Below are 115343 nucleotides of genomic sequence, written 5' to 3' on the forward strand. Positions count from 1 at the left end.
ATTATCGAAATGCTCGGTAATCTCGACGTGCTAAACCCGTGGCTCAAGCGTATTCGGGATGCTGATATCCCACTGTTTACAGTCGATACAGCAACGCCACATTCCATTAACAATTCCACTTCGAACAATTATGCTCTTGCAAGTGAAGTGGCACTCCAAATGGTTGCCGATATGGGTGGTAAGGGCAACGTCCTCGTTTTTAACGGCTTTTACGGCGTGCCTGTCTGTAAAATCCGATATGATCAGCTCAAATATGTTCTGCAAAGCTATCCGGATGTGAAGCTCATCGAGCCGGAACTGCGTGACGTGATCCCGAATACGGTTCAAAGCGCATATTCTAACGTCACGGACATGCTCACCAAGTATCCAAATGACGGTGATATCTCCGCAGTCTGGGCATGTTGGGATATTCCGCAGATCGGTGCCACTCAGGCGATTGAAGCGGCTGGCCGCAAGGGCATCAAGACCTACGCAATTGATGGCAGCCCAGAGGTTGTTGAAATGGTCGCAAATCCAGAGTCCGCCGCTGGTGCGGTCGGCGCGCAGCAGCCTTATGAAATCGGTCGCTCAGCAGCACGTAATGCAGCACGCTATCTCGCTGGCGAACATGTGGCGCCTTTCACTTTTGTGCCTGCTGTTCTCGTGACCAAGGAAAACGCTAAAGAAACGGCAGCGCCTTTCCTCGCCAAGAAGGCGGGTGCAGCTAACTAAGCCCACTCCTATGCGGTGCCGCAGATCACGCGGTGCCGCATCAACTAGCTGCTTGAAGATCAAGGGAGGACGCCGTGGTGTTTCAAGAAAACCTCGCCATCGATATGAGAGGTATCACCAAGAGTTTCGGTGTGGTGAAGGCGCTTGTCGATGCTAATCTTCAGGTGACGCGCGGCTCTATACATGGCCTTGTTGGTCAGAACGGAGCGGGCAAGTCGACCATCATCAAGGTCTTGGCAGGCATTATAAAGCCGGATGCAGGATCAATCCGCATCAATGGGCAGGAAGTTTCGAAACTGACGCCAGCAAGTGTTGAGTGTCTGGGCGTGCACTTCATTCATCAGGACCGGCTTCTTGTTCCTACTGCGACGATCGCCGAGGCGATTTTTCTCAACCATGAGCCGAAGATCGGGCCTTTCATCAATCATCGTGAAATGACGCGCCGCGCTTCGGAACTGCTGCGCCAGTATTTTGATCTTGATCTGTCGCCGAATACGCTCGTGCAGGATCTCACGACGGCTCAACAGAAGATTGTCCAGATTACGCGCGCACTTGCCCAGAAGGCATCGGTTCTTGTGCTTGATGAGCCAACAGCAGCACTCGTTAAGAAAGAGGTCGATAGTCTTTTCATCGTGCTGCGCCGTCTTAAAGAGGACGGTATCGCTGTTATCTTTATCTCGCATTACATGAAGGAAATCGAGGATCTTTGCGATGCTGTCACCGTGATGCGCAACGGCACTAATGTCGGTGTGGTCGATCCTCGGATGACCGCGATCGATGACATTGTCGCTATGATGATCAATCGCGATGTGGGTGAGATGTTTCCAAAGCGCAGCAATGCAATTGGTACGCCAGTTCTCAGTGTCTCCCGTCTTGGCATGGCACCGCATTTCAGTGACATTTCGTTTGATGTCAAAGCGGGGGAGGTCGTGGGACTGACCGGCTTGCTTGGTTCTGGCGTGAAAGAACTGATCCAAAGCCTTTTTGGGCTTGATCGCCCTACGAGCGGTTCGGTTGTAATTGACGGAAAAGCAGCGCGCTTCCCTTCACCTGTATCAGCTGTGTCGCGGGAGGTTGCGCTTGTGCCGGAAGACCGGCGCGCTCATGGTGTTGCCATTGGTCTTTCGGTTCGCGAAAATATCTCGCTCGCTAGCCTGTCGCGCTATAGCAAGGGAGGGTTTGTTTCCCAGACGTTGGAAAACGCTTCCATTGATGAATTCATCAAAGAACTTTCGATCAAGACACCGCATCGGGACGCGCTGGTCAAGACACTGTCGGGCGGAAACCAGCAAAAGGTTGCGCTGGCCAAATGGCTGAGCTGCCAGTCCAGAGTTTACATATTAGACGAGCCGACTGTTGCAGTTGATGTAGGTGCGAAGGTTGAAATCTACACATTGTTGAACCGGCTCGCTACCGAAGGGGCGGCAATCCTGTTCATGTCGTCCGACCTTCTGGAGCTTGCAGGCTTTTGTGATCGGGTTCTGGTCGTTTATCGCGGCGAACTCACCAATGAATATACCGCCGACGAGTTGGACAGCGATGTTCTGCTGTCCGCCGCTTCCGGCGCGAGAGTAACTGCGAGGAGTGCACCAGCATGACGATGATCGCAGCAAATGGAGACATATCGATGAGCGGAAAGGAAAGCCCGACCGCAGTAGGAGCTACGCGAAGAAAGACGCTGGGTGCCTTGCTTGTGCGTATGGGTGCTATCGGCATCTTCGTGCTGATTTTGCTTTATTTCGCGTTTATGGCGCCAGGATTTCTGAATTTCTACAATATTCTCAATGTGATCGAGCAATCGGCGGTTCTGGGTGTGTTGGCGTTTGGCATGTCGGTTGTGGTGATCGGCGGAGGAAGTGATGTCCAGACGGGCGGTATTGATCTCTCGCTTGCGGCCAATACCGGTTTATGTGCTGCGGTTTTTGCCGTCTCGACGGCTGCCGGATTTCCAGTGCCGGTAACGCTTGCGATGGCCATTGGCACTGGTGTGTTGGTGGGTATGCTGAATGCCGTAGCCGTTGTCTGGTTTAATATCTTGCCACTTCTAGCAACGCTTGCGGTGATGAACATCGTTGCCGGTACTGAACTGATCCTGACACAAAACACTGTCGTATCGATGGCATCTGATTTCACCATGAATATCGCTGTTGGGTCCTTCCTTGGCGTTTCAGTGCTGGCCTGGTGCCTTATTGGCTTCACGCTTGCAATGGCGATCCTGCTTCATTTCACCGGCATGGGGCTAAGGCTCTATGCGGTCGGTGGGCATCCGGAGGCGGCGCGTGCTGCGGGTCTGAATGTGGGCGCCTATGTGGGCGGCACCTATCTCTTTGCCGGTTTTTGTGCCGGGCTGGGCAGCATCCTGCTGGTGTCGCGCCTGAGTGCGAGCACACCGGGAACGGGGGAACTGCTGCTTTCGGTGATCGCAGCAGCCTTGCTTGGAACGGTGTTTTCACGCCGCTTCGTACCGACTGCGGGCGGCACCATTCTGAGCACGCTGTTCATTGGCTTTCTTGCCAATGGGTTCCAGCTTCTCAATGTGTCCAGCTATTGGGTTACTGGGGTACAAGGCACCCTGATCCTGCTGGTTGTCGCAGCCACCTCCTTTGCCAAACCTTCGGAGCGCTGATCATGAACACGCTAGCTCACTCGAGAGCCGCTACGCTCTTTTCGATCGATAATATTTCCCGCTATGCTATCGTGCTTGCCTTTGTCGGTCTTCTGGTAACCTTCTCGCTTGCCAGCCCGACATTTTTTACGGGGCCTAATCTCTATAATGTGCTGTTGAACAATATTGTGCTGCTCGCAATAGTTGCTCTTGGCATGACGATTGTTATTACAGCCGGAGGCATCGACCTGTCAGTTGGTGTTTCGGTGGATATGGCCAGTCTGGTCTTCATAACGTTGCTTGCAACAGGGTATGGTGCTGCCTTTGGTATCTTTGCCGGACTATGTGCGGCCGCTTTGGTGGGGCTACTAAACGCCATTCTCATTACCCGGCTAAAGATCAGCCCGTTTCTTGCAACACTCGGCGTTTTGTTTATCGGCCAGAGTGTGCAGCAAATAGCAACAGGCGGCGGTCAGCCGATCTATCTGGTGACAGGGGATTTTGCTGCCGTGTTCAACGCCATTGTGCGTACGCATGTGCTTGGCATGCCAATGCCGATGATCGTTCTCGCCGTTTGCCTTGGTACGGTTTATGCAGCATTGCGCCATTCCGTCTTTGGTCGCTATGTGCGTGCCTTTGGTGCACAGCCGGGCGTGGCCTGGTATTCGGGTATCCGGGTGCCGTTCAATATGTCGATGGTCTATATCGCCTGCGCCATTTTATGCGGCATTGCCGGTATTCTGCTTTCCTCGACAGTTCGCTCTTATGTGCCGTTATCTGGCAATGCTTTCCTGCTCGATGCCATTGGTGCCACGTTTATCGGTACAACAATCAGCGCGGAGCGCCGTCCATCGGTTATCGGCACGCTGCTTGGCGTGGCGCTGCTTGCCATCGTCAAGAACGGGCTGCTGTTGGTCGGCTGGAACTTCTACTGGCAACAGGTCGGTGTCGGCCTACTTGTCTTCCTCATTCTTGCTCTCAGCTTCGGCCTGCGCGGCCGCATACACTGACATTTCGGAGAATTTTACGCATGGCACGTTTTGATGTGAGTTCGATCGGCTTTTACGTTCTTGATATTCTTGGCCGGCCTGTAACGCGCATACCTGATGGCGGGCGCGCTGATTATATTGAAGAAATCCGCATGACTGTCGCGGGTACGGCGGGTGCGACTGCGGTTGACTGCACCATTCTCGGTCTTTCCACGCAGGCCGTCACTACAGTCGGCGACGATGAGATGGGCGATTTTCTTCATGCCAAAATGGTCAAGTTTGGCGTTGATTGCGGGCTGGTCAAGCGCAGCAATGCAACACAGACTTCGGCGACAATTCTGCCTGTCAGACCCAATGGTGAGCGCCCGGCTTTGCATGTGCCGGGTACGGCTGCGATCTTTACGGTGGCAGAGGAAGATCTTGATGCAGCGCTTGATGCCACGGTGGTGCATGTCGGCGGCACAGGCTTGCTAAAGGCGTTTGATGGTGAACCAACCGTGCGGCTTCTAAAAAAAGCCAAGGAACTTGGCCGTATAACCACGTTTGATCTCATTCAAGCCAATCCTGAAACCTTTGCACTGGTCGAACCATGTCTGCCTTATATCGACTATTTCGTGCCAAGCATTGAAGAAGCTGGCGAAATGGCCGGTGCGCATGACCCGCGAGAGGTCGCACGTTTTTACAAGGCGCGCGGTGTGAAGAACGCAATCCTGACCATGGGCGCCGACGGCGTCTATGTATCGCCTGAAAAGGGCGAGGATTTCACCCTGCCTGCTTTCAATATCCTGGTCTCCGATACGACCGGCTGTGGAGACAGTTTCACCGCTGGCATCATTGTCGGCCTCATCAAGGGCTGGGACCTTCGCGAGGCTGCACGCTTTGCATCTGCGGTCGCGGCGCGGGTGGCCATGGGACTTGGTTCGGACGGCAAGCTGGTTTCGTTCGAAGATACGCTTGACGCCATGAACACGCTGCCCGTGCGCAGCAAAAACGCGGCCTGATCCCTATTATTTTGGAGTAAAATATCATGCAGATTATGCCAACAGGCACAGTTGCTGTCGTTACCGGAGCCAGCAGAGGCATTGGCCGCGCCATCGCTGTCGGCCTTGCAGAGTTTGGTTATGACGTTGTTGTTCTCGACCTTGGTGCGCAGAGCGCAGCTCTTGATGAAACGGCAGCCGGCATTCGTGCCGCTGGACGTAAGGCTTTCGTGCACACCCTCGACGTGACGTCCAAGACTGAGATCGAAGCGACTGTCACGGCGATCCTAGCCGAAGCGGGCAGCATCGATGTACTCGTTAACAATGCCGGTATTCTCAAGCTTTCCACGCTGGAAGATCTGAGCGAAAAGGACTGGGACGCCCATTTCGACGTCAATGCCAAGGGCGTGCTCTTGATGTGTCAGGCGGTTCTGCCGCATATGCGCAGCAAGAAAAGCGGTCGCATCATCAATATTGCTTCAATTGCAGGACGTCAGGGCGTTGCGATGCAGGGCCATTATGCGGCGACAAAATCGACCGTCATCACATTGACGCGTGTGCTTGCACAAGAAGTCGGCATGGATGATATCACAGTGAACGCCATCTGCCCCGGCATTATTCTCACCGAAATGGGTAAGAACAATCTTGGCAGCGATGAGGCCATTCGCCATTGGGAAAATGTCGCCTCGCTCAAGCGTCTTGGCTACCCGGAGGACGTGGTCGGACCGGTCCGCTTCTTTGCTTCCAACCAGTCGGATTTCGTGACTGGCCAGTCGCTGAATGTCTGTGGCGGTATCTATTTCCATTGACGCGATTGCGGGTGCCGCCACCGTGCGGCCCGCTCACTCTCTTTTGAGGACACTCATGCACGCGAACGCGTTGAAATTCCTGATCAATGGAAACTGGGTCGAGCCGATTGGCTCGAGCCGTCATAAATTGATTAATCCGGCGACCGAAGAAATGGTCTGCGAGATTGCGATGGGCGATAAGGCCGATGTCGACCGTGCTGTTGCTGCCGCAAAGGCGGCTTTCCCGGCTTATTCCATGACGACACCCACTGAGCGTCGGCGTTTGTTGCAGCGTCTTCTCGAACTCTACAACGAGAATTACGACGAGATCGCTGCTATGATGACCGAGGAGATGGGTACGACGGCGACCTTCTCCCACGCGGCGCAAGCATGGGTTGGGCGTGCGCATCTTGAAACCATCATTAATGTGCTTGAGACTTATGCATTTGAAGAGCTGCGCGGCGATGTTCTTATCACGCGCGAGGCGGTGGGTGTTTGCGGTCTGATCACGCCATGGAACTGGCCGATGAACCAGTTGGTGGTTAAAGTTGTACCTGCGCTCGCCGCAGGCTGCACTATGGTTGTCAAGCCGAGCGAATATTCGCCCCTAAGCTCTATTCGCTTTAGCGAACTGGTAAAGGAAGCTGGGTTCCCGGCGGGCGTTTATAATTACATCAATGGTGAAGGCCATATTGTGGGCGAAGCTATGTCGCGCCATCCGGATATCGACATGATGTCGATTACTGGCTCGGCTCGTGCCGGTGTGGCGGTTGCCAAGGCCTCTGCTGACACCATCAAGCGCGTGCATCAGGAACTGGGCGGCAAATCAGCGAATATTATCCTGCCTGATGCGTGTTTTGAGGAAGCTGTCATTCGCGGCGTGCATGGTTGCTACACGAATTGCGGTCAGGCTTGCAAGGCACCCACGCGCATGCTGGTGCCGCATGACAGAATGGATGAAGCCGCACAAATTGCTGCACATACGGCCAACGCCATTCGTGTCGGACCGCCCACTGATGCGGCGTCAGAACAGGGGCCAGTAGTCAATCGTCAGCAATATGAGCAGATTCAGGCGCTTATTGAAAGCGGGATTTCGGAAGGTGCTAAGCTGGTTGCAGGTGGTCCTGGGCGCCCGCAGGGGCTTAATCGCGGCTATTATGTCCGCCCAACTGTCTTCTCCCATGTCACGCCAGAGATGACGATTGCACGTGAAGAAATTTTCGGTCCCGTCCTTTCGATCATTGGTTACACAGACGAAGACGATGCGGTTCGCATTGCCAATGATACGGTCTATGGCCTTGCAGGCTATATTCAGACGAATGACAATGGAGCGGCACGTCGGATTGCGCGCCAGCTTCGTGTTGGGATGGTCTATATCAATGAGGCCGATTGGGATGCCGCCGCACCATTTGGCGGGTTCAAGCAGTCTGGCAATGGCCGTGAACATGGCGAATTTGGTCTTGCTGATTTTCTCGAGATAAAGGCAACCGGCGGCTTGGGAGTGGCAAATTAAAAAACTCTAACTCTTTTCCTAGTTTGGGCTTAGAATCATTTTGAAAGACTTTATCGTTTTGGAGAAGCTCGCGAACTGCGCCATAAGGTCGACATAGAATTCAGTTTTTGCCAGTCAATGTTGTTGACTGGCAATCTGGAAATGAGCGCCGTGCAGATGCTGCGATCACATAGAATAGCTTCTTGTGTTAGCATCACTTCGGAATCACCGATGTTGGATTTGCGCACCTAATAAACAGGCCCTTTGCATTGATCTGAATTAATGGTATGAATTATTCATACCTTGCTTGATGTGATCATAAAGAAAAGTAGAATGGCCAATATCGAGAAACGTACGATTAGCCTGCCTAGTGAGCAGGCAGCCTTCATCGAATCCAAAGTCAAGAATGGGGATTACGCCTCGGTTAGTGAGGTTGTTCGTGCTGGCATCCGGGCATTAAGAGAGCGGGATGAAGTGATTGAGCGCTGGTTACATAATGAAATTGCTACATCTTACGATGCGATGAAATCCGACCCTTCCCGGGCGGTGAGTGTCGATTCTGCTTTTTCTTCAGTTCGCAATCGACATGCTGAACGCATGAAAGTTCGAAAGTGATCTGTAGGAGAGTTGTCTTGTCGCCTGAAGCGGAGGCAGATCTTTTGGCTCTTTATGACTGGATAGCCGAAAGAGCTTCGCCTCAGACTACGCTGGGATACATTGACAGGCTCGAAAATTATGTTCGCAGCTTTGACTACGCTTCTGAGCGCGGCACTTTGCGTAACGACATACGTGAAGGACTACGAACTGTTGGCTTTGAACGCAGAGTTACGATCGCCTTCAATGTCACTGAGCAAAAGGTTGTTGTGCTAGGCTTCTTTTATGGCGGCCAAAATTGGCAGGAAGCCTTATCTGAACAGTGAAGTCATGATCATTGTTCTTGGTCGGTTATCTGGCAAGAGAGCCGGGCGTGTCTGCTGGGAATGGAGCGATACGGTTCTCGACTTGGAATCAGAAACAGCAATACGCCAACCAGGATGCCCCGCTTAGTATTGGTAAGTTGTTGAACGGTGGCTGAAGGCAGATAGCGTCCCTGTGCTCAGACGGTCATTTCCAATGTGTAGTCATACCATAGTGCGAACGCGTCGGCTCTCGCATGACGGAAGGATGCGTTGGTGAGTTTATAGCGACGAGGGCGGAAAATCAGATTGATCTGGTCATGCGCAGACAGGAACCTCTGCGCCTGATTTGCCGACTTGAACCACCCCAGTATCTTCTCACGTTTTCGCGTTTGTCTGTGCGAGACTTCGATCGCATTGTTGAGCCCCTTATGAGTTCGGTGAACTGCATTCGGGGCAAGTGTACGGATTGGCTTGATATAGCTGCGCAGTTTATCGGTCACGGCAACTCTCGGCTTGCCAAACCGTGCCATAAGACGGTGCAGAAAGCGTTTTGCTGCTTTCGCGTTTCGACGGGGTTGAACGAGAATGTCCAGTATATTCCCATGCGCATCGATCGCGCGCTAAAGCCAATGTTTTGTGCCACGGATTGTGATCACGGCTTCATCAATGTGCCACTTGTCACACGGTGCTGGCCGATCCCGGCGGACACAATTCGCAAAATGCTGCCCGAAACGGTTGACCAAAGCCTGACAGTTTCCCAACTGACAATGACACCACGCCTGGCGAGCAGATTTTCCACATCTGCGATGCTCAGGGCAACTCGAAAATAGGCTCAAACCGCATAGGCGATAATTTCACGCGCAAAGCGAAAGCCTTTCAGGCAAGGCATATGGGAGGGAATGATCATCCCCATCTGACAAAGCAACAAGGGCCATCAGGCAACTTGGCAAGACCTCGCCAAACTATTCGCCCCGATTGCGCGACGATCATCGAACGCACTGAGCAGAGCTTCGTCAAGCCCGATTGCCATTACCAGTAACTAGGCCTCGCCGGCCCGAGGCTGATGAGGTGGAACGCCAATAATCTGCCAAAAGCGGTGGACTGAAGTCTGACTGCGGTGTTCCTCTACAGCGGTTTGCTCTGCCGGGAATGGCGGGTTCGATATAGCGGCTGGGAAGATCATCACGATGGCATTCACATCATAGTCATTGTCGGCAAGAAGCGCGTTTGGCACTTATTCGGGTAAGCTGATCAAAGTGTCGCAAGCCTTGCAATTTGTGGCTCCACCACCCGCCAGATGGAAGCTTCGCATTTCCGCCGGTTGCTCACACCGCGCCTATTGGCATATCAATAACCGACGAGAATCGATGTCCATCGAGGAGCTGCATGCTCAAATGCAGTTGATGAAGGGAGAGCATTGAGTAACCGAGCCCTTTTTGCGCCTTGGCCTTGCTGATCCTATCGTCAAACGGAAAATGATCAGCCTTCTGGTCGAGGCCCTAGTAGACGTTTGATAGAAGAGACGGACTTTCTCCTGCCGCGACATTTGGAGTGTCATATTGCGGAGCCTCGAAACGCCCCTCTATGAAGGACGGGCGTCATCCAGATTTGAAGGTGCCGTTTGGAGCTCGAGTTGCACAGTCGTTTTTTGTTGTGCGGAATCGAAGCAGACCTTAAGAATTCATAGGCCTCTTTTGAAGACCATTTATTCTGAATGCATTATTATTTATGGGACTAAAATGAGAATCTTGTTCACTACACTCGGCGTCATCCTTGCGATAACTTCCTCAGCCATCGCTGAACGAAAGCCAACCATTCTTGATCTCGTTGAGAAAGGCTATGAAATCAAAACGTCGACGGGAAATTATGTTTTTCTGCAGAATGAAGAAAAGATTTATATGTGTTCATTTCTTCAGGTAAGTGAGTATAACGTTGTTTCGGGAGAGATTGATGCCATCAAATTCGATTGCGCTGCGGTTATTAAATGACGGGCAAAGATATGTTTGCAATCGCAGTGCCGTTGTTTTTCAATATTCAATCAGAACGGCTGGATGAAAAAGAATGAAGATTGTAGTATTCATTCTCGGAGTAGTTCAGATCCTGATTGGGCTATTGTTCATTGTTGAAGCGTCGTCAGTACAAAGAATGATACTTGGTACATTGTCATTTGGGCTTGGATCTGTTTGTTTCGGCATAGCAGGGATCATTGGTCGGCTGGATGAAATCCGCGCAAGTTGTGACGGTTCCAAACTCCGATGATAGGCAGGTTATCCAGATCAACATCACAGAAACCTAGTGCCCGGCCTGAACTGTTTCGAATTTGTTGCGGATGATTAACTTGAGTTACTAGCGATAATCGGTAGGTTTGTCATGCGCATGGTGGCGGTCTGACCTGTTGCTAAATTAGTGATAAGCGAATTGATGGCTTTACGTACTAGAGGCATCGTTAATACACGACTGACACTCGTGCGCAGGCGCTTCCTCCTGATAATTGTTGCCTTCGGTATCTGAGATGCCGAAATTTACGAACGCCATTTCTGAAAGGTCTTAATGATGAATAGTGCGGACGGAATTAGCGCATCGGTGTATACACGCTGGCACCAATTGGCGGTGCCTTTTGCCTTTGCGCTGAGTGCGGGAAGTTTTCTGTTCGTGATTTTCAATCGTGGTTCGTTGGGCATGGCGGGAGTAGTTGCTCTGCTGGCCCTGTTGGTACCATTGCTCATTACCTTCAAAGTCTTCCCAACCCGCAATCTGATTAAGGTCACCCCCGACGGTTTGGAGTTTTCACGCCGTGCACCAATTGCATTTTCTGACTTGACGAGTTGGGGTGATGACAATCTCCTCAAGCTGGTCCGGTCGGGTTATCCAACCCTGTTGGTGAGTCCGTTGGATTTGCCTAACCGGAAACGGCTGTTCAGCGAGTTTCGAAATGCGCTCGAAGATTGGCAGAAGAAGCAACAGCCTGGTAAGAAACCGGTACACCGAACTTATTTTTACGGATCGACGGGTGCTCGCGTTATCGGTGCACTGATTGCAATCTTGGGGGGCGTCGCGGCCATGATGGCGATGAATCTGCGTGAACCTTCAACTGCACTTACCATAGTCGCTACTTTGGGGGCGTTGTTTGGGTTAGCGATGTTGTTTGGTAAGCGGGTATGAAGCTCTCAGTGAAGTAACCCGCATTGGAACGTGTCAGCTGCGGTGAAGCCTTGTCAATGGCAATGTTGACTGGTTATCAGATATTTTTTTGACTTTGATCAAAGAGAACATTATTAGCCTTGGGGAATGGAAGATTATATCTGGTCAGCAGACAGGCTTAAGTTTAATCAGGATCGTCTTGATGTATAGGGTGTATAATGGCTGCTCAATCCGATCCCAACCTGCTTAACGACCTTTCGTCTTTCGTACAAAAGCTCACAAACGATATTGAACCACATCTGATTGAGGTCCGCCGGGACATTCATGCCCATCCTGAAACCGGCTTTGATGTCGAACGGACAGCGGGCTTGGTTGCGCGGGAGCTTGAGAGCTTAGGCATTGAGCATCAGACAGGTGTTGGACGGACCGGCGTTGTAGGTCTGATTAAGGGTGGCCGTCCGGGGCCGACTTTGATTATTCGCGCCGATATGGATGCGCTGCCAATCGAAGAGCAAACCGGTCTTCCCTTTGCTAGCCTTCATCCTGGGAAAATGCACGCCTGTGGTCACGACCTTCATACAGCGATACTGATTGGCATCGGCAAGGTTTTGAAAGACATTGCTCCGCGTCTTAGCGGCAATGTTAAATTGATGTTCCAGCCCGCAGAGGAAACGCAGGAGAGCGGTGCGCGCGCCATGATTTCCGACGGCATTCTCGATGGCGTTGATTATGCTCTTGGCTTTCATAATCATCCCGACGAACCAACAGGCACATTTACGTTTGTGGAAGGTGTAGCGAACGGTTCATCTGACGAGTTTGATATTACAGTTCATGCCGCGTCCGGTCATGCAGCGCGTCCGCATCAGGCTGTGGACCCGATCGTCGCTACAGCACAGTTGATTACCCAGTTGCAAACAATCGTATCGCGTGAAGTTGATCCGATGCTGGCAGCCGTTCTGACTATTGGTTCGATCCATGGTGGTCATACGCACAATATCATCCCGGATTCAGTATCGATCATGGGGACTGTGCGTTGTCAGGACCGTGATGCCCGCGACATTATCGAAGCTGCCGTGCGTCGTATCTGTGGTGGGCTTGAAGCATCATTGCGCGTGCGTTGCGAGATCAATTACGTGCGCGGCGTGCCTTCGATGGTGTCCGATCCCTATTTGATCGAAACAACGGGCGCAGTTATTCGCGAGCATTATGGCGATGTGTATTTCAAGCGTGGCGGAAGTCTGGGTTCGGAAGACTTTGCACTCGTGGGCGAACGAGTGCCATCGTTCCAGTTAGGGATTGGTGCCGCACAGGACGGCCGTGATGACAAACTGCATAATTCCGATTATCAGCCGAACGAACGATCTATTGCCAACGGTGTTGTGGTACTTTCACTGGCAGCAGCACGTATTCTCTCGTGAAACTGAAAGGGCTGCTAGAGCGCATCCCGAAAAGTGGGAAGCGGTTTTCGGAAAAAGATGCGCGTTAAAGTAAAGTTTTAAAGTGTCGACCTGATTTAATCTGATCGATACTTTAAAAGCCGCCCATTTTAATTATTCGCAAAGGTACTGGTTCGATAATGCGTGAATATGGATGGTGCCAATGCCGCAGCAGCCTCCAATGATATCTGCACCGTTTTTCACCCAACGCTGTGCCCATGCACCATAGGCATCCGGATCAAGATCAGCGCGGATTTCCGTAACAGTTGCGTTCGCCTCTTCATCACCCTGTTGGGATGGAAATGCATTGGCATAAACGCCAATCGGTATGTCCTTGTCCAGTTCATCGAAGACCTTCTTTGCCGCAAGAATGGCTGCATCCATAACTTCAGGCATTGCGCAGTTGAAAAGCAGCGCTTCTGCTCCTAGTTCAGCCGCAAGCCGCGCACCTTCTGCGATTGTTTCGCCTGAACGAAGCTGTGGCTCAGTCATAGACTCTGGGGTAACATCATCGCGCAGCGTATAGGAAATCCACAGTGGCTTTCCTGTCGTGCGAATAGCTTCATGCGCGGCTTTGACTTCGATCAGGCTGCTTTGGGTTTCGGCAAGCCAGAGATCAACAGACGGAGCCAGTCCATCCACCAGCACATTGAGCAATTCGCCCGCACGGGCCGGATCGAAAAGCTCAGGCTGATAGGAGCCGAAAACAGGCGGCAATGATCCGGCCACCCTGACCGGATGTTTGGCTGCATTTGCCGCTTCGCGGGCAATTGTGCCGGAGAGAGCCGCCAGTGTGTGGCCTTCCATAGTAAAGCGTTCTTCACCGATGTGAAAAGGAACAACCGCATAGCTGTTGGTGGTAATAACGTCGGCGCCTGCTGCGATATAGCCGTCATGTACTTTACGGACATAATGCGGAGCTTCAATAAGCGCGAGCGCCGACCATTCCGGCTGACGGAACGGTGCGCCAACACGCTCCAGTTCCCGACCCATGCCACCATCGAGAATGACTGTCTTGCTGCTCATGCTTTCATGTCCTTGTTTGTATCTGCGATAGTGCGTTCTTCACGCTTTAAAATGATGTCGTCCAGCCATCCCGGCTTCATCTGCGGAACAGATGCCAGAAGCTTTGCCGTATAATCATCGTAGGGCGGGCTTAGCACGTCTAACTTCAAGCCATAACGCACAACTGAGCCCTGGTGCATCACGGCAATCTTATCGGCTATGGTGCGAACAATTGCGAGATCATGCGTGATAAAAAGATAAGAGGTTTTTGTCTCGCTTTGTACGCGACGCAACAGTTCGAGAATGCTCTCTGCCACTAGCGGGTCCAGCGCCGAGGTCGGCTCATCGCATAGAAGCAGTTTGGGGCGTGCAGCAAGTGCGCGCGCAATACAGACACGCTGTTTTTGGCCGCCCGACAATTCCGCCGGGTACCGTTCGAGAAGGTTCTTTGGCAGTTCGGTAAGGTCTATCAACTCAGCAACCGCTTTGCGCCGCGCATCGCGGGGCATTCCGAAATAGAATTGCAATGGCCTGCTGATGATGTCTGCTATGGTCCGGCGCGGGTTAAGCGCAAGATCGGGCAACTGGCTAATCATCTGGATGTTGCGCAAAGTCTCTTTGGAGCGGCGTTCCAGACTTGCCGGCAGCACTGTGCCATCAAAGCGGATTTCTCCGGCTGTCGGCTGAAGAAGCCCGCTCACGACGCGGGCCAGTGTCGATTTCCCGGAGCCGGATTCCCCCACGATAGCCAGCGTCTGACCTTTTGCGAGATCAAGAGTGATGTCGGTTAGTACCGGTGTTGCCGGATTATAAGCGGCCGAAATGTTTGTAATGGTAAGCAGTGAGGTCGACGCTTCTACGCGGCTTTCGATTTCCTTTTGGCGAACAGCCACAAGCTCGCGCGTATAGTCTTCGCGCGGAGCGTCAAAAATTTTGCGAACAGAACCTTGTTCAACCATTTTTCCGTGGCGCAAAACCATGATGTCATCTGCTATTTGCGCGACAACTGCCAGGTCATGCGAAATATAAAGCGCTGCTGTTCCGGTCGTTGCGATTGCCTTCTTGATGGCAATGAGCACCTCAATCTGGGTGGTCACATCAAGAGCGGTTGTCGGTTCATCAAAGACGACAAGATCAGGACTGGCACAAAGAGCCATTGCGGTCATCGCGCGTTGAAGCTGACCGCCAGAAACTTGATGCGGATAGCGCTCACCAAAATGTTGTGGATCAGGTAGACCGAGGAACGTGAAAAGCTCAACAGCGCGGCTTTTGGCTTCGCTGCGCTTCATCAGCTTATGCCAGACTGTGGCTTCTATCACCTGATCAATCAGCTTGTGCGCGGGATTGAAAGCAGCCGCAGCCGATTGGGCTACATAGGAAATCCGGCAGCCCCGCATTTTCTGCGTGTTCTTGCGGGAGAGTGAAAGTACGTCCTGCCCGTCCAGTGTGATTGTCCCGCCGGTAATCTGAAGCCCGCCGCGTGCAAAACCTAACGTTGCAAGACCAATCGTGGATTTGCCAGCGCCGGACTCCCCGATTAGGCCAAGAACGCGGCCTTTTTGTAAAGTCAGATCAACATCATCAACGACCAGACCATCATCCGAGCTTATCTGAAGACCGCTGATTTTTAGCAGTGGTTGCTTGTTTGAATTATCCATTGGCTTGCGGGCCCCGTTTAAGGCTGGTCGTGCGGTGCAAAGTCCAGTCAACGACAAAGTTCACGCTGATCGCAAGCAAGGCAATGGACCCACCCGGAATAAGCGCGGCAAACACGCCGAACATCAGTCCATCCTTGTTTTCTTTGACCAGACTGCCCCAATCGGCAATCGGCGGCTGAACACCAAGTCCAAGAAAGGAAAGGGTCGAAAGGAACAGAATTGAAAACACAAAACGCAGCCCGAACTCTGCGAGCAGCGGCGACAAAGCATTTGGCAGGACTTCATGGAAGATGATCCAGCGTTTGCTTTCGCCGCGCAGCCGCGCAATTTCGATATAATCGAGCACCACAATATCGGAGGCGATCGCGCGGCTCACACGGAAAACGCGCGTTGCTTCCAAAACAGCGATAACGGCAATCAGGATGAAAATGCTTTTTGGCAAAACAGCCAGCACCACGAGCGCAAAAATCAGTGTTGGTATTGCCATGAGCAAATCGTTGCCGCGAGACAGAACCTGATCTGGCCATCCGCGCGTCAGGGCTGCAAGAAAACCAAGCGGCACACCAATCATAAATGCCAGAATTGTAGCTGCAGCGGCAATTGAAAGCGTTAACCGCGTGCCCCAGATGACGCGGGACAGAAGATCACGGCCAATATTGTCGGTTCCAAGCAGCGCCTCGGAAGAAGGACCCTGCCACACACTGCCGACCACTTCCGAAATGGGATGCGGCGCGAGCCAATCAGCAAAAATTGCAACAAGCATAAAGAAGGCGATCCCGCCAAACCCAATTACTGCCAAGAGCTGTGAGCTTTTGTTGCGGTTGCTCATCCTGAATGCCTCAGCCGCGGATTGGTCAGAATGACGATGACATCGGCAATGATATTGAGACCGATGTATACGGCTGCAAAAATTAGCCCGCATGCCTGCACCACTGGCACATCGCGTTTGGAGACGTGATCCACCATATATTGTCCCATGCCCGGATAAACGAAGATCACTTCGACAACGACCACACCAACAACAAGATAGGCAAGGTTTAGCGCGATGACGTTAATGACCGGTGAGAGTGCATTAGGAAGCGCATGTCTGAGCAGAATGCGCCAACGCGGTAAGCCTTTAAGTTGTGCAGTCTCAATATAGGGCGATGACATCACTGCAAGAAGCGAAGCGCGGGTCATGCGCACCATATGTCCGGTGACGGCAATGACAAGCGTCATGCAGGGCAGGGCAATTGCAATCAGACGTTGCCAGGCACTCATGGACGAGTTCACAATCGCACTTGATGGCAAAAGGCCATGTGAAATCGCAAAATAGGCAATCAGAATATAGGCCACGAAAAATTCTGGCAGCGATATGGTGCTCAGTGTAGCCACCGCGATGCCGCGATCAATCGCAGTCCCTGCATAGAGAACAGAAATAATGCCAAGCAAAAGGGCAATCGGTATCGCAAAAAGTGCAGCTATTGCTGCGAGATAAAGAGTATTGGACAAACGGGGCGCTATGCTTATTGCAATGTCTTGCCGGTTGGAATAGCTACGGCCGAGATCGCCCCGAACTGCATTGCCGAACCACTCCGCATAGCGTTGTATAGCTGGTCGCTCTAGGCCTAGTTCCTTGCGGATATTCTCGACAGCTTGCGGCGTTGCCTGTTGCCCTAGCATTGCAGTGGCCACATCACCGGGTAAAATTTGCGTTCCGGCAAAGATGATAACGGAAATAGCCCAGAGCAATACCGCACCGAGCAACAGGCGCTTGAAGATTAGTCCCGAAAGCGAATTGCCGCGCAAAAAAGCGACAGGATATTTGCGACCCGAAATTGTGGCCTGCTCGCTATTGCTGGGGAACTGGTCTGGCTGCATGTCTGTCATTGGCGGTCCGGAAATAGGCGGTCGGAACGGGGAAGTGCCGCCGGTGTTACCCGTTCGGCGCGCCAATGCCAAGACCCTTGTTATTAAGCATTCCCCGAAAGCGGAAGCGCCTTGTGGGGAATACTTTGGTAAGTAGAAATAGCTATCGGTTATGACTTCCGCTATTCTTCAAGCCAGACCTTTTCAGCCAGACGATAACCGCTCATATCGCCACCACCTGGCACGGAAACATAACCCTTCACCTTACCAATGGCGGCAGCAAGATTATCAGTAAAGACCGGGATCAGTTCTCCGCCATCTTCCACGATCAGCACCTGCATGTCGTGATAAATCTGCTTACGCTTGGCTTCATCCAGTTCGACACGGGATGCAGCAAGCAGTTTGTCAAATCCTTCGTTGCTCCAGCCGGTTTCGTTCCATGGAGCGCCAGTCTGAAGGAGCATCGAAAGCATCGCATCAGCGGTCGGGCGAACCGACCAGTTGGAAGCGACAAATGGCTTCTTCAGCCAAACTTCATCCCAGTAACCGTCTGACGGTACGCGCTCGACATCGATCGTAATCCCGGCTTTTGCCGCCGATGCCTGATAGAGCTGTGCCGCATCTGCTGATCCGGTAAACCCATTATCGGACACGCTGAGCGGAATTGAACCAGAGAAGCCTGATTTCTTCAGATAAAATGCTGCTTTTTCTGGATCATAGGCGCGCTGTGGAACATCCTTTGAATAAAGCGGGTTCCACGATGGGATCGGGTGATCATTGCCGACAGCGCCCGTGCCAACCAACAAACTCTTCTGCAACTCTTCGCGGTCGATTGCATATTTAAGCGCAAGACGCAGATCGTTGTTTTTCAGCAATTCGGAATCTGTGCGCATTGGGAAGCAATACATCGAATTTTCCGGCGTACGCAGAATCTGAATGTCCGGGCGTGCGCTCAGATGACTGACCAGGCGCGGTTCGACGGCGTTCACGATATGCGCCTGACCGCTCATCAGTGCCGCCATGCGCGCAGTCGTGTCGTCCATAGCTATAGTTTCAACGGAATCCACATTAGCGCGATCCGGATGCCAGTAATTTGGATTACGGCGCGTCAATGCCCGCACACCTGGCTGGAAATCCTCCAGAATAAACGCACCGGTGCCGATGCCTTTGTCGAAATCCTCTCCATCTGGTCCGATGCCCAGATGATAATCGACAAAAGCTGCAGGGAAATCGACATTGCCCGCATTGAGCGTAATGGTGATTTCATGCGTGTCAGTTGCCACAACGTCTGTGACAGCGAGAAGTACGCCCTTGCCGCCGGATTTAGTTTCATCACCACGATGATGGTTGAGCGAATAGACAACGTCTTTGGCAGTCAGTTCTTTGCCATTATGGAAAGTTACACCTTTGCGCAGGCGGAATACCCATTTGCTTGCATCGGCGTTGGCTGGTTCCCAGCTTTCAACCAGGGCGGCTGTGAGTTTACCATCAGGACCAAGTTCCAGCAGCGTGTTAAAAAGCTGAAAGCCGACGGTGTACATATATGCCATCGTATAGGATGCGGGATCCAGATGGTCCGAACTGGAAGCAGAGTGCATGGCGATAACCAGATGCCCGCCTTTTTTTGGCTGTGCATCCTGCGCCTGTGTCTGTATTGGCAATAGCAATCCTGATCCAGTCATTCCTAAACCAGCGGCGAAGGCTACTCCGGCTGACATGCTGAGAAATTGCCGCCGTGATGGCTGCAGCGAAATGATCGGGCTTTTCTGGTGGGGCATTTTTGCACTTCGACGCTATGAGGAATTTGGCTTTCAAACCTTGTTAATCTCATTATAAGAAATCCTCAACAAGCAACAAACGCAATGATACGCAGCTATGATTAGAATATTATTCCAATCGAATTCATTAGAACGATCCTTTGCTAAAATTTGATGGCAATTTCTGACTTGCAATCTGTATACTTCATTTACAGTATAAATGATGCGTATTTTAGCATCGTGAGCCCTGACGACGGCGCGGATCTGGCCATACGAAGAAAGATATGTGGGAACAACAAAGCCATTACGGCGGCGATGAGCGCCACAAAGACAGAGCCTTCTCTATTAGAAACCGACGACTTGCTTCTCTTCGTAGACGTGTTGCGGTAAATTGAGAAAATGGTCAAAATGCTGGTGAAACTCAACGCGCCGGGTTTCCGAGGTGTTCAGTAGCCCGCTTCTCTCTGGTGTCGGAACGCGAGCACATAAACCGCATTCTCGGCTGTTTCATGACGATAAAGCGCTATATATCCTGAGTCCCCAAAAGGGATCACCAACTCCCGCAGCTCCGGCGCACTGGGGAAAGGCCGCCCGATATCAGCCGCATTCTCGAGTTGGAACAAGTGACGTTGAATCGCATTACCAGCGCGCTGTGCGGCTTCTTGTGATTTGGCAATCAGAAATCGACGGCAGCGTTCCAAACCTTGTGCGGCACTTTCGGTTATAACTACTCGTGGCACTCTGGCACCGATGTTTCGTCATTTGTGCCCCAGTTGTTGAGCCAGTTACGGACTTCTGTGCCGGTAAGATGGCGACCCGTCTCTTTAAAGGAAGCCCAGGAAGCAATGGCTTCCTGTTTAAAACTCTCGCGGGCTTCTTCGCGCTCAACATATTGCGCAATGGCTTCGAGCATGATCCAATGCGCCGACCGACGGCGTTGGCTGGCAAGCTGTTGGACGCGCCCTTTCAGAGCGTCATCGATTTTGAGGGAGGTGGCCATAAGGGCTCCTTATCACTTGGTATTACCTCGTAATAATATAGCGCGTTATCATGCGTGTGTCCACGTTACGTGTAGGAGTGCCTGCATGCCAACTGAACCGTACCGCCAAAACGGTTATTGCGCTTGAATGCTTTGCCAAGAACCGCCACCTCACCTAGAAAACTGGAAAACGACACATTCATTAGGGAGTTTGGGTCTACAAGTAAGTTGAAGTTGCAATGTCAGCCCAATCCTGAAGCAACAATTTAAAACAAATAGCAGACGGGAATGTGTGGATTATGATTGTGTCGTTTCTCGCACATTTTATCAAAATCTTCATGAAGTTTTTTCAATTGAGGAAGGTCCACTCCGCCGCGTATTCTTTAACGCGACAGTATGTATTTTAATGTATTACTTCCCGCCGCATAGCGTACTCGCCTTCAAAATCGTAAAGGGGAAACTATATCTTACACGTGGTGCGGCTTTGCTGTTAGTTCAACGCCGAGCGCTCGCATTACGGCAAGCGTTGTCTTCAGTGTTGGGTTTCCGCGCTCACTGAACGATCGATAAAGTTGCTCACGAGATAACCCTGTCTTTTGCGCTATATCGGCCATTCCCTTTGCGCGAGCAACAACACCGAGCGCTTTCGCGATATAAGCAGCGTCACCGGTTTCAAAAGCATCAGCCATGAAGAATGCAATTTCTTCATCGTCTGTCAGCGCAGCCGCTGGATCATAAGTCGTCAGTACTTCAGCCATTATCTTCGCTCCAATCTGATGCCAGTTTTTTCGCCGTTGCTATGTCGCGTTTCTGCGAGCCTTTATCACCACCACAAAGAAGTATGATCATTACATTGCCGTGCTTCTGAAAATAGATCCGGTAACCAGGTCCATAATGAATACGCAGCTCACTTATGCCCCCTCGCCCACAGCTTCGACATCACCCGCTAAACCTTCAGCCAACCGCATCAAACGTGTGGCAATGATGGTTCTTGCTCGTTTATCTCTCAGCCCGGTTTCCCATCTATGAAAAACAGATGTTTGTTTTATCTCGATGACCATATCACAGATGTAGTCTATAAACTACATCTTTTCAAGTTAGCCTAGGCTTGACGTAACCGGCATCTGGCCCCCTTGCACCGCGCCACAGAGATTATGACGGGTTGGCTTATCGTAGAATAGGGAGGTCTTCTGGTGGGATCAGGAGTTGGATGCTGCGTGCTGCGCCCGGCACGCGGGATATAAATCCTGCCTTCTCGAGGGTCAGCACCATCTGGTGAACAGACGGAGCGGTAACGGCGAAGTGGCGACGCATGTCGGCTTCGGCCGGAGGCTGTTTGAAGATGCGGCTATAGGCGTAGATAAAGGCCAGGTACTGGCCTTGGACTTGCGTAAGGCCATGTCTTGCCGTTGCGGCTTGCGGGTCAAGTGAGGGACTCATTTTCGGTTTCATCTGCGTCTCCGCGCTGAAGGAGGTGTCGATGAATATAAAGTTTTACGTAGAGCTTAGCCAATCGGAACGTGATCAACTGGCTGCTTTGTTGAGCGGGGGCCGTCATGCGTCGCGCAAGATCAAGCGCGCCCAGATCCTGGTCGCGGCGGACGAAGGCTTCAGCGACGAGTTGATCGCGGCAACCTTGAACGTCAGCGGATCGACGATTTACCGGACCAAGCGCCGGTTTGTGGAAGCCAATCTGGAGGGCGCGCTCAGTGAAGAACCGCGCCCGGGCGTTGGGCGCAAGCTATCAGCCAAGGAGGAGGCGCTGTTGGTGGCGACCGCCTGCTCAAAGCCGCCGCCCGGGCGAGCCCGCTGGACGCTTCCAGTTTGGCACATTGCGATGCCGTTCGAGGAGGGGGCATCCACGCCATCATTTGCGGGAGAGGGCGAAATCCTACGTTAGCGGCTATGCGATCTTCTGGAAACGGGACACTTTGAGTAGTGCGGTAACCTTTTTGTAAGGATCGCTGCTCGATAGCAGGGGCGCGGAAATCTGAAACCTGCGCCACGTCCGCAGCGACCCGGAATCCGGGCCGCGACGTGTCGCAAAAAATCAGTTGCCCAAGTTTGACTTTCGCACCTGATTTTTGCGACCGGTTGTCCCAGCATAATTGTAGCCTATGTATGACCAGAAAAATACAACAACCCCGAACCAAACTAGCGCTACCCGGATGCACTGCGCTGAGAAACTCAGGAACGGGAATGAGTTCATAGGCTCTTCTCCCCGTAGCAATGGCCAGCCCTCGGCCTGCCAGAACGACAGATATGCGTTTACGCCGAGAAGCAGCGGAGCGATCCAGCCGGCGGATAGCAGCGCAACAATAGCGGCAAAGATTCTATGTCTTGTCATAGCGGCCTAACAATAATTTGGCCCCATTTGCGGGGCGTTGTGCGGGATATGTGGGGCTCCGCGGGCATTTTTGCAATAACCCGCTAAGAGCCGAACCGAAAATTAAGTTGAGCGATTTCAGGAGTTTATGATTCTCTGTGTTTGCAAAGACTACGGAGGATCAGATGGCCTGGACTGAAACCGCCCGTCGCGACTATGGCAGACGAGGCTTACGCTATGCAAGCGACTGCGCCGACGATGAATGGTCTGTCGTCGCGCCGCTTTTGCAGCCGATGAGCAAGGTCGGACGTCCGCGCGAGCATGATCCACGTACATTGTGGAATGCGATCCAGTATATAGCGACAACAGGCTGCCAATGGGCGCAGTTGCCGAAGGAATTCCCGCCGTTCACGACAGTGCAGTACCATTTCTACCGGATGCGCGACAGCGGCTTGCTCGATCTTATCAATGAAATGCTGGTTGCGGTGACACGGCTGTCCGAAGGCCGCAAGGCGGAGCCGACGGCAGCCATTATCGATAGCCAGTCGGTGAAGACGACAGAAGCTGGTGGTCCGCGCGGCTATGATGCAGGCAAAAAGATCAAAGGGCGCAAGCGCCATATCGTAACCGATATGGTCGGCAACATCTTGGAAGACATCGTGCATGGTGGCGACGTTCAGGACCGCGACGGTGCGCCCGATATAGCCCCTAACGTACGGCAGGCAGCCAGGCCGAAATCGATCAGATTCTATCTTTGGTCTGTGAGTTGGCCATTTTCACAGCTTCGGGCCAACCGGGCCTGTTAACGTCAGGGGGGCGTTGCGAGACAGGTCTTCAACCAGGGCTGTACTTCCAGCTCTGCAAGCACGGCCTGTGACGCGGGAACAGCTTCGTAGTCTGCGAAACAGGCTCCGTCTGCTCCCACCGTGTCGCTGAGCTTGCCGCTACAAAGTTCCAGGGGCTTATCAATTTGTTGCCAGCCTTCCGCGCAGTCGGTGTAGGTCTCCGAGCTGGCATACGCTATCACCCTGCCTTCAAACACCTGGCTGGAGGCGAAATACGAACCAAGTCCCGCAGATGCGGTCGCCAATCTGGAAAAGAAGGTAGCGGCTGTATTCTCCAGGTGCTTCTGGTGCCTGCGAGCGATGGAAGAGTTGTGGAACGGCTGGATATCCGTGAACCAAAGTGTGCAGGGCAGTAACCACGAAGTTCACACTTGAACGTTTGGTGATACAGCGTAATTTGGGCGGACAACTCGGGAAATCACCTCATCTGCCCCGATTCTAATTGGTTTTGGAGATTACATGATCAGAACATCGATATTGGCTGTATCGCTTGCGGTCCTTGCCATGCCAGCGTTGGCTCAGGGTGACGAAAACAATCGCGCAGGTCGTTACGAAAGCGAAGGTGGAGCGTCTCTCACTGTTGAACTGACGCATAAGTCGGGCAATGATTATTCTGCCGCTATTTCGACGACGGTCAAAATGACCGATAAATTGCCCGGTTGTGGTGGAAGTCTGAAAGGCGATGTCACCATTACAGGTGCCAGCGCGACCATGTCGATACCCAACGAAGGGTTCATTGAAAGCAAAAAAGAATCCCTGCAGAATAGCCGTTTTTGCAAGGTGAATTTTAAGTTCATGGATCAATACACGTTGAAGCTGGAAGAAGTTTCCGGTTGCTCTTACTACCATGGCGCCAGCTGCGATTTTAATGGCACCGTCGTGCATGAAGCGAGCGGAATTTAACCAGGGCCTTCAAATCGGCCACAAACCACAACTTTAGAGGTAAAAGAAAATGGCGGCTGTCGCATGGACAGTCGCCATTTTTGCTTAGGTACCAGTCTTACAAAAAATCCGATTACGGGCCGACCGCCCTGGCCGACAAGGTAATCGCGAAGTACTGATCGTGCTTGCTTTTCTCAACGGTTGACAATTGGGCTATACCGTAATCGGCGAACCGCCCCTGCTCAAAGTTCGGATAATACCCTTTCCAGAAATAGCGCTGCTGCATATCACCGGCGCGCAGCTTTTGCGCAGACAAGCCCGCGACAAAGCGGGTGTCGTCTTCGCGGTCGCGTGCCTTGAGCGCGAGGCGAGCATCGGTCAATTGCCAGTGACACACGCCACGCCCATAATAATCCTCGTCCAGAATCATATCGGTATACACTATGCCGACATATTCGGTCGCCGAAACAGCCGAAAGGCGGAATGGTTCGTGGCTCGAGATAACGGGTACGTTGCCTGCCAGCCAGCGGCTCTTACCACAGCGGGCCGCATTGCTGACATCGAACTGCACGGTACCTTCTACCGTTGCAAACCGCGCGCCGCCTTGGTCCGCAGGCGAGATATCGGAAACATTTTCAAGTTTCATGCGGATTTCATAAGCGCGCTTCGGGTTCGGATTGAGTTTGCGCAAAGGAGGCTTGGAACCGCTGACTTTGGTATCAGGGATTTTCTGCCCTGCAGCGTAGCCTAGATCACCAGAGCCGATAGCGAAAAAGATCAGCGCTAGAAACAATCCGGATATTCTGAAAACAAAAAGTGAGCGAAAGGTACGATTCAATTTCGATCTTTCCTTTGGGTGAGAATTCGTCATCTGGTCCTTGATTAACACGTCGTCCATTATGGCGAAATTATCTTTCTACCTTGCAGCCCCAAGATGGCCGCATCGATGTTTCTGGATGCGGTATCAATTGTTCCTGCTCTCTGTTGTATCCTGAGGGCGCGTACTGAACCAAACCCCATCGCCATGGCCCCCGGCGCCGCAGAATCCGCTGGAACCTGTCGTGCGCAAACTGTGTGAGGAATGGAGGATGCCGTCCCGTAAGTTCAGCTCAAGCTGTTCGCCCGTCCCAAGATCGATAGTTAGAACGTCACTGACGAAGCGGGCTTCGCCAGAGAGCTCGCATGTCCATTTGAAAAGGTCGATATCAACCGGATTGGCGGACACGGAGTATCGCCCGTCCGCAAGGTGCTTTATCTCCAGCTCGCCGGAAGCATTTCTACAGAGCCCGGTCAACCGATCGGATGCGAGCGACATACGCTCAAGCACCGCCAAACGCCACGACAGGCGACCCCAAAGATCCGAACGATCCTCCTCTGTCAGGGCGGCGCTATCCGACAGAATATAAAGGTCGCGCCGAAGACTCCGGCGATATCTCGCCTCATCCTCGTCCAGTGCCGCTGAGGCGGCTGCAATCTTCATAGCGCACCCGACAATCGAGCCGTTGCGACGCATTGTTTGCTGCGACGGGTAGCGGCCCGAATGTACTCTGCGTATAGCCATCCTCGCCGGTCGTCCGCATGATTTTGCCCTGACAGATGCGCAACCGGTGTGCATAGCTGTTGTTGTATTCCATTTCCTTGAGATCGTCACGGCGGTGGCCGTTGTGATACCAGACCGTGGCATCGTAAGTCCACTATCATGGGCGGTGTGGCGAACTCCGTCGGTGATCAGGCGCACCTCCGATACGTCACCGTTAGGCGCGGTGCTCTTTGACCTGATCGGTCCCTGATTTTCCTTGTGATAGGCGTCGAGAGCAACGACGCACGGCACTGTGGGAGCCGTATTCCTCGTCGACCGGAGGCAGTGGTAATTGGCCGCTGGCATGGACCACCGTTGATGAGCCTAGTGCCACGCAGAAAATCATCCTTCGCAAACCGGGATGTTTGGCGCGTAGGGCCTCGATATCTGGTGGACCGACAAGATCGAGATATTCGGTCTCAGTGATCTCGCGCGACCACTCGGCCAGATCATATGGGCACGAGACAAGGGGAAGCTTGTAGCGGTCAATCAGGACGTAACCGTTGGGTCGGATTCCAAGTAGTGAAAGGTTGTGAATCAGCATCGAATGCTGACCCTCGAGCCGATTACCATTAAGTGCATGACTTTACTGACAAATTCATAGCGCCGGTCGTGACCCCCATCCAATTTCCATTTTGTTACGGAAAATCAATGCGCTACGATTCCTTTCGGAAGGGGCAACCTTCGGTGCTGTTACACAAGGAAATGCTGCTTGAGCGTGGGATCGACGTGTCATACGAGACAGTTCGTCGTTGGATCGCCAAGTTCGGACCCCAGATCGCACGCAACTTGCGGCGGCGTCAGGCGCGCCCCGGCGATATTTGGTATCTGGACGAAGTGGTCGTCAAATGCGCTGGAGAGAAATTTTGGTTCTGGCGTGCGGTGGATCAAAACGGCACCGTTCTCGAAGAAATCTTGCAGAAGCAGCGTGATAAAGGGGCGGCAAAGCGACTGCTCGTGGCGTTAATGAAGCGCTATGGCTTTGCTCCCAAACGGATCATCACCGATAAGCTCCGCTCGTACGGTGCCCCAAAGGCAGATGTGACACCCGGCCTTGACCATTGGTCGCACAAGGGCCTCAATAATCGGGCCGAGAATAGCCATCTGCCGTTTCGAAAACGGGAACGAACCATGCAAGGCCACCGATCACCAGGCATGTTGCAACGGTTCGTCTCTATGCACTCAGCTACCCGCAATTGCTTTTCAGTTCCGTCCAGCCGCCGAGCCGCACAAACAATTCGATACCATCGCCTCGAAGCTTTCGATGCATGGAAAATTGCGGCCGGTGTCGCCTGAATATCTACGAGCCGCTGACCTTTCCGGCCAGAGAAACTTAACGTGACAACACCCGCTGTTCGAACCACAAGAATGCGCCAACTACTTCAAATCCTGCGGATATGACCCCGAGTAAAGTGGACGCGCTCTAGCGGAAATTGGCGGTGGGGTGACAAACCAATCCCGCCAACAGAAGAACAGATAAACACTATACGCTCATTCGATTTCGTAGAGCTTGCGCCAAATCACGCGATGTGTGGAATATAGCTAAAATGGTCACAGTCTCGGTCGTGACCTCATAAACAAGCAGATATGGTAGTCCTGAGACGCTTAGTTCCCGCGTCTCAGCGTGACGTCCGGAACGCCCAATATCAGGAAACTGAGGCAGTTTTTGTGCCGCTTCGACAATCCCTCGATAGACGCCCTCTGCGGCGGCTATCTAATGCACACATCTCTGAACAACTAGCATTTCTTGTAAAAGACTGATTCACTGAGTGCTGATTTGCTCAGGAGGTTGAGATGGGCATCAACGGCATTGAATTGAAGCGGTTTTCAGTCGGCAGATTTGGCGATCTGCGGCTAGAAAAAAGGGGGCGTGGTGCCATGAGGCGTTGGTGGCTCGGCCAGGCTCATGTATTCATGAGCTTGCTAAAGGCCAGCGGCGCGGCGAGGTTGGCTTTGGGCGATTTTTACGCAACCCCTCGGTGACAGTTGCAGCTTTGAGCGAAGCCGCAGGCAATAGAACTAGGGAGCGTGTCGCGGGCCGCGATATTCTGGCCATCCAGGACACTAGCGAGATTGTGCTGGGCGGGCCGAAGTTGCGGAAGGCGGGTTTTGGGCCAGTCGGTCGTGGTGGCTTTCTGGGCGGAGTTCTGCTGCATCCTGTGCTGGCGGTCGATGCAATGAGTGGTGAGTTGGTGGGTCTCGCCGACATTGCGGTGTGGAACCGCGGTAAACGAAATGACTTGCATCACGCACGCAGGCCCCTGGAGCAAAAGGAATCCCAGAAATGGCTCAATGGCGCAAGGCGGGCCAGCGAGGTTTTGGCCAAGGCTTTGCGCATCACGGTCGTTTCAGACAGGGAAAGCGATCTTTATGAGGATTTTGCACTGAAGCCTGAGAATGTGCAGGTGCTGATCCGAGCCAGTGCCAACCGCAACCTTGTTAACGGCGAGAAGTTGTTTGGATATGCTTCCCGTTTGCCGGAAGCTGGACGCATAAGTGTCACGATCCCCGCCAGCCCTGGCAGGCCAATCCGAGAGGCGCGTCTGGCGCTGCGCTTCGGCCCCGTGACGATCAAGAGACCGGAACGCGGCATGCCAAGCCTTGACCTCAAACGCTTGCCTGAGATGGTCAAACTTAATCTGGTTGATATCTGTGAAATTGATCCCCCGAATGGTGCAGAGCCCATCCACTGGCGCTTGCTCACCAGCCATGAGGTTGAAGACTTTTGCATGGCCCATCTGATGCTGGATTTTTACCGCAAGCGCTGGCTTATCGAAGAATATTTCCGCACCCTGAAGTCGGCGGGGTTCAAGATAGAGAATGCCAGGATGAGTGACCCGAAGGTCTTCATGAATTTCGCTGCCCTTGCAGCCATTGCTGCAGTGACGGTCACCCAGATGCTGCGCGCCCGCGACAATCCTTCCGGTCAGGCACTCGTCGATGCCTTTGATCCTGATGACAGGCCTTTGCTTCTCGCAATCTGTAAGGACTACGAAGGCGAGGCTCCAACCGCACGCCAGAAAAATCCTCATCCGCCAGACACGTTGGCTTTTGCCACTTGGATCATCGCAAGGCTTGGAGCTTGGACCGGCTACCACGGCAAGCCTGGCCCCGCAACGCTCTCACGCGGCCTCAGGCGTTATTATGAGATCAAATACGGTGCACGAATATCAGCGGGAATTGTGTGAATCGCATAGCTCTGCGGCGGCAGGATTATCTAGCGCGATATAGTCCACAATCCCTTCAAGGTCATGTGCGGCAGGTTCAGCAATGACAAGCTTTCTCAACGTGACCAACCATGCTTTGCAGCAATCCCAGAAAAAACGTCATCCGCAAGCAGAACTTTACCATCACGGACGGCATCAATACCCGCAGTGATGCGCTCCATCTGCCATGCATTGGCTGCCAGATATTGTTCTATCGCCTGATTGACGATGTAGTTACGGGAACGATCCATAGCACTTGCTAGGGCATCTATCTCAGAAACCTTAGCTGTACGGATCGTGATTGGTTCAGAGGCGGCACGATGTGACATGACTGTTTTCCGTGCGTAATCGCTAGTAATCTTATGTAATTATATTCTAGAAACATCCAATAATAAAGGGGGGCGGTATCTGGTGTTGTCACGTTAAGCTTCTCTGGCCGGAAAGGTCAGCGGCTCGTAGATATTCAGGCGACACCGGCCGCAATTTTCCATGCATCGAAAGCTTCGAGGCGATGGTATCGAATTGTTTGTGCGGCTCGGCGGCTGGACGGAACTGAAAAGCAATTGCGGGTAGCTGAGTGCATAGAGACGAACCGTTGCAACATGCCTGGTGATCGGTGGCCTTGCATGGTTCGTTCCCGTTTTCGAAACGGCAGATGGCTATTCTCGGCCCGATTATTGAGGCCCTTGTGCGACCAATGGTCAAGGCCGGGTGTCACTTCTGCCTTTGGGCACCGTACGAGCGGAGCTTATCGGTGATGATCCGTTTGGGAGCAAAGCCATAGCGCTTCATTAACGCCACGAGCAGTCGCTTTGCCGCCCCTTTATCACGCTGCTTCTGCAAGATTTCTTCGAGAACGGTGCCGTTTTGATCCACCGCACGCCAGAACCAAAATTTCTCTCCAGCGCATTTGACGACCACTTCGTCCAGATACCAAATATCGCCGGGGCGCGCCTGACGCCGCCGCAAGTTGCGTGCGATCTGGGGTCCGAACTTGGCGATCCAACGACGAACTGTCTCGTATGACACGTCGATCCCACGCTCAAGCAGCATTTCCTCAACTTCACGCAGACTAAGGTTGAACCGCAGATAAAGCCACACCGCATGAGCAACGATCTGTGGCGGAAAACGGTGACGCTTGAAGCTGATATCTGATGTCTGCATCGCCAAAATTTACGCCCAACCCGTCAGGCAGGCAAATGCAGCCCAGTTAACGTGACAATACCGTTTTTTGTTGTGTGGAATCGAAGCAGACCTTAGCTCGACTTTGCACAAAATTGGCATCGATTTTGAGTGCCGCACTGAGCGTCTTTGGTGAATCAATTCGCCGCAGCTTGTGACCTTGCGTCATTCGTCTGATCGGATTCGAACTGTTGAATGACCAAAGCAGATGAATGCAATAATGAGACCGGGGATGCGGTTCCTCATCGTCTTCACCAATGGCTAGAGCCTTTTCGTTGCGGGTTCACAGCGCCCACATGGAGTCATCTGCTCGTCCTTGTCATGGGAGCTCTCCTTGCACCGGGGAAGCGAACAGTGACATCGTGTCTGCGAATTACGGGTCGCGCCGATGTGACCAGCTTTGCCACTTATCACCAGTTTCTCAATCGGGCTCGCTGGAACCCACGCTTGTTGGCAAGACACTTATTATCCATTGTTGTGACACGGCTTGTACCCGAAGGCCCCGTTGTCATTGGAATGGACGATACAATAGAACGGCGATGGGGTCAGCGTATTGCTGCTCGAGGTATATACCGAGACCCGATACGTTCCAGCCATGGTCATTTCGTCAAGGCCAGTGGATTGCGGTGGCTGAGTTTTATGGTTCTTTCACCGGTCCCCTGGGCCAAATGCCTCAAAGCAATGCCTGTGCTGACAATCCTGTCTCCCTCAGAACGATATAGCCAGAAGATGCTCCGAAGACACAAGATGCTGACCGATTGGGCAAGGCAGGGCCTGCTGCAGATATGTCGTTGGCTACCAGGTCGCCAGATCATCTTTGTCGGCGATAGCAGCTTTGCGGTTCATACACTGGCCGCAGCACTTCCAGACAGGGCTACGCTCATCACTCGGTTGCGCCTCGATGCTAATCTTTTTGCAGCACCGTCTCAAAGGCATGAACACACGCTCGGACGACCCGCGCAAAAGGGGCAACCCTTGCCAAAACTAAAAGCTGTGCTCAAGGACACAAATACCTCGTGGCAGCAGATTGCAGTATCGTCGTGGTATGCCAGACAGACCAACAAAGTTCTCGACATCACGTCGGGAACAGCTCTTTGGTATCGACGTGGAACACCACCCAAACACATTCGCTGGGTCATCGTTCGCGATCCAACATCTCGCCGCGAACCGCAGGCCTTCATGAGTACGAATACGGATCTTGATCCTGTGGAGATCATTACCTTCTACATGCGTCGCTGGCAGATCGAGGTCACTTTTGCCGAGACCCGTGCGCATCTTGGTGTGGAAACGCAAAGACAGTGGAACGATAAGGCCATTCTGCGCACGACGCCGTCTTTGATGGCACTCTACAGCCTCGTAACACTGTGGGCTTGTGATCTGCTCGGCCAAAACAGTCTTCCGTACACCGCTGCCTGGTACAAAAAAACAAGCTGCACTTTCTCCGACGCCATCGGTGCAGTTCGTATGGTTTTATGGCACCAGGATATTTATCGACAGTCCGCGTTTCACCCGGACATACCTAAAATACCGCCAGGCCGCATCAAACGAATGGCAGAGGCACTTTGCTTCGCTGCTTAATGTGCAAAGTCGAGCTTAGGTGCCGGTAAGTCTTGATTTCTATGGGCCGATTGTTGTCCCAAACAGACTTTAGTTCGTTTGGCACAGCACGCATTTGGCAGCTCTGCGCCCAATGCGGTCATTTGATTGTTTGTTTAAGCTCAAGAATATTACCTTCTGGATCACGCGCATAGGCGATCAGATATGGTTTCGCTGGCGTGCCGAAATCTGTGGTTTGACCGATTTGCGCCCCTCCAGCTTCGATGATTTTGGATAATGCATTACCGACGTCTTCCGTATGGAATGCAAGGTGTCCAAAACCGGGTTCGTTGACCTTTGGCTCGTTACGATGATGCGTAACCTTATGCTCGTGAATTTCCAGAAAAGGCCACTCAAGCCGCGGAAATTTCAGCCAGATTGTGCGTATTTCGGAGTTTGAAAGCCCGTTTCCTCTTGAGACGTGTTCACCGGACAATGTCTTGAGTTCGCGAAAGACAACGCATCCCATGACGTTCACATAGAATGCCGCAAGCGCCTCGGCGTTTCTGGCTACCAAATTGATATGAGCAAGCCTCATGAAGTTTTACTTCCTTGTTTCTGAGGCGACAATATCAGGTTTCCGAGGCGCGACGAAAGAAGTCCGCTTCGGGCCAAAAGCTGCCTTCTCTTAGACCCAATGACCGTCATTCCCTCCCGGTTGTGGAGGGCGGCTGGTAGCATAGGAGCTGTCCATGCCCCAACCAGGAGAGTGACGATGACGCAGATGAAATTCATTGGCCTTGACGTTCACAAGGAAACGGTCGCGGTCGCTATTGCCGACGAAACACGCGACGGCGAAGTTAGGTTCTATGGAACGATCCCCAACACACCTGAGGCCATCCGACGCCTTTTCGATCGGCTTTCGGGCTCCGGTATCGAATTGCATTTTTGCTACGAGGCAGGTGGATGCGGGTACGGAATCTACCGGCAACTTCGACAACTCGATGCATCCTGCGATGTCATCGCTCCATCGATGATGCCAAAGAAACGCGGCGACCGGATCAAGAATGATCGGCGAGACGCCGTTGCGCTAGCGAGGTTGCTGCGTGCAGGAGAGCTAACGGCCATCTGGGTGCCTGACGAGAGCCATGAGGCGATGCGTGATCTGGTCAGAGCCCGCCGACAAGCAAAAGGCGATCTGGTGGCAGCCAGGCAGATGCTGCTGGGGTTTCTGCTGCGGCACGGGCGGAAGTTTACTGGAAAGACGAACTGGACACGGATGCATTGGCGATGGTTGGGCGAGCAAGCTTTTGATTCACCTCATCAGCAGTTCGTCTTCGGTGAATGCATCCGGCGCATTGAGGAGGCACAGGCCAGGTGCGATCGTCTGGATCATATGCTTCAGGAGGCAATGGAAAGCTGGTCGCTGGCGCCGCTCGTAAAGGGGCTGCAAGCATTGCGCGGCGTCGGTCTCGTGATAGCGGCTACACTCGTCACCGAGATCGGCGACCTCGCTCGGTTCCAGGCACCAAAGCATCTTATGGGCTGGCTCGGGCTCGCGCCATCGGAGGCGTCGAGCGGATCGCGAACGCGGCGTGGGGCGATTACAAAAACCGGCAATGCAGAAGCGCGCGCCATGCTGGTTGAGGCAGCATGGGCCTATCGACTGCCGGCACGCGAGGAACGACGATACAGGATGCGGGTCGAAGATCTTCCGGAAGAGATCAGAGCCATAGGCTGGAAGGCGCAGGCAAGACTATGCCAGCGGTACCGTCGGCTTTCGGCCGCTGGCAAGCCGCAACCGAAGGTCATCACCGCGATTGCTCGTGAGCTTGCAGGTTTCGTTTGGGATGTGAGCCGACATATCCAGCCAATTCAATAAGGAAACAGCCGCAGAGGAGTTCAGAAACACATAACAACCTGACCGGCGTGCCGCGAAATCCAGGCATGATGGGAAATCCTCGAGACACGTTGGGGCGAGCATTCAGCTTATGCCCGTGCTTAGACAGAGGAAGGCCCGCGACGAACATGGGAAATGCGGTAATCAATCCGCGGATGAGAGCGTGATCAATCGTCGACCGATCGGATCGCGGCACACCGGTCAGGTTGAAGTTTTACAACATCGATGTAAAATCGGTGCTGCAGCTCTATACGACTATACCACCATGACGGTCATGAGAGGGTTTCATTTCGCCCCCTACAGGAACCGACCCCATTTTCCGACTGGGGCGGTCCGAACCACAAGGTTTCAATTTTGCCCTACTGATCCAGCACTATGCGAACCGGCACGCGGGCGTTTTTGAAACCTATGAATCCTTTGTTCGCCGAAATATTTATGGCGGACGGTACACCAAAGGTGGATTTGATCTGGGTGATGATCTGCTCGACCTGCGACGCGGAAACCTGTTCGAGAAACGCTGGCGCAAACCAGTCCGGATCGATCGATTTCGTATCGAAGAGCGATTGCAGTTTAACCACCGGGTGTGTTTCTCTTGTCTGTGCTGCCGCAGGGGCAATTGGCAGGTTCGTTGTGCCGGTAAGAAATGTTCCCATCCCGATAAAAAGTGCCAGAGCTGGTACGGCCATCTTCAGCATGGCTTGTCCTGTCGAAAATATCCGATCTTGTTGATCCTGCCGTGTCTGCGATCTTTTTTGTGCAGATCGGATCGGTAGATTGCCAAGGCTTGCCCCGTCAGGTGTGGTTATCGGTGATCCAGCCACGGCTCAGAAAAATTTCGTCATAAATTGCGCGCACGGTATCCTGCTTTCTTGCATTGTAAACGGCCGCGTTGAATGATCCGCCTTTTGCCCGCAGCTTCGCCTCGGCATATCGCTGCCTGTCCGCTGGATGCTCCCGCAACCAATCTCGAAAGAGAATATGCCGAATATGTTCAGGGCAGGCGGGGCCGAATACATGTAAATTTACACGTGGATTTTCATGGCGCAACATGCGGTGCCGATACCATGAGCGTTCCCGGATCGTCAGAATATATCCGAGTGCTTCAAGGGCCGGGACGTACTCGTCTTCCCTTTCCGGATCAGAAACGATCAAATCGATGTCAATCACCGGCTTGGCAGGAAGTCCGGGCACTGCCGTCGATCCGACGTGTTCGATGTTCAGTATCGCTTTCGCAAGAGCTCCCGCGATCTGCGTCTTGCAGATTTGGTATTGCTGGGGCCAGAGGGAGCAGTAGTCTTCGATCTCGATTTCTTCGCGCTTCGGTTTTCCGTTGATCCATGGATTTTCACTGGGATCACCGTCTTCGAACGTGATGATCAAAGCGGGATCTGTCCATGTTTGTCCTTGTAGGTTCATGGTTCTGGACCTTTTCGATGAGAATACACTCAATCTTTCCATGGAAGGCGCGCGAGGTGCGCGTGAATTAAATGGCGTTGCTGAGCGGCAGAAAACTGCCGAGGTGATATAATGGACTGCACTCCAATCCCGTCGATCAAACAAAACAGCAAAGCGGCTTCCTCTTTTGCATCTATCGGGGCGGAGAAGGCCTCCGCTTGCGAAAGATGGAGAAAGCGTTGCACCCAGTGCTCTCTGATCGCTTCGTAAAGAAGGTGGTGTCGTTTATGATGTTCCGGCCGGCTGAAGGCAGCTGCCGTGAAACTAAGCCAGACCCGCCACATCTGCTTGCTGTCCGCATCGCGGGGAAGGGTGTTCGCCACCTCTGTGGTGAAGGCATCGAGGGTTCGTACTGATGCATCCTCGTTCCCGTCGTCTTCAAGAGCGTTGACGATCGACTTAAGGGCAAAATCCAGAAGGGCGTCCTTGTCGCGAAAATAGTGCGTCAACACACCAGTAGTACAACCGATCTCCTGTGCGATCGCTCTCATAGAAGCCCGCTCAAGCCCGTCGCGAGCTATGACCAGCAACGCAGCGCGAGCAACCTCGTCGCGCTTTGCTTCGTAATTGGCAGATTTTTCACGCCCCGGCAGGCTAGGTTTTTGATTCTTGGTCGACATGCGGAAAGCATAGCTCCGACGAGCGCAGAACATCAACACGAAAGTGCATTGACATCATAACAACTGTTGTTATTTTCCAAAAAAATCTGATGGAGAGTTGAGTGCGTGTTCTTGTACTAGGAGGTGCTGGTGAAATGGGACGGATCACGGTGTGTGAGGCGGTTGCTTTTCCATTTGTGACTCATGTCACAGTTGCTGACCTCAATTTTGAAAAAGCAAAGCTAGCCGCTTGGGGGGCTGGTGGAAAGGCGTCTGCGGTTCATTGTAATGTCATGGACGTAGAGGGTTTGGGCCAGTTGGTTGCCAGCCATGACGTTGTTCTAAATACTGTTGGACCGTTTTATCGCTTTGGACTGTCAATTCTTAACACCGTACTTGGTGCTGGCAAACATTACGCGGATATCTGCGATGATTGGGAGGCCATGCTCGATATGCTGGAACTGGATCCGAAGGCTAAATCCACAGGATCGCTGGCCCTGCTCGGAATGGGCGCCAGTCCCGGTATTACCAATCTGTTGGCGAAATCGATCAGTGCATCGTTTGACCAGGTGGACGAGCTGTTCACCGGCTGGTCACTGGATGTGCAAGAAGAGGATCTTGGTAATGGGCATAATAAGCAGACGGAGATGCCCAACGCTGCAACGATTCATTGGCTTCAGCAACTCACCGGAACAGTCCGGCAGTTGGAAGGGGGATTGCTTAGAGACGTCAAGCCTCTTCAAAGACGTGTGATCGATTATCCAGGAATTGGTACGCTTCCGGTTTGGAACGTCGGGCATCCGGAAGGCGTAACGCTGCCACGTGTTTTTCCCGGGCTCAAGACGTGCGCAAACGTAATGATTGGCGACGATCAGGACTTTCAGGATCTCAAATCCCTGACCAGCCTGATTGATCATCACGTTATGTCTCTGGAGCAGGCCGCTCGATATCTTGATGAGAGCAGCGTGGAACGACTTCCAACTGAAGACATAAAAGCTTCAACTCAGCCTCAGCTCTTTGCCTGGGCAAAAGGGACACACAATGGCCAAAATGCAATTGCTAGCGCCCATCTTTGTGCACTGCCACAGGGTGGAATGGGGGCAGCAACCAGCATACCATTGGCGATGAGCCTGCCATTTTTTGCACGGAGATTGAATGGACGGTCGGGCGTGTTTACGCCTGAAGAATTCATCGCTCCTGAAGAATTCTTCGATGAACTCTCCCTTCGGTGCTTAAATTCAATAGATAGCGGCTCCCCGTTCATTGTGCGCCATTTTCAGTATGTAGGATGAGATGTCTTGAGGTTGAAATTGAAGAGTTTGCGCGGTGCACACGCTCTCTTCACAGAAACTGGACAGTTTCACGGTTTACCGCTCCACAATTTCGCGGTTTGTCAGCTTATAAAGGTATATAGAAATGAGGTATCCCTCTGGCCTCCTGCTTGCCGTCTGTTCCCTGGCCTTCATCGCTGTCCATGCTGCGCAGGCGGAAGAAAATGTGGCGGCCGCCGCGGCCGCGCCAAACGAGCCTGCGCCGCGCGCCGCATCGGCTTTTACCGCCGTTAAGGCCCCCGCCACGTGGGAATTGTCCTTCAACGGACTGTTCGTCCCGCGCGAGGAGGTGGCTGTTGGCACGTCACTGCAGGATCAGCGGATTGCTTCCGTCGAAGTGGAGGCAGGGGATGTCGTGTCAAAGGGGCAGGTGCTGGTCCGGCTTGATACTGGCAAGCTCGATAATCAGGTGCTCGAGAATGAAGGCCGCGTGGCGCGTGCTCGCGCCGCCCTTGCTCAGCAGCAGACGGCACTTGCGCAGTCAGAAGCTCATTTCGAGCGGGCAAAGCATCTGATCGTATCCAGAACCATCACCAAGAAAGATTACGACGACCGGCAATCATCACTCGATGTGGCGCATCAGGCCGTTGCGGCGGAGGAGGCTGAATTTAAGCAAGCAGAGGCGCAACTGGCCGAGGCCAGACGGGAGCGCGCCCGTGCCGTCATCGAGGCACCCGTCGCCGGGATCGTGTCGGAGCGCAAGGCGCGCACCGGTGCGCTTGCCGGCAATGAGCTGCTTGTCAGTCTCATCCGCGACGGTGAAATCGAGCTTGCGGCGGAAGTGCCGGAAAGTGACCTGTCTTTGCTGAGGACGGAGCAAGCGGCACGCGTCACTCTGCCGGACGGTACTGTGGTTTCTGGGCGTATCCGGCTCGTCTCTCCCAGGATCGACCGGGAGACGCGATTGGGCACGGCCTATATTGCGCTTGAAGGGAAGGGGGAGGCGCTCTTTTCGGGGGCTTTCGGCAAGGCTGAAGTGGTGGTTGCGCAAAGAGACGCGATTATGGTTAGCGGCTCCGCCCTTCTTCATGGCGCACAGCCCCACGATGCTTCGATATTCGTCGTTATCGATGGTAAGGCGGTCAAAAGAAATGTCGAGCTTGGTGCTCGCCAGAACGGCAGAGTCGAAATCCGTTCCGGCCTGCGCGAAGGGGAGCGAGTGATCGCAAAGGCAGGCCCCCTGCTTCGCGATGGCGAGCCCGTCACGACTGTCGATGTCCAGACCCCCTGAAAGTTTCAATATGACTAGCAATATTTCCGCCTGGGCGATCCGCAAGCCGGTTCCGACCATCGTTCTCTTCATCGTGCTCACACTGGCCGGATGGATTGCATTCACCAAGCTACCGATCAATGCCAACCCCAACGTGACCTTCCCGATTGTCACGGTGATGGTGACGCAGCCGAGCGCCGCGCCTTCCGAGATGGAAACGCAGGTGACCCGCCGCGTCGAAGGTGCGGTTTCCGGCATCGCCGGCGTCAAGCATATCCGTTCAAGTATAGCGGATGGCGTATCGACGACGACGGTCGAATTCAAGATCGGCATTGATCCCGACCGCGCGACCAATGATGTGCGCGAGGCGGTGACGCAGATCCGAGCGGATCTACCGCAATCAATCCAAGAGCCAGTGATCTCACGTGTCGATGTCGATGGCACCGCTATCCTTTATTATATGGTCTCCGCGTCGCAGGTCTCCCCAGTCGATTTGTCATGGTTCGTTGAGGATACGATCACCCGCGAGCTGCTGACCGTTCCGGGTGTGCAGAAGGTGCAGCGGCTGGGCGGTGTCAACCGGGAAATCCGCATTTCCCTAAAGCCGGATCGGCTGCATGCGCTGGGCGTCTCAGCGGACCAGATCAACACGGCGCTGCGTGACCTGAATGTCAATGTGCCGAGCGGACGCGGCAATATTGGTGACCGGGAGCAGTCAGTTCGCACCATCGCCAGCGCCAGAACCGTGGACGATCTCGCGCGGTTGACGATTTCGCTGCCGGGCGGCCGATGGATTCCGCTACGCGAGATCGCCACGCTGGAAGATGGCCCTTCCGAGCCGCGTGGCTTTGCCCGCCTGGATGGCAAGCCGGTAGTCGGCTTCTCCATATCACGCGCCAAGGGATATAGTGATACATCGGTTGCGGATGCCGTGACCGCGCGTTTGGCGGAAATCCAGAAGGCCCACCCCGAATTGAAGCTCACGGAGCTGATCTCCACTGTGGAGTACACGCTCCAGAGCTATGACAATGCCATGTCGGCCCTGATCGAAGGCGCTATTCTGACAGTCGTTGTCGTGTTCCTTTTCTTGTGGAACTGGCGCGCGACCCTGATCGCTGCTGTCGCCATGCCTCTGTCGATACTGCCGACCTTCTTCGCCATGGAAATGCTGGGCTTCACGCTCAACAGCATCAGCCTGCTGGCCTTGACACTCGTCATCGGAATTCTCGTTGATGACGCCATCGTCGAAATCGAGAATATCGAGCGTCATGTGCATATGGGCAAGCGGCCCTATATTGCGGCGCTCGAAGCCTCCGATGCCATCGGGCTCGCGGTCGTGGCGACCACGCTAACCATCGTCGCTATCTTCGCGCCGGTCAGTTTCATCGGCGGTGCTGTTGGACAGTATTTCAAGCAATTCGGTCTGACGGTCGCCATCGCCGTGCTGATTTCGCTTGCCGTCGCTCGACTTTTGACGCCGCTGATGGCGGCTTATCTCCTGCAGCCAGTGGGGGCCGCGCATCACAATGCCGGGGAAAGCCGGCTCGGCCGTTGGTATCTTGGTGTTCTTGGCTGGACGCTCGACCACCGCAAGATCACTTTTGCGCTTGTCGCTGCTATCTTCGCCGGCTCAATCTATCTGATGGCCTTACTGCCCGCCGGTTTCCTACCGGAAGGCGACTCCAATCTTTCCCAGGTGAAGGTCACGCTCGCACCCGGCACCCGGTTGGAAGAAACCGCTGAGGTTTCCGACCGGATTGTCACGCAACTGCTGGAGCGGGCTGAAGTAAAGGATGTGCTGGCGACCACAAACGATGCCGTCAGCGATTTCGAACTGCTGATCAAGCTGAAGCCGCGTTCGGAACGCCCCATAAGCCGGAAGGAATTCGAGGCGGCGGTTCGCCCGATCTTTACTGCCGCGCCGGATATCCAGTTCACATTCCTCAATGATAACGGCGGCAAGGAAGTATCCGTCACGCTTGCAGGGAACAATGGCGAGGAACTGACCCGTGCTGCCCGAAAGCTCGAGGCGGAGATGCGGCAATTGCCGCAACTGGCCAATGTCGTCTCGACGGAGCCGCTGGCTGCGCCGGAACTGCACGTGAAGCCGCGCTTCGATGAAGCGGCCAGGCTCGGCGTTTCGCCAGCAGCGATCGGCACAGTGGCTCGTATTGCCACGCTCGGCGAAACTGACTCCAACTCGGCGCAGTTCAATCTCGGAGAGCGGCAGATTCCGATACGGGTTCGTCTGGAAGGCGCCGTCCGCAGTAATCTGGATACGTTGCGCAGTCTGAAGGTGGGAGCGGCGTCAGGAAAGGCGGTGCCGCTCGCTTCGGTCGCGGACATCTCGTTTGGAACTGCCGAAAGCCGGGTGGAGCGGCTGGACCGCAAGAGACTAGTTCAGCTGGAAGCCAATCTCAACAATGGCGCCACTCTGGGCAGCGCCATGGCGGCGATTTCGGTACTGCCCGCCTATATGGATCTTCCGGCGGGTGTCAGTCAGATCGAATATGGCGATGCTGAGTCCATGAACGAGATGTTTGTCAATTTCGGCCTGGCGCTTTTGACGGGCATATTGATGGTGCTCGCAGTGCTGGTGCTCCTGTTCAAGGATTTTCTGCAGCCGCTCACCATTTTAATCGCCCTGCCACTTTCCATTGGGGGTGCGGCGCTGGCGCTTCTTGTCTACGGTGCAGCGCTCGATCTTTCTTCGGTCATCGGGATTCTCATGCTGATGGGCATCGTCTGCAAGAATTCTATCCTGATGGTGGATTTTGCCATCGAATGCCGCAGGGAAGGGCTGGACCGCCGCTCAGCGCTGCTGAAAGCGGGTATTACGCGTGTACGACCAATCATCATGACCACCATCGCCATGGTGGCGGGCATGGTCCCGGCAGCCATAGGCACTGGCGGGGACGCAGCCTTTCGCGCGCCGATGGCGATAGCGGTCATCGGCGGCCTCATCGCCTCGACGGCGCTAAGCCTGATCTTCGTGCCGGTTATGTTCACCGCGATGGATGATCTCAATAACTGGCTTGGGGGGAAACTCAAAAAGCTCACCTCCGTGACGCAAGAAGATCACGCACTCGGAGAGCAAGTCCTGAACAAGCAGGAACTTGGATAGAATGAAGATGCCCAGCGGAGATGCGGAAGAGTTGGATATTCAAAAGAGCGAACCGAAATGAGCGGTTTTAAAAATTATGATGAGCCCATAACCGTCGACTTGAAGAAAAACGATCAGCTTCTAGTATTGGGCGCATCCGTTCTTGGGTGCGCGGTCCTGTTCTTTTATCTTCCCCGTTTGGCGATCTGGGCGTTAATTGAGTTACCCTGGGTTCCGTGGGAAGGTCCTCTGCAACTCGCGGTAACTGCGGGGCAGGCACTTACCAGCTGGGGAATGGGAATTCTTGGAGCTTTTGCAGGTTCGGGACTCGGTCTGATAATTCTTCATGGCGAGCCTGTGGTGACAATTTCAGAACACGAACTTGTTGTCACCAGAGGAGAGAAACGACGCAGTTTCGCCAGAACCCAGGTTAGCACAGCAACCGTTGTGGGTAAGAAACTTGTTATTAAAAATCCCCGAAGTGTGGAGTTGCTATATTTGAAAGTCAATGAGCCGGAAAATGTAGCAAAGGCTTTGCGCGAAAAAGGATGGGGTGAACGCTAGTGATAGTTTGATTCAAATCGTTGTCGAGGGATCCTGCGCAGTGCGAGTGGACTTGTATGCTTACTAGATTATGCCAGCAGAAGTCGTTGTCGAACATTTATAATACGTTGAAGGATCATTGTTGAGAAGCGCTTTCTGCCGGCTGAGATAAAGGATTATTTGCCTTATTTTTCTTGTAGTAAAGTGATACTACAGTGAATATTATACAATGTTTACAATAACTTGGTTCCAAAATTAGTCTTACGCGATTTTCGCTATCGTATTGATTTGGTTTATGTAAACTCGTGACAATGGCAATTTCACTCCCGACAGCCAAGAAACTGTGAGATGCATATCCCAGATTGTTGATTGCCGCTAAGAATTGACCCGGGTCAGTTCTCAGCGGCAATCAACAGCGACAGGTTCCCGCGTTCCACACGAAAGCCTGGTTAAGAGTCACGCCGCCTTTATACCGGATTCCGCCTGGGCAGAAATCAGGTCGCCGCCCAGACTCATCCTGGGCTAACGAATTCATCCCGGTTTCGACATCATCTTGCACTTTTCGACACGTCATCAGCGGTTCGCTTGTGCTCGTCTCTCTAACCCTCACCTGACGGACTATAACGTCCGCCTGTTCTACAACGCTCACCACCACGGCTATTTACCGTCACAGCTTGCAGTGGTTTGAAACCTACCCCTGACGGTCGGCTTCGAGAGGCCATACCCACATCTTTCGTGCAGCGCGGGTCCCACATTGCTGTGGGTGCCTCGCGGCACACCTTCATCCAGATGCCATTTAGGTGACGATGATCCCGCGATAATCCAACTTGTCTTCTCCATGCGAAAGCTCAGCTGAAAGCGGAAATAGTGCCACACAGTTTCGGCAATGATCTCGGAGGGAAAATGATGACCACCATACAGCAAGGCACGATGTCCGGTCATACGCCGTTATCGCCGTAGACATTTACACTCAAGTTAAGATAACGGTGACAGCAAATCTTTTTGTGGCTGGAATGCTATGCGACGGTTGCGCTATTATTGCCTTTCATAGACGATATAGACTGCCAAGGCCGGTCTCGGGCGCCCTGTCAGTGCAGTCGGCCATCGGCAAACCCTGCGACCATCCTGCTGCCATGGCCTGCACATCACGCAATGGATCGGAGGCCTTGGCGCGCTCATTGCGAATACGGCAGGTTTCCGGGTCTTTGGCGAAGAGGCCGCGCGCGAACATGCGGCCCTGCTCAGCCAGCTTTGTAGTTTTTGATCCGCGAACCTCCGCGAAAAGCTGCAAGGCTTCTTCAAGGCCTCCGTTTGGCAAGTCCAAGCACCGCGCTAGATGCCACGCGTCTTCCAGAGCCTGGCAGGCGCCTTGACCAGATGTTGGCAACGGCGCATGCGCTGCATCCCCGACGAGCAGTACATTAGCCCGAGCCCAAGTGTGCAGCGGCTCCAGATCGTGCACGGCAATCAGTTGGATGGAGTGTGCGGGCGTGGCATCGATGAGGCACGCGACAGGCTCAGGCCATTTTGCAAAAAGATCCAGAACATCTTTGTGCATATCCGCTGCGGGCTTCGCCTCAGGCAATGGCCGCGCCTGAGCGGCCGCCCAGTACACCAAATCTTTTCGAATAGCGACGCAACCGAAACGATCACCAGAACCCCAGTAGTCCTGAATCTCGATGTCGCTCACCAATGGACCATTCCCCCGTGCTACTCCGATCCAGTTCACGAAGCCTTGATAAATTGGTTTATTGTACCCTGCGACAAACTTGCGTGCCACCGAGTCCATGCGACCATCCGCGCCAATAAGCAGATCTGGACGGACAATCTCCCCATTTTCGAACCGGACTTCGGCCTTGCCGTTGGCATCCAAGTCTATCGCTAACGCTCGATGCCCGAACTCTACCTGGATGCCAGCTCGTGCCACATGGTCCAGCAGTACCGCCTGCAAATCCCGACGCAGGATTGTATGAGTTGGGTATCCCATGATTTGATCCAGCTGCCGAATGTCGCATCCTCTCAGCGAATTACCAGCGGCGTCTTTGCGGTGCACTGACAATGGCCGCCCGCCCGCTGCCGCGATGTCCTCCAACAGCCCCAGTTCTTGCAGCACAAAGCCAGCGTTGGGCCAGAGCGTCACGCCGGCTCCCATGGTCGCCGGGTAGCTGAGGAACGGTCGTGTGGAAAGTGATGCAGATTCTATATAGGGTCGTGAATGGACGTGAAGCGTTGCAGATGTCGTGCGCGTGACGTCTGTCCTTTTAAGGTTATCTATGCAGCTCTTTTCGTGAGGTCGATGCCGATAACTGTTACCTCATCTATTCAAGGGAATTCCTGCGCGATTTCTTTCCAACGGTTCTGAAGTGCCGCAATCGGGCCTTCAAAATCAACCCGGTTAGTTCCACCGGGAATATCACAACCAGCCTTGTCGCCCGTTCGCACCAGAACGAGAACTCTGCGTGTTGAGCGGTTATTGCGCAGAGGTCGCCACAGAGCTGATTCTCTAATCGCTCAAAAAAGTTCGGGGCCAGTCCAGTTGTCGACCAGCTTCAATTCGTCCGCGGGCATCGAAGTTGCGCATTTGATCCGTAACAGCAATTCACAAACGACAATCGTTCTTCATTCGAGGTCTTTGCGGAACTCGCAGCACAATTGCGTCCAGAAATAAGGCCGTCTTTAACCTACTGAAAAATCTGCGACATAACCCCTTTCGGACCCGTTCTATAAAGAGCAGGCATGACGTCAGCTCACTTTGTCGAGGCAGCTCGAAACAGGCGGGCAAAGATTCTGTCGCAGTCGGGAGTGAATGCAATTACTCACCCTCCACCGGAGTATCGAGACGCCCGCCCCATTCGCTCCAAGAACCATCATAAAGTGCGCCATATGGCAACCCAGCTATACACAAGCCAAGCGTCAATATTGCGGCGCTCACACCACTCCCGCAACTTGTGATCACCGGTCGCTTTCCATCGACACCAGCGATGGCGAAACGCGCGCGTATTTTTTCTGGTGACTGGAAAGTGCCATCGGTACAAAGCAAGTCCGTATAGGGGACGTTCACTGCGCCCGGAATATGACCACTACGTATGCCCGCACGCGGCTCAGTTATTACGCCGGAAAAGCGGCCCGCTGCCCGGGCGTCCAATACAAGTTCTGTATTCGTTTTCAGATTTTCCAACATGTCACCGATTCCACGGAGATACTTGGCTCTAAAATCCGGCCGGTAAGCACTCGAGTCCGGTGCAGAGGGGGCACCACAATCAACCGGCAGGTCTTCCGACCTCCATTTGGGCAGACCTCCATCCAGTACCGATACGCGATCGTGCCCAAACAAACGCATCAGCCACCAGCCGCGTGCCGCCGACGCTAAGCCTTTTTGGTCATAGAAAACCACACGGGAAGCATTTGAGACTCCCATGGCACTCAACAATTTCGCAAACCTGCCAGGAGAGGGCACCATATGCGGCAGTTCCGTGTCTTGGTCAGCAATCTTATCAATATCAAAATAATACGATCCTGGGATATGAGAAGCCAAGAACTCCGAATATCCGTCCTTGCTCTCATTCGGCAGGTACTTAGTTGCATCAAAGACAAATATATCAGGGCTACCAATTGCACCGACGAGCTCTTGCACACCTATTAACGGCTTCATTCATTCTCCTTCAGCCAATGGCACAAGTTTTCGATTGAGTATAAACGTCTCCAAATTTGGATGCAATCGCGCGCGAGCTGTGCAGAGGGTTGGGTTGCAAACTTTTTCGTCAATGCGCGTATGATGGGTACCCCGGTGTTTTCGCAGCACAGTTTAGGTGGGGATTAGCTCTTCTGGCTAGGCTTGGGATCCATTGATTTTAGAGTTATGAACTGATTCAGTTTCGCTTGAGGAGACTGATCGATGAGTAATCTTTACTGGCTGAGGGAAGGACAAATGGCACGCCTTCGTCCCTTTTTTCCCTAGAGCCATGGACGCCCACGCGTTGATGATAGGCGTGTCTTGAGTGGAATTATCTTCATTCTTCGCAATGGGTTACGGTGGTGTGATGCTCCTCGGGAATACGGGTCCTGTAAAACGCTCTATAATCGTTGGAACCGTTGGTGTCACAAGGGGATATTTGCTCATATATTGGAAGGCCTGTCTTCCAAGTCGTCGGTCGGCAGGACCGTGATGATGGATGCGACCTATTTGAAAGCCCACCGTACGGCTTCAAGCCTACGGTTAAAAAAGGGGGCGATGGACGCCTGATCGGTCGGACGAAGGGTGGCATGAATACCAAACTGCACGCCGTCACCGATGCACAGGGTCGCCCCATCAGGTTACACATCACGGCAGGACAAATCAGCGACTATACCGGAGCTGCAGCCTGTCTGGTTGTGAGACCTCATTGGCATAATAAAGCACGTCATCTACTTTGGCCATGAGTTCGCCGTCAATTGCGGGTTTGTAAAGAGGGTTGGCGAGGCGAGCATTCAGCTCAAGATGTTGCTTTACTTTGTTGACGGGCGACTTTCCTGAAAGAACCCGCTGTCTTCGTTGATTATAGGCATGGTTGAAGCCGATGAGTAGTGTTTCGAGGTCTGCATGGCCGGCGACATTGATACCGAGAACCTCGCTCGCGACCCGACCGTTAAAGCGTTCCACCATGCCGTTAGTCTGCGGCGTATATGGCTTTGTCGTGCGGCGGATGACTTTGAGTTTTGCGCAGGCTTCTTCAAAGCTGTCAGCTGTAAAGCATGATCCGCGATCAGTCAGCACATGCGTTATCCGGAAGGGAAATGCTTTTCGTGTCTGGCTCAGGAAGGCAACCGCGTTGGCTGCATTTTCAGCATCGTAAACAGCCAGATGCACGATTTGGTGTCTCTATTAGTTGCCATCTCGTATTTTAAAACCTCGCTGACGGGGCCGTATTTCATTTCTAATCCACGCTTGCATCTGACCAGTTGGCTTGCTCTGCATTTGAAAATTCCACTTGCCGCAGGAATACTATGTCGATAAATTCCGGTTCTATCGACATTATTGTGCGATATGTCGATGCTGACGACATATCTGTGCGAGGTGTCGACCGAATGAAGAGCAATCGACATGCCATTCCTACCCGACCATCCATATAATGAGCTCCCTTCGCTTCCCCCTCGGGACGAGGTAGAGACAAGGACGGTGCTCAAGGCATGCATTGCAGCGCTCGCCGAACTTCGGGTATCCGGACAACTCATCCCGAACCAGTCTGTCCTGATCAATTCAATCCCAATGCTCGAAGCACAGGCGAGTTCGGAAATCGAGAACATCGTAACCACAACGGACAGGCTCTTTCGCTTCGCGAACGAAGCCGGAAACCAAGCCGATCCGGCAACCAAGGAGGCGTTGCGTTACCGCACGGCTCTCAACGAAGGATATCTGTCCGTTAGAAATCGGCCGGTTTCAACGTCTACGGCTGTGGCCGTGTGTCGTACTATCAAAGGCGTCGCTCTCGATATTAGGTCAACACCAGGCACTGCGCTGATGAACGAGACGACAGGAGCAGTCATCTACACGCCGCCGGAAGGACAGGAACTGCTGCGCGACAAGCTCGCCAACTGGGAACGTTACATTCACGAAGCCGAAGAAATCGACCCGCTGATCCGACTTGCAGTGATGCACTATCAATTCGAGGCCATCCATCCCTTTACTGACGGCAACGGTCGTACTGGCCGTGTTCTGAATCTGCTTTATCTCGTCGACAAGGGGCTTCTCGACATCCCGGTCCTCTATCTCAGCCGCTACATCATCGGCAACAAGCGTGCCTATTACGACCGCCTTCTGTCCGTCACAACGCACGGAGCGTGGGAGGATTGGATTCTCTATATGCTGGAAGCGGTCCGCGAAACTGCCGAATGGTCAACCACGTGTATCCGTGCGATCCGTGATCTGCTCGACCAGACTGCCGGACGTATGCGGCGCGCGCCCCCAAAGATCTATTCGCGGGAACTGGCAGAGGTGATCTTTGTAAACCCTTATTGCCGCATCGGAGACCTGGTAGAGGCGGGAATCGCCAAACGCCAAGCGGCTTCCGTTTATCTGAAAGCGCTCGTTGACGACGGCATGCTTCACGAAATGAAGGCCGGGCGAGAAAACCTCTATATTAATCCGGCGCTGCTCGCTCTTCTCAGCGACCGTCCCACACCATTGCCTGGCCTGTAAGACAGCCATCGGCACCACAAGCCGTATCGATCACGCCAGAGAAAAGCTGCATGCGGATGGCTGTTCCGAATTCGATATTCAATATGCCTTTCAGAAAAGGTACCATTGGCCGCCGGTGACCGAAAATAGCCGCGGGCTTTGGCCTCCGTCCTGGCAATTTCAAAGCCTGGTCCTTGCGTGCCACGCGTATCCCCTGTCCTGGTCGACGCAGGAAGCTTTACTGATGAAGTTCGTCGCCGATCATTTGTGGTATCCCACCAAAAGCAAAACCGATCCATCGCAGGACATTGCGACAGCCTTGCGCTCGAAAGGCCTGTTGCGTGTGCACAAACCACATACACCAACACTGAAAAGCGCCCAACGGCTGGCTGTACAGCCAAGCAACCGACCGCTACAACGCAAAAGCGAAAAACCCGTCGGTCTCAATTTGCTGTACGCGCTGTTAGCCACCTGCAGCCGTCCGCCGTCGTCTGGCAAATTAGTCGATGCTGACACGCTGACGCGGCCTGGACTATTGGCGTCAGCTGTTGTTGGGTCGCGCTGTTTCGTCCGTCGCCAAATCTCGATAACGAAAGAGATGATAATGACTATTCTTATGGCATGTCAGACTTCTAAAAATGAAATACCAGCCCTAATATTGGCCCCTGTTGAACCACGTCATATATAAATCCGTCGTGGCTATAATCAACACCGAGTGCACGGTAGCCAGCCACTGCTGACAGATTGTCTTTGAACTGATAGCCGAACGTAGCGGCCACATCCCAATCGATCTTGGCTTGGCCCGCACCGACAACACCCCAGCCACTAAAATACAAAGCATCTGTGAGGAAGTATTTTCCCCTCAGCCCCGCAACGGCATCAATCCATGCAGCACTATCACGTCCACTGTGCCCATCTAATAATCCACCATCGAAAGAAATTTCAGTGCTTGCATACCAGACGCGCCCACCAGCCACAACATCAAGACGATTAGCACCATCTTCAAGCAGACTATACCCGCCGCCGAAAAAGCCGGAAAAGGTCTCTGAACTAACGTCGACACCCTCGCTTATTACTCCAAAAGGTGTCTGACCACTCGTCGATATTTTTGTGTAAATGATATCACTAAATAGACTGTAGCGTTCATAATGTCCTTCAATGACTCCCATGAAAGAAAAATTCAGGTCATCTAGAAGGCTGCCAAAGTCCATGTTCATTTTTGTAGGCGGCAAGCCAAATTGTCCGGCAGTGCCACTGATGCCAGCAGCCCAAAAATATGGGCTTGCGCTAAAACGCCATTCGTCCTGTTGAACGATCTGTTTTTCCGGCTCCGATGCGACCCGCATTAGCGGAGTATCCGCAGCAACAGCGGCGTACTGAGTAAACATCAAAGCAGTGAATGAAATTGCGAATAGCTTATAGTGATGCATAGTTTCCCCAAGGTAGATGTCACAGCTGCCGGAGCCAATGCTAGTGGATTGAATTTGACGTTTGAATCCCGACTGACACACAAGCTGTTTCAAACGTCAAATTCGAAAAATCCACTAGATTCATAAACTTGCTAGTGGTCTTCATGATTCTGACATTTGTCCGATGCTTGTAACCGAGGGATGCAAATGTCAGAATCAGACCACTAGTGGGACGAAATTAGCTCTTCCTCAAAGGCACAGTTGATAGTGGGAGCGTTCGCTGACTCCAGTTCTTTGCGAGCAGCTTGAATATCAGCAAGGAACTCAGGGCTATTGTGAAGTTTGGCAACCGTAGCTGCCCCCATAATACGACCCGCATCAACGTCACTTTGCCAATGCGCATTGCAGATCACCCGACTTTGCCCGAATGACAGCCCGCGTTTTAAAAGGCTGTCAGCTCGTTTTGGATTTATTTCAGCAAGAGTGAGCGCCCATGCCCAGCCCGCAGCCGTGTGTCCTGAGGGATAGGAGCCGTCCTCACGCAACACCTCTTCATCATCTGGCTGACACGTACCTTCATTGTGCACAACGAATGGGCGGGTTCTATGATATTCATTTTTCACGCCATACGTTGAAAGCCCGGCATCGGTCAGTACGCGCTGCATCAATCCATAAAGATGGGGCGTCTTCTCTTCGCTAATTTCTGCACCCATGGCACAAGAGAAGTTCTTAGCAGGTTGAGGGAAACGCAAGTCCGCATCTTTGCGCGCTAGATCCCAGCGTGCTTTTCCGCGCAGAGCAATTGTTGCTTCTCTTGCGGCCTCATCCCGCGCAAGGGCAGCACTTCCGTCAGCTGGAGGCGGCCCAAGCAAGACGCGACTATCAGGCAAATCATTCTGTTGTAGATAGCCCGACGCAAAGTGAAAACTTGGGTCTGTAACCCTGGGACCTACTAATGTTTCCGCTAAAGCCGGCCATGTGGCTTGGGAAGACAATGCTAAGGCAGTGACTATGGCCATTTTACAGATCTTCAACAAAGCTCACCTTCTCCTCAAGAATAACGCCGGTAACTATTCGTCCATAGTTGCCCAGCGCATTTGCCGACACCCCTCAGTAGGATTCTCAGCCTCCGGGGCTCTCAACTCCCATTGCAGGTTGTCTGCCCTTAAACGAACGAAACATTCAGTTCACACTTCTTTCAAGGTAACCAACGTCCCCACATCATTTTCTACCCTCATGGCAATCGTCCCCGATCGACCCTGCGGGGCGGTAGAATAATTCCCGGTAAGTTGTTTCTAAGCATAGGAGAAACACCAGTCTTGCCATTTTGTGCCATTTGCATTTGCTGGGTATTTCTGCCAAATCAACAAAAGAGGGTGTGGAACAACAATTGTTGTTAGGCAGAATTATTTTTTGCGTAACCGTGATTGTTCGCGAAACTGCCGCGGTGAAACACCCGAAATGCGGCGAAAAGCACGACTGAAATGTGCTGGGTCTGAATAACCAGACGCGAATGAAACATCAATAATCTTGGTGTCAGTATCCCGCAAAAGTGAACTTGATCGTTCAAATCGGACGGTATCGAGTAAATCTGAATATGCGAGATCGACATCTGCAAGTTTGCGTTGAAGGGTGCGCGTACTCACCCCTGCCATCTCTGCAACATGGGCAAGCGTCGGGACACTTCCATTGGATCCGTATATCATCTGGGCAATAGGGGTTCTCCAAATTTTATCCGCAGATAAATTATTCAGGATTTTGCATGATCTCCAAAAGACAATCGTAAGTGCACGAACTGCATCCGTTTTTCAAAGACACGGAAAAAGGATACTCCCCTCTCAAATGTCTCCTGTCAAAGTTCGGCATTTTGGCCTGTATGTCGCGTAAGCAGGTCAACGTAATAATCCGGGATTTTCTTGGGAGCTGGCTCAAAGCGGGGGAAAAAGCTTTGCTATATCAGCAGTCTTTTCGCAGTTGTCGGATGCTCTCACTTCGTCGGAATAGTGCGATCGTTGAAAGAAACTGTGCTGTAGAAGGTATTTTTCGGTTCAGCGTTATCGGATGACAGGCTAACCGCCCTCGATCCGAGATCATCCTAGAATAAAGAGCGCCATAAAGAAGCTCTTCGGTCTGTTTGGAAAATTCGATTTCTAGAATTAGTTTGGCACAAATTGGCAAGATGTTGCTCTTTCCTTGCAGTAAGAAATCCAGACCATTGGCGAGACAATCTGTGCGGATCGGGATTTCTTATTAGCTTTTACAGATTCACCCGACACATCAGCTTGCTCGTCGTCATGATGTGAGTTGACAGAAAGGTCGGCTATGCAGACAAAGACCGATTTTCGACCGGAGCTCATGCATGCTGACATGGTTTATGTGCATGGTGGCACCTTCCAGATGGGTTCAGATCATCATTATCCCGAAGAAATGCCAGCTCATCGGGTAAGTGTCGAAAGCTTCTTCCTTGACAGGACACCTGTCACCAACGCTCAATTTTCCGAGTTTGTAACTGCGACTGGATATCGAACCTTTGCCGAGCTCGTACCTGATCCTCGAGACTACCCTGGCATTTTATCAGAGATGCTATATGCGGGTTCACTGGTTTTTCAGGAACCAATTGAGGCCGTAGACCTAAGCGATTGGTCGCAATGGTGGACATTTCTAAAAGATGCGAATTGGCGTAAGCCTTACGGTCCACACAGCAGTATTGCAGGACTTGATGACCACCCAGTGGTCCATGTCTGCTATCATGACGCGTTAGCCTACGCCCGATGGAAGGGCAAGGACCTCCCAACAGAGGCCGAGTGGGAATATGCGGCCAGAGGTGGTCTTGAACAGGCAGAATTTGCCTGGGGATCGGATCTCACTCCCAATGGTCAACATATGGCGAATACCTGGCAAGGACAGTTCCCCACGGTTAATCTTAATCTCGACGGATATTCCCGCACGTCCCCTGTCACTGCTTTTCCACCCAACGGTTACGGTCTTCACGACATGATCGGTAACATCTGGGAGTGGACATCGGATTGGTTCACTCCAAAACACGAAGCGAATCCGACGAAAGCTTGTTGCGTACCCAAAAACCCTCGCGGAGGGCACGAATCCAACAGCTATGATCCCTGCCTCCCACACATAAAAATACCGCGGAAAGTCCTAAAAGGTGGATCGCATCTGTGCGCCCCTAACTACTGCCGCCGCTATCGACCTGCCGCCAGACATGCAGAAGCCATTGATACGTCAACAAGCCATGTCGGGTTCAGATGTGTTATTCGAAACGGAGAAGTAAATGAAAAAGGCTCTTAGATACCGATTTAGAGTTCGCTGGTTAAGCATGAGCACGGCGTTGCTATTGTTGGGATCACCAGTTGTAGCCCAGGAAGCGCTCCCGTTTCCGCCCAAGCCCTCGGGGAGCAAAGCCGGACCAACGATAGCTGAGTCAACCTACAGTCCTTTGCCAGCAAAGTCACATCTGCCCGCCAACGCACCAAACATCGTCATCATCATGCTAGATGACGTTGGCCCGGCACTTCCGAGCACATTCGGCGGAGTGATCAATACACAAACCTTAAGCCGCGTGGCTGGAGACGGCATAACTTATAATCGGTTCCACAATGCCGCAATGTGCTCGCCCACTCGAGCTGCGTTGTTAACGGGCCGCAATCATCATCGCGTCGGCTATGGCCAGATCGCAGAACTCGCAAACGACTGGGATGGTTATTCCGGCCGCATCCCACGTACGTCTGCGACAGCTGCAAAAGTGCTTGGCTATTATGGTTACGCAACAAGCGCCTTCGGTAAATGGCACAATACGCCTGCTAATGAGACTACGGCCGTCGGCCCTTATACGAACTGGCCGGCCGGGGCGGGGGTTGGCTTTGACTATTTCTACGGCTTTCTTGCAGGAGAATCCTCTCAATGGGAGCCTGCAGTCGTTGAAAACACAGTCCGGCTCAATCCGTCCGAAGGGAAGACAGAATATCATTTTACCGAAGATATGACTGATAAAGCTGTCACCTGGATGAAGCAGGTCCATGCACTCACACCAGACCGGCCCTTCTTTATGTATTGGACGCCGGGGGCTTCGCACGGCCCGCATCACATTTTCAAAGAATGGGCAGACAAATATAAGGGCAAATTTGATGCAGGCTGGGACGTTATGCGTGAGGATGTGTTTAACCGACAGAAAGAACTCGGCTGGATTCCAAAAGATACTGAACTTACGCCACGACCAGATTCCCTCGCCGCCTGGGCGGATATTCCAGAAGATGAAAAGCCATTCCAGCGTCGGCTGATGGAAGTATTTGCCGGATACACCGAACACGCAGACGCGCAGGCCGGACGGTTACTTGATACTCTCGATGAACTTGGCATTCGCGACAATACACTCGTGTTCTACGTCTGGGGTGACAACGGCTCAAGTGCGGAAGGACAAAATGGCACTATCAGCGAGCTATTGGCTCAGAATGGTATTCCGTCCGAGATTAAGGATCATATTCGCACTATGAATGAGCTCGGTGGTCTGGATGTGCTTGGATCTCCAAAAGTCGACAATATGTATCATGCCGGGTGGGGATGGGCGGGTTCTACCCCATACAAATCAACAAAGCTGATTGCTGCACATTTTGGCGGCACACGTACCCCGCTTGCGGTATCATGGCCAAGCCGGATCAAGGCCGACCACACACCGCGTCCGCAATTTCATCATGTGAATGATATTGTACCTACTATTTATGAGATTCTGGATATCCAGCCGCCGAAACTCGTCGACGGTGTCAGCCAAGACCCGATAGATGGAACGAGCATGACCTATTCCTTCGGGTCACCCACAGAGCCAGACCGCAAGAAGGAGCAGTACTTCGAAGTCATGGGTAGCCGCGCCTTTTACAAGGAGGGTTGGATAGCTTCAGCATTCGGACCCCGAGTGCCCTGGCAAACGGGCGTTGACCCTTCGATCATGCAATGGACGCCAAGAAATGACGTTTGGGAGCTCTATAATCTCAACAAGGATTTCTCGCAGGCGAAGGATATCGCAGCCGAAAATCCTGGGAAGCTTAACGAACTGAAGGTAGATTTCGAGAAAAGCGCGGAAGACAATAAGGTATATCCCGTCGGTGGCGGCTTGTGGTCCGCAATCTTCCATCCGGAAGATGCGCCGTCCAATCCCGCCAGGTCGTTTAGCTACACGCAAGAGGTTGTTGGTGTTCCGGAGTTTACTGCACCAAAGCTCGGATCACGAAGCAACCTCGTGACAATCGACGCGGATCTGCAACCAGATTCGAAAGGGGTCCTCTACGCACTTGGCGCAGTTTCGGGAGGTGTAGCTCTTTGGGTTGAGGACGGGAAGCTCTATTACGAGTACAATCTGTTTGAAATCGAAAGAACGCAGTTGGAAACATCAATCCCGCTTCCGACAGGAAAAGTAAAAATTGAAGTCGAAACACGCAAGGTAGACGGTGTCCGGCCCGCTCCGCTTGATGTCGTCATTCGTGTTAATGGCGCCGAGGTCAGCAAGGGAAGAGTTCCGCGCGCAGCATCGCTCACGTTTACTGCCAATGACGCCTTTGACGTTGGCCGCGATAGCTATTCGCCAGTCTCTCTTACCTACTTCGACCGCAAGCCCTTTGCATTCAACGGCACAATCCGGCATCTGAAGGTCGATTATTTGGATTAAGGCGCGAACAGCGGGAGGTGGCGAGCGGCGGCAAAAATGGTCGCTGCTCCCATCATTTGCGTTGTGGGATATCAATTGCTCACATGTATCGACCCGACTCTAACGATATAATTGCCTTTTGATTAGCAGACTAGAATGTGCGTCACCGCGAAGATTCTCAATAGTTTCAAAGGTAGATGTGCATGGTTCGCAATCGTTCAGAATCTACAGATCAACTGTGCGTGAAAAGTATCACTCAGTTCTTTTGGAAAATGGATTTTGGGAGGACGGCAACCGCATCATCTTGTCCTGAGCCCTTCTAAGGCACGGTTTCGAGGTCAGTTTCGCGAAACTCATTGTCCGTTGCAAGAATGGGGACACGATAATATTTCGCGCACGCGTAATGAATGCAGTCTGCCAAATTAAGACCACTACGACCTTTCCGGTAGGTATTGGCCGCGTGGAGTGAAAGCGTTGTGGTTCGTCTTGCTGGCGGTAGGTCGCGAAGCTCGATGGCGCGGGCGTCCAGGAACTCCATGATGATCGGCTCAACCTGATCGATTGGAAGATCGAACTTGTCTGGCCGGGATAAGGCGAGGGCGGTTTCCAGAACGGCAAGCGGTGATGTAAAGCGCTTTTTGGCATTCATGATCGCGGTGGAAACGCGTTCGGCTTCGGGTTCGTCGGACAAAACAGCGACGAGGGCGCAAGCGTCAATAAACATGTTGCTCACAATTCCCACATTTCGTCATAGGCTTCCTTCGTTAGAGGCTTTTTTGCTGCTTCCTTGCCTGCAATATGATACTTTTCTCGCAGACGCGCCGCAGTCTGGGCTGGAGTTTCGACGTTCAGACGGCGCTCAATCGCCTCGCGCATGGCAATGACGATTGCGTCAGAAATGCTTACCTTTGCGATCTTTGCGAACTTGCGCGTCAACTCGTCGGCGGTTTCGTTTGTGACATTGATTGCCATGGCAGACACTCCATGTAGATAATGCATAACTTTAATGTAGATGCTTTTCTCTACATTCGCAACGGGGAACCGGTCGTGCGGGAGAAACGCAGGACCGTAGTGCGGCTTATTCAGCCGCTTGGGGAAACTCCGCTTCATCGTCGGCGCATCCGGTTTCTTCGCCGATTTCGTAGTCCATGGTTTCGGCTGTGGCTTCCGTCGCGATCCGAACGGGGACAGGGAGCCACCCGGTACCGGAAACAAGCCGCTCTGCGATTAACACCGCTTCGCCCTTCTTCTTTGCCGCGCGGACTGATAATTCCGCATCTTTCATGGAACGTTCAAGCCGTTCTTGGGTAACACGACTTTGCAAGGCGCTATGACCGCTGCATGAATAGATGACGTCGATCAGCATAGAATGCACGACAGCCACAAGAGCGATATCGGCATTGTTGGCGAGTTCAATGGGCAGCGCTGCTGTTTTATGGGCGGTCAGGTCTTCGATTATCGCCGCACTATGAGTCATTACCGGCAGGGCCGGAGTTGGCACGCCTTGCAATGTCACTTCATCCCTTCGTAATCAGCCTCCGTCTCAGCATTCACAAAGCCGCGCTCAATGCGCGCCCTGCTGTAATAGTCCATCCAGACATACGCACCAGACGTTTCCAGCGCCTCGGCACTGAACGCTTCCGTCTTTACAGTGAGGGTATCGATCTGGTTTTGCAGGGTTTCAAGTTTTGCGTCAGCCTGTTCGTCATATTCCGCCTGTGCTGCCTCCAAAGATTCCTGATCTTCTGCCGATAAAAACACCTCTTCGGGATAGAAACGCTTCATGCGGTGAAAACCTTCTGGCGCTTGCTCACTGCATTCGATCCATTTCCAGACTTCGGCTTTCACCTGATCGGTAATTTTCGCAAACTTTTGCGCTATCAGCTTTTCCAGCAAGGCGGCATCTGTGGCATATCCGCCCCGGTCACTATCGAAGAGATCGCGCTTGACTGTGCCGCCTGCTACTTCATAGACCCCGATACCGCGGATGAAATCAAAGCGTTTGTCATCTGATGCTATCATTTCTTCGGTGAGGGCATACTGATCCGATAAGCATCACGGTTCCAGTCGGGCAGGGCGTTCCAGACTTCCATCTAGCGCTTATGATCATCGCAGATGGTACTTGCCGCCCTCAGAAGTGCAAGCTATCCGTGAGTTCCGTGATCGAAGCGGCGATGAGCAAGGCATCTCGTCTGATGAGCTATGAATGAGATTAGTTCCAACAAGAGAGCATAGGCAGTATGCTTGAAAGATCATCAAAAGCCGTAGTTCTCAACTACGTTCGGGCGAATATAGCATCATTTGGGCTTTCCACCCGGACAAGACACTCCACTCAATCATGCAGAGCGATTTCCTTCACCAACTTAAATTCTTCACACCAGAGCAGCATTGACGGGTCGAACCCGCCATTTCGCTTGAAATAGGACATGTGGGCCTCGCGCCACCATTCAAGTGTAAGGTCGCCCTCTCCCTCTTTGCGCGCAAACGCCTGATCCACATTCTGGAAGGAGCGTTGTTCCAGTGAAATCGTTTCCACAACAGCGCGCGGTCTTCCAGAGCCATCGCAAACAACCATACGCTTGCCGATCGAAGTCTGCATACCGTCTTGCACAGACCAGCAGGTTGCAGTCTTCTGGCCGCTCAAAACCAGGGCGAGAAGCTCGTCAGCAAGGCGCGAGCTATCGCCAAACGAGAAGCGATCCAGTCCGCTCCAATTCATTTCCTCTTTATTAGCTGCCATTGTCTTTGATCATCTCCTGTGGCGTGGGCAATCCCCCATCGGGGACGCCTGTGGTATGCGAACCTGGTGGGTTTGTCATCAACCGGAGGTCATCGCGTTGGTTTCCGCCAAATAACGTTAAGGCGATCTGAGACGAGTGATTTTCGGATGCAGTGGCTCATTTGTGATGAACGGTAGAAGTAGTCTGAAACTAGCTCAGTCACACTGGCATGTCACCCGGGCCTAATCATATCTCCGCTCATGATGGAGGCCGCTATCCAGTGGATCGAAGCGGCTGCGTGGTTGAGCAGGTTGCGAGCCAGCGGCTTGAGATCGAGGTTCGGCACCGTCTTGCATCGGCATTTTCCCCGATCTGCGCAGAAATCTGCTTTCGCCTCACATCCTCATTTCGACAAAACCGCCAGTTGAGCTGTTTGAATTGGCCGGGGTGCGCGTGTCCTCCTCCTCATCATTTTCGAGAAAGCCGGAGAGCCATCTTGGCATTTGCATCAATCTGAGTGCTGTGCCGTCCCGAGTGGCACTCGATATTGCGCTCTCTCGATGCGCAGAGATTGTTAGGGCTCACGAAGGTCGTTAGCGTGTACTAATGCAGAAATGCCCACGGAGCCCCGTTATCATTGGCGGGTTGAGCTCATCCGCCAGATCCAGCTCCACTCCAGTAAGACAGCGTCGGTGACCAGCCTGCGGGCGATGAGCCGATTGACCATGTCAAAGGCGGCCGGTACACGAAGCCCTGCGTTTTCGGCAACCAAAGTGGCTGTTCGCAATCTTTATGCTTCGCACGTTACGGCATCATCGGCCCTTGCGTGCAACCCTTCGGGTTCTTCTACTTTCCGCTCCGGTACGACCGCTTCGCTGTGCACTGGACAGCGGCTGCCGTAGTCGGGCTTCGCGATTGCGCACAACCACTTTTCGAGGAGTTGCCTGATGAAAACGCGCGTAACCTTCTGCCAAAAATCGGGCCGCCCCATCTGACGTATGATCAATCGGTCGATTGCCCGTCTGGCCCATAAGAGGCAAAGCAAAATCACCGTCGCTGTCTCGCTTCCCTTCTTCGCCAAGGTCGAAGCCAGCTATGACGCGGAGTTCAAGAGCCGGTACGCCGCATGAATCTTTTAGAGGTGCTGGCCGGATTGGAACCGCTGGGGCCGGAAGATCAGTTTCCCGATATCAACGATACCTTGATGCCGCTGAAAGAAATCGACCTGTGAGCGCGCTCTATGCTCGACACCATATCGTGTCCGAGCTTGCACGAAACCCCAGGGGCGCTGTCGCCAGACGCATCGCCGAGGTTAGGCCGGGTGCGATCTGCGTCAGCATCAACACGGTAGCGGAGTTGCATTATGGATGCGCCAAGAAGGGATCACCGAAGCTTCCGGCGCAGATCTTGGCCATTCTTGGAAGTATGCAAGTGCTCGCGCTCGATGTGCCAGCTGACACCGAATACGGGGAAATTCGTGCCGAACTGGAGGCCGATGGTAAGCGCATCGGACCGAATGACCTGTTCATCGCCGCCCATGCACCCGCACTCGGGGAGGTGCTGGGGACGGCCAATAGCGGAGAATTCACACGCATCCACGCTTTGCGGGTCGAAAACTGGCTGCGCGACTAAGCCGCGTACTGCCCGGAGGCGAACGCGCTTCTCCATTGTGCCGTAGAGAGCCGGAGGGCCATGGCAGAGCGACCTGCCACGTGAAGATTGAATATGACCGCACGCTGGATCTACAGCGCAACTTAATCGAACGGTTTTTTTGAAGAATTAAAATCAACCGCGCAATTGCCGCTCGATATGATCAATTCGCTGAAAGTTTCATCAGCATGGTTCATACTGCAACCGCAAGTTGCTGGCGCAAATTCGTCCGCGCTGCCTAATCTGATGAGGTCTTCAAGTAGCTCAAGAAGTTCCGGCCAAGGAGCTGGTGATTCATCGCAGAAAGCATCATGGATTCCGATTATGCAATGTAGCTTGGCAGCGATTCCGGTGATTGTTTTTGCGGGTGTATAAACCAGGTTCTTTGCGAGGGCGGTTTCTTCTTCAGCAGCATTTATCTCGGCAGCAAATGCTTGTGTATATCCATGGTGTTCAGCGAGATGGTCCCACCTATTTTGCAACCTTTCTAGCTCAGCCTTAGCAAAATTTCTCAGATTGGCCAGCTCAGGGGCTTCAAAAATCTTTTCGATTTGTTCAAAAGATTGGAGTACAAGAGCGCGATCCTCCGGGAGCTTGAGGCGAAGTAAGGGAAAGCCGCCCGCGATGCACAAAACCTTTGTTTCTAGCTCTTGTTGTTTCCGGCAGTATGCGTGTCTCCGCTCGTGAGACGCTTTCCATTCACCCCAGATGGTTAAAATTGGGTCCACGGCGGATCTTTGTGCGATGCTAGTATCAATCGAATTAACTCTTTGATGGAAAGTTTTAGGTAAATTTATGCTAATCTCAGAATCAGCCATGATCCGAGCTCCTAACAGCTTGATTGTGGTCAGATCGGGCAAGTGTTAGCGCACTTGCTCGATTGCTGGTCATTATTCATACAAAATGATAGAAGTCAATCAGAAAGTTTGCCTTGGATACACCTTTACTTACTACCGAGCAATGCCGCGGCGCACGTGCTATGTTGGGATGGAGCCAGTTAGAGCTCGCAAATGCAGCCAATGTGTCCCGTCAGACGATAGCTGATTTTGAACGAGGTGCACATGTACCAATCGCTAATAATCTGGCGAGTATTAAAACGGCGTTAGAGCGGGCAGGAATAGAATTTATTTCCGAAAGCGGCGGTAGTGTTGGAATTATTTTGCTAAGGAAGTTAACCTAATATCGTAACTCACTGCAGATTATTCCTTATTGCTCGAGGTTTTTTGTAGAACCTTTATCAAGGTAACGCGGCGAAGATAAGAAGTGTACTTTCTGCCGGAATTGAATTGTCGCGAGCAGTATTTGCAGCGCGTTAGAGCATGGCGTCAGTGGCTGCCCATAATCTGGAGAACTTGCACGCTTGGCATGTTACCGATCTGCTGCAGTGTTCTTGACTGGAAATCGGGAAGATTGCGTTTTGCACCACCCCGAGAGAACCATGAATCTTCAGAAAAGGGTAATGGATACGCGGTTCACTTCACAGCGATTAGTTTCCAGTCGATATGCGAGCAATCAATCACCAGTGGAAATCTTGTAGTTTTGAGAATTGATTTCGGACGTTTGTGATTGATGATTAGGTCTCTGTAACATTACTCAACGGCGAACCTATTGTTTCTGAAAAACCTCTATAGCGCTGATGGCTACGGGTAAGGTGTGCCTGCATGGCTTCACGGGCCTGTTCTGTGTCACGCACGCTGATTGCTTCACAAATCGCGCGATGCTCCACAACGGTGTTTTGTATGTATTGGGGCGTTATGAGCGCGGGGTTGAGGTCGCGGGAGAACGCAGGTTGGGGCAGGATTTTCATGCTCATTACCCTGAAAAATTCCATGAAAGCGAGATTGTTGGTAGCTTCAGTTATAGACTTGTGAAAAATATAATCGAGCTCGTCCAGCGCTGCTTCATCATCCTGCGAGGCTTCAAACCGTTTGAGAGCTTCCCACATTTTAGCTTCTTGCGCCCAGGACCTGCGTTGTGCCGCCAGGCCTGCAGCATGCACTTCAAAGGCCATACGCAATTCCAGGAGATCCATGAACGGCAGCGAGAGAAGCCCCAATGGTTCTAGATTGGTTGAAGCTTCACTCTTTGCCGCGTCGGCCTTGTCCTGATCGCGGATGAAAATACCCACTCCATGCTTGGCCTCAAGCAACCCATCGGAGCGCAGAGCAGCGATCGCTTCGCGTATGACAGTTCGACTGACTCCAAGCTTTTCGCCCAGCTCAGCAAGGGTGGGAAGTTTATCACCATTCTGAAGTGTCCCGTCAGTGATCAGTGATCTTAAATTCTCAATCGTTCGTGAAGTAAGTGTTATCAATGATAATCTACCCCTAATTTTTTATCTCTGCGCTTTGACGCGCCGTCCATATATAGTAAGCAAGATAATATCATTAAACAAGTGATATTATCACTACGTACATCTACTCTCTTTTTGGTTAAAAATCATTACAAGCGGTTCTGCTGAATTTGCTGATACCGCACTACATCTGATATTTTTCAGAAATAGAAGCCGAAAAAATTATCTCATTAAGAATCGTACTTTTTGCATACTGTGTTCCTTATATCTAATTTATTCAATAGGTTAATGCCATACTTCGATGATTTGATGTTGTTGTATGATCTCTAAGAAACATTCTTGACAAGAAGTACTATTTCCGCGAGTTTGATGCCATAACAAAAAGCAATGTGATAATATCACAGTCGTTTTCTATCATATAAGATTGCTAGAAACCCGACGCGCGGAAAACAATTAGGGGAAACATGATGGGATCGGTTTCAACCAGACTGAACGAATTGGGTATATGCCTGCCGGATATCACAGCCCCCAGTGGCACGTATGTTCCGTTCAGGCTTAGTGGTAATACGCTCTACATTTCAGGTCAGGTTCCACGTATCGATGGTATCGACTGCTATCTTGGATTGGTTGGCAGTACGATGGACGTGCAGGAGGCCTATCAGGCCGCGCGTATTTGCGCGCTCAATATTCTTGCACGTGTGGCCACTGCACTTGACGGTGATCTTGATCGGGTTTCGGCTTGTCTGCAAGTGCGTGGTTTCGTCAACGCAGTTCCAGACTTCAAAGATCATCCAGCCGTTATCGATGGCGCTTCTGATCTTCTGGTCGAAATCCTCGGTGAAAAAGGTCGGCATGCGCGAACTGCTTTGGGGGCAGGCTCATTACCGCGCGGCTTTGCGGTCGAGGTTGATGCCATTTTCGAAGTTGTGGCGTGACTGCGCTGTTTCCATTCTGCTGATACATATAAAGCGAGAGATAGATGACTGATAAAGCCATCAAGATGCGTTCGGTAAACAAATGGTATGGCCAGCTTCACGTCCTCAGAGGTATCGATCTGGAGGTCAATCGCGGCGAGCATATCGTTTTGTGCGGCCCTTCCGGCTCGGGCAAGTCGACGCTAATCCGCTGCATCAATTTTCTGGAAGAAATCCAAGATGGCACGATTGATGTGAACGGAACCCGTTTGGGCAACAGAGGCGCTAATGTCGATCATATTCGCCGTGATGTTGGCATGGTGTTCCAGCAGTTCAATTTGTTCCCGCATATGACTGTGCTGGAAAATTGCATGCTTGCGCCGCGCCGTGTGCATCAATCTTCGGTGCCTGTTGCCAGGGAAAAGGCCATGCATTTTCTTAATCGCGTCCATATCGCCGACCAAGCTGCAAAGTTTCCGGCACAGCTATCGGGCGGGCAGCAGCAACGCGTTGCTATCGCGCGCGCGCTTTGTATGGACCCCAAGATCATGCTTTTCGACGAACCAACTTCGGCGCTTGATCCCGAAATGGTCAAAGAGGTGCTTGATACGATGGTTTCTCTCGCTGATGACGGAATAACCATGATCTGCGTGACCCATGAAATGGGTTTTGCGCGGGCAGTAGCGCACCGCGTCATTTTCATGGATCGCGGTGAGATTATCGAAAGTGCCCCGCCGAACGAATTCTTCAGCAATCCCAAACAAGAGCGCGCCAAGGCGTTTCTAGGACAGATTCTTAACCACTGACAAGAAGGGAACAAACGCAATAAGTGGGAGATAACAAATGCATTATATATTTGACTTCGGACCGGTCTTGGCGGCGTGGCCTGCGCTGGCTAATGGCGCAATTCTAACGCTGAAAATATCGTCCACTTCAATGATCTTGGGCCTGTTACTCGGCATCGTATTTATGCTCATGCGTATGAGTTCGGTAAAGGCAATTTCTTTTGTGGCTTTCGGCTATATCGAACTGATCCGCAATACCCCCTTTCTTGTGCAGTTGTTCTTCATCTTCTTCGGCATGCCATCGATGGGAATTACTTTGACAGCAGAGCAAGCAGCAATTCTCGCAATGACGCTGAATTGTGCGGCCTATGCTGCTGAAATCGTTCGCGGTGGGGTCGAATCGATCAAGGTCGGTCAAATTGAAGCGGGAAAGGCGTTAGGCCTTCATACATTCGACATTTATCGGTTCATCATTTTCCGACCGGCCATTCGTGCGGTTTACCCGGCTCTTTGCAGTCAGTTCATTCTTATGATGCTCAACTCGAGCCTTGTTGCCTCGATTTCTGCCGAAGAACTGACCTACGTCGGCCAAATGATCGATTCAGAAACGTTCCGCAGTTTTGAAGTCTATTTCATACTTGGCATCATCTATCTCGCACTTTCGCAATTTTTTTCCATCGTTCTGCAAGTCATCGGCAGAACCTACTTTTCCTATCCGTCGAAGTGAGGCCCAGCGATGATACGTAGTTTTGGCTCCGCAGAGTTCTTTTTCATCCTTGAAGGTGCCCGTTGGACGGTCCTGCTGTCGATCCTTGCGTTCACTTTCGGTGGACTTGCAGGTTTGCTGGTAGCACTGGGACGTACAAGTCAAATGAAATGGCTTCGATATCTGATGGCGGTCTATATCCAAATTTTTCAGGGCACTCCGCTGCTTATTCAGCTCTTCTTCGTCTATTTCGGGTTGCCGCTTTTGGGCATTCGCGTTGATGTGTGGGTGGCAATGATCGTCGGGCTTTCTCTGCATGCCAGTGCATTTCTGGGCGAAATCTGGCGTGGAAGCATCGAGGCTGTTCCCACCGGCCAGGATGAGGCCGCACGTGCGCTCGGGGTCCGATATTTTCATCGCATGAAGGATGTCGTGCTCCCGCAGGCATTTCGCATTGGCCTGCCAGCAACCATCGGATTTCTGGTTAATCTGATCAAGGGAACAGCACTGGCAGCATTGCTTGGACTAACGGAACTGACCCGTTCTGGGCAGTTGATGGCCAATATCACATTCGAGCCAATGAAGGTCTTTGGAACTGTGGGACTGATCTACTTCGTCGTTTGTGTCCCGCTCACTTATTACAGTGCCAGGATCGAAAAGCGCCTCAACACTTCCCGCTAAATCAACAATAATCAAACCAGAGGTAAGAACATGTCTAATCGAAATTCCATGCTTTCGAAAATCGTATTCAGCCTGGCAACAAGTCTCATTGCCTCCCTTTGGGCTTCGAGTGCTGTATTGGCTGCATCGCCTGAACAAATCAAAGCAAAAGGCGTTGCCGTCGTAGGCGTCCAGATGGATCAGTTTCCATGGGGCTTTATCGATGAAAATGGCAAAAACGGCGGCTATGATATTGAAGTAGCCAATCTGATTGCCATGGAACTCGGTGTGGAGGTCAAGTTCGAGCGCGTCACAGGTCAGAACCGCATTCCACTGCTTACAAATGGAATGGTGGATTTTCTTGTGCCGTCTATGACGGTCACGGCTGAACGCGCCAAGGTTATTCAATTTGTGTTGCCCTATTCCGCGAACGACATCACCGTCTGGGGCAAGAAAGATCTCGACATTAAGGCCAATGAAGACCTTGCCAATTATGTAATTGGCGTCAATCGTGGCAGCGCGTTTGAGCCGATCCTCAGGAAGGTTGCGCCAGCGGGAACCAAGATCAAAGGCTTCGACGATGATGCAACAACCGTGCAAGCCCTTTTGTCGGGACAGGTCGACGCCATCCTGGGCAGCCTGACTTATGGTCTGGTGATCGACAGCACCGGAAATGGTGGCAATTATGACCGCAAGTATAAGGCTGCCGATAATATTCAGGCCATGGCTGTTCGTAAGGGCGATCAAGAAATGCTTGATTATCTAAACGATTTCGTAACGCGACATAGTGCGGATGGGTCGCTGGATGCGCTTTACAAAAAGTGGATCGGCGTCGACCGCCCAAAATTGCCAACCGAGCTTGAAGGCGTGGATTTTACAGGCAAGCAATAGTTCAGTACGCAATCTGAAATAGACGGTGTGCGACTGACCGCACACCGACGAACAAAGCATTCACATTCAATGACATTGAACCCGCAAAGGATGACTTGCGGGAACAGATTAACACGTGCGCTCTACAGCTTTCCAGCTGCGTCTGCACATACCGTATTGATCTCTTTCTGGGAGTTAAGCAGAACATGACGATAGATGGCAAACTGATCAGGGTTGGTGTCGATATTGGCGGAACCTTTACTGATGTGGCGATGGAAGTCGGTGAGACCCTTCATTCGACCAAGGTACTGACGGATTATGCATTTCCGGAAAACGCCATCATCCAGGCTATTTGTGAGGTCGCCCAAAAAGCTGGAGTGAAGCTTGGTCAGATCGACACCGTTATTCACGGCACGACACTTGCCACCAACGCCCTCATTGAGCGGCGCGGAGCCAAAACCGCACTCGTGACAACCAAAGGCTTCCGCGACGTTATCGAAATGCGAACCGAAAGCCGTTTCGAACAATATGATCTGGATATTGTTCTTCCGGCGCCGCTTGTTCCGCGTAATGACCGATTGGTTATAAATGAGCGTATCGGCGCAAACGGCGAAATACTGAAGTCTCTCGATGATGCGGAAGTCGACGCGCTTTGCGAACGCATTATTGCGGAAGGCTATGAAAGTGTCGCCGTTGGCTTTATCCATTCGTATCTTAACGGAGAACACGAACGTCGTTTCCGTGATCGGCTGTTGTCGAAAAAGCCCGATCTTTCTGTCTCGATTTCGTCGGAAGTGTCTCCGCAGATGCGCGAATTCCAGCGCTTTAACACAGTTTGCGCCAACGCTTATGTCAAGCCGCTCATGGCTTCTTATCTTAACCGTCTCGTTGGGCGGTTACGGGAAAATGGGTTGGTTTCGCCCGTCTTTATGATTCATTCAGGCGGTGGTATCATTAGCATCGAAAGCGCGATCGAATTCCCTGTTCGTTTGCTGGAATCGGGGCCCGCAGGTGGTGCCATTTTTGCAGCTTATATCGCTGCCAATCACAAGCTCGATCAGGTTGTCTCCTATGATATGGGCGGGACGACGGCAAAAATCTGTCTGATTGAACAACAGGTTCCAAAGACTTCCAAGACTTTTGAAGTAGCGCGTACATATCGTTTCAAGAAGGGCAGCGGCATGCCGATCTCCATTCCGGTTATCGAAATGGTCGAGATAGGAGCAGGTGGTGGTTCCATTGCAAGCGTCGATTCCATGCAACAGATCCGTGTTGGGCCCCATAGTGCCGGATCGGAACCAGGACCTGCCTGCTATGATCGCGGCGGTATTCATCCAACAGTGACAGATGCAGATGTTATTCTTGGTCGCCTTGACCCTGAAAGTTTTGCCGGCGGCGCAATGAAGCTTTCACGCAAAGCTTCCGAAAAAGCCATGCGAGCTGATATTGGCAGCAAGCTTGGCGCTGATGTTACGACCTCTGCCTACGGCTTGAGTGAAGTCGTTGACGAGAACATGAGTAACGCTGCCCGCATGCATGCAGTTGAAAACGGCAAGGAATTGTCGGATTTCACCATGATCGCTTTTGGCGGAGCAGCGCCGGTTCATGCCGCACGGCTTTGCGAAAAACTAGGTGTCAATGATCTTCTCATTCCGCCCGGCGCAGGGGTTGGTTCCGCCATCGGCTTCTTACGTGCGCCATTTGGTTTTGAATCAGTGCGCAGTGCCTTTAGCCGTTTAAGCCGCTTTGATGGTGAGGCAATCAATACGGTGATCCGCGAGTTGGTTGAGGAAGCGACCTCCTTCGTTCGTTCCGGCGCGCCTGATGCTAACCCATCGCTCGAATGCACGGCATATATGCGTTATGCTGGTCAGGGTTGGGAAGTGCCGGTCACGATAAATGTTAGCGATTATAAGGATGCGGATGCCGTAATTTTCCGCAATCTTTTCGATGAATGTTATGAACGTTTTTTCGGTCGTGTGATTGATGATCTCGATGTTGAGATTGTTAGCTGGTCGCTGCGCGCAAGCGCAGAAGCTGCGGCCCCTTCGCCTGCAGCGCCCGTGAAAAAGCAATCGCAAGCGGCTGTATCCGGTCAGCGACAGATATTTGACGTTCTCGAAGAACGCTTTCTGGATGCGTCCATTGTCAAACGTGATGCCATGAAACCTGGTGACTGGATCGCCGGTCCCGCCGTCATCACAGAACGCGAAACGTCAACCATCGTTACTGCCAGCCGCGAAGTGATCATGCAGGCGGACGGATGCCTGCTGCTGCGTGCCAAAGCTGCTTAAGGAATGTTATCATGACAAAGAAACCCATTTCCGACGTCCATATGCAGATCATGTGGAACCGCCTTATTTCAGTTGTTGAAGAACAGGCCGTTACACTCATTCGTACCGCGTTCAGCACCAGTGTACGTGAATCCGGTGATCTTTCGGCGGGTGTCTTCAACCGCGCTGGCTTGATGATCGCGCAGGCTGTGACAGGTACACCCGGACACGTCAACGCAATGGCGGAAGCTGTCGGCCATTTCATCAATGATATTGGCCGTGAGAACATTTTCGAAGGTGATGTCTATATTACCAATGATCCTTGGAAGGGAACGGGGCACCTACATGACTTTACGGTTGTGTCGCCAAGCTTTCGTAAGGGTGAACTGACCGGTTTCTTTGCATGTACCGCTCACGTGGTTGATGTGGGTGGACGGGGTTTCGGGCCGGACGCAAATGAAGTTTATGAGGAAGGCATTTTCGTGCCAATCATGAAGTTCGCGGAACGCGGTGTGGTCAACAAGGATCTCGTCAATATTCTGCGCAACAACGTGCGCGAAAGCCATCAGGTTGTCGGGGATGTCTATTCGCTCGCCGCTTGTAACGAAATCGGGCATCGTCGTCTGATGGACATGATGGATGAGTTCAACCTAGATGACCTTGAAGGCTTGGCGGACTTCATCTTCAAACGCAGCTATGATGCAACGCTGGAGCGGCTCGCAGCTTTACCGCACGGGACATATTCCAACGTCATGCGGGTGGATGGCTATCATGACCCAATTGATATTGCTGTGCGCCTCGACGTACATCCCGATCATATTCTTGCCGACTTTAGCGGTACTTCCGCGCCAAGCCCCAAAGGCATCAATTGTCCGCTGATCTATTCAGCAGCCTATGCCTGCTACGGCCTGAAATGTTCGCTTGCGCCTGAAATTCCGAACAACCATGCGTCGCTGCTGCCATTCAAGATAACAGCACCTGTGGATTGTATTCTGAATGCACAACGCCCCGCACCTGTTTCTGTACGCCACGTACTTGGTCATCTCGTGCCTGATGCGGTGCTGGGTGCAGTTCATAAAATGCTGCCGGATAAAGTTCCGGCAGAGGGATCGGGCGCGCTCTGGAACCTTCATGTCAGTGCGCATCCGCTCACCGGTGTAAACGCACCAAAGGATGGCGGACATCGTGCGGAAGTGCTCTTGTTCAACAGTGGTGGTACAGGCGCGCGTCCCCAGCTTGATGGTTTGAGTGCAACAGCCTTTCCAAGTGGCGTGCACTCGATGTCTATCGAAGCGACCGAACATGTTGGACCTGTCATCTTCTGGCGCAAGGAACTGCGTGATGGATCTGGCGGTGCAGGACAATATCGCGGTGGCCTCGGACAGGTTGTCGAAATAGCCCCGATCGAAGGGCATGAGATTTACTTTAATGCTATGTTCGACCGCATCAAGCATCCGCCGCGCGGTCGCGAGGGTGGTGAGAATGGCGCTGCGGGCGCAGTCATTCTCGATGACGGCACGATCCTCAACGCCAAGGGCAGGCAGCATGTTCCTGCCGGTCGGCGTCTTATTCTGGAGCTGCCCGGCGGCGGAGGCTACGGGCCAGTTGACAGGCGTTCAGAAGAGGCTGTGCGGCGCGATTTCGAATTTGACTATGTTGTGAACGAGTAATTTTGAGAACCAAGAGGCCGCCATTTGGGCGGCTTCTTTTGTCTCACCGAGTGAAAAGAGCGTTTTAAATGAATTATGAAAATCGCCGATCATCTGGCATTCAGGCGTCTCCCAGCATGGCAGTCTCAATGGCCGCCAAAAAGCTGCGCGCTGAAGGACGAGACATTGTCGATCTCTCTTTGGGAGAGCCAGATTTTGAGCCGCCAGCCCATATTGTGGACGCCGCATGTGCTGCCGTAAAATTAGGAGGCATCCGTTATGGCGCGGCTGCGGGAAGTGAAGCACTCCGTAATGCAATCATTGCCAAGTTCAAACGAGACAATCAGCTTGATTTCAACCTTGATGAATTGACGGTCGCTAACGGTGCCAAGCAGATATTGTTCGATGCATTTCTGGCAACTCTTGAAGAGGGGGACGAGGTTGTCATTCCGACCCCTTGCTGGGTATCTTATGCAGATATTGTTTCGCTCCATGGCGGCAAACCAGTTCTTGTAGGATGCGGAGCGGAAACAGGTTTTAAACTCACAGCGGCGCTGCTTGAAGCAGCGATCACGCCGCGTACTCGCTGGCTGATGCTCAACTCCCCCTCTAATCCGACAGGTGCCGTTTACAGCGCCGATGAATATGCGCAACTGGCTTCTGTGCTTGAAAAGCACGAAAGCATTCTCATTCTTTCCGACGAGATTTATGAACATATCTTGTTGCGTGGCGTGCCTTTCGTCTCCTTTGGCAGCGTATGTCCGCAATTGCGGGAGCGCACGCTGATCGTCAATGGCGTCTCAAAAGCCTATGCTATGACCGGATGGCGTGTCGGTTACGCGGCTGGGCCAAAGGCACTGATTGCAAGTATCAACAAAATGCAGTCCCAAAGCGTCACCTCTGTCTGTGGCATTGCACAGGCAGCGGCTAAAGCGGCGCTAGATGGCGATCAGGCATTTGTAAATAGGGCTGCGAAAATTTTTAGCCGACGCGCTGATCTTGTGGCTACCCATCTGGTCCAGATTCCGCAGATTGATTTTCTCAAACCGGATGGGGCATTTTATGCCTTCATCGGACTTAGCAAACTGTTTGGCAAGAAAACTAGATCCGGTACTACGCTTAATGATGACACAGACGTTGCCAGTTATCTGCTCAACGCATTTGGCGTATCGAGTGTGCCAGGCATAGCGTTTGGTGCGCCGGGTTTCATTCGGCTATCGATTGCTGCTTCTGAAGAAGAACTCGTTAAAGCATGTTGTCGCCTAAATGATATGGTCGCCGGTTTACCTTAGAACCTAAAACAAAGCCGCAGGTCAAAACCTGCGGCTTTCGTTCATTTCTGTGCGTTAGGCAGCATGTTTGCGGGCATAAGTGCCGATCAGCGCCTCAAGCATTCCTTCTTCTTCGCTGGTCAGGTCGGAGAGAGGCGAGCGGACCGTGCCAGCATTAAACCCTTGCAGACGGACTCCGGCTTTGACTGCCGCGACAGCGTAGCCTTTGCGGCGGTTGCGGATTGCCATAAACGGATAAAAGAAGTCGTTTAGAATACGTTCGCAAATAGTGCGTTCACCTGCGCGAAGTGCTTTATAGAACTCGACCGCCAAACCTGGCACGAAGTTGAACACTGCTGATGAATATGTGGTGAACCCAGCACCCAGATAGGCTTCTGCAAAAAGTTCAGCTGTCGGCATTCCACCCAGATAGGTCAGACGATCCCCCATTTTTGCTGTGATCTGACGAACCAGTCCGATGTCGCCGACACCGTCCTTGAAGCCGACGAGGTTTGGGCAGTCATCACACAAGCGAGCAAGGGTATCAGGCTGGATTACCGAATTGTCACGATTATAGACCATAACGCCGATGCCAATCGACTGACAAACGCGCTTAATATGCTCGTAAAGTCCTTCCTGTGGTGCATCGATCAGATAATGCGGAAGAAGCAGGATACCGTCTGCACCAGCTTTCTCGGCCGACTTTGCAATGTCGATGGCAATTTCAGTACCGTAACCGCAACCTGAAACGATAGCGGTGTTGCTATTGTCTGCGGCTTCCTTCGCAGCGGATACAATAGCTGGGATTTCTTGCGGGCGCAGCGAGAAGAATTCGCCGGTCCCGCCTGCAGCGAAAAGCACCGGAGCATCGAAGCTAGAAAGCCATTCCACGTGTGCTTTGTAACTTTCAGCAGCGAAACGCCCTGCTGCATCGAAATGCGTGACCGGAAAAGAAAGCAGTCCAGAGCCGAGTTTTTGTTTGATCTGTTGCGGTTCCATATGGTGTTCCCTTTTGGAAGAAATTTCATATGGACTGTAGTAAACATAGATTATGAGTGTCAACAAGTTATATTATAAGTTATCGCGAGCCTGCCGCAGAATCGCGCGATAGCGCTTTTGGCTTCCCTTAAGATGGCTGCGCATCGCTTCGCGTGCGCCTTCTTCATCGCTAGTGGCAATAGCCTCGATAATCCGCTCATGCTCCTTATGCAGGTGGGCAATATAATTGCCGGAACTGGTATCATTTCCCGATTGCAGTGCTGCGCGTGGGATAACACCGCTACCAATCATCGTCAAAAACTCGCGAAAGCGTGGATTATTGGAGGCATCTGCGATGGCAATATGGAGAGCAAAGTCGGCTTCGGCAGTGGATTGGCCAGCTTCAAGACAAGCGAGCACCTGCCGGTGGCAAATGATGATATTCTCTTCCTGCTGTGGAGAACGCCTTACGGCAGCAAGGCCTGCGGCTTCAATCTCAACGCCCGTTCTGAGTTCCAAAAGTTCGATAACTGACGAGATACGTTCATAATTCAAATTCTGAAATGGCAGTATCTCCTGCGGCTGTGCGTCGAGCACGAACACACCCGCACCCTGTCGTGCTTCAACCAAGCCGTCTGCGCGTAAGGCAGCAATGGCCTCGCGGATGACCGTTCGGCTCACACCCATCGATTCCGTGAGCTTTGCTTCACTTGGCAATTTCATTCCGGGTTTAAAGGTGCCGGACTGGATTGCTTCCCTGAGCTCGCCGCTCACTTTGACGACAAGATTGCCGGTTATTCGGGGTGCAGGCTCGTTTTTCTTGCTCACTACCTTGATCTTTCTGAATTGGATTTTAATCTTGTAACAAGACCCGGTTCAACCGACAAGGCAGGTTTGGAAGGTGATCATATATATAGGCACTTGGGATTGAAATAGAACTCAATCCGTTGGGTGTTCTTCACTGGCGATCTGGTAGCCGTGAAGTGTATCTGCTTAACATCGTTCGGATAGGACTGTCCCATCTTCAGATTTGACGGCACGCATCTGGCCACTGGAATTATTTGAGATAGTGAATGTGAGGTCGCCCGGTGTAGGGAGATGGTTCCACACGCGCATCAATCGAGAACACCTCTTTGAGAATATTCTCGTTAATTACCTCTTCCGGCGTTCCGGACGCCACGACCTTTCCTGACAGCATAACGATCAGCTCATCGCAAAACATGGCTGCGTGATTAAGATCATGCAAAGCAATGATGCTCGTGATCGGCAGCCCGCAAACCAGTTTTAACAAGCTCATCTGGTGCTGAACATCCAGATGATTGGTGGGTTCATCTAGGATAAGTTCTTTTGGCGTCTGCGCCAGCGCTCTGGCTATATGTGCGCGTTGCTTCTCCCCACCTGACAGGCTTTGCCACTGTTCATTTTTTTTGGCCGTCATGCCAGTGCGTTCAATTGCATCCTGCACAGCCGTCTCGTCCACGATTGTCCAGCCTGAGAACATCGATCTGTGCGCAAAACGCCCAAGTCTTACGACGTCCATAACTTTGAGATTGGCATTGGTCGTTGCATGTTGCTCAACAAAAGCAACACGCTGCGCGACACTGCGCCGTGCAACCGCACTGATATCCTTTTCATCAAGCAAGACATGCCCGGAATGAGGGCGTTTTAATCCTGCGATCAGGCGTAATAACGATGTTTTTCCTGAGCCGTTTGGGCCCAAAAGCCCAAGCATCTTTCCAGGCTTCGCTTCGAAAGACACGTTGTCGATTATGATTTTCTTCCCAATTTTCCAAATTAGATTTTCGACTTTGATCGTCATGACGGGCGCTGAAACCGGTAAAGAATGAAAGAGAAAAATGGCACGCCGACAAGTGCGGTCACCACACCGATGGGGAGGACTTGTTGCGGTATCAGTGCGCGCGAAGCGATATCGGCCAGTACCATGAAGATCGCACCAACAACGACGCATGCGGGCAACAATCTTATGTGCAGCGGCCCGACGATGAAGCGTGCAGCATGAGGGACAACGAGCCCGACAAAGCCTATTGAACCAACCATGCTCACGATAGTGGCCGTCGTCATTGCCGTGAGCGCAAATAGAACAATTCGCGCGCGGCCGACATTGACGCCGAGTGAGGCGGCGGCTTCATCGCCGAAAGCAAACGCATCCAGAACATGGGCATAGAGAAGGCACGCGATAAACCCGAGGGTGATGACGACGGACACCAGCATGAATTCTGGCCAGCGAACGCCTCCGAAGCTCCCAAGCAACCAGAACATGACGTCGCGGGCCTGCTGTGCGTTGCCGGAAGTGGTAACAATGTACGATGTAGCGGCATTGAAAAGCTGCGATGCAGCGACGCCCGCCAGAATTGTGCGATCCGCACCACCCCGTGTGCCATTGGAGAGGAGCGCAACGAAGAAAAAAGCCACAAAAGCGCCAACGAATGCGCCCGCTGACAATGAAACCGCACCAGCGCCAATGCCCAAAATGACCACCGTTACAGCACCAGTCGATGCGCCAGCCGAAATACCCAAAACATAAGGCTCAGCCAGCGGATTGCGCAAAAGTGACTGCATGATCGCGCCAGAAAGAGCGAGACCTGCGCCACAAAATGCAGCCACCAACGCGCGGCTGAGACGGTAATCCCAGATCACTGTCTCATGAATCCGATTAAGCTCGACAGAACTCCATCCAAGGCGATTGGTTATCGTTGTAAACGTTGTCGATAATGGGATCGGCAAATCACCAATCCCGACGCTAATACCAACCACGAATCCGATGGCGACAAGCGAAGCGAGCAACATAATGCTGAAAGCACTCAAATGCCTTAAAGAATGGCCGGTAGCATTCACTTGAGAATACCAAGCGCTTTCAGCTGTGCTGCGACCTGTTCTGCACCATAAATTGTACGAATGGTCGGGTTCATGGCCTGTCCATCCATGACGGCAATGGCCCTGTTTTTGACAGCAGGCATCTGGCTCACTGCTGGGTCTGTGTTTAGGAAATGAATTTTAGTTTCAGGCTTGTCGAGCTCCCAACGATTACGATCGAGATTTGCAATAACAATGACATCTGGGTTGGCGGCAATAATACTTTCCCAACCAAGCGTCGGCCACTCAGCTTCCGCTTTGATGGCGTTTTTGCCACCCAGAACATCAGCGATGAAGCTTGAAGCGCCGTTTCCACCACCTAAATAGGCATCTGCCGATGGCGACGGACTGGAAAACCAGAATAGGTAAGAAAGCTTCCTGCCGCTCGCAGGAACGCTGGCGCGCAAAGCTGTTTCGCGTGCTTTGAAATCCGCAATCAGTGCTTGACCACGATCGGAGACATCGAAAATCTGCGAAAGCTCGTCGATCTCCTTATACAGAAGCTCCATGTTCCACAGCTTGTCGCGGCTGCCATACTCATCCTTGATTTGCTCTGTACTTAGACAGGTGCTCGGCGAAAGATAGGTCGCAACGCCAACCTTGTCGAAATCGTTACGTTTTGCGACTTTGCTGTTCGGTCCGATGAGGCTTGGGAGAGCTGAAGCTACGAAATCCGGATTCTCTGCAAGCATCGATTCAAAAGTTGGGAACTCAACGGTCAGAAGCTTCACTTTGGAATTGGCAACTTCAAGCTGCGGTAGAACCTTACTGGGCCAGAACGCTGTTGCCGCCATTTTGTCTTCAAGGCCGAGAAGTAACATAATCTCGGCGCTATTTTGACCAAGGCCGATAGCGTGTTCGGGCGCTTTTGCAAACGTCACTTTCGTTCCGCAATTGTCCAATATCAGTGGATACTGCGTGGCCGCTTCCGCTGGGTGGTTGTGAAGTGCAAACACGGAAAGGAGGCCCGTAGCGGCCAGAAGAGTTTTCATTGCGAACACTGATAATATCCTGAATTGTGGGTCGGGTTTACCGTTAGCCTTGGGAAACTGGCTTCTCTATAGTCTGAATGATGTTTTCGAAACAAGACTTAGTTGGTCCTGTTTTAACCCATAGCGGTCGAAGCAACTTACCAAGAGACGACAATTTTTGTATTCGCGGCAAGAATGCCTGGTGCAAAGCACCAGGATAGATAGATGCGGCCCCCGTTATGGTAGTCAACGATCCACGCGTTCGATCACTCGGCGGTAAGCGTCGGGGCGAGGGGTCGTTAAAATGACTGCTCAGAGCATTCACACGGCTATCGCTCCAACCGTCAAATCGGACTGGCTATTGACGCTCCGGCGCGATCTAAGTCACATCAATCATTCGTGTAAACTAAATCCCACAAAACAGGACTAGAGCGCCATTTCGAAACCAGCCGAGATTGCCTTACACTTGCGTTTGCTTTGGTGGGGCTTCAAAGAAGAATAGAAATTCTCTGCTGTCATTTGTAGCTGTACGATGGGTTCAGACGATGATTGAGCTACGGGGTCCCGAAGCAAGAGATGCGGTTACAGTGCAAAATCGGCTTCGGCAACTCAGTATGATAGATACATTACCTGATGATGTATGGAAGTGCTTGATCTCAAGCTAGATTGTCGAGCGATGACGCCCATCAGTCGTGAAATATGGCTGAGAGGCGCGACGTATAGACAAAGTGATTTGCGAATAGCAATTGGACATCAATTCCCTCCATGGCTACCCTCATTCACTGGCATGTTGGACTTTGAAATAGAATGCTGCGACGGCATTGCTATTCGTAGAGCCATCAGAATAGTCGCGGTTCACCTGAATGTGTCATACAAGAACGTCCCCAATAGATTTCGCACCATAATAGGGTGCGAAGAACGATTACAATTCCCAGGATGCAATGAAGACGGAAGACCTCATTACCTTATTCCTTGGGCTCTGGCACAGATGAAGACGGAACCTTATTCTGTTTCCGTGTTGGCGTCACTCGTCGCCCGTTTGCCAAATCCCCACGTTTTTGCGAGTGAACTGCGAGAGGCAGAATGGTTTGGCGAAGTCATTGGATAATAGGGGTCCAGACTCCATTTGCGACGATATTCTACTGGAGTCACGCCGTGTACACGTTGCAGATGTAACGTCATAGCCTTAAAACCCTTGCCACATTCAAGGCAAAAGACATGTGTTTCAGAGATCGACTTCTTCTTTGAAACAGCTGGAACCAGTCTTTGTTGGACGAAGTCTGAAGGATCAGGCTCTCGGGATTGAAGGTCATGCAATGCTTCCAGGACACTTTCAATTACGCCTGTTGTCTGCTGCCAGGGCAATTCATTGAATTCGAAATAGGAAGACAGGATATCGGCCGCGGCCGATGCTTTTGTTATTCGACGTTGCTTCAAAGTCATCGTCATCCTCGGTCGCCGCCCGAATTTAGGATCATCAGATTCTCTGCATTAGTCAATAACATGTTCACAAGTGCTCATTATACCAGTATTCCGGGAGAACCTTTAGATAAGCGCACGTTACGAGCGATTGACTGGTCACTGAACACTCCCATATTTAAATTAGCTGCTAAGACAGTTGGTCCGTTTTCTCTGACGGACCTGTCGGCGCATCCGCTGATCAAAAATAATTTGCCAATTCAAAGCCTCCTCACGCTCAAGTTTCGCAACGGTCCTTGAGGTCTTTTTTCAAGCCACAGAAGCCCCGTCCGCCTTTCGTCTAGCAGTGACGGATGGGTTGCCCAATAGTCAAACTCGTCGACGCACGGTCTTCGCTGGCGTTGCAGTTTGGCTTTGGCCCATCATAAACCATCCCAACTGTACCCACTTCATCAGGTTCACTTAGTACTAATATGTGTGCTTATTTCCTTTCGTAAAAATTTTCCTTTACAATGTATTTCATGATATCTTTTAATAGTGTATGACGGAATGAAGGTTATTCTTGATATATACTTTTATTAAGTGCCGGAATAAGGACTATTTATATATGGTCGCGATTGCTGCATGTATATTAAAGTTGGACGCGGTCCTTGATAGCGAATTTAGATTGACACAATCATAATCAAAGGCCGTGTTTGTGTCATTATGAAACAATAACTATTTAAGGAAATTTCCCTTAAAGATAAGAACTATTTTCGTTTATTGTCGTTAAACCACTTAAATCCTGAATCCCGTATCATGCTTCACCAAAAAAAGTAAAATAATGTCTTGTCAAAATCTTGTTTGCATACTTTTATACTGAGAAAAGTAATTACTCCGGCTGCATCATACTAATAACGAATGAAAGTGCTCTCACATCAACCTCTGTTGAAATCGAATTGTTGCAGCAAAAAAGGATTTAAATGGCGGGCCAATGGAAACAGTTTTACTGCAGTTGATTGGTGGAGTTAGCGGTGCGTCAACTTCGGGGAAAATTTTTCAGGCTTCCGATATCGGGCTGATCAGTAATGCACTCACGGGGGCGCTTGGGGGGGTCGCAGGAGGACAGTTAATTGGCACCTTGCTTGGGACTACTGCGGCTTCTTCAGGGCTCGATGTTGGAGCGATCATCGGACCGCTTATAGATGGCGCTCTTACAGGCGCACTGGCACAAGTCGCTATTGGTGCGATCGTTAGCAAGCTTCGTTTGAGCCTAAACCAAGCAGAGGGATATTCTCGTGGGCGTTCTTGATGCTGTCTGGAAGTCGGCATTAGGCGCCGCGCAAGCAAAATGCGAACAGCAACTGGCGAAGGAAAATATCGGCCCGGTGACTGCAGATCAGCAATTAAGCAAGCAATATAAAGAAACTCTAATCGATGATTTCGTCATGACAAAGGGACCAAATCTAAGATGGCACACGTCCGTCATCGATCGGATGAAAACATGCAATCTTGATAATGGCCTGGCTGCCAGAAAAAACCTCGCCGGAACAATTGCGTTTTCTGACGATGACAGCATTTCTACTGCGATGAGCCTTTGGCTTCATCGAGAGCTTTTGCTGGTTTTATCAAAAAGCAGCGAGGAATCGCTGCAATCCTATTAGATTAAATAATCGCATTCCAGGAGGAGGGAAAATGGGCAAGCGTGGACATCGTGGCAACTTTAGATTGGCTGCAGCGTGCAAAACTTTGAAAAAATCTGAACTCGAACTGGCGCATGCCCTCGGATTATCACGCGCAGCATTGAAATCAATCGACCGTAGAGATGCTCCACTATATCTTAAACTCGCACTGACAGCAATGATGGCAGAATTGGAGCCCGATCCGTTATTTGGGCCTCTGAATGATACTCGTAATCTCAGAACTGAACCACCGCATATGAAGCTTGCTGGGTAGTTAGCGAGAATCAGGGACAGGCGTCATGATTAAGCTGATCGTATTTCTCTTACTTATAATGATTGTGTCGCTCCCGACATCGGTCGTCGCGGCATCCTGCGGGGCGGGAACGTCAGCCAACAATGCTGCCGTCAAAATGCTACAACGGCAACTATCCGCTCTTCGCGCTATTGCGCGCGGACGGGGATGCAAAGATGGCGACACAGGTGGCGGGCTATTTAATGCCTGTCGTGACGTGACCCTCAAAATCAGCGAAGTCCAACAGCAACTTCGTGCGAGTGCTGGTTTAGATCGGAGCTGTAGCAGAGAACGTACCACAAATGTATCGCGAACAAAGCCGTCAAAAATCACCGCTGTATCCGCCCCGGCGTCGCAAGCCGGGATACGGCAACAGGATGGTACGCCGAGTAAGGTGCGTGGGCCGAGGAATGCGCTGCAATTCTGTGTGCGTCTGTCAGATGGATACTATTTCCCCACGCCGAACTCCCAGTTCAGCCAAAAAGGCGGGACAGATGCCGCACTCGTCCAGTGTCGCGTAATCTGTGCGACGCAAGCCATGGCTGTTTATGTTCTGGATCAGAATGAGGAAACCGCCGATATGATTTCGGTCGAGACGGGCCAATCATACGCAGACTTGCCAACAGCGTATAATTACCACGGCGAAGGAGACTTCAGACGATGCGACTGGAACGGATATGTTGCAAAAGTTAGCGGATTAATGGCCGCAAATAAGCAATCAAGAAGTCTCGCGAATGTTGAAATTCCATTGCCGGACGCCAAGCCTGCTGAAGACGATACGGCAGTCTCCCAGATTTCTCCTTTTGCCTATCGCCCGATGCCATCCAGAGAAGTGCGTATCATCGGTCCTGCCTTTATTCCTGATGTCGAGAATAAAGCGTTGGAATTACTGACTGAACAATGAAACTAAAACATGCCTCGAGAGTATCAAGAAATCGTTTCGGTCAAAAGGGCAGTGATCAAAACAGAAATTTGCGATACAGCATGACCGACTTCATTGCGATGCCACTGTGTTCGATTTTGAAACAGATCAGAAAATGGAGAGTATCCGATATGCCACAATGGCTTTCATTAAAGCCATCCAGCTAAAAACATTATTCATTCAGTCTTGCCTGCGTCCGAACCTTAATTCTTAATCGGCTCGACTGCTTATCTGCATGAACTGAGGGGTTTCGATGCAACGTCGCTTTCAAATATCTTCGGCTGCTCTTTTTTTCTCCAGTACGGCTCTGTTTTCGCTTGGATATGCAATACTGCAGCCCGATCCGGCTTTAGCGGCGTGTTCGTTTTCTCCGTCGTTAGGAAACGACACATATATCTGCGATAGCGGAACATCAGTGGGTGGTTTGACTGATACGAATGGCAATAACACGCTGTTGTTGCCTTCGGGGGGAAGCGGCACAGTCAATGGCAATGTGACGTTTGGCGCAGGCACCGACCGGATTGAGGTTCATTCCGGTACGATAGCCGGCAACGTTGTTCTAGGTGATGGCGCGGATGCATTTGTCATTTCCGGCGGAACTGTCACCGGTAATATCCAGCAGGGCAGTGGTATTGACGATTTCCGCATGACCGGGGGCGAGATTGGCTCGCTCAATCAGGGTGATGCGCTGGATACGTTCTTTATGTCTGGCGGCAGAATTGTCGATGCTTTTGATGATGGCGATTACGCCGTGATGACGGGTGGCCGCATCGGTCGCGTCAACATGAAACTCGACAACAATTATTTCAATATGTCCGGCGGCACCATCGATCGCAATCTGGTGGCGGGTTTTGGCAATGATACGATCATTATTTCCGATGGCATGATCGGCGGCAATATCAGCGTCAGCGGTGGGACGGACAGTGTCACGATCACTGGCGGGACGGTGGCCGGCGACGTTCTTATGAGCTTCGGCAATGACCAGTTCACCTGGAATGGCGGCGGCATTGTCTATGGCAATATCGATATGGGCGCTGACAGTGATACGGCTGTGCTTGCCAATCTGACCGATGCCAATATTGGCGCAACCAAGCGCCTGACCGGCGGCGACGGCGTCGATGCACTGACGTTCGATAACGTCAAGACCGGCAAGGTTGGTCGGTTTGACAGTTGGGAGACGATCAATCTCACCAACGACACCCGTCTGACTTTCGACACGACCCTCACCTTGGGCGATGCTGGTACAGGCACTGGAACGCTCAATGTCGATGCTGCCAGCACGATCTATGGTGGTTCTGCACAAAGCGGCATCAATGCGTTTTCGCCCAGTCAGCTTGCTTCGGTTTTCAACGCCGGACGTATCGATCTGACCAATGGTGGCTCAAGCACAAGCGATACCTTCACCATCAAGGGCAACTATACCGGTCAGAACGGTCTTCTGTTCGTTGATACTGTGCTGGGTGCCGATGCATCGCCATCAGACAAACTGGTCATTGATACGGGTAACGCATCCGGCTCAACCGGTATCGTGGTCAACAATGTTGGCGGCGCTGGCGCATCTACCGTCTCTGATGGCATCATGGTTGTCGAGGCGCTTAATGGCGCAACGACAGCTGGTGGTGCGTTTTCGCTTAACGGACGCGTAGCAGCTGGTGCTTACGAATATTTCCTGTTTAAGGGTGGCGTTTCCGCCAATACCAATGAAAACTGGTATCTGCGCTCGACGCTGGTCAGCGGCAGCCAACCTGCCCCTGTTGTTCCGGAAGAAAACCTGACGCCTGAAGCACCGGAAACTTCCGCACCTCCACCAGCACTGGAACAGCCGCCAGCACCATTGCCGATTGATCCGAATGATCCCGATCCCGAGGATACGTCTGCTCCGGTAACGGAAAACGCGCCTCAACCAGAGGCACCTCCGGCACCACCTCCTGCTGAGGCTGCAAATCCACCGGCCACCTCCAACGGGCAGTCAGCAACGCCGCAGATCGGTTTTGAAGGTGCTGTCCCGCCGTCGCCGGGTGCCACGCGTGTGGAAGGCGATGTCGTTCCGCTCTATCGCGCCGAGGTCCCTGTTTATTCCGCTTTACCACCTGTGGCCCATCATCTGGCACTCACGACGCTTGGAACATTCCACGAGCGCCGTGGTGAACAGGATCTTCTCAGAAGCGGCGGCTATCTGCCTGCGACCTGGGCACGTTTGTTCGGGCAGGATATCGATACGAAGTGGAAGGGCACTGTTGCACCGGGTCTTGATGGCAAGCTCTTCGGCATTCAGGCTGGTCAGGACCTTTGGGGCCGTGAAACAGATAGCGGCCATTCCGACCGCTTCGGCCTGTTCTTCGGTTATACCCGTGTGACAGGTGATATTACAGGTCAGGCGCTCGGCTGGAATGATCTTGCTGTTGGCGATCTGGAAATGACCGGCACCAGCTTTGGCGGTTACTGGACGCATATCGGTCCGCAAGGCTGGTATCTCGATGCTGTGCTGATGGGCACATGGTACGGCGGTGATGCAAGCTCGAATGAAGGGCAGAGCATCGATATCGATGGCCATGGCGTGACGGCTTCGCTTGAAGGCGGTTACCCGATTGCGCTTAGCGAAAGCTGGACGCTGGAGCCACAGGCACAGCTCATCTGGCAGAGCCTCTCGCTTGATGATCAGGCAGACCGTTATTCATCGGTATCGTTTGATTCAGACAATGCCTGGACCGGGCGCATCGGAATGCGTCTGCAGGGTGCTGAGGACACATCCATTGGCAAGCTGCGACCCTATCTGAAGGCCAATCTCTGGCAGAACTTCTCGTCCGACCAGACCGTGCGCTTTGCCACCGATCCGATTGTGACGGACCTGAAAGGCACTTCGCTCGAAGTTGGCGGTGGCCTGACCCTCGACATCACCGAGAAGGCAAGCCTTTATGCGACCGCCGATTACACCACCAATCTTGGTGGCGAACGCAACCGCATATGGGAAGGCAATATCGGGTTGAATGTGAAGTGGTGAAGTGGGCGGCCGAGGGACAGAGACCGTAACGGGCCTTCCAGTTTTTGAGATACTGAAATGTCAGCGCTGCGAGGGTAAAAGCTCGCAATAACTTCTCTACACTTCGTGCGGATCGTCCATGCCTAGCAGGCGTTAAGCGTGCCGAGGGGACCAACGCGCGCATACTTGCCAGGGCAACGACCAATGTGTCTTCTCAAAAAATCCAGAGCGAGGAAAACGTTCTTGCAATCAAGGTTACCCTTTTTAAAAGGACCGTGTAATCCTTACGCTTGTAATCAAAACTTAAGCATGGATGAAGGGCGATGACGGGAAAAAGCGGAACGCTATGTCAGCCGGATCGATCAACGCTGCTTTTCGACACAGACACACGTAAGCTTCCGCTGAAAAAAGCTCTGGGGTTTTGGGAGGAGTCGGCCGGCTCTCTCTATGATTTTCACATCGCCAGGCCGGAAACGTTCTATACCCATGGCCGCACGCTGTGTTTCGGGGAAGTACTTCTCAATTACTGCGCTAGTGTCGAACAAAAGCTTAGCCGCTCGACCTATCGTATCGGAATGGATGGCTTCGATCATTATGAGGTTCAGTTCTTTCTAAATGGAAATTGGCGTCGCGGCGATGGCAGACGCGAAGCACAGGCAGGGCCTGGCGATCTGGTTGTCCATGATACGGCACAGGCTCACGCAGGCTCAGCATCCGATTTTACCAACGTCACTCTATTCGTTCCCCGCGCCCTGCTTGAACCGCTGCTCGATAGGCCAGACGAGCAGAATATGCGCGTTATCGGTTCCGATAACCCACTGGTCAGTCTATTGCGCAGACACGTAATTGGGCTATTTCGCACGCTTCCCTCGCTTGATGCCACGCAAGCCGCCTTAATTGAGTCACCCACAGTCGAGTTGATCGCTGCGACACTCAATGGCACTGAGAGGCAGGAGAATTCGCGCGGTGTCGCAGCAGCCCAGTTCGATTCAATACGGAGCTATATCGATGCGCATGTTTTGGATCAGGGCCTTTCCGTCGAACAGCTTGCTGTTAAATTTGGTATTTCGCTCCGTAAGCTGACATATCTTTTCTCACAGGAAGGTGGGGTCGCATCGTATATTCAGAAGCGGCGGCTTCTATTGGCTCGCCAGAGCCTCCGCGATCAGCGGCATGCCCACAAATCCATCGCAGATATCGGTCTGGAGCATGGCTTTGTCTATGCGCCCAACTTCACACGCGCCTTCCAGCAAACATACGGCATGACGCCACGCGAAACCCGCGCCATGGCCCGCAGGACATGGCTCGTTGGGGAGCGCGAATCGCCAAATTGGTTTTATCGAGCATCGCGATGGGGTCTATAATGCCTTGGGCCAGTTTGCGCGCTCAGATCATTTGAGTAAAGGAATTTTGCGTGCTCGGATAATTCCGAACTTTCACCCGCAAAACGATTAATTTCCAAGCGCTCCCGTGATTTTATCCGGTTCAGGCGGTTGGGGCTTGCGATCTTCTTGCACTGTCAGGGATCAAGGGTGGCACTGCTCAAATTCCATTGGAGAGTGGCAACTTGAAAAAAATCCTGTTTTGCTCATTAATTCTGTTTTGCTCGTCTGGGGCAATGGCCGCAGATGTGGTCCTCGACAATTCAGCGCTACCCGTGGTTTCGCAAGCGCCCATTAGCTGGACTGGCGCCTATATTGGCGTTCAGGCCGGAAGCGGCTGGGCGAGTGGTGATTTTTCCGGCTTTGGCATCAACGGATCCGAGGACGCCAATGGAGGTTCGCTCGGTGGCTTTATCGGCTATAATTATCAAAGCGGTAATAGTCTGATGCTCGGCATTGAAGCCGATGTTGAATACAACTGGAACGAACAACAGGTTTTCGGCGCTGATTTCGGCACCGACTGGGCAGGTTCGGTACGCGGCCGTGTGGGCTATGCCTTCAATAAGGCGCTGATTTACGCCACGGCCGGCTGGGCAGCAACACGCGGTTATGTCGACGTGCCGGGACTGGGCAAGGCCCAAGAAACCTACAACGGCTACACGGTCGGTGCCGGTCTGGACTACGCGTTCACCAACCAGATCTTTGGTCGGATCGAATATCGTTATAACGACTATGGAGACAAAGCGCTTCAGGGCATCAACGTCGATGTCGACCAACACGCGGTCAAGATTGGCCTGGGCGTCAAGTTCTAGTGCCGGGCTGCACAGGCGATATGATCAACCAAACCTCCCAATTTATAGTGACGGCGAGGCGGTCCGGGTCGCTTCTGGCCACGACCGTTCTCGTGTTGTGCCTTATCCGATTGGCAACCACCGTGCCCGCATCGGCCCAAAGCATCACCACGTCCGGAGACGTTACCCCCTCCCCGGCGTCGTCACCCGTATGGCATGTTGGTGTTGTCAATGTCGGCAATGCAGGAGAAGGAACGCTGACGGTGGAGGGCGGGGGGCTTCTCATCAGCACATATGGCCAGATCGGCGTCCAGGCCGGGGGCGCGGGAACGGTGACTGTGGCGGGGTCCGGGTCGGGCTGGTTGAGCAACAGCACTATCTACGTCGGTATGTTTGGCACCGGTACGCTCAATATCGAGGATGGGGGGACCGTCAGTAATGCCCAAAGCGGATATATTGGCAACTACGGGGGCTCTGCCGGCGCCGTGGCCGTCACCGGGATTGGATCGACTTGGGCGAATGCGGATTATCTTTCCGTGGGATATATGGGCAGTGGCGCACTCACCATAACCGATGGCGGTAGGGTCACAAACAGTTTTGGCTACATAGGCGCGAATCTCGGCTCCATCGGAACGGCGACCGTGTCTGGAGGCGGTTCAAGCTGGGAAAACAGCGGCGATCTGGTTGTTGGCCAGCTTGGAGACGGCACGCTAGCCATCGAAAGCGGCGGTGCAGTCAGCAATGCGACTGGACATATTGGTTTCAGTCCCGGTTCAATTGGCACAATAACGGTGACGGGCGAAAACTCGTCATGGACAAACCATAGCACTCTTGTTGTCGGCAACTACGGCACTGGTAGGCTGACTGTTGCGCAGGGCGGCGTGGTCAGCAGTGAGGATGGCGGCATCGGTATCCAGGCTGGTTCCTTCGGTACGGTGACGGTGAGGGATGTTGGCTCGATCTGGACCATGGTAAACGATCTCGTAATCGGTAGGGCTGGCAGTGGCACTGTGTCGGTCGCGGCAGGTGGCATGGTCAATAACGGGTTTGGCTATATTGGCACAGGCTTGGGTGCAGAAAGTCATGTCAATATCACCGGCGCTGGTTCGCAGTGGACTAACGCCCACAGTCTTTTCGTTGGCGATGCTGGTGGCCATGGCACGCTTCTGATCGAGAACGGCGGTACAGTCAGCAATGGCTACGGGGTAATCGGCAGCGGCACCGGAACTGGCACCAAAGGTGCGGTCATCGTGACTGGTGAAAACTCCAGGTGGTCCAATCTGGGCGACCTTAATCTTGGCAATTCGGGCACGGGTACACTGACTGTCGAAGAGGGAGGTGCGGTCCTTACCGGCAGGGCCGGTTATGTCGGCTATGGCGCCGGTGCCTTTGGCGCTGTCACCGTTCTGGGAGAAGGATCGTCATGGGAGAGTTCCCTCGGTATTTACGTGGGTGTTTTTGGTAACGGTGAGCTTTCGATCAAGGAGGGGGGCAGGGTGTCCGGCTACGGCGGCACTCTCGGTGACTTCGCAGATTCCGCTGGCCTAGCCACGGTCAGTGGCATGAACTCATCCTGGATAAACACCGCGGACGTCATAATTGGTAACAACGGCGCGGGCACATTGTCTGTCGAAGATGGCGGCCAGGTTTCGAATACGTTCGGGACTATGGCAAAGGAAGCCGGCTCAAAAGCCGCGGTTACCGTCACTGGTAATGATTCAGCCTGGATAAACAGTGACACGCTTTATATTGGCTTGCGCGGGACAGGGGCGTTGTCAGTCGAGGATGGTGGCTATGTATCCAACGCCACCGGTTTCATCGGTCGCGCGGGTGATGCACGAGGCATGGTCACAGTGGCGGGGAGCGGCTCCGCATGGGACAACGACACTCTATATGTTGGCACAGACGGAAAGGGCTCGCTGTCGGTAATGAACGGCGGCGCCGTATCGAATGAGTCTGCCGGGTTTGTCGGATATTCATCGGGTGCCCAAGGAGATGTCTTGGTAACTGGCCGCGGTTCAAGTTGGACCAGCAAAGGCAATCTCAACGTCGGATACGCTGGTACTGGCATCCTGACCATCGCCGATGGCGCTACCGTCACGGCTGCGAGCGGGGTGGGGAGTATCGACGTTGCCAGCATCTCCAGTTCGACCGGTACAATCAATATTGGGGCGGCATCGGGTGAACATGCCGCCAATGCCGGCACGCTCAAATCTGCCGGATTGCTGTTTGGCAGCGGGACTGGCTCGCTTGTGTTCAACCACACTGGCCTTTCAGACGGTTTCGTGCTGGATTTTGCTCCGGATATCGCCGGTCGAGGAACAATCTTTAATGAAAATGGCAATACGGTCCTGAATGGGGATAATTCCCACTTCACAGGTGAGACGGAGGTAACGGGGGGCGAGTTGACGATCGCGGATCGGATTGGAGGCTCAGCGTCGGTGCACGGCGGCAGTTTGCGGGTGAACGGCCAACTCGGCGGCAATGTTGAGGTTTCTGACACCGGACGGATCATGGGACGCGGAACAATCGAGGGGAGCCTCTCGCTCTCTAGCGGCGGCACTTTATCAGGCCAACAGGGACAGGCATTGGCTGTAGTCGGTGATCTGAGGCTCGACGCGGGCAGTGCTGTTGAAGTCGCTCTGGGAGGTGTCTCGTCGCCTGCGCTCTTCAACGTCGGCGGTAACCTCACACTCGACGGCATGCTTGAGGTTACCGATCAGGGCGGGTTTGGTGTCGGTGTGTACCGACTGTTCGACTATGCCGGAGGGTTGACGGACAACGGCCTTAGCATCGGCTCGACACCGGCGGGCGTTGTCGCGGACGATCTATCCATCCAGACAGCAGTCGACGGTCAGATTAATCTGGTTTCAACCGCCGGAGCGGAGCTCGGCTTCTGGGACGGCGGCGATGTAGCACTACACGACAATAATGCCGTGGACGGTGGTTCTGGCACATGGAGGGCGGACGGGCGTAACTGGACCTCTGACAATGGCTCGATCAACGGATCCTTTAAACCGTACCCAACCTTTGCGATCTTTCAGGGAACGTCCGGGGCAGTCGCGGTCGACAATAGAGCAGGCGCGATCGGCGTCACTGGCATGCAGTTTGCCACCGACGGATATCGCGTTTCGGGCGATCCAGTCGAGCTTCTCGGCATGAATGGCGAAACCATCATCAGGGTTGGCGACGGTGGTGCCTCAGACAGCGGAACCGCGGTTGGAATATCGGCAACGTTAAGCGGTGCCTCCGGCGTGGTGAAGACAGGTGCCGGATCTTTAGTGCTCACCGGCAATAACACCTACACCGGAGATACACGCATCTCCTCCGGCACATTGTGGCTGTCGTCGGATGCCAATCTCGGTGCATCATCAGGGGCGGTGATTTTTGACGGAGGAACGCTGGCTACGACGTCCGGTTTTACCTCGGGCCGTGCGATCACCTTTAACGATTCTGCACGCATCGATGTTTTCGCAGATCGCGAACTTTCCTTGTACGGCGCGATATCGGGGACGGGCGGCCTTGAGAAGCTTGGCAATGGAACATTGAAACTGTCCGGAGAGAACACTTACGGGGGAGATACAGTTGTACGGGCCGGAACACTGATTGGCGATGCGGGCTCTATTACGGGCAATATTGCCAATGCGGGCACGGTCGTGTTCGAGCAAGGCGCAAATAAATCCTTCATCGGCAATATTGTCGGGTTCGGTGGCTTGACCGGCAAGATGATCAAGCGTGGGACAGGTACGCTCACGCTCACCGGCAGCTCGCATCTCGGCTGGACAGTCGATGCTGGTGAACTGGTTTCGGCGACCAATCGGTTTACCAGCGATCTCGTCATTGGTGCCGATGGCAGCTTTACCTTCGATCAGGACTATGCCGGCAGTTATGCCGGTACGATAATCGGCTCGGGGGCACTACTGCTGACCGGCGGAGGCGCTGTTGCGCTGACTGCTGACAGTTCAGGATTTGCCGGAACCACTGCGCTATCCAATATGACGCTCGTCGTCGCTGAGGCACTCGGTGGTTCCCTCTCTATCCTTGACGGCGGTCGTCTGGAAGGCACCGGCACGGTTGGCCCAACGACGGTTGCTGCCGGCGGCACGCTTGCGCCGGGAAACTCGATCGGCACGCTTGCCGTCGATGGTGACCTTAGTTTTGCACCCGGATCACGCTACGAGGTGGAAGTCAATCCCCAGCGTACTGACAGAGATCTTTTGTATGTGGCTGGCAATGCCGCACTCAATGGCGGAGCTATTGCCCATATCGGCGCGACGGGTGAATATGAACTGCGTTCGACCTATACCATCATTTCTGCCCATGGTGCTCTATCGGGCACATTCGATGGTGTAACGTCGGACTTTGCCTTCCTGAACCCTGACCTGATCTACGACTACGGCGCGGGAACCGTCGATCTGTTGCTAGTTCGCAATGATCGCGATTTCGCTTCTGTGGCCCTGACACCGAACCAGATCGCCACTGCACAAGGGATCGACAGCATCGGTTTTGATGCCAGCGATGCAGTTTACGATGCGGTAGCTCAAATCACCGCCGATAACCAGCTTATCCGGGCCAGTTTCGACGCGCTCTCGGGCGAGATCCATGCCTCGGCGATGACAGCGCTAATTGAGGACAGCCGGCTTATTCGCAACGCCGCCAATGACCGGATCCGCGCAGCATTCGGCAACACTGGCGCATCTGCTACGCCGGTCTTGGCTTATGGCCCGGAAGACGCCCCTATACTCGTTGACGCCGAACATGCCGGTCCGGCATTCTGGAGCCATGGATTTGGCTCTTGGGGTTCGGCCGATGACGACAGCAATGCAGCCTCGCTTGACCGCGCGACAGGCGGCGTGCTGGTCGGAGCAGATAGATTGGTCGATGAATGGCGCCTTGGCCTGCTGGTGGGCTACAGCCAGTCGAGCTTTGACGCGCGGGATCGGGCTTCATCGGGCTCAAGCAACAATTATCATCTTGGCCTGTATGGTGGAACCGAGTGGGGCGAACTAGCCCTACGCACTGGTGCTGCTTACACTTGGCACAATATCGATACTAGGCGTTCTGTCGCCATCCCTGGGCTTGCCGATAGCCCTTCAGCAGATTATAGCGCTGCGACTTTCCAGGTGTTTGGTGAACTGGCCCATGGCTTGGAGCTAGATTCCGAGTCGCGACTGGAGCCTTTCGCTAACCTCGCCCATCTAAGCCTGCATCGCGACGGTTTTGGGGAACAGGGCGGTGCGGCGACACTCACGGCAGCGAGCACGACTGCCGGCGTGACCTTCACAACGCTTGGGCTAAGGAGCGAGCACAACCTCACGTTCGGCACCATGGATGCGAAACTCAATGGTACAGTCGGCTGGCGGTACGCCTTTGGTGACACCACGCCGGAAAGCAATCACGCCTTCTGGACCAGTGACGCTTTTACTATCGCCGGCGCGCCGGTCGCCAAGGATACAGCCATTATCGACGCCGGCATTGACCTAAATCTGACACCCGACGCAGCCGTTGGTCTGTATTACACCGGCCAACTTTCCTCAGTCTCTGCCGATCACGGCTTTAAGGCAAACCTGAATATGAGGTTCTAGCATGAGCAGAGGTCATGGCGGTGCCATACTCAGCATTGTCCGCTATTCAACCTTTTTATTTCAGGTCCAATCTGTCGTTAAAATCAGGCAGAGCGTCCAACAACTCGTTGGAAGAACGATGACGTGTGCTGTTCAGTGCCGGAACTCTGCGGATAACGAGATTTTTCTGATTCGATGTTAAAGAGACCCAAGAAGCCATAAATGAGTGCTTAGTCCCCATGTGTGTTTCAAGATAGTCGGTAAAGCAGCCTGACATGCCCTGACCGCGGCGATGAGCCACGCCATGTGATCGAGTACTGCCTCGTTTTCCAGACGCGTCAAACGACAAAAGCTTCTGACGCAGCGTTGGCGCAAATGGGATGCCTTGCAGGGGTTGCCCTTGGACGACCGCTGTGCCGCGGATCGGATTGGTACATAAGCAGCGATGCCCGCTTTCCCGCAGGCTTGATATCCTCGATCCTGTCAAAGCTGAGCGTGTGCATTGCCGCCTGCACCGTTGGCGCAAGCCCCCCATATCGAGCACCTTGGTTACACACTCTGGGTGTCATCGCCGACGCCGACCTTCGTCATGCACGCCCTTGCTCGGTCATCTGGATCGGTCAGCGAAATCTGGTTCTCGCCTGTGCGATCAAGCTCGTCTAAAAATGCTTTATGCCGGTCGCGCTTGCCCTCGATAGCTGCGATTTTCTCAGCCAGTTTGCCGTCACCTCTGCACTAACGCCGCCGCTGGCTTCTTCTTGCGCATCGCCTGCATCGAGCCGCGTTATATATCGTAAAGCTTTTCGGCGGTCTCGCGGATGAACTTAGTCGGCGAGCGCCGCGTGAAGTTGCGATCCTTATCGTTGGCTGCTTTGATACGGGGTCAAGCACCCGCCAGTAGCTCACGCCCGGACAGATCAAGCTGACGGCAGCGAACGACGATTCCCGGAAGACTTGCTTGAATGCCGACAGGTTTACCCGCCGAAAATCGGCGATCATGGGGATCCTGTTGGAGGTGCTGCAGCAGCCAGATGTCCTCGATACTGCCGTGGCCCTAAGCCCCAAGCCGCCGGCTGAATCGACGACTAGTGTAGCCACGAACGTACCACTTGAGCAGATTTGCAGGGGCAAACCCCGGCAGCCCTGTATCCTTGGCCGTCACCCGCACGAGAAACCGGCGGCCTGAGGATCGAGGCCGTCGACGGAGACTTCGATAAAGCGAGCCGGTTATTCGGGCCGGCATAATCGACTACCGCTTTCGATCAAAGCAGCAATTGCGAGCAGTCTGTTCCTGATAGACGTGACATGGCAAAGTCTACATAGAGGCAGTTCGAGAGAATCGCGCAGGTGTTTTTGGGAATACAACAATGATGGGAATATCTATCAGCTTCCGTGAGCGGATTTTGCTCTACGCTCTGCTCACGTCCCTAACTTCCATTAGCATCGACGCACTATTACCAGGTTTGCGGGCAATTGGGGCCGACGTCAGCGTTTCTCTGCCATTCTCGACGCAGCACGTGATATCTTTGTTCATCTTCGGAATGGCCTTCGGGGAATTGCTGCTGGGACCACTTTCCGACGCTCTGGGCAGAAAGAAAGCTCTTGTCCTTGGCCTTAGTATCTATGCTGTGGGAACAGTCATGGCCATGCTAGCGGACTCGCTGGAAATGTTGATCCTGGGCCGATTTCTTCAGGGATTCGGTGTGTCTGGCCCAAAGATTGCGACACGTGCGATGATCCGTGACCAATTTGAGGGTGACGCCATGGCTCGTGTCATGTCCTTCATATTCACACTATTCATTATCGTACCGATGTTGGCCCCGGTCTTAGCACAAGCCGTCATAAACACTGCAGGATGGCGCAGTATATTCGTCTTCTACCTTGTGTTTGCTGGAATGCTCGGCCTCTGGCTAATACTCCGCCACCCAGAAACGTTGTCTCCGGAGCAGCGGATCGCCTTTCGCCCAAGGCTGCTCTTCCGCAACGCGCAGGGCATTCTTGTCAATCGCCGCGTGGCACTGCTCATTCTCGCAACTGGCCTCGTCTTCGGTGCGCAGCTTCTATATTTAAGTATGGCCGCTGATCTATTCTTCGATTCCTACGGGATCGCGGAGACCTTTCCGCTCTATTTTGCCATGTTGGCAACCAGTATCGGGCTAGCCTCGTTTCTCAATGCCCGGCTCGTTCAACGCTTCGGCATGAATGCGATGGCACGCGCTGGATTTCTAGGACTAACACTTGGCGGGATGGCGATGCTTTTCGCGGTTTTTGTCTTTGAGGGGCATTTGCCGCTTACTGTCCTTCTGGCTCTGACCTATGCTGCGTTCTTCGCCATCGGCATGCTCTTCGGCAATCTCAACGCAATGGCGATGCGCCCGCTGGGGCAGGTGGCGGGATTGGCCGCCTCACTGATTGCCTCAGGCTCCAGTTTTGTCGCCACGATCTTTGCAGTCACAATGGGCCACTTCTACGACGGTACGCCTCTCAACATGGCCTGCGGTCTGTTTATTGCTGGCACAATCGCTCTAGCTCTGTCCGAGCTAGCGGCTCGGGGCTCTACTACTCCAGTAGAAGTTGCTCGATAGCGTCTGACCTGAATGGAGTCTTACTCACTTCTGGAGTTCTCGGACAGTCTGCAGAATATATGCGGTATCAGACTATCAGGAGATAGTCATGCTCGAAATCGCTGTCGATATTCTCCTGGTGACAGTCCAACAATGCGAACGAAGATTTTGCTAAACGCACTGGGATCAGAATACCCGACCTCCCACGCGATGCGCTCGATAGGGGAGTAACCGAACTGCAATAGCTCCTGAGCCTTCGCGGTTCGCAAGCGTTGAGCATAGTCGGTCGCGGTCATTCCTGTGGCCCTGTGGAAGCGACGCAGGAAAGTGCGTTCCTCGAGACCTGCCTGTTTGGCCAAGATCGCCAGCCTTGCCTCTTTGCCTCCATTCGCCTCAAGAAAATGCTGCGCCTTAATGATTGCTGCGTCCCCGTGTGTTAGCCGTGGAGCGAGCCCGCTGTAATAGCTTTGTTCGCGCCCAGGGGGATCAATTAGGAGCATACGTGCGGTCTGAGCCATTACCACAGGACCAAGAAAACGCCCCACAAACTTTAAGCCGAGATCGGTCCATGCCATCAGCCCACCCACTGAGATGATATCTCCGTCATCGATAATCAGCCTATCTGTATCAAGCACGACATTGGGAAACCGATCGCGAAAGGTGTCGGCAGATGCCCAGTGGGTCGTGATCGTTCGTCCGGTGACGAGCCCAGTTTCCGCCAAAAGGAACGCCCCCGCGCAGACGGAAGCCAGTAGCGATCCTTCGCTATGACGTGTGCGCAGCCAGCGCGCAAGCGGCGCGGCAGCTTCAGCCGATATCGGAGGCTCCAACGAAGGCGGCAGGATCACCACGTCGCAAGGGCCTGTGTCCTCCCTGCTTGCGTCGGGATCGCTGTCGAACACCACAACAGGCTCTTCATCGCCCTCGATCCGCAAATGCCGTACTATCAGACGCCGAGTAGCGGAATCGGCACTATCAGCCATCCGGCAGGCCACCTTGAACAAATCGGTCAGTCCCAGCGCCGCCGAAGTCTGCACGCCAGGATAAAGCAGGATTCCTATTCGCACATGTGTCATTGTCGATATTGCCCTTTATTATGTCGTTTTCGACAATTGCGACAACGTCACCTGAAACGATATTCAGTGCAAGCAAGAACTTACTGTGAAAGGACCTTCGATATGTCGAAGCGCGCTATTCTGGTCGTCGACCTCCAAAACGAATATTGGCCGTCGGGCAACCTTCCGCTCTATGGCATCGCCGCCGCCGCCACCAATGCTGCCCGCGTCATGGATCATGCCCGAGCGAAAGGTGATCTGGTCGTTAACATTCGCCATGAGATGGCCGGAGCGTCATTCTTCGTGCCCGGCAGTGAGGGTGCCAAGATTAATCAAGCCGTACTGCCGAAGGATGATGAGGCCGTCATCACCAAGCACTTCCCTAACTCATTCCGCGAAACCGGGTTGTCCAATCTGCTCAAGGAAAACGGCATTGAGGACGTCGTGGTCGTCGGCGCGATGAGCCATATGTGTGTTGATGCGACGGTGCGCGCAGCCAACGATCTCGGGTACAAAACAACGACGATCCACGATGCCTGCGCAACGCTTGATTTGAACTTCAACGGCATCACCACTCCAGCAGAACAAGTGCACGCAGCAATGATGGCAGCGCTTTCCTTTGGCTATGGCGACGTGATATCTACCGACACCTTCCTCGCTCGCTAACGCCCCGTTCAGGAGAAGACTAGCCATGACTACACGCAGAGAGCTTTTTGCCTTGTCAGGCGTTGCGCTTGTCGCCAGTGCCTTTCCGGCATGCGAACAGGTCGGCGCCACGCCATAGGCGGCTCCCAGGTAGCGAGTATAGTTATCCGTTTCCGGGAAGTGGAAGACCCTGCCGACCGGCTGTGGCCTTTTGGCAGCGGTCTGTTCTTCCCCCAACAGCGTTGCCGGATTGAATAGGCCTTGATCTGTAACGATCCCTTGCAAACAGGATTGCCCGCCGCTCGATTTGGTGGTTGAGGCCGAATATCAACGCAAATTTCAGGTCAACATGCCGAAGCAGCGGACCATCGGAATGCTCGTCGAGTCCTCCGTCGAACGACCGCAATCGGGTCGGGAACCGCCGGACTGCAACGCGCCTTCAATCCAGGCATTAGCGTAGACCTTCTTACGTGTTTCAAAGTGGTCGCTCCGCTTATCTAGGGGGACGACTGGAGCCGTGGCTTTATACATTGGTGAGTAGAAAACGAACGGAGACATGGCATTGTTGTAATTATGACTGATAAACCCGATTTGCGCTTTAGCGGCTTTTCGCAACCTCTTCAAACCCGTAGTCAGCAGAACTTTCGCCGATCTGATTCAAGCCTGCTCGCAGTGCTTCGGAAAACTTTTCGGTTTGGTCAGCATGAAAAGTAGCCATGACAATCGTCAGCGTTTTTTCCAGGCCGTTCCTCGGTTCGAGGCTTCCGAAAACGCCATGGCCAAGTTGCCTTCTCTACGTGCTGGATCAGCGCTTCGGTGAGGGCTTTCGCCTGCATGAGATCCTTATCACGGTTCGAGTATCCCCGTGGCATCTCTTCGCCAGCAAGTGCTGACGATCATCTTATGCATGGCAAAGCGTTCAGGTGCCTGAATTGTGACAGGCACGCCGCTTTTGTGAAGCATTACGGTTCGGATCTGCTCATGGAATAGTGCTTAGAAACAAAATTGAAATGAAAAACAAAACCCCAGCCTATCGAGATTGTGCCAGACGGAGTTACGCGCTTTGACAGTTATCGCTAGCTGTCACCGTGCTTCGTAGATCATCTGATATTCATAACCAAATACAATAAAAACCCCGGCGACCGCAAAGCCCACCGAGGTTTGCGCACCGTTTGTAAGCGGGGGCTCGGGACGGTGCGCATCAGTATCATAGTCTTATCTGAGCAGTATGAGAACCCTTCTTGGCATCACGAAAGATTAGATATCGAAATGATCAGGCTGGCATTAGGTGTCCAGTAGAGCCAACCTATTGTGCGTCCTATCTAGTATCAGGGGTAATCGACCTGAATTATTGAAAGACACTCAGTCCGACCACGCTCGTGGTGGTCTCGTTCTGCCGGGACAGTGTACCATAAAAAACGCGCCTGCGGCCTGGCTGACCGGTATCGCGTGGCGAGTTAACGCGCTGCAAACGCCTGGTGGCCACTTTGTCCGACAAGCTGGGCGCCTATTTTCGTAAGGGACGTGCCCACGTCATCGGCGCGCCAGCCTGCGCGCATACCGCCTGACTGCGACTTCTTATGCACAAGCGATACGCAGGCCTGCCTAAACGCAAATCATGGCCGCGGCCGTCAAACTCGACAGTCCGGACAATTTCGCTTTGATCGTCTGGGGATTTGGTGCAATTGCAATTCTATTGTTGTGAAGGTGTCGGTGAAGACAAGCCAAAACCTGTATTCCCGCCTGTGTCTGTTTCCCCTTCGAGTCCAAAATAACCACACTTGTTGCAATCAGATCTGGGCAACAGATGTTTCATGTAAATGGTTCCATTGCAATCGCGTATCTATTTTTGTCAGATATGCGGTTGCCAAACGTTTCCTCGGTCCATGGCATAAATCTTCCTGAATTTCGTGATAGGTTACAAGCGCACCATCAGAGTTTTCATATATAATAGACATATTTTCGAGTTTGATTTTCAGCCCGGATTTTGCTCCGGCCTGTGCTTTAAAAAACGCACTAATTTCAGGATAGCCGAGTTCTGTCCCCCCCATAGTGATCATTGTGAAATCTGCTGCAAAAACAGCCATGAGTTCTTTATAAAGTTCATCTCTGTTATCCGCACCGCTAAACCAGTCCTCAATCATTCTGATTGTGTTTCGGACGAGGTCAAAATACATATTTGATTGAGTCATTGTGGGTCGCTCTTTGCGTTACTTTTGGGATTGAACATTGTCAAGAATTTCGCGGTTCGGTAGTTGCGTGCATATGGCAAGTGGGATCAAAGCAGTTAGGGCGATGATCAGGAAACAGGTGTGAAAGGCTTGTATTGCAACTGCAGTCTCAGATGGATTGGTTACATCGCTTACGCCGTACCATGATAAAACTATGTTCAGAAACAACGAAAGAAGCGCAATGCCGAAAGCAAAAGCTAGTTGCCGGTTGATATTCCAGATCGCACTAGCATCTGCCAGGTCGGGTGATTGAACCTTTAAAAAGGCGGTGCTTTGCGCTGTGCTGCTGCACAGACTGCCGCCGAACCCCATTAGAGCGAAAGCGATAATAAACAGTGGGTATTGATCTGGTTTATGCGTTTGAGAAAGTAAAGCAATCCCAAAGCCTTGAAGTATGCAGCCGACAACAAATAGCGGACGTGGCCCGCATTGATTATAGAATTTTCCGGTCAAGCTGATTGCAATAAAAGAAGTCAGTGACCACGGGAGCATCAGAAGACCGGTATCTGCCGCGGGCATTCCCAAGACCGATTGAAGATAGAGCATTGTAATCATACTGATGCCGATAAACACACCAGGAATAAACAAATAGACGAGCATTGATGTTCTCATCAGAAGGTCATTAGTTAGGCGTAAATTTAGTACCGGCGGTGTCTTTTTCAGGTTGATCTTGATGAAGACTGCTATTGCGGTCAGCCCGGTTAAAACGCCAAATGTTCCGCTATGAAACGTCTCCTTATTGGTGAGTTGCGATAGGCCGACTAGTAAAAATACCAATCCTAGAGATCCGGTGAAAAAGCTGTAAAAATCAAAGGAAGGAAGAGGTTGGGTATGTTGCTTATCTGTTTTAAGCCAGAAAGCTGCAAGACAGAGTGTTAACAGTGCCAAGGGCAAATTGAGAAAGAATATCCAGCGCCAGCCGAGGTAATCTACAATGATGCCACCTGCTACAGGAGAAAGAGCAGGCGCGAACAAGGCAATCAACATGATGAAAGAAGACAGTCCCGCTCGTTCATCAGACCGGTAATGCTGATATGTTAATGTCTGGCCAACTGGAATAAGTAAGCCGCCGCCCAATCCCTGCAACACCCGCCATGCGATCAGCAGGTGGGTCGATCCAGCCATACCTGCACCAGCTGTTCCAAATGTAAATAGCGCCAGGGATAGTAGCAATGTGTTTCTCGCGCCGTAGCGTTTGGACAGCCAACTGCTCAAAGGAATGATCAAGGTGAGGCCGAGAATGTAGCCCGTGCCGATCCAGCTAAGCTCGGTAACATCCGTATCAAGATCGCTCGCAATGTGCGGATAAGCGACACTCGCTACGAAGAGATTAATAAGGTCCAGAAAGAAACCCAGCATATAAACAGTAGCGATTTTAATCCGGTATGACATGGAATCTCCTTAAGAAGACCCGTCTATACGCTTTGTGATAATGATGATAAGTCAGACAAATATGAAATAAATAGAAAAATTATTTTGACAATAGATGGCGGCCTCATGCTCAATTTACAACGGGTCAATATTTTCGTAGCGGTTGTTGATAGCGGATCATTTACAGCGGCGGCAAAGCTGCTTGGTCACACACGGGCGGTTATCAGTTTCAACATCAAGCAACTCGAGTCTGATCTCGATGTGTCTTTACTTACCCGTACGACACGACGTTTAATGCTGACTGAGGCGGGGCAGAGGTTTTACACGCACGGACGGAGGCTGCTGCAAGACGCATCTTTGGCTGAGGAAGACGTGCGGAGCGGGCATCAAGGGCTGAATGGACTTTTACGGATCACAACCACTCAGGAGTACGGGGTTTATAAAATCGTTCCCAAACTCGCGGCATTTTCTCAAATGCACCCACAATTGAAAATAGAACACAGTGCATCTTCACATCACGCTAATCTGGTTGCGGAACGATTTGATATTGCAATACGTCTTGGTCAAATTGCTGATACAGGCTATCGTGCGGCGCTGGTCGAGACTTTTTCAGTTGTTCCAGTTGCCTCGCCGGACTATCTGAGAAGTGTTGATGCGCAAGAGCCTATCAACCTGCATGATCTCAAAGCTTTACGGTGGATGGCACATAGCCGTTTGGATACGCCGTTAATCTGGAAAGTTCAAACGCCAAATAAAATCCAAGAAGTGCTGGATATGCAAACAGAGGCAGCGATAACAGCAGACAGTTCTTCAGCATTGCGGGAATTCGCGCTGCGCGGAGCCGGAGCGGCATTGTTGCCTGAATGGTTGATAGCTGATGACATCGCAGCAGGTCGCTTGCTCCACTTACTGCCGGATTATCGCTTTCCGACGCAAGCAGTGTCTGCGATTTATCCGAACACACGTCATATACCGGCAAAGGTCAGAGCGTTTATTGATTTCTTGAAAAAGGCGGACGAGCGATAATTTACTAAAGCCACATCCTGTGAATGCATTTATCATATCTGCAGTGCCACCTGAGTTGAAATCAGATCTTTTACTGTGAGTCGATTTTGCCGGGTTGATTTGATGCAGGAGACATAAATTCGAGCGCACAAGGCAGTTGAAAACGGCACTGTGGAGCACTTTGAAGTCTACCTTGACCCGATGTAAAACGTCTAGCACTTGATTATTTTCGGCTTCCCAAGGTTTGCAAGGCGGCAGAAGCTGATGGCGCTGTCTTATGGTAGCGATCGTTGGCATCGCCGAAGAGGGAAGTCAGACAGAATGCTGGCTTTTGAGGATGGATATCACCATAAGCTTCAGGCTGCTCAGGCCTATAAGCAGTGATCCTCACGGCTGGTGACCCCACCCGCCCCACAAAACCATTTGTGGCATAGTCAACGACCTGAATAAATCGAACCGTTGCAAATGTGCTAATTCTCAGACTAGGGTTTTCAGTGTAAGCAATTCCTGTGCGGTAGCCTCGTCGGTGATGAGGACTTGTGCTTTGGTAGTTAGGATGCTGGCGCGGATCACCTGCGCTTTCCTTACGCCACCTGCAGAGATGATCACCTTCGGTACTTTACGCAATTCGGTGGGATTGATGGCCATGGCTCGTTTGTTGATCGGATGATCAACTATTTCACCAGCCTCATTAACAAATTGACACAACACATCCCCCACGGCACCCGCAGCCTGCAGGCTTTCAGCATCTTGTGGCGTCAGCAAACCACGACGGAAGATCGATGCCTGTTTGCCGACATCAGCAACACTTAGTATGGCAAGATCAATCTCTGAAACTTTATTTTTCAGGACTTTAAGATCGTCTATTTCCCAAAGTTGTTGTGCCAGTTCTACACGAGGCACAAAAACCGGAGCAGTAATCTGAAAAAGCTCTGTTTTGTAAAATTCTGCCAACCGCCATGCAACGGCCGAAGGATTATGAGCCATGGAGTGGGTCAGTCCACCAAGCAACGAGATAACGGAGAGATCATTGATGTCGCGCCATTTCAGATTGCTCATACAGGCTTGCAAAGTTGCACCCCAGCCCACACCTATCGTCAGTCCATCTTGCAACCTGTCAGAGAGATAGCGACCCGTTGCATGGCCGATCACGGCAGAGAGACTGGCTTCTGACTGGTCGGAAGACGGCACGACAATGGCTTCAAAAAGTCCAAGATGCTTTTCCAGCGCCCGTTGTAGGCGGATCAACGGTTCAGCGTGCGAATTCAGAGAAATTTGAACAATGCCCTCTTCGCGGGTGGCTGCAAGCAGACGGAAAGCCTTAATCCGACTGATATCCAGATTTTGGGCAACCTGCTCCTGAGTTAATCCCTCAATATAGTAAAGCCAAGCAGCTCGTAGTTTTAACTCATCCTGATCTGCCTGAAATTTCGTTTTCGGCTTGCTGCTGCGGGCCATTATCCTACCTTTTGCACGTGCTTCTACCGAAGGCATAATGTTTCAATCGTATGCGATAATGGGGTGATAACGCAAACGGGTCAAGAATTCTGTCCAAACATAATTGAACAAAAATATTTAATTTGCAAAGAATGTACACATAAATCATATATTCGATCACAAATTGCAGAGAATCTCCTGCAGCGGAGAGGTATTTTCAAGAGGTGGAATATGCGGATTTTGATTTCGAACGATGACGGTATTGATGCGCACGGAATTGCTCTGCTTGAAAAAGCCGCGCGTCTTTTGACTGATGATGTTTGGATCATTGCGCCCGACGGCAATCGGAGCGCAAACGGCCACTGTGTTTCGCTCACGGCTGGATTTTCGGTCAGTAAATTGGCGGACAAGCGTTATTCGTGTACCGGCTCTCCTGTTGATTGTGTGATTGCCGCGGTTCATTGGGTGTTTCGTGATCAGAAGCTGCCGGATCTTGTTTTGTCGGGCATCAATGCTGGGCGCAATGTTGCAGAAGATGTATCTTACTCCGGCACAATGGCGGTTGCCCGCGAAGGAGCGCTGAATGGATTCGCTTCAGTCGCATTTTCTGCACCGCGCGATTGTGAACCTATAGATATGGCCGGTTTGAAATGGCTTTCCAGTCACATTCGTAATTTCTGGGAAACCAGAAGCGAGTGGGCGCATGATGGTCATTGGCTCAATGTCAATTTACCGCGCAAGTTGCCTGCCGCATTGGAAATGGCAGAAATCGGCCGCGATAAAAACCTGAAGTACGTCAATATCCAGGAAGAAACAGAGAACTCTGTTCGCATTCAGCCATTGGCCGATCGCGATTATAAGTCCAATGGTAATGATGAAAACGCGTTGATTGATGCGGGCAAGGCCAGCGTGACCAACCCTAATTGGTTTGGTCATTCAAAAGTACCGGTTTCTGTAACGGCGCATAAGCCGTCGTAACTTTTTGAATACTTATACAAAAACACCCCCTTTTGTAATCGCAAAACGGGGTGTTTTTTTGGGAAAGCCGATAGGCTTGGCCTTTAGAGACTTAGCCGCCGATCAGCGGATAAACCGCTTTGATCACGTCTTCGAGGTGACTATTCTCGAAGCCCTCCTGCTTGAGCACTTTGCTTTCGATGCTGCCGTCATCAGAAAAATGATGTTCCATATAGCCAACTTCGCGGGTGCCCCCCATTTCCGGCACAAGTTCTGCCGTTGTTGTAAAAGCAATAGATGAGCACCATTCCAGATGCACATTTCCCCGCTTGGTCGATCGTTGCTGGTGAAGATGGCCGCTGGCGATCAGGCGCAGGTTCGGGTGATTGATAAGGGTGTGAAGGCGAGCCCAACCTTTTGGGTCAACGGTCCAGTAAGTTAACTCAGTGCTGTCCATGTTGTTGATATAGATCGGCTGGTGGGAAAAAACCGCCAGATAACGGTCGTTGAGTGACCTAACTTGTTCGTCTATCCAGTCATACTGTTCTGCTTCCTGCGGCAGACCAGAACCGATTAACATTGAACTGATTCCGATTATTCGCCAGTTGCTACGATCAATCACCCAACGATCAGCGCCAAAATAATCAGCAAATCTTATATATCGCGCGGCGTTGATGGCGCTGCCATTTTCACTTTCCGGTCTTGAGAGATTTGGGTTGTCGCCGATATCATGATTGCCCGCGAGGAAGTAGATAACTTTCCCAGTCTCATTAAAGAATTCGCGGCACATCGCATAATCTTCATTATAGCGGATGCCGTCCAACGTGATGTCACCGGTATGGATGATGAAGTCATGGTCTGATTCCGCAAGTGGTCGGGCCAGCAAGCGGTTGTTCTCCCGGAAATGCTCAGTTCGTGGTGAAAGATGCGTATCTGAAATCTGTAATATGCTGAATTTGGACATGTTCTGCTCCCATGGATGAACGAGTATTGATGTAAACTTCGTCATTATGTACAAAAGTATTGACTGCGAGGAAAAAGTTCAATAATTTTTTTGAGCGCTAGGCAGGCTTTGTTAATTCTTGACCGGGTCTAGCCAGTGAAGCTCTCTCATCGAAAACAATAAGCAGGTTGAGGGCAGACTTAAACATTGGGAGGGGAACTGGATGTCCGGTATTGAGATCGTCAATCTCAACAAAAAGTGGGCGACATTCCACGCGGTTAACGATGTGAATTTTGCCGTTGAGCCAGGAACACTGACTGTGCTGCTGGGACCGTCCGGTTGCGGTAAATCCACATCTCTGCGCTTGATTGCGGGATTGGATTCAGTCACTTCCGGGCAGATCATTATCGGCGGCAAGGACGTGACCAATTCAGCGCCAGCAAAGCGCAGTCTGGCTATGGTTTTTCAGTCTTATGCATTGTTCCCGCATCTAAGTGTTGCTGAGAATATTATTTTCGGCCTGCGAGTGCGCAGAGTTTCTGCTGGTGAGCGTGACAAGCGTCTGAAGCGTGCAGCCGATATTCTGGGCTTGTCGCACCTACTTGAAAGGCGTCCGTCCCAACTTTCAGGTGGGCAGCAACAACGCGTTGCGCTGGGGCGCGCTATTGTAGCGGAAGCTTCAGTTTGTTTGATGGATGAGCCTCTCTCCAATCTTGATGCGCAGTTGCGTCATGAGATGCGCAAGGAAATCCGCAACCTGCAACAGCAGCTCGGCATGACCATGGTGTATGTCACCCATGATCAGATTGAAGCCATGAGCCTTGCCGATCAGGTTATTCTGATGAAGGGTGGCAGGATTGAACAGAAGGCTAAGCCTTCGGAGCTCTATCTGAAACCCGCAACAACTTTTGTAGCTCGTTTTATCGGCACGCCGCCGATGAATATTATCAGTTTGGCTGATTATAACGGTAAGGCTGCGATCAGCGGCGCTGCCGATGGTCCGGCAATTATCGAAGGACCGGGGCAAGGACTGGTGTTGGGATTGCGCCCTGAGGAAATCCGCATCTCTCATGAAGGACGGGTCAAAGCTCTTATCGAGGCGATCGAATATCACGGTGCGGACAGCATTCTTGAATGCAGAGTTGGAGATCAGACTTTGCAGGTGCGTGTTGAAGGTGTGCGTCAGCTTAACGTTGGCGATACCGTTGGTCTGACATGGCTTCCGTCTGCTGTGCACATATTCGATGAAGTAGAGGGACATAGGGTCGAGCGCACAGTCTTACCTGTCTAAACAAAAGCCGTTAGCGCAACGACAATTAATTGGGAGGAAATGATAATGAAATTGCAGGCAAAGCGAGCAATAAAAACACTGTTTGTTACTTCAGTAACGCTGGCGGTTCTGGGCGGCTGGGGAACAGCTCAGGCCGAACCCGTTGAGATCAATTTTTATTATCCGGTAGCGATCGGCGGACCGGTAACCAAAATCGTTGAGGACTTAATCGCCCGTTTTGAAGGGCAGCATCCGGATATCAAGGTAAAGCCGATTTACTCTGGCACTTATCCTGAAACACTGAGCAAATCACTGACGGCATTCAAATCCGGTCAGGCACCAGAGGTGGCGGTTATGCTCTCAACAGATATGTTCACGCTGATTGAGGAAGATGCCATCGTACCATATGAGGACCTGGCCAAGACCGATGATGATAAGGCATGGCTTGCAGGTTTCACACCGGTTTTCATGGTCAACAGCAGGAGCGAGGACAAGACATGGGGTGTGCCTTTTCAGCGTGGCACTACGGTGTTCTTCTGGAATAAAGAGGCTTTCAAGGAAGTCGGGCTTGATCCCGAGAAAGGTCCGCAGGACTGGGCGGAGGTTGTTGATTTTGCAACCAAGCTGACCAAGCGGACGGCAAATGGCAGTGTTGAACGTTGGGGTATGCAGGTCCCGTCCTCGCTGACGTCTTATTGGCTGCTACAGGGGTATGTTGCGCAAAACGGTGGAAAAATTGCTGAGCCGGACGGCAAAAAAACCTATTTCAACTCTCCCGAAGTTGTTGATGCGATGCAATATTGGGTTGATTTGGCAGCTAAGCACAACGTTATGAAGCCCGGTGTGATCGAATGGGCAACCAATCCAAAGGACTTCTTTGAAAGTCGTGCCGCAATGATGACCACCACAAGCGGTAATCTGACGAATGTAAAGAACAACGCTCCTTTTCCGTTCGGCGTACAGATCCTCCCCAAAAACAAAGCTTTCGGAGCTCCGACGAGTGGCGGTAATGCTTATATTTTCAATGTTGAAGATGAGACAAAGCAACAGGCAGCGTTTCAATTCGTGAAATGGCTTTCATCCGCTGATCAAGCTGCGGAATGGAGCATCAAAACCGGCTATATTGCCGCCCGAGATGACGCATGGGAAACGGAAGCCATGAAGAAGTATGTAGAGGATTTTCCAGGCGCAAAAGTGCCGCATGATCAGATTCCCTACATGGTGCCAGAACTCTCCACTTACGAAAATCAGCGTGTTGCCCGTGTGATCGATGACGCGATCGAAGCGTCGCTCACAGGCAATAAAAGCGTTGAAAAAGCCCTTGAAGATGCTCAGGCCGAAGCGGAACGTATCCTTAAACCGTATAATTAATATCGCGGTGGAATAGTTCTTGTGGCAGTGCAGTCATAGCTTTCATCATTCATAAAATAGCGCGGCGTGCACCCGTTGAAACCAGCCCGCGCTCGTAACAAAGCCTGGAGAAATCGCGTGAATCAGGTGAAAAACCAGCTGACACCCTGGCTTCTGCTGTTACCAGCCACTGTACTGCTGGCGGTGTTTACGCATATTCCAGCGGTGATGACATTCATCAATAGCTTCTATCAGACACCACGCGGCCGGCGTCCGCCGCGGTTTGTTGGTCTGGATCATTATACAACAATGATCAATGATCCGGTCTTCTGGGCCGCGCTTAAGAATAATGCGATCTATGCACTTGGCACCGTGCCTGCCTCTATCGCTCTGGCAATGCTGATGGCGATCATCGTGAATTCATCCATTCGCGGTCGCTCGCTGATGCGAATGTCTTTCTTTCTGCCGACTGTATTGCCGATGATAGCAGTGGCCAATATTTGGCTGTTTTTCTATACACCCGGCTATGGGCTGATTGACCAATTTCTGGGGCTGTTCGGCTTCCATGAAACCAACTGGCTTGGTAATCCTGATACTGTGCTTGGTAGTTTGATGGTACTGGCGATCTGGAAAGAAGCAGGCTTCTTCATGATCTTCTATCTCGCCGCATTGCAGCAGATCAGTCCTACACTCTCAGAAGCGGCAGCCCTAGAAGGTACAGGACGTTGGTATTTCTTCCGCCGGGTGACCTTCCCGCTATTGATGCCGACAACTTTGTTCGTGCTGATTAACGCAATGATTAATGCGTTCCGACTTATCGATCATGTGATTGTTATGACACGCGGCGGACCGGATAACGCCAGTACTCTGCTGCTTTACTATGTTTACAACGTTGCATTCCGCTTCTGGGATACGGCTTATGCATCTGCTTTGACAGTTGTGCTGTTGCTCGCACTGGCTCTCATTGCTTTCGTCCAGTTCGGGGTTCTTGATCGCAAGGTGCATTACAAATGAGTGCAATGACGTTAACCCATCAACCGCGTGAATTTTCTTTCTGGCGCGTCGTTGAAACCATGGCCTGCTATCTTCTGGCCTTCTTGTGGCTATTACCGTTGCTCTATGCGGTGTGGATGGCGTTCCATCCGCCGGAATATGAAGCGCGATTCGAATTGTTCGCACCGCTCACACTGGATAATTTCACAAATGCGTGGCGTGCCGCACCTTTCGCGCGCTACTTTCTCAACACATTTATGCTGATCACTACTATTTTGATTAGTCAGTTCATCATCTGCACCCTCGCAGCCTTTGCTTTTGCCCGTTATGACTTTCGTGGCAAGACTATAATTTTTATGCTGGTACTGGTGCAATTGATGATTATGCCGGAAGTATTGCTGGTAGAGAATTACCGTACCATTGCCAAGCTTGGTTTGGTGGATACAGTGGTGGCGATGGGACTACCCTACATGGCATCGGCCTTCGGCATATTCCTGCTGAGACAGACCTTCCTGACGGTACCGAAAGAACTAGACGATGCGGCGCGTGTGGAAGGGGCGGGTGCACTCACCACGCTTCTCAAGGTTTATGTCCCATTGGCCAAGCCCATTTATGTGGCGTATGGTCTGGTTTCAGTCAGCTATCACTGGAACAACTTGCTCTGGCCATTGGTCATAACAAATTCAGTTTCGACCCGTCCACTTACGGTTGGCCTACAGGTGTTTTCCTCGCCAGATCAGGGGGTACAGTGGAGCATTATTTCAGCGGCAGCATTGATGACCTCAGCACCCTTGCTGGTCGGCTTTCTTCTGTTCCAGCGTCAGTTCGTGCAGAGCTTCATGCGCGCCGGTATCAAATGACATCAGCAACGCCGTGATTGACCAAAGAAAGCGTCTTGATCCATATCATTAAATAGAGGCGCTGAATTTTATTTAAACAACCCGTTAAATGAGAATTACATAACTTAAGGGTGGATAAGAGTTTTGGGGTAAGTCCGCGCGATGATTGCAACTTTACTTGCCAAAATAAATCCCCGCCGATGTCATGTAGAGCCGAGGCCGGGCGAAGTGCGTTCTTGGTCTTTGCATTGGAAAAATAAGGGCCAACCAGACACTTATCCAAACGAGCGAGAACCGAGCAAAAGGCTATTTCCCCGGCAAGAGCCCATTTGTGAGAGTTCTATACCAAATATCGTCTTGTTGAAGGCGAATTCTATTTTGCCTTTTGCCCCATCGAGTTTCTGCTAGGGATAACACGAGCGGCGATCGCAGGTCTCGTCGTAGGAGCATCCTACCACTGGGTTCAGCCAAGTCCGGGGAGACATGCGCCCGCACAGTTACTTGGGGAGAGGAGGGGAGCGTGAAGAAGCTTCGCTTCCAACAGGAATGAAATCAACGCCAACCGTTCCAAGGTGATTGAGGGTTTTAACCGCGCCGTTGCTGCCAAATGATAGGATGAATAGACGCGGTGAGACGCAAACTGGTCCGAATTGTCGGCGAGGGGACTATCCAAGGTTTTTGACAAATGGAGCGACAAATCATTCCAGAGCTATTCGTTTGATCTATCGCGGAATTACCCGCAGCCGCAGACGCCATGACGAGACTGCTCGCTTTTGGCGCCTACTCATCAACCACCCGCTAAAGGGCTCTCCTTTGAAGGATATTACGCATTCATCACGTAATTCAGTTCAGACGTCCGCTCTGGGTTGAATCACATTCGGTTCTGCCCCAGGTTCTCGAAAGCTGCCATTTTCCACATTGGCCGAACGTCTCAAGTGTGGTGCGACAGAACCAATCTGATCGTTAGGACTTTCAACAAATATCGCGGTCAGGCTACCATTAGTATCCTCTTTGCCACTTCATACCGGCTATGACATGTTGTGATGCTTAAGCACCGCGTCCTCATAATCGAATTCCAGAAGCGCTCCTGAGGCCGGTGCGCAGGCAATCTGATCATCTGTCAAGCCGATCTGGGCTGTGGTAACGAACAAAGTCCGGCCATCGCCGCCAAAGGCGCAACTCGTCGCGCGCGGCACAGGGAGAGCGATCAGACGCTCAAGAGAGCCGCCAGGAGCAATGCGAACGATGGCCGATCCGTCGAATAGGACACTGAGAAGATAGCCGGCGCTGTCCATCGTCAGGCCATCAGGCTTTCCCTCACTGGGATCCATATCGAAGAATAGACGGCGGTTGCTGATTCCGCCCGTGACCTGATCGAAGTCGTAGGCGTAGATCTCTCCCTTGTGGGAGTCAGTGTAATAGAGCGTTTGGCCATCCTGGCTCCATTCCAGACCATTGGGCAGATCGAAGCCTGTCTCCGCGATATGCCACGTTCCATCTGGATCGAACCGGTAAAGGATGCCGACGCCCTTTTGTCTTTCCTTATTCATGAGGCCTGTCCACAGCCGACCTTGGCGGTCATATTTCCCGTCGTTGAACCGGAATGCCTGATCGGCATGTGGAGCGCGTGCAAAGCGTTCGATGCGGCCATCCGCTCCGAGGTGTGCCAGCTCGCAGTCGATGCCCAGAACGATCTGCCCTGTGGGGCTCTCTGCCAGCAGGCCCACATCGCCGGGAATGTCGATGACTTCATCAACCCCGGAGACCGGATCATAGCTATGGAGCAGCCTGCCCATTATGTCGATCCACAGCAGCCGGTTGCGCCGCTCGCTCCAGATAGGACTTTCTCCAATAATCGCGTTAGCTCTGAGTGCAATCCTGAAGACGAGAGCGGCGCTCATGACCGTGGTTCCTGTGCAAGAACTGCAATCTGGCGCCATGCATTAGCCACAGCGGCTGGAGTGTCAGCGTGAACCGCGCGCAGGTCACGCGGATAATCCACCCCCTCGGCCTCAACTGAGCGGGTCGCATGGAACTGCCCGTTTGCGGCACGCAATATCCAGCCCCCTTCTATACATGCGGCAGAGGCAAGGAAAGCTACACCCGGGGCAACAGTTTCGGGTTTCAGCTCGTCCGGTTCGCCCTCCACGCCCCACATCCGGGTCTTTGCAACCGGAGAAACCGCATTGACGATAATGCCGTGCGCAGCCCCTTCGTCTGCAAGCACGTTCATGATGCCCACGGCTGCCATCTTGGCTGCGGCGTAAGAGGCAAGACCCTTCTGCACATATTGCGGATAAAGAGCGCGGCATGAGGTTGTCAGCACAATCCGGCCATAGCCAGCCTCACGCATGCTGGGCCATGCGGCTTGAGCGATCCAGAGCGGTGCTTTCGCCGTGACGGTCATCATGTGGTCGAATGAGGCATCCTGAAAATCCTCGATCCGTTCGTAGCCGACCCAGCCGGCATTGTGGATCACCGCATCGAGGCGTCCGTTTACGGCCAGGCATTCGCGCACCAAGGTATGGCAGTCATCACGCGTGTTTATCGGGGTGTGATAGGGGTGCGCTATGATCCCCTCTAAGAAAAGGCTTGCGGCTACACTTTCCACAAGTGTGGGCTCGGTGCCGGTTCCATCCGTCTTTGCTCCGACATCATGCAACAGGACAAAGGCGCCGAGTTGACCAACTGCTCGCGCATAGGCAAGACCTAAGCCTCGTGCAGCTCCGGTTATAAGGACAGTACGTCCGCGAAAATCTAACAAGTTCATCATGACTTCCTTCGTTGCTTGGATGATGACCACAATGATACGATACGTCCAATACTAAGAAAGTTGGATTGTGATATGTCTCATGTATCAAGTAAGTCGTTCACTTCTAGGCGCATCATGATCGATCTGCGTAAAATGGAGCAGTTCGTCGCCGTTGCGGAGGAGGGGCACTTCCACCGTGCGGCTCACCGCCTCGGTATGTCCCAACCGCCCTTGACGGTTGCGATTAAACGGCTGGAAGAGGATCTGGGTGTGGTGCTGATCCAGCGGGGAGGCAACCGGACAATGGGCCTGACCCCCGCCGGTTACGCGTTTCTCCGTGAAGCGCGTGAGACACTTCGTCAGGCGCATTACTCGATCTGTATAGCGCAGGAGACCGCAGCTGGTTTTAACGGCCTTCTACGGCTGGGGTATGTCGGTAGCGCTCTCTATGGTCGTTTACCCGATACGGTAAGGGAATTCAGAGATACAAGGCCCGATGTGCGTTTGGAATTGCACGAGGCAACCACAGCCACACAGATTGCCAGACTGCTGAACGGCACGCTTGATGCCGCAGTCATCATTCCTCCAATAGCAGATGGGGAAGGGATCGAGTTGCACGGCTTCGATAACGACCGGCTTTGCATGGCTTTGCCGCTTGATCATCCCTTATCCGAGAAGGAAAAGTTAACTCTTGCGGAGCTCGCTGATATAAACTTTGTGCTATGGCCAATTATCGAAGGGCGTGGCTTCCACCTTCGGGTGATCCGTTTGTGTGCCGACGCCGGATTTGTGCCTCAGATTATCCAGGAGGCGCATGGTATGCATGCCGTTTTATCACTTGTCTCAGTGGGCGCTGGGGTTTCCATTGTCCCAGAGAGCATGTCAAGCTTCCGACCGGATCGCATTGCGTATCGCTCAATCACCGAGCCGCAAGCAGATTTCGAGCTGTCATTGGCCGTCTGCGAGCCGACACCAGCGACTACAGCATTTGTGAACCTAGCCACGACGCTGCCAAGACGCTTTAACACTGAAAGTATGTCAAGTTTATAAAGCGGGGGCTCGCTTCGGTCGATGACCTTACGTCTAGGCTAAACTTCTGACGAGGCCGAATCTGGAAGTCGGCGTAGGTCGAAATTTCGGTCGTCAGTCCAGATGTCGACGAGGTGAAGGGAACTGATGAGTTTTGCGTCCAATGGCTGCGTCACCGCCATTGCTCAGTTGTTCACATGCCGCTCGGTTCAAAGTCGTCGGCAACTCTCGTCACCCTGCGAACTATCGGCTTGGGCCGGAAGACGTCACCCGGGTGGCACGTGCCTCGTGTGAGGAGCGCAAACGGTAACGATCCCCGGGATATGTGAAGCGGCTGCGTGTGACTGGTATCCCGTCCCGCCATGTCTGCCTGTCTACAAGCAGGCAGGGTTGACTGATTTCAATCTGCAGGATTTCGCGAATATCTTCATCCGCGCGTATGGCACGGATGGTATTGTCCACTGTCGTGACAATCGTGTTGCGCAACAGCCAGGAATTCGGGGTAATCAGGTTGAAGTCTTGTTGGAGATAATCGGGCGCTTCAGAGCTATTGACATATCGCTCTTCGATCTGGATTGGCGTGCCATCTTCAAGATGCAAAAGCTTGGAATAGAAAACTTCATTTTCCGGTGAGCTCTGCAACATGTTGCGCCGTGGGTTGTCCGCACTCAAAGTCTCGTGCTGCAAAACACGGCTGCTATGCGCGCCACCCGACAGGATCACTTCCTCTGAAGCGTCTGGCAAATTGAAAATGGCGCATTGCATTCGGGGACCGATGACGAAAGTTCCGCGCCCCTGAATGCGCAAGAGAACGCCATCAGCCTGCAATTCCCGCAATGCCCTTCTAACAGTTAGACGAGACGCGCTAAAGGTTCCCGCGAGATCATCTTCCGAAGGCACCTGAAAGTTTGCCGGCCATTCTGCTGTTTCAATCTTTTTGTCGATGGCGCTTTTTATTTGAGCATACAATGGTTGGTCTGAACTGTTCATATCTCTACGACAAATAATGTTATTAATAGCCTATAATCACATTCATAGTCTGTTTGGGTCAAGCCCACTCGAAGAATTACACATGTCCGTTCGATGGTCGCGCGCAATCGTTCTAGCTATAAATTCAGCTTCTGCCGGAAGATGGGCTAGCGCTGAAAAGCCAAAGACTTTTAATAACACCAGCGAAACGGCGAAAATGTCGGGCTTCTCATCAATGGGTTCCACCGCGAAATAGGTGGGAATCAGTCTTTCCAGAACTACAACCTCAATTTTTTCGGCATTTAACTCAACGCTTTTTATAGTTTCTCGGAAGGCACTCGTACTCTCAAAACGTGTTATCCACGAATGCACCTTCAGCGCCTTTCTGACAGCTCTCAGCGGGATAACGATCTTTTCGCGCCATTCTTGTACCTCAGCATATAAAGCACTGACAGCTTTTGCCGTAACGTGATGGTTCGTTGTCACCGCGTGCAGAACCGCCAAAAAAAATGGCACGTCAATGGCGTGATCGTCTTGTAAGCCCAGTAAGGCATGCGGAATTCCGGGCTCGGCATAAAGTTTGAGCATAAAGCTCCAAAGCTCTGATTGTGAGTCAATATCATTCATAAGACCGCGCCTCTGTCTCTATGATCCGGATTTCATCCCGTCCCAACGTTTTACCGTGCCGGTTTCAATGCCGAACAGATCAAGAGCGCGGCCCACCGAATGGCAGACCATCTCATCAATACTATTGGGTTGCGAGTAAAAGGCAGGAACGGGTGGCATTATGATGGCACCCATTTCCGTGAGAGCCGTCATCGTTTTCAAATGCCCCAAATGGAGCGGCGTTTCTCTCACCATAAGGACCAGTCGACGCCGTTCTTTCAAAACCACATCGGCAGCCCTGCTCATAAGCGTCGAAGTCACTCCCGTGGCTATCTCGGACATGGTTTTAACAGAGCAAGGAGCGATAAGCATACCCATTGTTCTGAATGAACCCGATGCAATCGAAGCGCCTACATTTGCGGCAGAATGAACGACATCGGCTTGAGACGACAATTCCGATCTTTGTATGCCAAGCTCCTGATGGAGCGTGAGGAGCGCTGCGCGTGAAACGACAAGATGCGTTTCAACGCCTACCGATCGCGCCAAATCTAATGCTTTGAGCCCATAAGTCGCACCCGAAGCACCAGAAATTCCTATCACCAGGCGTTGAACACTCATCGGTTAAGCTCCCTCGAACCAGTCACTGGCTTTGACGCTGTCACCAAATCGCAATCGCTTGCGTTCAAACTCCAGCTCACGCCCCCATGGCTTCGTCGCATCTACAAGCAGCCTGCCCCAATGGTCCTTTTGTTCGTCTCGATAGAAAGACGGTGTGTCCGGGATGACCAGCATGTCCTTGTCTGGGCGACAACGCGTCAAGATGGCCCATTGGACATCGTCCATGTCGTAAATGTTCACATCGGTATCCACCACCGTGATCTGCTTTGACCAAATGGGTTCGGCTCCGATAGCCGCCAACATGACCTGACGCGCATGACCCTCGAACTGCGGGTCGATCTGAATGATGGCGTGATTGACAAATGGTTGACACGTTACATTAACGATGCCGGGAAGTGCCGCACTCAGACGCTGATAGATATTTGCGGATACCGATAACTCCAGTGTGAGCACTTCTTCGGGCGAACCACACAAGATCGAATGGAACATCGCGTCTTTACGTACGGTCACCCCCAGAACTTCGAAAACCGCATTGGGTCCGACTGGGACGTAATAGCCCATAAATTCCCCAAAAGGCCCTTCGGCCCGGCGTTCATTGGGAAGGAAGCGACCTTCGATAACCACTTCAGTTTCTGCTGGGACCTCAAGATCGATATGATTGCATTTGCGCATGGCAATTGTTCGTCCGCGCAATCGTGCTGCCACCTCCAATTCGTCGACATCATATGGCAACGGTGCCGCAGCGGTTAAAAATGCATGTGACGGCGGGCCGATCAGCATTGCTGCTTCAAGCGGCTTGCCCAGTTTCTCGGCCTTTTCATGATAGATCGTCAAATGGTGGCGAGGAGCCAAGCGACATCGCAGTTCTTGATCGCTGATGAACATTGAGCGATGATAGGAGAGATTGCCAACGCCGGTTTCCGGATCTTTGGCGATGAACATAGCAGAGGTGAAATAGGGCGCGCCGTCCCGGTCTGAATATGTGATCAACGGCAGATCGGAAAGTTTTACTTCTTCATATTCTGGAAGCTCGCAGTGATCGGCAAGTTTCAACGGCTCTTTCATCTCCGAAGTTCCAAGAGATGCAAGACGGCTCCATTGGGTGCAAAAATCCTTTGCATCAATGCCGATCACTTCGGCAATTCTGTCACGCGTGCTATAGACATTACTGACGACGGGAAATCGTGTGCCCTTCACATTGGTGAACATCACCGGCCTGGCCCATTTTTTCTGTGCCAGCTGCGTGACGGCGGCAAGTTCATGTGCAGGGTCGATCTCACGATCAACTACAAGCAGATCGCCTCGCTCTTCAAGCTTTTTGATAAAATCTCTCATCTCAAACTCCTTTCTAGTATTCAGCGGGCTCTGCCCAAATTGGGTGTCAATGCGACACGGGTGGTGCGCGCGTCGTGCGTGGAACGCAGTCGATAACGGTCTCCCGGATAGATAAAGCGGCTGCGCGTAACCGGAATTCCGTCACGCCAGGTCGATCGGTCTAAAAGTAGGCAGGGATGGTTTGCATCGATCTGCAAAAGCCGACGTATGTCGTCTTCAGTGCGAATGGCACGAATGGTATTCTCGACAGTGTTGACCACAGTTTCGCGCCGAAACCATACTTCTGGGCCTTGCACGGAAAACGTCTGATCCAGATATCCCGGAGCTTCAGCCGCGTTGACATAGCGTTCTTCAATCTGAATGGGTGTGCCATCTTCCAGATGAAGAAAACGGCTGTAATAAACGACTGCATCTCCGGGCAATTGCAGAATGTTGCGTGCAGGATTGTCTTGCGCAAGGGTTGTATGAGCCAGGACCTGACAGGTGTGCGCGCCGCCAGAGCTTGTAATCTCGTCGCTAATATTTGAAAGGTTGAACACAGCGCACTGAAT

The 115343-nt window shown here is 52.4% G+C and carries 100 protein-coding genes and 10 pseudogenes (2 of these 110 running past the window's edge); 57 read left to right on the forward strand and 53 right to left on the reverse strand.

Annotated features, from left to right (window positions below):
* The 9 genes from CES85_RS25735 to CES85_RS25775 all read left to right on the forward strand — a co-directional run.
* On the forward strand, positions 1-711 hold the 3' portion of the coding sequence (locus tag CES85_RS25735) for a sugar ABC transporter substrate-binding protein (RefSeq protein ID WP_404904978.1). 318 nt of this gene lie to the left of the window's left edge; 711 of the gene's 1029 nt are visible here — the last part of the coding sequence; the start codon falls outside the window, past its left edge; the stop codon is at positions 709-711.
* Between the two features lie 104 nt (positions 712-815).
* A complete protein-coding gene (locus tag CES85_RS25740) occupies positions 816-2309 on the forward strand; it encodes a sugar ABC transporter ATP-binding protein (RefSeq protein ID WP_095448872.1) in 1494 nt (497 codons plus the stop codon).
* Positions 2306-3337 carry an ABC transporter permease gene (locus CES85_RS25745; RefSeq protein WP_244923334.1) on the forward strand — a complete coding sequence of 344 codons (1032 nt, stop codon included), beginning with the start codon at positions 2306-2308 and terminating at the stop codon, positions 3335-3337. The genes CES85_RS25740 and CES85_RS25745 overlap by 4 nt, the downstream gene beginning before the upstream one ends.
* Before the next feature lie 2 nt (positions 3338-3339).
* Positions 3340-4326, forward strand: a complete 987-nt coding sequence (locus CES85_RS25750) for an ABC transporter permease (RefSeq protein WP_095448604.1) — start codon at positions 3340-3342, stop codon at positions 4324-4326.
* A 20-nt stretch (positions 4327-4346) separates the two neighbouring features.
* Positions 4347-5306 (forward strand): carbohydrate kinase family protein, encoded by a 960-nt coding sequence (locus CES85_RS25755; protein WP_095448605.1) that lies wholly within the window; start codon positions 4347-4349, stop codon positions 5304-5306.
* A 26-nt stretch (positions 5307-5332) separates the two neighbouring features.
* Complete coding sequence (locus CES85_RS25760) at positions 5333-6094, forward strand: SDR family NAD(P)-dependent oxidoreductase (RefSeq protein WP_095448606.1); 762 nt, start codon at positions 5333-5335, stop codon at positions 6092-6094.
* A gap of 55 nt (positions 6095-6149) precedes the next feature.
* Complete coding sequence (locus CES85_RS25765) at positions 6150-7586, forward strand: aldehyde dehydrogenase family protein (RefSeq protein ID WP_095448607.1); 1437 nt, start codon at positions 6150-6152, stop codon at positions 7584-7586.
* Between the two features lie 312 nt (positions 7587-7898).
* The gene (locus CES85_RS25770; protein WP_095448608.1) at positions 7899-8180 is read left to right on the forward strand and encodes a type II toxin-antitoxin system ParD family antitoxin; all 282 of its coding nucleotides are present in this window, start codon (positions 7899-7901) and stop codon (positions 8178-8180) included.
* Positions 8181-8197: 17 nt separating this feature from the next.
* Complete coding sequence (locus tag CES85_RS25775; protein WP_244923335.1) at positions 8198-8485, forward strand: type II toxin-antitoxin system RelE/ParE family toxin; 288 nt, start codon at positions 8198-8200, stop codon at positions 8483-8485.
* Positions 8486-8661: 176 nt separating this feature from the next.
* Here CES85_RS25775 and CES85_RS25780 read toward each other — a convergent pair.
* Positions 8662-9371: pseudogene (locus CES85_RS25780) on the reverse strand (IS6 family transposase).
* 832 nt (positions 9372-10203) lie between these two features.
* On the opposite strand from CES85_RS25780, the gene CES85_RS25790 reads away from it, so the two are divergent.
* The 3 genes from CES85_RS25790 (at position 10204) to CES85_RS25805 (ending at position 13023) form a co-directional block, all read left to right on the forward strand.
* A complete protein-coding gene (locus CES85_RS25790) occupies positions 10204-10452 on the forward strand; it encodes a hypothetical protein (RefSeq protein WP_095448611.1) in 249 nt (82 codons plus the stop codon).
* A gap of 562 nt (positions 10453-11014) precedes the next feature.
* Entirely contained in the window at positions 11015-11626 is a 612-nt protein-coding gene (locus CES85_RS25800; RefSeq protein ID WP_342352146.1) for a hypothetical protein, read from the forward strand.
* 197 nt (positions 11627-11823) lie between these two features.
* Positions 11824-13023 carry a M20 metallopeptidase family protein gene (locus tag CES85_RS25805; protein WP_095448613.1) on the forward strand — a complete coding sequence of 400 codons (1200 nt, stop codon included), beginning with the start codon at positions 11824-11826 and terminating at the stop codon, positions 13021-13023.
* 132 nt (positions 13024-13155) lie between these two features.
* On the opposite strand, the gene CES85_RS25810 is transcribed toward CES85_RS25805, so the two are convergent.
* From CES85_RS25810 to CES85_RS25860, 10 genes and pseudogenes are all read right to left on the reverse strand, one after another.
* Positions 13156-14067, reverse strand: coding sequence for a homocysteine S-methyltransferase family protein (locus CES85_RS25810; RefSeq protein ID WP_095448614.1), 912 nt, complete (start codon positions 14065-14067; stop codon positions 13156-13158).
* On the reverse strand, positions 14064-15704 hold the full coding sequence (locus CES85_RS25815; RefSeq protein ID WP_095448615.1) for an ABC transporter ATP-binding protein: 1641 nt from the start codon (positions 15702-15704) through the stop codon (positions 14064-14066). Before CES85_RS25815 ends, CES85_RS25810 begins: the two co-directional genes overlap by 4 nt.
* Positions 15697-16533 (reverse strand): ABC transporter permease, encoded by an 837-nt coding sequence (locus tag CES85_RS25820; RefSeq protein ID WP_095448616.1) that lies wholly within the window; start codon positions 16531-16533, stop codon positions 15697-15699. The genes CES85_RS25815 and CES85_RS25820 overlap by 8 nt, the downstream gene beginning before the upstream one ends.
* Positions 16530-17573, reverse strand: a complete 1044-nt coding sequence (locus tag CES85_RS25825; protein WP_244923336.1) for an ABC transporter permease — start codon at positions 17571-17573, stop codon at positions 16530-16532. The genes CES85_RS25820 and CES85_RS25825 overlap by 4 nt, the downstream gene beginning before the upstream one ends.
* Before the next feature lie 161 nt (positions 17574-17734).
* Positions 17735-19330, reverse strand: coding sequence for an ABC transporter substrate-binding protein (locus tag CES85_RS25830; protein ID WP_095448617.1), 1596 nt, complete (start codon positions 19328-19330; stop codon positions 17735-17737).
* Between the two features lie 425 nt (positions 19331-19755).
* Complete coding sequence (locus CES85_RS25840) at positions 19756-20049, reverse strand: type II toxin-antitoxin system RelE/ParE family toxin (protein ID WP_095448619.1); 294 nt, start codon at positions 20047-20049, stop codon at positions 19756-19758.
* Complete coding sequence (locus tag CES85_RS25845) at positions 20037-20309, reverse strand: CopG family ribbon-helix-helix protein (RefSeq protein WP_095448620.1); 273 nt, start codon at positions 20307-20309, stop codon at positions 20037-20039. Before CES85_RS25845 ends, CES85_RS25840 begins: the two co-directional genes overlap by 13 nt.
* A 446-nt stretch (positions 20310-20755) precedes the next feature.
* Positions 20756-21046, reverse strand: a complete 291-nt coding sequence (locus CES85_RS25850; protein WP_095448621.1) for an addiction module antidote protein — start codon at positions 21044-21046, stop codon at positions 20756-20758.
* Positions 21039-21349: pseudogene (locus CES85_RS25855) on the reverse strand (type II toxin-antitoxin system RelE/ParE family toxin). Before CES85_RS25855 ends, CES85_RS25850 begins: the two are co-directional and overlap by 8 nt.
* 106 nt (positions 21350-21455) lie before the next feature.
* A complete protein-coding gene (locus CES85_RS25860; protein WP_095445719.1) occupies positions 21456-21728 on the reverse strand; it encodes a LexA family protein in 273 nt (90 codons plus the stop codon).
* Between the two features lie 40 nt (positions 21729-21768).
* Between CES85_RS25860 and CES85_RS25865 the strand changes: the two are divergent.
* The 3 genes and pseudogenes from CES85_RS25865 to CES85_RS25885 all read left to right on the forward strand — a co-directional run.
* Positions 21769-22107, forward strand: a pseudogene (locus CES85_RS25865) (helix-turn-helix domain-containing protein); the annotation flags it as partial.
* 692 nt (positions 22108-22799) lie between these two features.
* On the forward strand, positions 22800-23420 hold the full coding sequence (locus CES85_RS25875; RefSeq protein WP_095448623.1) for an IS5 family transposase: 621 nt from the start codon (positions 22800-22802) through the stop codon (positions 23418-23420).
* Positions 23421-23918: 498 nt separating this feature from the next.
* The gene (locus tag CES85_RS25885) at positions 23919-24362 is read left to right on the forward strand and encodes a hypothetical protein (RefSeq protein ID WP_095448625.1); all 444 of its coding nucleotides are present in this window, start codon (positions 23919-23921) and stop codon (positions 24360-24362) included.
* Between the two features lie 112 nt (positions 24363-24474).
* On the opposite strand, the gene CES85_RS25890 is transcribed toward CES85_RS25885, so the two are convergent.
* The 3 genes from CES85_RS25890 to CES85_RS27325 form a co-directional block, all read right to left on the reverse strand.
* A complete protein-coding gene (locus CES85_RS25890; protein ID WP_157743525.1) occupies positions 24475-25179 on the reverse strand; it encodes a hypothetical protein in 705 nt (234 codons plus the stop codon).
* A 126-nt stretch (positions 25180-25305) separates the two neighbouring features.
* Entirely contained in the window at positions 25306-25854 is a 549-nt protein-coding gene (locus tag CES85_RS25895) for a hypothetical protein (RefSeq protein WP_095448627.1), read from the reverse strand.
* A 241-nt stretch (positions 25855-26095) separates the two neighbouring features.
* Positions 26096-26464, reverse strand: coding sequence for a hypothetical protein (locus tag CES85_RS27325; RefSeq protein ID WP_157743526.1), 369 nt, complete (start codon positions 26462-26464; stop codon positions 26096-26098).
* 155 nt (positions 26465-26619) lie between these two features.
* Here CES85_RS27325 and CES85_RS25900 point away from each other — a divergent pair.
* Positions 26620-27216 (forward strand): annotated as a pseudogene (locus CES85_RS25900) (IS6 family transposase); the annotation flags it as partial.
* 187 nt (positions 27217-27403) lie between these two features.
* On the opposite strand, the gene CES85_RS25905 reads toward CES85_RS25900, so the two are convergent.
* Entirely contained in the window at positions 27404-27634 is a 231-nt protein-coding gene (locus CES85_RS25905; protein WP_095448876.1) for a type II toxin-antitoxin system RelE/ParE family toxin, read from the reverse strand.
* Between the two features lie 175 nt (positions 27635-27809).
* Between CES85_RS25905 and CES85_RS25915 the strand changes: the two genes are divergently transcribed.
* The gene (locus CES85_RS25915) at positions 27810-29108 is read left to right on the forward strand and encodes an IS4 family transposase (protein ID WP_244923337.1); all 1299 of its coding nucleotides are present in this window, start codon (positions 27810-27812) and stop codon (positions 29106-29108) included.
* Between the two features lie 95 nt (positions 29109-29203).
* On the opposite strand, the gene CES85_RS25920 is transcribed toward CES85_RS25915, so the two are convergent.
* Together CES85_RS25920 and CES85_RS25925 are read right to left on the reverse strand one after the other, a co-directional pair.
* Positions 29204-29455 (reverse strand): CopG family ribbon-helix-helix protein, encoded by a 252-nt coding sequence (locus tag CES85_RS25920; protein ID WP_095448628.1) that lies wholly within the window; start codon positions 29453-29455, stop codon positions 29204-29206.
* 134 nt (positions 29456-29589) lie between these two features.
* Positions 29590-30290 (reverse strand): annotated as a pseudogene (locus tag CES85_RS25925) (IS6 family transposase).
* Positions 30291-30503: 213 nt separating this feature from the next.
* Between CES85_RS25925 and CES85_RS25930 the strand changes: the two are divergent.
* Positions 30504-31886, forward strand: a complete 1383-nt coding sequence (locus CES85_RS25930; RefSeq protein WP_095448629.1) for an IS701 family transposase — start codon at positions 30504-30506, stop codon at positions 31884-31886.
* 118 nt (positions 31887-32004) lie between these two features.
* On the opposite strand, the gene CES85_RS25935 is transcribed toward CES85_RS25930, so the two are convergent.
* Positions 32005-32442, reverse strand: a complete 438-nt coding sequence (locus tag CES85_RS25935) for a VOC family protein (protein WP_095448630.1) — start codon at positions 32440-32442, stop codon at positions 32005-32007.
* A 177-nt stretch (positions 32443-32619) separates the two neighbouring features.
* Between CES85_RS25935 and CES85_RS25940 the strand changes: the two genes are divergently transcribed.
* Positions 32620-33726 carry an IS110 family RNA-guided transposase gene (locus tag CES85_RS25940; protein WP_095448631.1) on the forward strand — a complete coding sequence of 369 codons (1107 nt, stop codon included), beginning with the start codon at positions 32620-32622 and terminating at the stop codon, positions 33724-33726.
* Positions 33727-34103: 377 nt separating this feature from the next.
* On the opposite strand, the gene CES85_RS25945 is transcribed toward CES85_RS25940, so the two are convergent.
* The 3 genes from CES85_RS25945 to CES85_RS25955 all read right to left on the reverse strand — a co-directional run bounded on the left by CES85_RS25945 (position 34104) and on the right by CES85_RS25955 (position 35819).
* A complete protein-coding gene (locus tag CES85_RS25945; RefSeq protein ID WP_095448632.1) occupies positions 34104-34439 on the reverse strand; it encodes a hypothetical protein in 336 nt (111 codons plus the stop codon).
* 97 nt (positions 34440-34536) lie between these two features.
* Complete coding sequence (locus CES85_RS25950; protein WP_095448633.1) at positions 34537-35160, reverse strand: GrpB family protein; 624 nt, start codon at positions 35158-35160, stop codon at positions 34537-34539.
* A gap of 29 nt (positions 35161-35189) precedes the next feature.
* Positions 35190-35819 (reverse strand): TetR/AcrR family transcriptional regulator, encoded by a 630-nt coding sequence (locus CES85_RS25955; protein WP_167388329.1) that lies wholly within the window; start codon positions 35817-35819, stop codon positions 35190-35192.
* Positions 35820-35920: 101 nt separating this feature from the next.
* Between CES85_RS25955 and CES85_RS25960 the strand changes: the two genes are divergently transcribed.
* From CES85_RS25960 to CES85_RS25975, 4 genes are all read left to right on the forward strand, one after another.
* Positions 35921-37090 carry a saccharopine dehydrogenase family protein gene (locus tag CES85_RS25960; protein ID WP_157743527.1) on the forward strand — a complete coding sequence of 390 codons (1170 nt, stop codon included), beginning with the start codon at positions 35921-35923 and terminating at the stop codon, positions 37088-37090.
* Between the two features lie 124 nt (positions 37091-37214).
* Positions 37215-38360, forward strand: a complete 1146-nt coding sequence (locus CES85_RS25965) for an efflux RND transporter periplasmic adaptor subunit (RefSeq protein WP_095448636.1) — start codon at positions 37215-37217, stop codon at positions 38358-38360.
* 10 nt (positions 38361-38370) lie between these two features.
* Positions 38371-41463 (forward strand): efflux RND transporter permease subunit, encoded by a 3093-nt coding sequence (locus CES85_RS25970; RefSeq protein WP_095448637.1) that lies wholly within the window; start codon positions 38371-38373, stop codon positions 41461-41463.
* 57 nt (positions 41464-41520) lie between these two features.
* The gene (locus CES85_RS25975; RefSeq protein ID WP_095448638.1) at positions 41521-42006 is read left to right on the forward strand and encodes a YqeB family protein; all 486 of its coding nucleotides are present in this window, start codon (positions 41521-41523) and stop codon (positions 42004-42006) included.
* Positions 42007-43030: 1024 nt separating this feature from the next.
* Here CES85_RS25975 and CES85_RS25985 read toward each other — a convergent pair.
* Positions 43031-44146, reverse strand: a pseudogene (locus CES85_RS25985) (FAD-dependent monooxygenase); the annotation flags it as partial.
* A 651-nt stretch (positions 44147-44797) separates the two neighbouring features.
* Entirely contained in the window at positions 44798-45637 is an 840-nt protein-coding gene (gene sseA, locus CES85_RS25995) for a 3-mercaptopyruvate sulfurtransferase (protein WP_095448640.1), read from the reverse strand.
* A gap of 243 nt (positions 45638-45880) precedes the next feature.
* Between sseA and CES85_RS26000 the strand changes: the two are divergent.
* Positions 45881-46365: pseudogene (locus CES85_RS26000) on the forward strand (IS5 family transposase); the annotation flags it as partial.
* Here CES85_RS26000 and CES85_RS26005 read toward each other — a convergent pair.
* A pseudogene (locus CES85_RS26005) lies at positions 46322-46837 on the reverse strand (integrase core domain-containing protein); the annotation flags it as partial. The pseudogenes CES85_RS26000 and CES85_RS26005 sit on opposite strands and share 44 nt — an antisense overlap.
* Before the next feature lie 228 nt (positions 46838-47065).
* On the opposite strand from CES85_RS26005, the gene fic reads away from it, so the two are divergent.
* A complete protein-coding gene (fic, locus tag CES85_RS26010; RefSeq protein ID WP_095448641.1) occupies positions 47066-48160 on the forward strand; it encodes a protein adenylyltransferase Fic in 1095 nt (364 codons plus the stop codon).
* On the opposite strand, the gene CES85_RS27330 is transcribed toward fic, so the two are convergent.
* The 4 genes from CES85_RS27330 to CES85_RS26025 all read right to left on the reverse strand — a co-directional run bounded on the left by CES85_RS27330 (position 48126) and on the right by CES85_RS26025 (position 51254).
* On the reverse strand, positions 48126-48344 hold the full coding sequence (locus tag CES85_RS27330; RefSeq protein ID WP_157743528.1) for a hypothetical protein: 219 nt from the start codon (positions 48342-48344) through the stop codon (positions 48126-48128). The genes fic and CES85_RS27330 overlap by 35 nt on opposite strands.
* A gap of 427 nt (positions 48345-48771) precedes the next feature.
* Positions 48772-49569, reverse strand: coding sequence for a hypothetical protein (locus CES85_RS26015; RefSeq protein WP_095448642.1), 798 nt, complete (start codon positions 49567-49569; stop codon positions 48772-48774).
* 203 nt (positions 49570-49772) lie between these two features.
* Positions 49773-50567 carry an acid phosphatase gene (locus tag CES85_RS26020; RefSeq protein WP_095448643.1) on the reverse strand — a complete coding sequence of 265 codons (795 nt, stop codon included), beginning with the start codon at positions 50565-50567 and terminating at the stop codon, positions 49773-49775.
* A gap of 387 nt (positions 50568-50954) precedes the next feature.
* Positions 50955-51254, reverse strand: coding sequence for a helix-turn-helix domain-containing protein (locus CES85_RS26025; RefSeq protein WP_095448644.1), 300 nt, complete (start codon positions 51252-51254; stop codon positions 50955-50957).
* Positions 51255-51870: 616 nt separating this feature from the next.
* Here CES85_RS26025 and CES85_RS26030 point away from each other — a divergent pair.
* Positions 51871-52851 carry a formylglycine-generating enzyme family protein gene (locus CES85_RS26030; RefSeq protein WP_244923338.1) on the forward strand — a complete coding sequence of 327 codons (981 nt, stop codon included), beginning with the start codon at positions 51871-51873 and terminating at the stop codon, positions 52849-52851.
* Positions 52852-52879: 28 nt separating this feature from the next.
* Positions 52880-55219 carry an arylsulfatase gene (locus CES85_RS26035; protein ID WP_434063371.1) on the forward strand — a complete coding sequence of 780 codons (2340 nt, stop codon included), beginning with the start codon at positions 52880-52882 and terminating at the stop codon, positions 55217-55219.
* 298 nt (positions 55220-55517) lie between these two features.
* Here the strand turns inward: CES85_RS26035 and CES85_RS26040 are convergent, their stop codons facing one another.
* The 5 genes from CES85_RS26040 to CES85_RS26060 form a co-directional block, all read right to left on the reverse strand.
* Positions 55518-55922, reverse strand: coding sequence for a type II toxin-antitoxin system VapC family toxin (locus CES85_RS26040; RefSeq protein ID WP_095448646.1), 405 nt, complete (start codon positions 55920-55922; stop codon positions 55518-55520).
* Positions 55923-55927: 5 nt separating this feature from the next.
* Positions 55928-56170: a type II toxin-antitoxin system VapB family antitoxin gene (locus CES85_RS26045; protein ID WP_095448647.1), complete on the reverse strand. Its 243-nt coding sequence runs from the start codon at positions 56168-56170 to the stop codon at positions 55928-55930.
* A gap of 106 nt (positions 56171-56276) precedes the next feature.
* Entirely contained in the window at positions 56277-56714 is a 438-nt protein-coding gene (locus CES85_RS26050; protein ID WP_157743529.1) for a hypothetical protein, read from the reverse strand.
* On the reverse strand, positions 56711-57220 hold the full coding sequence (locus CES85_RS26055; protein ID WP_095448649.1) for a hypothetical protein: 510 nt from the start codon (positions 57218-57220) through the stop codon (positions 56711-56713). Before CES85_RS26055 ends, CES85_RS26050 begins: the two co-directional genes overlap by 4 nt.
* A 310-nt stretch (positions 57221-57530) precedes the next feature.
* Positions 57531-57938: an ASCH domain-containing protein gene (locus tag CES85_RS26060; protein ID WP_244923339.1), complete on the reverse strand. Its 408-nt coding sequence runs from the start codon at positions 57936-57938 to the stop codon at positions 57531-57533.
* A gap of 1079 nt (positions 57939-59017) precedes the next feature.
* On the opposite strand from CES85_RS26060, the pseudogene CES85_RS28015 reads away from it, so the two are divergent.
* From CES85_RS28015 to CES85_RS26080, 4 genes and pseudogenes are all read left to right on the forward strand, one after another.
* Positions 59018-59149: pseudogene (locus CES85_RS28015) on the forward strand (AbrB/MazE/SpoVT family DNA-binding domain-containing protein); the annotation flags it as partial.
* Positions 59146-59550 carry a type II toxin-antitoxin system VapC family toxin gene (locus CES85_RS26070; protein ID WP_095448650.1) on the forward strand — a complete coding sequence of 135 codons (405 nt, stop codon included), beginning with the start codon at positions 59146-59148 and terminating at the stop codon, positions 59548-59550. The pseudogene CES85_RS28015 and the gene CES85_RS26070, both read left to right, overlap by 4 nt.
* A gap of 62 nt (positions 59551-59612) precedes the next feature.
* A pseudogene (locus CES85_RS28380) lies at positions 59613-59810 on the forward strand (IS5 family transposase); the annotation flags it as partial.
* Positions 59811-60547: 737 nt separating this feature from the next.
* Positions 60548-60748, forward strand: a complete 201-nt coding sequence (locus CES85_RS26080; RefSeq protein WP_095448652.1) for a helix-turn-helix domain-containing protein — start codon at positions 60548-60550, stop codon at positions 60746-60748.
* A gap of 393 nt (positions 60749-61141) precedes the next feature.
* Here the strand turns inward: CES85_RS26080 and CES85_RS26085 are convergent, their stop codons facing one another.
* Positions 61142-61882, reverse strand: a complete 741-nt coding sequence (locus CES85_RS26085; RefSeq protein WP_095448653.1) for a FadR/GntR family transcriptional regulator — start codon at positions 61880-61882, stop codon at positions 61142-61144.
* A gap of 446 nt (positions 61883-62328) precedes the next feature.
* Between CES85_RS26085 and CES85_RS26090 the strand changes: the two genes are divergently transcribed.
* From CES85_RS26090 to CES85_RS26125, 8 genes are all read left to right on the forward strand, one after another.
* Positions 62329-62796, forward strand: a complete 468-nt coding sequence (locus CES85_RS26090) for a RidA family protein (RefSeq protein WP_095448880.1) — start codon at positions 62329-62331, stop codon at positions 62794-62796.
* Between the two features lie 44 nt (positions 62797-62840).
* Positions 62841-63581, forward strand: a complete 741-nt coding sequence (locus CES85_RS26095; RefSeq protein ID WP_095448654.1) for an amino acid ABC transporter ATP-binding protein — start codon at positions 62841-62843, stop codon at positions 63579-63581.
* 37 nt (positions 63582-63618) lie between these two features.
* The gene (locus CES85_RS26100) at positions 63619-64287 is read left to right on the forward strand and encodes an amino acid ABC transporter permease (RefSeq protein ID WP_095448655.1); all 669 of its coding nucleotides are present in this window, start codon (positions 63619-63621) and stop codon (positions 64285-64287) included.
* A 9-nt stretch (positions 64288-64296) separates the two neighbouring features.
* Positions 64297-64947 carry an amino acid ABC transporter permease gene (locus CES85_RS26105; protein ID WP_095448656.1) on the forward strand — a complete coding sequence of 217 codons (651 nt, stop codon included), beginning with the start codon at positions 64297-64299 and terminating at the stop codon, positions 64945-64947.
* A gap of 30 nt (positions 64948-64977) precedes the next feature.
* Entirely contained in the window at positions 64978-65817 is an 840-nt protein-coding gene (locus CES85_RS26110; protein ID WP_095448657.1) for a transporter substrate-binding domain-containing protein, read from the forward strand.
* Positions 65818-66002: 185 nt separating this feature from the next.
* Positions 66003-68090 carry a hydantoinase/oxoprolinase family protein gene (locus CES85_RS26115; RefSeq protein WP_095448658.1) on the forward strand — a complete coding sequence of 696 codons (2088 nt, stop codon included), beginning with the start codon at positions 66003-66005 and terminating at the stop codon, positions 68088-68090.
* Positions 68091-68101: 11 nt separating this feature from the next.
* Entirely contained in the window at positions 68102-69739 is a 1638-nt protein-coding gene (locus CES85_RS26120; RefSeq protein WP_095448659.1) for a hydantoinase B/oxoprolinase family protein, read from the forward strand.
* Between the two features lie 68 nt (positions 69740-69807).
* A complete protein-coding gene (locus tag CES85_RS26125; protein WP_095448660.1) occupies positions 69808-71010 on the forward strand; it encodes a pyridoxal phosphate-dependent aminotransferase in 1203 nt (400 codons plus the stop codon).
* A gap of 54 nt (positions 71011-71064) precedes the next feature.
* Here CES85_RS26125 and kdgD read toward each other — a convergent pair whose 3' ends face one another.
* The 6 genes from kdgD to CES85_RS26155 form a co-directional block, all read right to left on the reverse strand.
* Positions 71065-71988, reverse strand: a complete 924-nt coding sequence (kdgD, locus tag CES85_RS26130) for a 5-dehydro-4-deoxyglucarate dehydratase (RefSeq protein WP_095448661.1) — start codon at positions 71986-71988, stop codon at positions 71065-71067.
* Between the two features lie 72 nt (positions 71989-72060).
* The gene (locus CES85_RS26135) at positions 72061-72795 is read right to left on the reverse strand and encodes a FadR/GntR family transcriptional regulator (RefSeq protein ID WP_095448662.1); all 735 of its coding nucleotides are present in this window, start codon (positions 72793-72795) and stop codon (positions 72061-72063) included.
* A 229-nt stretch (positions 72796-73024) separates the two neighbouring features.
* Positions 73025-73786, reverse strand: coding sequence for an ABC transporter ATP-binding protein (locus tag CES85_RS26140; protein ID WP_095448663.1), 762 nt, complete (start codon positions 73784-73786; stop codon positions 73025-73027).
* The gene (locus CES85_RS26145) at positions 73783-74775 is read right to left on the reverse strand and encodes a FecCD family ABC transporter permease (RefSeq protein WP_095448664.1); all 993 of its coding nucleotides are present in this window, start codon (positions 74773-74775) and stop codon (positions 73783-73785) included. The genes CES85_RS26140 and CES85_RS26145 overlap by 4 nt, the downstream gene beginning before the upstream one ends.
* Positions 74776-74819: 44 nt before the next feature.
* Positions 74820-75833, reverse strand: coding sequence for an ABC transporter substrate-binding protein (locus CES85_RS26150; protein WP_404905046.1), 1014 nt, complete (start codon positions 75831-75833; stop codon positions 74820-74822).
* A 981-nt stretch (positions 75834-76814) separates the two neighbouring features.
* Positions 76815-77261, reverse strand: a complete 447-nt coding sequence (locus CES85_RS26155) for a Ros/MucR family transcriptional regulator (RefSeq protein ID WP_095448666.1) — start codon at positions 77259-77261, stop codon at positions 76815-76817.
* Positions 77262-78204: 943 nt separating this feature from the next.
* Here CES85_RS26155 and CES85_RS26160 point away from each other — a divergent pair.
* The 10 genes from CES85_RS26160 to CES85_RS26205 all read left to right on the forward strand — a co-directional run bounded on the left by CES85_RS26160 (position 78205) and on the right by CES85_RS26205 (position 93408).
* Positions 78205-78522: a hypothetical protein gene (locus tag CES85_RS26160; protein ID WP_095448667.1), complete on the forward strand. Its 318-nt coding sequence runs from the start codon at positions 78205-78207 to the stop codon at positions 78520-78522.
* Complete coding sequence (locus tag CES85_RS26165) at positions 78509-78874, forward strand: DUF3597 family protein (protein WP_157743530.1); 366 nt, start codon at positions 78509-78511, stop codon at positions 78872-78874. Before CES85_RS26160 ends, CES85_RS26165 begins: the two co-directional genes overlap by 14 nt.
* A gap of 31 nt (positions 78875-78905) precedes the next feature.
* Positions 78906-79166 carry a hypothetical protein gene (locus CES85_RS26170; RefSeq protein WP_095448669.1) on the forward strand — a complete coding sequence of 87 codons (261 nt, stop codon included), beginning with the start codon at positions 78906-78908 and terminating at the stop codon, positions 79164-79166.
* A 25-nt stretch (positions 79167-79191) separates the two neighbouring features.
* Positions 79192-80088 (forward strand): DUF2865 domain-containing protein, encoded by an 897-nt coding sequence (locus CES85_RS26175; RefSeq protein ID WP_095448670.1) that lies wholly within the window; start codon positions 79192-79194, stop codon positions 80086-80088.
* A gap of 271 nt (positions 80089-80359) precedes the next feature.
* Positions 80360-83107: an autotransporter family protein gene (locus tag CES85_RS26180; RefSeq protein WP_095448671.1), complete on the forward strand. Its 2748-nt coding sequence runs from the start codon at positions 80360-80362 to the stop codon at positions 83105-83107.
* A gap of 302 nt (positions 83108-83409) precedes the next feature.
* Complete coding sequence (locus tag CES85_RS26185; protein ID WP_095448672.1) at positions 83410-84450, forward strand: helix-turn-helix domain-containing protein; 1041 nt, start codon at positions 83410-83412, stop codon at positions 84448-84450.
* A 203-nt stretch (positions 84451-84653) separates the two neighbouring features.
* Positions 84654-85280, forward strand: coding sequence for an outer membrane protein (locus tag CES85_RS26190; RefSeq protein WP_095448673.1), 627 nt, complete (start codon positions 84654-84656; stop codon positions 85278-85280).
* Between the two features lie 122 nt (positions 85281-85402).
* The gene (locus tag CES85_RS26195) at positions 85403-90844 is read left to right on the forward strand and encodes an autotransporter domain-containing protein (protein WP_167388332.1); all 5442 of its coding nucleotides are present in this window, start codon (positions 85403-85405) and stop codon (positions 90842-90844) included.
* 285 nt (positions 90845-91129) lie between these two features.
* Positions 91130-91486, forward strand: coding sequence for a hypothetical protein (locus tag CES85_RS27335; RefSeq protein WP_157743532.1), 357 nt, complete (start codon positions 91130-91132; stop codon positions 91484-91486).
* Between the two features lie 704 nt (positions 91487-92190).
* Complete coding sequence (locus CES85_RS26205) at positions 92191-93408, forward strand: multidrug effflux MFS transporter (RefSeq protein ID WP_244923340.1); 1218 nt, start codon at positions 92191-92193, stop codon at positions 93406-93408.
* 86 nt (positions 93409-93494) lie between these two features.
* Here the strand turns inward: CES85_RS26205 and CES85_RS26210 are convergent, their stop codons facing one another.
* The gene (locus CES85_RS26210; protein WP_095448676.1) at positions 93495-94463 is read right to left on the reverse strand and encodes a GlxA family transcriptional regulator; all 969 of its coding nucleotides are present in this window, start codon (positions 94461-94463) and stop codon (positions 93495-93497) included.
* Between the two features lie 102 nt (positions 94464-94565).
* On the opposite strand from CES85_RS26210, the gene CES85_RS26215 reads away from it, so the two are divergent.
* A complete protein-coding gene (locus CES85_RS26215; protein WP_095448677.1) occupies positions 94566-95108 on the forward strand; it encodes a cysteine hydrolase family protein in 543 nt (180 codons plus the stop codon).
* A gap of 825 nt (positions 95109-95933) precedes the next feature.
* Here the strand turns inward: CES85_RS26215 and CES85_RS28025 are convergent.
* The 3 genes from CES85_RS28025 to CES85_RS26230 form a co-directional block, all read right to left on the reverse strand.
* Positions 95934-96050 carry a GSU2403 family nucleotidyltransferase fold protein gene (locus tag CES85_RS28025; protein WP_244923341.1) on the reverse strand — a complete coding sequence of 39 codons (117 nt, stop codon included), beginning with the start codon at positions 96048-96050 and terminating at the stop codon, positions 95934-95936.
* Positions 96051-96877: 827 nt separating this feature from the next.
* Positions 96878-97279, reverse strand: coding sequence for a nuclear transport factor 2 family protein (locus tag CES85_RS26225; RefSeq protein WP_095448678.1), 402 nt, complete (start codon positions 97277-97279; stop codon positions 96878-96880).
* A gap of 18 nt (positions 97280-97297) precedes the next feature.
* On the reverse strand, positions 97298-98710 hold the full coding sequence (locus CES85_RS26230) for an MFS transporter (RefSeq protein WP_095448679.1): 1413 nt from the start codon (positions 98708-98710) through the stop codon (positions 97298-97300).
* 105 nt (positions 98711-98815) lie between these two features.
* On the opposite strand from CES85_RS26230, the gene CES85_RS26235 reads away from it, so the two are divergent.
* The gene (locus CES85_RS26235; protein WP_095448680.1) at positions 98816-99715 is read left to right on the forward strand and encodes a LysR family transcriptional regulator; all 900 of its coding nucleotides are present in this window, start codon (positions 98816-98818) and stop codon (positions 99713-99715) included.
* Between the two features lie 456 nt (positions 99716-100171).
* Here CES85_RS26235 and CES85_RS26240 read toward each other — a convergent pair whose 3' ends face one another.
* Positions 100172-101152, reverse strand: a complete 981-nt coding sequence (locus CES85_RS26240) for a sugar-binding transcriptional regulator (RefSeq protein WP_244923342.1) — start codon at positions 101150-101152, stop codon at positions 100172-100174.
* 63 nt (positions 101153-101215) lie between these two features.
* Here CES85_RS26240 and CES85_RS26245 point away from each other — a divergent pair, with 63 nt between their 5' ends.
* The gene (locus CES85_RS26245; RefSeq protein ID WP_244923343.1) at positions 101216-102109 is read left to right on the forward strand and encodes a 5'/3'-nucleotidase SurE; all 894 of its coding nucleotides are present in this window, start codon (positions 101216-101218) and stop codon (positions 102107-102109) included.
* Positions 102110-102200: 91 nt separating this feature from the next.
* On the opposite strand, the gene CES85_RS26250 is transcribed toward CES85_RS26245, so the two are convergent.
* A complete protein-coding gene (locus CES85_RS26250; protein WP_095448682.1) occupies positions 102201-103052 on the reverse strand; it encodes a metallophosphoesterase family protein in 852 nt (283 codons plus the stop codon).
* A gap of 202 nt (positions 103053-103254) precedes the next feature.
* Here CES85_RS26250 and CES85_RS26255 point away from each other — a divergent pair, with 202 nt between their 5' ends.
* From CES85_RS26255 to CES85_RS26270, 4 genes are all read left to right on the forward strand, one after another.
* Complete coding sequence (locus CES85_RS26255; protein ID WP_095448683.1) at positions 103255-104322, forward strand: ABC transporter ATP-binding protein; 1068 nt, start codon at positions 103255-103257, stop codon at positions 104320-104322.
* 45 nt (positions 104323-104367) lie between these two features.
* On the forward strand, positions 104368-105672 hold the full coding sequence (locus CES85_RS26260) for an ABC transporter substrate-binding protein (protein WP_095448684.1): 1305 nt from the start codon (positions 104368-104370) through the stop codon (positions 105670-105672).
* Positions 105673-105789: 117 nt separating this feature from the next.
* Positions 105790-106665 (forward strand): carbohydrate ABC transporter permease, encoded by an 876-nt coding sequence (locus CES85_RS26265; RefSeq protein WP_095448685.1) that lies wholly within the window; start codon positions 105790-105792, stop codon positions 106663-106665.
* A gap of 59 nt (positions 106666-106724) precedes the next feature.
* Positions 106725-107504 (forward strand): carbohydrate ABC transporter permease, encoded by a 780-nt coding sequence (locus tag CES85_RS26270; protein WP_434063372.1) that lies wholly within the window; start codon positions 106725-106727, stop codon positions 107502-107504.
* A 1007-nt stretch (positions 107505-108511) separates the two neighbouring features.
* On the opposite strand, the gene CES85_RS26275 is transcribed toward CES85_RS26270, so the two are convergent.
* The gene (locus CES85_RS26275; protein ID WP_167388333.1) at positions 108512-109384 is read right to left on the reverse strand and encodes an SMP-30/gluconolactonase/LRE family protein; all 873 of its coding nucleotides are present in this window, start codon (positions 109382-109384) and stop codon (positions 108512-108514) included.
* Positions 109381-110256, reverse strand: coding sequence for an SDR family NAD(P)-dependent oxidoreductase (locus CES85_RS26280; protein WP_244923345.1), 876 nt, complete (start codon positions 110254-110256; stop codon positions 109381-109383). Before CES85_RS26280 ends, CES85_RS26275 begins: the two co-directional genes overlap by 4 nt.
* A gap of 114 nt (positions 110257-110370) precedes the next feature.
* On the opposite strand from CES85_RS26280, the gene CES85_RS26285 reads away from it, so the two are divergent.
* Entirely contained in the window at positions 110371-111285 is a 915-nt protein-coding gene (locus tag CES85_RS26285; protein ID WP_095448688.1) for a LysR family transcriptional regulator, read from the forward strand.
* 222 nt (positions 111286-111507) lie between these two features.
* On the opposite strand, the gene hutC (CES85_RS26290) is transcribed toward CES85_RS26285, so the two are convergent.
* The 5 genes in view from hutC (CES85_RS26290) to hutC (CES85_RS26310) are tightly spaced (at most 42 nt apart) and all read right to left on the reverse strand, a layout consistent with a single transcriptional unit that may run on beyond the window.
* The gene (gene hutC / locus CES85_RS26290; protein ID WP_095448689.1) at positions 111508-112254 is read right to left on the reverse strand and encodes a histidine utilization transcriptional repressor HutC; all 747 of its coding nucleotides are present in this window, start codon (positions 112252-112254) and stop codon (positions 111508-111510) included.
* A 42-nt stretch (positions 112255-112296) separates the two neighbouring features.
* A complete protein-coding gene (locus CES85_RS26295) occupies positions 112297-112860 on the reverse strand; it encodes a TIGR02444 family protein (RefSeq protein ID WP_095448690.1) in 564 nt (187 codons plus the stop codon).
* Positions 112861-112878: 18 nt separating this feature from the next.
* A complete protein-coding gene (locus tag CES85_RS26300) occupies positions 112879-113457 on the reverse strand; it encodes a UbiX family flavin prenyltransferase (protein ID WP_095448691.1) in 579 nt (192 codons plus the stop codon).
* Positions 113458-113460: 3 nt separating this feature from the next.
* The gene (locus CES85_RS26305; protein WP_095448692.1) at positions 113461-114792 is read right to left on the reverse strand and encodes a UbiD family decarboxylase; all 1332 of its coding nucleotides are present in this window, start codon (positions 114790-114792) and stop codon (positions 113461-113463) included.
* A gap of 20 nt (positions 114793-114812) precedes the next feature.
* Positions 114813-115343, reverse strand: the 3' portion of a protein-coding gene (gene hutC / locus CES85_RS26310) for a histidine utilization transcriptional repressor HutC (RefSeq protein ID WP_095448693.1). It continues 231 nt past the right edge of the window; only the last 531 of its 762 coding nucleotides appear in the window; its start codon lies off the right edge, out of view; its stop codon occupies positions 114813-114815.

Origin of the sequence: Ochrobactrum quorumnocens, assembly GCF_002278035.1 — a bacterium.
Classification (GTDB): Bacteria; Pseudomonadota; Alphaproteobacteria; order Rhizobiales; family Rhizobiaceae; genus Brucella; species Brucella quorumnocens.

Excerpts from the sequence above, each read along its gene's own strand:
- CES85_RS26235 (WP_095448680.1), top strand. The coding sequence starts at position 98,816 with ATGCTCAATTTACAACGGGTCAATATTTTCGTAGCGGTTGTTGATAGC.
- CES85_RS25740 (WP_095448872.1), top strand. The coding sequence starts at position 816 with ATGAGAGGTATCACCAAGAGTTTCGGTGTGGTGAAGGCGCTTGTCGAT.
- CES85_RS25965 (WP_095448636.1), top strand. The coding sequence starts at position 37,215 with ATGAGGTATCCCTCTGGCCTCCTGCTTGCCGTCTGTTCCCTGGCCTTC.
- CES85_RS26105 (WP_095448656.1), top strand. The coding sequence starts at position 64,297 with ATGATACGTAGTTTTGGCTCCGCAGAGTTCTTTTTCATCCTTGAAGGT.
- CES85_RS26180 (WP_095448671.1), top strand. The coding sequence starts at position 80,360 with ATGCAACGTCGCTTTCAAATATCTTCGGCTGCTCTTTTTTTCTCCAGT.
- CES85_RS26100 (WP_095448655.1), top strand. The coding sequence starts at position 63,619 with ATGCATTATATATTTGACTTCGGACCGGTCTTGGCGGCGTGGCCTGCG.
- CES85_RS25895 (WP_095448627.1), bottom strand. The coding sequence starts at position 25,854 with ATGCGTCGCAACGGCTCGATTGTCGGGTGCGCTATGAAGATTGCAGCC.
- CES85_RS25885 (WP_095448625.1), top strand. The coding sequence starts at position 23,919 with ATGATCAGAACATCGATATTGGCTGTATCGCTTGCGGTCCTTGCCATG.
- CES85_RS26040 (WP_095448646.1), bottom strand. The coding sequence starts at position 55,922 with ATGTTTATTGACGCTTGCGCCCTCGTCGCTGTTTTGTCCGACGAACCC.
- CES85_RS25850 (WP_095448621.1), bottom strand. The coding sequence starts at position 21,046 with ATGGCTGAAGTACTGACGACTTATGATCCAGCGGCTGCGCTGACAGAC.
- hutC (WP_095448689.1), bottom strand. The coding sequence starts at position 112,254 with ATGAACAGTTCAGACCAACCATTGTATGCTCAAATAAAAAGCGCCATC.
- CES85_RS25755 (WP_095448605.1), top strand. The coding sequence starts at position 4,347 with ATGGCACGTTTTGATGTGAGTTCGATCGGCTTTTACGTTCTTGATATT.
- CES85_RS25940 (WP_095448631.1), top strand. The coding sequence starts at position 32,620 with ATGACGCAGATGAAATTCATTGGCCTTGACGTTCACAAGGAAACGGTC.
- CES85_RS25920 (WP_095448628.1), bottom strand. The coding sequence starts at position 29,455 with ATGTCACATCGTGCCGCCTCTGAACCAATCACGATCCGTACAGCTAAG.
- CES85_RS26305 (WP_095448692.1), bottom strand. The coding sequence starts at position 114,792 with ATGAGAGATTTTATCAAAAAGCTTGAAGAGCGAGGCGATCTGCTTGTA.
- CES85_RS26125 (WP_095448660.1), top strand. The coding sequence starts at position 69,808 with ATGAATTATGAAAATCGCCGATCATCTGGCATTCAGGCGTCTCCCAGC.
- CES85_RS26140 (WP_095448663.1), bottom strand. The coding sequence starts at position 73,786 with ATGACGATCAAAGTCGAAAATCTAATTTGGAAAATTGGGAAGAAAATC.
- CES85_RS26095 (WP_095448654.1), top strand. The coding sequence starts at position 62,841 with ATGACTGATAAAGCCATCAAGATGCGTTCGGTAAACAAATGGTATGGC.
- CES85_RS26285 (WP_095448688.1), top strand. The coding sequence starts at position 110,371 with ATGATCGATCTGCGTAAAATGGAGCAGTTCGTCGCCGTTGCGGAGGAG.
- CES85_RS26115 (WP_095448658.1), top strand. The coding sequence starts at position 66,003 with ATGACGATAGATGGCAAACTGATCAGGGTTGGTGTCGATATTGGCGGA.
- CES85_RS26145 (WP_095448664.1), bottom strand. The coding sequence starts at position 74,775 with ATGTTGCTCGCTTCGCTTGTCGCCATCGGATTCGTGGTTGGTATTAGC.
- CES85_RS26080 (WP_095448652.1), top strand. The coding sequence starts at position 60,548 with ATGTTGGGATGGAGCCAGTTAGAGCTCGCAAATGCAGCCAATGTGTCC.
- CES85_RS25970 (WP_095448637.1), top strand. The coding sequence starts at position 38,371 with ATGACTAGCAATATTTCCGCCTGGGCGATCCGCAAGCCGGTTCCGACC.
- CES85_RS25805 (WP_095448613.1), top strand. The coding sequence starts at position 11,824 with ATGGCTGCTCAATCCGATCCCAACCTGCTTAACGACCTTTCGTCTTTC.
- CES85_RS25975 (WP_095448638.1), top strand. The coding sequence starts at position 41,521 with ATGAGCGGTTTTAAAAATTATGATGAGCCCATAACCGTCGACTTGAAG.
- CES85_RS26045 (WP_095448647.1), bottom strand. The coding sequence starts at position 56,170 with ATGGCAATCAATGTCACAAACGAAACCGCCGACGAGTTGACGCGCAAG.
- CES85_RS26225 (WP_095448678.1), bottom strand. The coding sequence starts at position 97,279 with ATGACTCAATCAAATATGTATTTTGACCTCGTCCGAAACACAATCAGA.
- CES85_RS26230 (WP_095448679.1), bottom strand. The coding sequence starts at position 98,710 with ATGTCATACCGGATTAAAATCGCTACTGTTTATATGCTGGGTTTCTTT.
- CES85_RS26030 (WP_244923338.1), top strand. The coding sequence starts at position 51,871 with ATGCAGACAAAGACCGATTTTCGACCGGAGCTCATGCATGCTGACATG.
- CES85_RS25830 (WP_095448617.1), bottom strand. The coding sequence starts at position 19,330 with ATGCCCCACCAGAAAAGCCCGATCATTTCGCTGCAGCCATCACGGCGG.
- CES85_RS25935 (WP_095448630.1), bottom strand. The coding sequence starts at position 32,442 with ATGAGGCTTGCTCATATCAATTTGGTAGCCAGAAACGCCGAGGCGCTT.
- CES85_RS26150 (WP_404905046.1), bottom strand. The coding sequence starts at position 75,833 with ATGAAAACTCTTCTGGCCGCTACGGGCCTCCTTTCCGTGTTTGCACTT.
- CES85_RS26240 (WP_244923342.1), bottom strand. The coding sequence starts at position 101,152 with ATGGCCCGCAGCAGCAAGCCGAAAACGAAATTTCAGGCAGATCAGGAT.
- CES85_RS25790 (WP_095448611.1), top strand. The coding sequence starts at position 10,204 with ATGAGAATCTTGTTCACTACACTCGGCGTCATCCTTGCGATAACTTCC.
- CES85_RS25815 (WP_095448615.1), bottom strand. The coding sequence starts at position 15,704 with ATGGATAATTCAAACAAGCAACCACTGCTAAAAATCAGCGGTCTTCAG.
- CES85_RS26275 (WP_167388333.1), bottom strand. The coding sequence starts at position 109,384 with ATGAGCGCCGCTCTCGTCTTCAGGATTGCACTCAGAGCTAACGCGATT.
- CES85_RS25950 (WP_095448633.1), bottom strand. The coding sequence starts at position 35,160 with ATGAACCTACAAGGACAAACATGGACAGATCCCGCTTTGATCATCACG.
- CES85_RS25825 (WP_244923336.1), bottom strand. The coding sequence starts at position 17,573 with ATGACAGACATGCAGCCAGACCAGTTCCCCAGCAATAGCGAGCAGGCC.
- CES85_RS25770 (WP_095448608.1), top strand. The coding sequence starts at position 7,899 with ATGGCCAATATCGAGAAACGTACGATTAGCCTGCCTAGTGAGCAGGCA.
- CES85_RS25945 (WP_095448632.1), bottom strand. The coding sequence starts at position 34,439 with ATGCTGAAGATGGCCGTACCAGCTCTGGCACTTTTTATCGGGATGGGA.
- CES85_RS25745 (WP_244923334.1), top strand. The coding sequence starts at position 2,306 with ATGACGATGATCGCAGCAAATGGAGACATATCGATGAGCGGAAAGGAA.
- CES85_RS25750 (WP_095448604.1), top strand. The coding sequence starts at position 3,340 with ATGAACACGCTAGCTCACTCGAGAGCCGCTACGCTCTTTTCGATCGAT.
- CES85_RS26060 (WP_244923339.1), bottom strand. The coding sequence starts at position 57,938 with ATGGCAGCTAATAAAGAGGAAATGAATTGGAGCGGACTGGATCGCTTC.
- CES85_RS26035 (WP_434063371.1), top strand. The coding sequence starts at position 52,880 with ATGAGCACGGCGTTGCTATTGTTGGGATCACCAGTTGTAGCCCAGGAA.
- CES85_RS26250 (WP_095448682.1), bottom strand. The coding sequence starts at position 103,052 with ATGTCCAAATTCAGCATATTACAGATTTCAGATACGCATCTTTCACCA.
- CES85_RS25930 (WP_095448629.1), top strand. The coding sequence starts at position 30,504 with ATGACCAAAGCAGATGAATGCAATAATGAGACCGGGGATGCGGTTCCT.
- CES85_RS25875 (WP_095448623.1), top strand. The coding sequence starts at position 22,800 with ATGGCCTGGACTGAAACCGCCCGTCGCGACTATGGCAGACGAGGCTTA.
- CES85_RS26015 (WP_095448642.1), bottom strand. The coding sequence starts at position 49,569 with ATGCATCACTATAAGCTATTCGCAATTTCATTCACTGCTTTGATGTTT.
- CES85_RS26020 (WP_095448643.1), bottom strand. The coding sequence starts at position 50,567 with ATGGCCATAGTCACTGCCTTAGCATTGTCTTCCCAAGCCACATGGCCG.
- CES85_RS25820 (WP_095448616.1), bottom strand. The coding sequence starts at position 16,533 with ATGAGCAACCGCAACAAAAGCTCACAGCTCTTGGCAGTAATTGGGTTT.
- CES85_RS26120 (WP_095448659.1), top strand. The coding sequence starts at position 68,102 with ATGACAAAGAAACCCATTTCCGACGTCCATATGCAGATCATGTGGAAC.
- CES85_RS25955 (WP_167388329.1), bottom strand. The coding sequence starts at position 35,819 with ATGTCGACCAAGAATCAAAAACCTAGCCTGCCGGGGCGTGAAAAATCT.
- CES85_RS26090 (WP_095448880.1), top strand. The coding sequence starts at position 62,329 with ATGGGATCGGTTTCAACCAGACTGAACGAATTGGGTATATGCCTGCCG.
- CES85_RS26215 (WP_095448677.1), top strand. The coding sequence starts at position 94,566 with ATGTCGAAGCGCGCTATTCTGGTCGTCGACCTCCAAAACGAATATTGG.
- CES85_RS26280 (WP_244923345.1), bottom strand. The coding sequence starts at position 110,256 with ATGATGAACTTGTTAGATTTTCGCGGACGTACTGTCCTTATAACCGGA.
- CES85_RS25760 (WP_095448606.1), top strand. The coding sequence starts at position 5,333 with ATGCAGATTATGCCAACAGGCACAGTTGCTGTCGTTACCGGAGCCAGC.
- CES85_RS26210 (WP_095448676.1), bottom strand. The coding sequence starts at position 94,463 with ATGACACATGTGCGAATAGGAATCCTGCTTTATCCTGGCGTGCAGACT.
- fic (WP_095448641.1), top strand. The coding sequence starts at position 47,066 with ATGCCATTCCTACCCGACCATCCATATAATGAGCTCCCTTCGCTTCCC.
- kdgD (WP_095448661.1), bottom strand. The coding sequence starts at position 71,988 with ATGGAACCGCAACAGATCAAACAAAAACTCGGCTCTGGACTGCTTTCT.
- CES85_RS26055 (WP_095448649.1), bottom strand. The coding sequence starts at position 57,220 with ATGATAGCATCAGATGACAAACGCTTTGATTTCATCCGCGGTATCGGG.
- CES85_RS26295 (WP_095448690.1), bottom strand. The coding sequence starts at position 112,860 with ATGAATGATATTGACTCACAATCAGAGCTTTGGAGCTTTATGCTCAAA.
- CES85_RS25860 (WP_095445719.1), bottom strand. The coding sequence starts at position 21,728 with ATGAGTCCCTCACTTGACCCGCAAGCCGCAACGGCAAGACATGGCCTT.
- CES85_RS26205 (WP_244923340.1), top strand. The coding sequence starts at position 92,191 with ATGATGGGAATATCTATCAGCTTCCGTGAGCGGATTTTGCTCTACGCT.
- CES85_RS26300 (WP_095448691.1), bottom strand. The coding sequence starts at position 113,457 with ATGAGTGTTCAACGCCTGGTGATAGGAATTTCTGGTGCTTCGGGTGCG.
- CES85_RS26270 (WP_434063372.1), top strand. The coding sequence starts at position 106,725 with ATGGCCTGCTATCTTCTGGCCTTCTTGTGGCTATTACCGTTGCTCTAT.
- CES85_RS26170 (WP_095448669.1), top strand. The coding sequence starts at position 78,906 with ATGGGCAAGCGTGGACATCGTGGCAACTTTAGATTGGCTGCAGCGTGC.
- CES85_RS26175 (WP_095448670.1), top strand. The coding sequence starts at position 79,192 with ATGATTAAGCTGATCGTATTTCTCTTACTTATAATGATTGTGTCGCTC.
- CES85_RS25800 (WP_342352146.1), top strand. The coding sequence starts at position 11,015 with ATGATGAATAGTGCGGACGGAATTAGCGCATCGGTGTATACACGCTGG.
- CES85_RS26185 (WP_095448672.1), top strand. The coding sequence starts at position 83,410 with ATGACGGGAAAAAGCGGAACGCTATGTCAGCCGGATCGATCAACGCTG.
- CES85_RS26255 (WP_095448683.1), top strand. The coding sequence starts at position 103,255 with ATGTCCGGTATTGAGATCGTCAATCTCAACAAAAAGTGGGCGACATTC.
- CES85_RS26160 (WP_095448667.1), top strand. The coding sequence starts at position 78,205 with ATGGAAACAGTTTTACTGCAGTTGATTGGTGGAGTTAGCGGTGCGTCA.
- CES85_RS26260 (WP_095448684.1), top strand. The coding sequence starts at position 104,368 with ATGAAATTGCAGGCAAAGCGAGCAATAAAAACACTGTTTGTTACTTCA.
- CES85_RS28025 (WP_244923341.1), bottom strand. The coding sequence starts at position 96,050 with ATGCTTCACAAAAGCGGCGTGCCTGTCACAATTCAGGCACCTGAACGC.
- CES85_RS26110 (WP_095448657.1), top strand. The coding sequence starts at position 64,978 with ATGTCTAATCGAAATTCCATGCTTTCGAAAATCGTATTCAGCCTGGCA.
- CES85_RS27325 (WP_157743526.1), bottom strand. The coding sequence starts at position 26,464 with ATGCTGATTCACAACCTTTCACTACTTGGAATCCGACCCAACGGTTAC.
- CES85_RS25845 (WP_095448620.1), bottom strand. The coding sequence starts at position 20,309 with ATGGCCACCTCCCTCAAAATCGATGACGCTCTGAAAGGGCGCGTCCAA.
- CES85_RS25810 (WP_095448614.1), bottom strand. The coding sequence starts at position 14,067 with ATGAGCAGCAAGACAGTCATTCTCGATGGTGGCATGGGTCGGGAACTG.
- sseA (WP_095448640.1), bottom strand. The coding sequence starts at position 45,637 with ATGAAGCCGTTAATAGGTGTGCAAGAGCTCGTCGGTGCAATTGGTAGC.
- CES85_RS26025 (WP_095448644.1), bottom strand. The coding sequence starts at position 51,254 with ATGATATACGGATCCAATGGAAGTGTCCCGACGCTTGCCCATGTTGCA.
- CES85_RS26155 (WP_095448666.1), bottom strand. The coding sequence starts at position 77,261 with ATGACGATGACTTTGAAGCAACGTCGAATAACAAAAGCATCGGCCGCG.
- CES85_RS25765 (WP_095448607.1), top strand. The coding sequence starts at position 6,150 with ATGCACGCGAACGCGTTGAAATTCCTGATCAATGGAAACTGGGTCGAG.